The 115,343-nt window shown below is 51.8% G+C and carries 97 protein-coding genes and 2 pseudogenes (2 of these 99 cut by a window edge); 62 read left to right on the top strand and 37 right to left on the bottom strand.

Annotated features, from left to right (window positions below):
* Positions 1–381: the 3' portion of a molybdopterin adenylyltransferase gene (gene mog / locus OGW44_RS09530; protein WP_019078329.1), read on the top strand. 207 nt of this gene lie to the left of the window's left edge; the window shows 381 of its 588 coding nt (coding positions 208–588); its start codon lies off the left edge, out of view; the stop codon is at positions 379–381.
* A 124-nt stretch (positions 382–505) separates the two neighbouring features.
* A complete protein-coding gene (locus OGW44_RS09525; RefSeq protein WP_016151633.1) occupies positions 506–1,813 on the top strand; it encodes an MFS transporter in 1,308 nt (435 codons plus the stop codon).
* 34 nt (positions 1,814–1,847) lie between these two features.
* Here OGW44_RS09525 and satP read toward each other — a convergent pair whose 3' ends face one another.
* Positions 1,848–2,414 (bottom strand): acetate uptake transporter, encoded by a 567-nt coding sequence (satP, locus tag OGW44_RS09520; RefSeq protein ID WP_003018969.1) that lies wholly within the window; start codon positions 2,412–2,414, stop codon positions 1,848–1,850.
* A gap of 611 nt (positions 2,415–3,025) precedes the next feature.
* On the opposite strand from satP, the gene dnaK reads away from it, so the two are divergent.
* The 5 genes from dnaK (at position 3,026) to OGW44_RS09495 (ending at position 10,241) form a co-directional block, all read left to right on the top strand.
* Positions 3,026–4,948 (top strand): molecular chaperone DnaK, encoded by a 1,923-nt coding sequence (gene dnaK, locus OGW44_RS09515; RefSeq protein WP_016151634.1) that lies wholly within the window; start codon positions 3,026–3,028, stop codon positions 4,946–4,948.
* An 85-nt stretch (positions 4,949–5,033) separates the two neighbouring features.
* Positions 5,034–6,167 carry a molecular chaperone DnaJ gene (gene dnaJ / locus OGW44_RS09510; RefSeq protein ID WP_008786151.1) on the top strand — a complete coding sequence of 378 codons (1,134 nt, stop codon included), beginning with the start codon at positions 5,034–5,036 and terminating at the stop codon, positions 6,165–6,167.
* Positions 6,168–6,357: 190 nt separating this feature from the next.
* Entirely contained in the window at positions 6,358–7,311 is a 954-nt protein-coding gene (locus OGW44_RS09505; RefSeq protein ID WP_185654752.1) for a LysR family transcriptional regulator, read from the top strand.
* Positions 7,302–7,622 (top strand): phage holin family protein, encoded by a 321-nt coding sequence (locus OGW44_RS09500; RefSeq protein WP_185654751.1) that lies wholly within the window; start codon positions 7,302–7,304, stop codon positions 7,620–7,622. The genes OGW44_RS09505 and OGW44_RS09500 overlap by 10 nt, the downstream gene beginning before the upstream one ends.
* A gap of 906 nt (positions 7,623–8,528) precedes the next feature.
* Positions 8,529–10,241 (top strand): aryl-sulfate sulfotransferase, encoded by a 1,713-nt coding sequence (locus tag OGW44_RS09495; RefSeq protein WP_149382274.1) that lies wholly within the window; start codon positions 8,529–8,531, stop codon positions 10,239–10,241.
* A gap of 64 nt (positions 10,242–10,305) precedes the next feature.
* Here OGW44_RS09495 and OGW44_RS09490 read toward each other — a convergent pair whose 3' ends face one another.
* Positions 10,306–11,877, bottom strand: coding sequence for a bifunctional metallophosphatase/5'-nucleotidase (locus OGW44_RS09490; protein ID WP_103928890.1), 1,572 nt, complete (start codon positions 11,875–11,877; stop codon positions 10,306–10,308).
* 110 nt (positions 11,878–11,987) lie between these two features.
* Positions 11,988–12,746 carry an outer membrane protein OmpK gene (locus OGW44_RS09485; RefSeq protein ID WP_047414475.1) on the bottom strand — a complete coding sequence of 253 codons (759 nt, stop codon included), beginning with the start codon at positions 12,744–12,746 and terminating at the stop codon, positions 11,988–11,990.
* 573 nt (positions 12,747–13,319) lie between these two features.
* Between OGW44_RS09485 and OGW44_RS09480 the strand changes: the two genes are divergently transcribed.
* The 8 genes from OGW44_RS09480 (at position 13,320) to OGW44_RS09445 (ending at position 24,301) form a co-directional block, all read left to right on the top strand.
* Positions 13,320–14,813: a sulfatase family protein gene (locus OGW44_RS09480; RefSeq protein WP_185654750.1), complete on the top strand. Its 1,494-nt coding sequence runs from the start codon at positions 13,320–13,322 to the stop codon at positions 14,811–14,813.
* 98 nt (positions 14,814–14,911) lie between these two features.
* Entirely contained in the window at positions 14,912–16,111 is a 1,200-nt protein-coding gene (locus OGW44_RS09475; RefSeq protein WP_181626537.1) for an anaerobic sulfatase maturase, read from the top strand.
* Positions 16,112–16,135: 24 nt separating this feature from the next.
* Complete coding sequence (locus OGW44_RS09470) at positions 16,136–17,386, top strand: transposase-like zinc-binding domain-containing protein (RefSeq protein WP_185654749.1); 1,251 nt, start codon at positions 16,136–16,138, stop codon at positions 17,384–17,386.
* A gap of 118 nt (positions 17,387–17,504) precedes the next feature.
* A complete protein-coding gene (locus OGW44_RS09465; RefSeq protein WP_185654748.1) occupies positions 17,505–19,220 on the top strand; it encodes an aryl-sulfate sulfotransferase in 1,716 nt (571 codons plus the stop codon).
* Between the two features lie 156 nt (positions 19,221–19,376).
* Positions 19,377–20,543 carry a Na+/H+ antiporter NhaA gene (gene nhaA / locus OGW44_RS09460; RefSeq protein WP_049042495.1) on the top strand — a complete coding sequence of 389 codons (1,167 nt, stop codon included), beginning with the start codon at positions 19,377–19,379 and terminating at the stop codon, positions 20,541–20,543.
* Positions 20,544–20,581: 38 nt separating this feature from the next.
* Positions 20,582–21,481 (top strand): transcriptional activator NhaR, encoded by a 900-nt coding sequence (nhaR, locus tag OGW44_RS09455; protein ID WP_016155652.1) that lies wholly within the window; start codon positions 20,582–20,584, stop codon positions 21,479–21,481.
* A 354-nt stretch (positions 21,482–21,835) separates the two neighbouring features.
* A complete protein-coding gene (locus OGW44_RS09450) occupies positions 21,836–23,317 on the top strand; it encodes a glycoside hydrolase family 18 protein (RefSeq protein ID WP_019078334.1) in 1,482 nt (493 codons plus the stop codon).
* Positions 23,318–23,575: 258 nt separating this feature from the next.
* The gene (locus OGW44_RS09445) at positions 23,576–24,301 is read left to right on the top strand and encodes a winged helix-turn-helix domain-containing protein (RefSeq protein ID WP_016155655.1); all 726 of its coding nucleotides are present in this window, start codon (positions 23,576–23,578) and stop codon (positions 24,299–24,301) included.
* 110 nt (positions 24,302–24,411) lie between these two features.
* Here the strand turns inward: OGW44_RS09445 and OGW44_RS09440 are convergent.
* A pseudogene (locus OGW44_RS09440) lies at positions 24,412–24,736 on the bottom strand (transposase domain-containing protein); the annotation flags it as partial.
* 85 nt (positions 24,737–24,821) lie between these two features.
* Positions 24,822–25,085 carry a 30S ribosomal protein S20 gene (gene rpsT, locus OGW44_RS09435; RefSeq protein WP_003018940.1) on the bottom strand — a complete coding sequence of 88 codons (264 nt, stop codon included), beginning with the start codon at positions 25,083–25,085 and terminating at the stop codon, positions 24,822–24,824.
* A 105-nt stretch (positions 25,086–25,190) separates the two neighbouring features.
* Between rpsT and OGW44_RS09430 the strand changes: the two are divergent.
* The 9 genes and pseudogenes from OGW44_RS09430 (at position 25,191) to OGW44_RS09390 (ending at position 33,639) form a co-directional block, all read left to right on the top strand.
* Positions 25,191–25,406, top strand: a pseudogene (locus OGW44_RS09430) (DUF2575 domain-containing protein).
* Between the two features lie 7 nt (positions 25,407–25,413).
* Positions 25,414–26,352 carry a bifunctional riboflavin kinase/FAD synthetase gene (ribF, locus tag OGW44_RS09425; protein ID WP_016155656.1) on the top strand — a complete coding sequence of 313 codons (939 nt, stop codon included), beginning with the start codon at positions 25,414–25,416 and terminating at the stop codon, positions 26,350–26,352.
* A 37-nt stretch (positions 26,353–26,389) separates the two neighbouring features.
* The gene (gene ileS / locus OGW44_RS09420; protein ID WP_185654746.1) at positions 26,390–29,206 is read left to right on the top strand and encodes an isoleucine--tRNA ligase; all 2,817 of its coding nucleotides are present in this window, start codon (positions 26,390–26,392) and stop codon (positions 29,204–29,206) included.
* A complete protein-coding gene (lspA, locus tag OGW44_RS09415; RefSeq protein ID WP_003018932.1) occupies positions 29,206–29,703 on the top strand; it encodes a signal peptidase II in 498 nt (165 codons plus the stop codon). The genes ileS and lspA overlap by 1 nt, the downstream gene beginning before the upstream one ends.
* A 117-nt stretch (positions 29,704–29,820) precedes the next feature.
* Positions 29,821–30,270 carry an FKBP-type peptidyl-prolyl cis-trans isomerase gene (gene fkpB / locus OGW44_RS09410; protein ID WP_003018929.1) on the top strand — a complete coding sequence of 150 codons (450 nt, stop codon included), beginning with the start codon at positions 29,821–29,823 and terminating at the stop codon, positions 30,268–30,270.
* 1 nt (position 30,271) lies between these two features.
* Positions 30,272–31,222: a 4-hydroxy-3-methylbut-2-enyl diphosphate reductase gene (gene ispH, locus OGW44_RS09405; protein WP_016155658.1), complete on the top strand. Its 951-nt coding sequence runs from the start codon at positions 30,272–30,274 to the stop codon at positions 31,220–31,222.
* A 66-nt stretch (positions 31,223–31,288) separates the two neighbouring features.
* A complete protein-coding gene (gene rihC, locus OGW44_RS09400; RefSeq protein ID WP_047358352.1) occupies positions 31,289–32,203 on the top strand; it encodes a ribonucleoside hydrolase RihC in 915 nt (304 codons plus the stop codon).
* A gap of 97 nt (positions 32,204–32,300) precedes the next feature.
* The gene (locus OGW44_RS09395) at positions 32,301–32,864 is read left to right on the top strand and encodes a glucose-6-phosphate isomerase family protein (protein WP_047414460.1); all 564 of its coding nucleotides are present in this window, start codon (positions 32,301–32,303) and stop codon (positions 32,862–32,864) included.
* On the top strand, positions 32,857–33,639 hold the full coding sequence (locus OGW44_RS09390; protein WP_047414458.1) for a glucose-6-phosphate isomerase family protein: 783 nt from the start codon (positions 32,857–32,859) through the stop codon (positions 33,637–33,639). Before OGW44_RS09395 ends, OGW44_RS09390 begins: the two co-directional genes overlap by 8 nt.
* Before the next feature lie 41 nt (positions 33,640–33,680).
* Here OGW44_RS09390 and OGW44_RS09385 read toward each other — a convergent pair whose 3' ends face one another.
* The 5 genes from OGW44_RS09385 to OGW44_RS09365 are packed head-to-tail and all read right to left on the bottom strand — an operon-like array spanning position 33,681 to position 37,994.
* Positions 33,681–34,499 carry a PTS system mannose/fructose/sorbose family transporter subunit IID gene (locus OGW44_RS09385; protein WP_185654745.1) on the bottom strand — a complete coding sequence of 273 codons (819 nt, stop codon included), beginning with the start codon at positions 34,497–34,499 and terminating at the stop codon, positions 33,681–33,683.
* On the bottom strand, positions 34,499–35,299 hold the full coding sequence (locus OGW44_RS09380; protein WP_016151644.1) for a PTS mannose/fructose/sorbose/N-acetylgalactosamine transporter subunit IIC: 801 nt from the start codon (positions 35,297–35,299) through the stop codon (positions 34,499–34,501). Before OGW44_RS09380 ends, OGW44_RS09385 begins: the two co-directional genes overlap by 1 nt.
* A gap of 10 nt (positions 35,300–35,309) precedes the next feature.
* Positions 35,310–35,804 carry a PTS sugar transporter subunit IIB gene (locus tag OGW44_RS09375; RefSeq protein ID WP_003837349.1) on the bottom strand — a complete coding sequence of 165 codons (495 nt, stop codon included), beginning with the start codon at positions 35,802–35,804 and terminating at the stop codon, positions 35,310–35,312.
* An 11-nt stretch (positions 35,805–35,815) separates the two neighbouring features.
* Positions 35,816–36,244 carry a PTS sugar transporter subunit IIA gene (locus OGW44_RS09370; RefSeq protein ID WP_016155663.1) on the bottom strand — a complete coding sequence of 143 codons (429 nt, stop codon included), beginning with the start codon at positions 36,242–36,244 and terminating at the stop codon, positions 35,816–35,818.
* Between the two features lie 4 nt (positions 36,245–36,248).
* Positions 36,249–37,994: a class I mannose-6-phosphate isomerase gene (locus tag OGW44_RS09365; protein ID WP_049042500.1), complete on the bottom strand. Its 1,746-nt coding sequence runs from the start codon at positions 37,992–37,994 to the stop codon at positions 36,249–36,251.
* Between the two features lie 187 nt (positions 37,995–38,181).
* Between OGW44_RS09365 and OGW44_RS09360 the strand changes: the two genes are divergently transcribed.
* From OGW44_RS09360 to caiF, 5 genes are all read left to right on the top strand, one after another.
* Positions 38,182–39,189 (top strand): LacI family DNA-binding transcriptional regulator, encoded by a 1,008-nt coding sequence (locus OGW44_RS09360; protein ID WP_016151647.1) that lies wholly within the window; start codon positions 38,182–38,184, stop codon positions 39,187–39,189.
* A 133-nt stretch (positions 39,190–39,322) separates the two neighbouring features.
* Positions 39,323–40,144: a 4-hydroxy-tetrahydrodipicolinate reductase gene (gene dapB, locus OGW44_RS09355; RefSeq protein ID WP_047358348.1), complete on the top strand. Its 822-nt coding sequence runs from the start codon at positions 39,323–39,325 to the stop codon at positions 40,142–40,144.
* Between the two features lie 455 nt (positions 40,145–40,599).
* Positions 40,600–41,748, top strand: a complete 1,149-nt coding sequence (gene carA, locus OGW44_RS09350) for a glutamine-hydrolyzing carbamoyl-phosphate synthase small subunit (protein WP_003018918.1) — start codon at positions 40,600–40,602, stop codon at positions 41,746–41,748.
* A gap of 17 nt (positions 41,749–41,765) precedes the next feature.
* A complete protein-coding gene (gene carB, locus OGW44_RS09345) occupies positions 41,766–44,993 on the top strand; it encodes a carbamoyl-phosphate synthase large subunit (protein WP_185654744.1) in 3,228 nt (1,075 codons plus the stop codon).
* Between the two features lie 273 nt (positions 44,994–45,266).
* Positions 45,267–45,662, top strand: a complete 396-nt coding sequence (gene caiF / locus OGW44_RS09340) for a carnitine metabolism transcriptional regulator CaiF (RefSeq protein WP_016151651.1) — start codon at positions 45,267–45,269, stop codon at positions 45,660–45,662.
* A gap of 42 nt (positions 45,663–45,704) precedes the next feature.
* On the opposite strand, the gene caiE is transcribed toward caiF, so the two are convergent.
* The 6 genes from caiE to caiT all read right to left on the bottom strand — a co-directional run bounded on the left by caiE (position 45,705) and on the right by caiT (position 52,835).
* Positions 45,705–46,301, bottom strand: a complete 597-nt coding sequence (gene caiE, locus OGW44_RS09335) for a carnitine operon protein CaiE (RefSeq protein ID WP_047417250.1) — start codon at positions 46,299–46,301, stop codon at positions 45,705–45,707.
* Positions 46,302–46,361: 60 nt separating this feature from the next.
* Positions 46,362–47,147: a crotonobetainyl-CoA hydratase gene (caiD, locus tag OGW44_RS09330; RefSeq protein WP_019078347.1), complete on the bottom strand. Its 786-nt coding sequence runs from the start codon at positions 47,145–47,147 to the stop codon at positions 46,362–46,364.
* A 54-nt stretch (positions 47,148–47,201) separates the two neighbouring features.
* Positions 47,202–48,755 carry a crotonobetaine/carnitine-CoA ligase gene (caiC, locus tag OGW44_RS09325; protein ID WP_019078348.1) on the bottom strand — a complete coding sequence of 518 codons (1,554 nt, stop codon included), beginning with the start codon at positions 48,753–48,755 and terminating at the stop codon, positions 47,202–47,204.
* 62 nt (positions 48,756–48,817) lie between these two features.
* Positions 48,818–50,035 carry an L-carnitine CoA-transferase gene (caiB, locus tag OGW44_RS09320; RefSeq protein ID WP_016155668.1) on the bottom strand — a complete coding sequence of 406 codons (1,218 nt, stop codon included), beginning with the start codon at positions 50,033–50,035 and terminating at the stop codon, positions 48,818–48,820.
* 105 nt (positions 50,036–50,140) lie between these two features.
* The gene (gene caiA / locus OGW44_RS09315) at positions 50,141–51,283 is read right to left on the bottom strand and encodes a crotonobetainyl-CoA dehydrogenase (RefSeq protein WP_003018898.1); all 1,143 of its coding nucleotides are present in this window, start codon (positions 51,281–51,283) and stop codon (positions 50,141–50,143) included.
* 34 nt (positions 51,284–51,317) lie between these two features.
* Positions 51,318–52,835: an L-carnitine/gamma-butyrobetaine antiporter gene (gene caiT, locus OGW44_RS09310; protein WP_016155669.1), complete on the bottom strand. Its 1,518-nt coding sequence runs from the start codon at positions 52,833–52,835 to the stop codon at positions 51,318–51,320.
* A 481-nt stretch (positions 52,836–53,316) separates the two neighbouring features.
* On the opposite strand from caiT, the gene OGW44_RS09305 reads away from it, so the two are divergent.
* The 9 genes from OGW44_RS09305 to folA all read left to right on the top strand — a co-directional run bounded on the left by OGW44_RS09305 (position 53,317) and on the right by folA (position 61,608).
* The gene (locus tag OGW44_RS09305) at positions 53,317–54,087 is read left to right on the top strand and encodes an electron transfer flavoprotein FixA (protein ID WP_101700367.1); all 771 of its coding nucleotides are present in this window, start codon (positions 53,317–53,319) and stop codon (positions 54,085–54,087) included.
* 15 nt (positions 54,088–54,102) lie between these two features.
* Positions 54,103–55,044 carry an electron transfer flavoprotein subunit alpha/FixB family protein gene (locus tag OGW44_RS09300; protein WP_016155671.1) on the top strand — a complete coding sequence of 314 codons (942 nt, stop codon included), beginning with the start codon at positions 54,103–54,105 and terminating at the stop codon, positions 55,042–55,044.
* 49 nt (positions 55,045–55,093) lie between these two features.
* Positions 55,094–56,380 carry an FAD-dependent oxidoreductase gene (locus tag OGW44_RS09295; protein ID WP_016151658.1) on the top strand — a complete coding sequence of 429 codons (1,287 nt, stop codon included), beginning with the start codon at positions 55,094–55,096 and terminating at the stop codon, positions 56,378–56,380.
* Positions 56,377–56,664: a ferredoxin-like protein FixX gene (gene fixX / locus OGW44_RS09290; protein ID WP_000203736.1), complete on the top strand. Its 288-nt coding sequence runs from the start codon at positions 56,377–56,379 to the stop codon at positions 56,662–56,664. Before OGW44_RS09295 ends, fixX begins: the two co-directional genes overlap by 4 nt.
* Positions 56,665–56,773: 109 nt before the next feature.
* The gene (locus OGW44_RS09285) at positions 56,774–58,117 is read left to right on the top strand and encodes an MFS transporter (RefSeq protein WP_016151659.1); all 1,344 of its coding nucleotides are present in this window, start codon (positions 56,774–56,776) and stop codon (positions 58,115–58,117) included.
* 90 nt (positions 58,118–58,207) lie between these two features.
* Complete coding sequence (locus OGW44_RS09280) at positions 58,208–58,441, top strand: YgdI/YgdR family lipoprotein (protein ID WP_003018880.1); 234 nt, start codon at positions 58,208–58,210, stop codon at positions 58,439–58,441.
* A 103-nt stretch (positions 58,442–58,544) separates the two neighbouring features.
* Positions 58,545–59,075: a glutathione-regulated potassium-efflux system oxidoreductase KefF gene (kefF, locus tag OGW44_RS09275; RefSeq protein WP_016151660.1), complete on the top strand. Its 531-nt coding sequence runs from the start codon at positions 58,545–58,547 to the stop codon at positions 59,073–59,075.
* The gene (kefC, locus tag OGW44_RS09270; RefSeq protein ID WP_019078354.1) at positions 59,068–60,930 is read left to right on the top strand and encodes a glutathione-regulated potassium-efflux system protein KefC; all 1,863 of its coding nucleotides are present in this window, start codon (positions 59,068–59,070) and stop codon (positions 60,928–60,930) included. The genes kefF and kefC overlap by 8 nt, the downstream gene beginning before the upstream one ends.
* A gap of 198 nt (positions 60,931–61,128) precedes the next feature.
* Positions 61,129–61,608 carry a type 3 dihydrofolate reductase gene (folA, locus tag OGW44_RS09265; RefSeq protein WP_016151662.1) on the top strand — a complete coding sequence of 160 codons (480 nt, stop codon included), beginning with the start codon at positions 61,129–61,131 and terminating at the stop codon, positions 61,606–61,608.
* 94 nt (positions 61,609–61,702) lie between these two features.
* Here the strand turns inward: folA and apaH are convergent, their stop codons facing one another.
* Genes apaH through lptD form a run of 6 tightly spaced genes read right to left on the bottom strand, consistent with a single transcriptional unit; the run spans position 61,703 to position 68,448 of the window.
* A complete protein-coding gene (gene apaH, locus OGW44_RS09260; protein WP_103283470.1) occupies positions 61,703–62,551 on the bottom strand; it encodes a bis(5'-nucleosyl)-tetraphosphatase (symmetrical) ApaH in 849 nt (282 codons plus the stop codon).
* 10 nt (positions 62,552–62,561) lie between these two features.
* Positions 62,562–62,939, bottom strand: coding sequence for a Co2+/Mg2+ efflux facilitator ApaG/CorD (gene apaG / locus OGW44_RS09255; protein WP_003018867.1), 378 nt, complete (start codon positions 62,937–62,939; stop codon positions 62,562–62,564).
* 2 nt (positions 62,940–62,941) lie between these two features.
* Positions 62,942–63,763: a 16S rRNA (adenine(1518)-N(6)/adenine(1519)-N(6))-dimethyltransferase RsmA gene (gene rsmA / locus OGW44_RS09250; RefSeq protein WP_003018865.1), complete on the bottom strand. Its 822-nt coding sequence runs from the start codon at positions 63,761–63,763 to the stop codon at positions 62,942–62,944.
* Complete coding sequence (gene pdxA, locus OGW44_RS09245) at positions 63,756–64,748, bottom strand: 4-hydroxythreonine-4-phosphate dehydrogenase PdxA (RefSeq protein ID WP_016151664.1); 993 nt, start codon at positions 64,746–64,748, stop codon at positions 63,756–63,758. The genes rsmA and pdxA overlap by 8 nt, the downstream gene beginning before the upstream one ends.
* Positions 64,748–66,034, bottom strand: a complete 1,287-nt coding sequence (gene surA, locus OGW44_RS09240; RefSeq protein WP_103928899.1) for a peptidylprolyl isomerase SurA — start codon at positions 66,032–66,034, stop codon at positions 64,748–64,750. Before surA ends, pdxA begins: the two co-directional genes overlap by 1 nt.
* Before the next feature lie 53 nt (positions 66,035–66,087).
* The gene (gene lptD, locus OGW44_RS09235) at positions 66,088–68,448 is read right to left on the bottom strand and encodes an LPS assembly protein LptD (RefSeq protein ID WP_016155673.1); all 2,361 of its coding nucleotides are present in this window, start codon (positions 68,446–68,448) and stop codon (positions 66,088–66,090) included.
* A gap of 343 nt (positions 68,449–68,791) precedes the next feature.
* Between lptD and djlA the strand changes: the two genes are divergently transcribed.
* Positions 68,792–69,607 carry a co-chaperone DjlA gene (djlA, locus tag OGW44_RS09230; RefSeq protein ID WP_005124510.1) on the top strand — a complete coding sequence of 272 codons (816 nt, stop codon included), beginning with the start codon at positions 68,792–68,794 and terminating at the stop codon, positions 69,605–69,607.
* Positions 69,608–69,701: 94 nt separating this feature from the next.
* Here djlA and rluA read toward each other — a convergent pair whose 3' ends face one another.
* From rluA to polB, 3 genes are all read right to left on the bottom strand, one after another.
* Positions 69,702–70,361, bottom strand: coding sequence for a bifunctional tRNA pseudouridine(32) synthase/23S rRNA pseudouridine(746) synthase RluA (gene rluA, locus OGW44_RS09225; RefSeq protein WP_016151668.1), 660 nt, complete (start codon positions 70,359–70,361; stop codon positions 69,702–69,704).
* Between the two features lie 11 nt (positions 70,362–70,372).
* Complete coding sequence (rapA, locus tag OGW44_RS09220) at positions 70,373–73,279, bottom strand: RNA polymerase-associated protein RapA (RefSeq protein WP_047498352.1); 2,907 nt, start codon at positions 73,277–73,279, stop codon at positions 70,373–70,375.
* A 177-nt stretch (positions 73,280–73,456) separates the two neighbouring features.
* Positions 73,457–75,808: a DNA polymerase II gene (gene polB, locus OGW44_RS09215; RefSeq protein ID WP_137352582.1), complete on the bottom strand. Its 2,352-nt coding sequence runs from the start codon at positions 75,806–75,808 to the stop codon at positions 73,457–73,459.
* Between the two features lie 600 nt (positions 75,809–76,408).
* On the opposite strand from polB, the gene OGW44_RS09210 reads away from it, so the two are divergent.
* Complete coding sequence (locus OGW44_RS09210) at positions 76,409–76,792, top strand: DUF4751 family protein (protein ID WP_016155677.1); 384 nt, start codon at positions 76,409–76,411, stop codon at positions 76,790–76,792.
* A 44-nt stretch (positions 76,793–76,836) separates the two neighbouring features.
* Here OGW44_RS09210 and araD read toward each other — a convergent pair whose 3' ends face one another.
* From araD to araB, 3 genes are read right to left on the bottom strand one after another with little or no spacing between them, the layout of a single operon-like run.
* A complete protein-coding gene (araD, locus tag OGW44_RS09205) occupies positions 76,837–77,532 on the bottom strand; it encodes an L-ribulose-5-phosphate 4-epimerase (RefSeq protein WP_016151673.1) in 696 nt (231 codons plus the stop codon).
* A gap of 57 nt (positions 77,533–77,589) precedes the next feature.
* A complete protein-coding gene (araA, locus tag OGW44_RS09200; protein WP_137352581.1) occupies positions 77,590–79,092 on the bottom strand; it encodes an L-arabinose isomerase in 1,503 nt (500 codons plus the stop codon).
* Positions 79,093–79,102: 10 nt separating this feature from the next.
* Complete coding sequence (gene araB, locus OGW44_RS09195; RefSeq protein WP_137352580.1) at positions 79,103–80,812, bottom strand: ribulokinase; 1,710 nt, start codon at positions 80,810–80,812, stop codon at positions 79,103–79,105.
* A 339-nt stretch (positions 80,813–81,151) separates the two neighbouring features.
* Here araB and araC point away from each other — a divergent pair, with 339 nt between their 5' ends.
* Entirely contained in the window at positions 81,152–81,997 is an 846-nt protein-coding gene (gene araC, locus OGW44_RS09190) for an arabinose operon transcriptional regulator AraC (RefSeq protein WP_003018834.1), read from the top strand.
* A 119-nt stretch (positions 81,998–82,116) separates the two neighbouring features.
* Positions 82,117–82,884 carry a DedA family protein gene (locus OGW44_RS09185; protein WP_185654743.1) on the top strand — a complete coding sequence of 256 codons (768 nt, stop codon included), beginning with the start codon at positions 82,117–82,119 and terminating at the stop codon, positions 82,882–82,884.
* Positions 82,885–82,933: 49 nt separating this feature from the next.
* Here OGW44_RS09185 and thiQ read toward each other — a convergent pair whose 3' ends face one another.
* The 4 genes from thiQ to sgrR form a co-directional block, all read right to left on the bottom strand.
* On the bottom strand, positions 82,934–83,635 hold the full coding sequence (gene thiQ / locus OGW44_RS09180) for a thiamine ABC transporter ATP-binding protein ThiQ (RefSeq protein ID WP_016151677.1): 702 nt from the start codon (positions 83,633–83,635) through the stop codon (positions 82,934–82,936).
* Positions 83,619–85,229, bottom strand: coding sequence for a thiamine/thiamine pyrophosphate ABC transporter permease ThiP (thiP, locus tag OGW44_RS09175; RefSeq protein WP_065554747.1), 1,611 nt, complete (start codon positions 85,227–85,229; stop codon positions 83,619–83,621). The genes thiQ and thiP overlap by 17 nt, the downstream gene beginning before the upstream one ends.
* Positions 85,205–86,188: a thiamine ABC transporter substrate binding subunit gene (thiB, locus tag OGW44_RS09170; RefSeq protein ID WP_016151679.1), complete on the bottom strand. Its 984-nt coding sequence runs from the start codon at positions 86,186–86,188 to the stop codon at positions 85,205–85,207. The genes thiP and thiB overlap by 25 nt, the downstream gene beginning before the upstream one ends.
* A gap of 375 nt (positions 86,189–86,563) precedes the next feature.
* Positions 86,564–88,219, bottom strand: coding sequence for an HTH-type transcriptional regulator SgrR (sgrR, locus tag OGW44_RS09165; protein WP_016155682.1), 1,656 nt, complete (start codon positions 88,217–88,219; stop codon positions 86,564–86,566).
* Between the two features lie 99 nt (positions 88,220–88,318).
* Here sgrR and sgrT point away from each other — a divergent pair, with 99 nt between their 5' ends.
* Positions 88,319–88,441 (top strand): glucose uptake inhibitor SgrT, encoded by a 123-nt coding sequence (gene sgrT, locus OGW44_RS09160; protein WP_016151681.1) that lies wholly within the window; start codon positions 88,319–88,321, stop codon positions 88,439–88,441.
* A 115-nt stretch (positions 88,442–88,556) separates the two neighbouring features.
* Positions 88,557–89,735 (top strand): sugar efflux transporter, encoded by a 1,179-nt coding sequence (locus tag OGW44_RS09155; protein ID WP_016155683.1) that lies wholly within the window; start codon positions 88,557–88,559, stop codon positions 89,733–89,735.
* A 49-nt stretch (positions 89,736–89,784) separates the two neighbouring features.
* Here OGW44_RS09155 and leuD read toward each other — a convergent pair whose 3' ends face one another.
* The 5 genes from leuD to leuL all read right to left on the bottom strand — a co-directional run bounded on the left by leuD (position 89,785) and on the right by leuL (position 94,643).
* Complete coding sequence (leuD, locus tag OGW44_RS09150; RefSeq protein ID WP_016151683.1) at positions 89,785–90,390, bottom strand: 3-isopropylmalate dehydratase small subunit; 606 nt, start codon at positions 90,388–90,390, stop codon at positions 89,785–89,787.
* A gap of 10 nt (positions 90,391–90,400) precedes the next feature.
* Positions 90,401–91,801 (bottom strand): 3-isopropylmalate dehydratase large subunit, encoded by a 1,401-nt coding sequence (leuC, locus tag OGW44_RS09145; RefSeq protein WP_137352577.1) that lies wholly within the window; start codon positions 91,799–91,801, stop codon positions 90,401–90,403.
* Positions 91,802–91,803: 2 nt separating this feature from the next.
* A complete protein-coding gene (leuB, locus tag OGW44_RS09140; RefSeq protein WP_185654742.1) occupies positions 91,804–92,895 on the bottom strand; it encodes a 3-isopropylmalate dehydrogenase in 1,092 nt (363 codons plus the stop codon).
* Entirely contained in the window at positions 92,895–94,466 is a 1,572-nt protein-coding gene (gene leuA / locus OGW44_RS09135) for a 2-isopropylmalate synthase (RefSeq protein ID WP_185654741.1), read from the bottom strand. The genes leuB and leuA overlap by 1 nt, the downstream gene beginning before the upstream one ends.
* A 90-nt stretch (positions 94,467–94,556) precedes the next feature.
* Positions 94,557–94,643: a leu operon leader peptide gene (leuL, locus tag OGW44_RS25640; protein WP_049269161.1), complete on the bottom strand. Its 87-nt coding sequence runs from the start codon at positions 94,641–94,643 to the stop codon at positions 94,557–94,559.
* 655 nt (positions 94,644–95,298) lie between these two features.
* Between leuL and leuO the strand changes: the two genes are divergently transcribed.
* The 18 genes from leuO to ftsA form a co-directional block, all read left to right on the top strand.
* Positions 95,299–96,246 carry a transcriptional regulator LeuO gene (gene leuO, locus OGW44_RS09130; protein WP_016151687.1) on the top strand — a complete coding sequence of 316 codons (948 nt, stop codon included), beginning with the start codon at positions 95,299–95,301 and terminating at the stop codon, positions 96,244–96,246.
* A 318-nt stretch (positions 96,247–96,564) separates the two neighbouring features.
* Positions 96,565–98,289: an acetolactate synthase 3 large subunit gene (gene ilvI, locus OGW44_RS09125; protein WP_072034381.1), complete on the top strand. Its 1,725-nt coding sequence runs from the start codon at positions 96,565–96,567 to the stop codon at positions 98,287–98,289.
* Positions 98,290–98,291: 2 nt separating this feature from the next.
* Positions 98,292–98,783, top strand: a complete 492-nt coding sequence (gene ilvN, locus OGW44_RS09120; protein ID WP_003829566.1) for an acetolactate synthase small subunit — start codon at positions 98,292–98,294, stop codon at positions 98,781–98,783.
* Between the two features lie 175 nt (positions 98,784–98,958).
* Entirely contained in the window at positions 98,959–99,963 is a 1,005-nt protein-coding gene (cra, locus tag OGW44_RS09115; protein WP_016151689.1) for a catabolite repressor/activator, read from the top strand.
* Between the two features lie 613 nt (positions 99,964–100,576).
* Positions 100,577–101,035, top strand: coding sequence for a division/cell wall cluster transcriptional repressor MraZ (mraZ, locus tag OGW44_RS09110; RefSeq protein ID WP_005124560.1), 459 nt, complete (start codon positions 100,577–100,579; stop codon positions 101,033–101,035).
* A 1-nt stretch (position 101,036) separates the two neighbouring features.
* Positions 101,037–101,978: a 16S rRNA (cytosine(1402)-N(4))-methyltransferase RsmH gene (gene rsmH / locus OGW44_RS09105; protein WP_016151690.1), complete on the top strand. Its 942-nt coding sequence runs from the start codon at positions 101,037–101,039 to the stop codon at positions 101,976–101,978.
* Positions 101,975–102,340: a cell division protein FtsL gene (gene ftsL / locus OGW44_RS09100; RefSeq protein ID WP_006686695.1), complete on the top strand. Its 366-nt coding sequence runs from the start codon at positions 101,975–101,977 to the stop codon at positions 102,338–102,340. Before rsmH ends, ftsL begins: the two co-directional genes overlap by 4 nt.
* A 15-nt stretch (positions 102,341–102,355) precedes the next feature.
* On the top strand, positions 102,356–104,122 hold the full coding sequence (gene ftsI / locus OGW44_RS09095; protein ID WP_016151691.1) for a peptidoglycan glycosyltransferase FtsI: 1,767 nt from the start codon (positions 102,356–102,358) through the stop codon (positions 104,120–104,122).
* Positions 104,109–105,596 (top strand): UDP-N-acetylmuramoyl-L-alanyl-D-glutamate--2,6-diaminopimelate ligase, encoded by a 1,488-nt coding sequence (murE, locus tag OGW44_RS09090; RefSeq protein ID WP_016151692.1) that lies wholly within the window; start codon positions 104,109–104,111, stop codon positions 105,594–105,596. The genes ftsI and murE overlap by 14 nt, the downstream gene beginning before the upstream one ends.
* On the top strand, positions 105,593–106,951 hold the full coding sequence (gene murF / locus OGW44_RS09085) for a UDP-N-acetylmuramoyl-tripeptide--D-alanyl-D-alanine ligase (RefSeq protein WP_185654740.1): 1,359 nt from the start codon (positions 105,593–105,595) through the stop codon (positions 106,949–106,951). Before murE ends, murF begins: the two co-directional genes overlap by 4 nt.
* Positions 106,945–108,027, top strand: coding sequence for a phospho-N-acetylmuramoyl-pentapeptide-transferase (gene mraY, locus OGW44_RS09080; protein WP_016151694.1), 1,083 nt, complete (start codon positions 106,945–106,947; stop codon positions 108,025–108,027). The genes murF and mraY overlap by 7 nt, the downstream gene beginning before the upstream one ends.
* A gap of 2 nt (positions 108,028–108,029) precedes the next feature.
* The gene (murD, locus tag OGW44_RS09075; protein ID WP_016151695.1) at positions 108,030–109,346 is read left to right on the top strand and encodes a UDP-N-acetylmuramoyl-L-alanine--D-glutamate ligase; all 1,317 of its coding nucleotides are present in this window, start codon (positions 108,030–108,032) and stop codon (positions 109,344–109,346) included.
* The gene (ftsW, locus tag OGW44_RS09070) at positions 109,346–110,590 is read left to right on the top strand and encodes a cell division protein FtsW (protein WP_019078372.1); all 1,245 of its coding nucleotides are present in this window, start codon (positions 109,346–109,348) and stop codon (positions 110,588–110,590) included. Before murD ends, ftsW begins: the two co-directional genes overlap by 1 nt.
* Complete coding sequence (gene murG / locus OGW44_RS09065; RefSeq protein ID WP_047499873.1) at positions 110,587–111,654, top strand: undecaprenyldiphospho-muramoylpentapeptide beta-N-acetylglucosaminyltransferase; 1,068 nt, start codon at positions 110,587–110,589, stop codon at positions 111,652–111,654. The genes ftsW and murG overlap by 4 nt, the downstream gene beginning before the upstream one ends.
* A gap of 51 nt (positions 111,655–111,705) precedes the next feature.
* Positions 111,706–113,181, top strand: a complete 1,476-nt coding sequence (gene murC / locus OGW44_RS09060) for a UDP-N-acetylmuramate--L-alanine ligase (protein WP_016151698.1) — start codon at positions 111,706–111,708, stop codon at positions 113,179–113,181.
* Positions 113,174–114,094 carry a D-alanine--D-alanine ligase gene (locus OGW44_RS09055; RefSeq protein ID WP_046275371.1) on the top strand — a complete coding sequence of 307 codons (921 nt, stop codon included), beginning with the start codon at positions 113,174–113,176 and terminating at the stop codon, positions 114,092–114,094. The genes murC and OGW44_RS09055 overlap by 8 nt, the downstream gene beginning before the upstream one ends.
* A 1-nt stretch (position 114,095) precedes the next feature.
* Positions 114,096–114,929, top strand: a complete 834-nt coding sequence (gene ftsQ, locus OGW44_RS09050) for a cell division protein FtsQ (protein ID WP_003018758.1) — start codon at positions 114,096–114,098, stop codon at positions 114,927–114,929.
* A protein-coding gene (gene ftsA / locus OGW44_RS09045) for a cell division protein FtsA (protein WP_003018755.1) crosses the window boundary here: on the top strand, positions 114,926–115,343 show its start. Its footprint extends 845 nt past the window's final position; the window shows 418 of its 1,263 coding nt (coding positions 1–418); its start codon is at positions 114,926–114,928; the stop codon falls past the right edge of the window. The genes ftsQ and ftsA overlap by 4 nt, the downstream gene beginning before the upstream one ends.

Below are 115,343 nucleotides of genomic sequence, written 5' to 3'. Positions count from 1 at the left end.
GTGCTGACTACCGGCGGAACGGGTCCGGCCCGTCGTGACGTTACGCCTGATGCGACGCTTGCCGTAGCCGACCGTCAGATGCCGGGCTTTGGTGAGCAGATGCGCCAGATAAGCCTGCACTTTGTGCCAACGGCGATTCTTTCCCGTCAGGTTGGCGTGATTCGCAAGCAGGCGTTGATCCTGAATCTGCCTGGACAGCCAAAATCGATCAAAGAGACGCTGGAAGGCGTGAAAGATGCCGACGATAAGGTTATCGTGCCGGGTATTTTTGCAAGTGTACCGTATTGTATACAGCTATTAGATGGGCCGTATGTGGAAACCACACCGACTGTTGTAGCATCTTTTCGTCCTAAAAGCGCAATACGCGATACAAATGCCTGAAAGTAGCCCGATCGTGACATAAGTGCCAATGACAGTGGAGTATTGAATTGTTTACGATATAGTAATTTTTGCTTTACATATATCGACGAACAGATTCAATTACTTCACTGACTCATGGTTTGCTATGTCACAACACACTCGACCGCTGAATCGCCAGGATTATAAAACCCTTACGCTTGCTGCCCTTGGTGGTGCGCTTGAGTTTTATGATTTTATTATCTTTGTCTTCTTTGCCGCTGTTGTTGGCGAGCTCTTCTTCCCCGCAGACATCCCTGAATGGCTACGTCAGGTGCAAACCTTCGGCATTTTTGCCGCCGGCTATCTGGCGCGTCCGCTGGGGGGCATCATCATGGCGCACTTTGGCGATCTGGTCGGGCGCAAGAAAATGTTCACCCTGAGCATTTTGCTGATGGCAATACCGACGCTGGCGATTGGTCTGTTGCCTACCTACGCCTCAATGGGGATCCTTGCGCCGCTGCTGTTACTGCTGATGCGTATTTTGCAAGGCGCTGCCATCGGCGGAGAAGTTCCGGGCGCGTGGGTGTTTGTGGCGGAGCATGTACCGGAGCGTCGCATCGGCATTGCCTGCGGAACGCTGACTGCCGGCCTGACGGTGGGAATTCTGCTGGGGTCGGTGGTTGCGACGCTGGTGAACACCAGCCTGACGCAGCAGGCGGTGCATGATTACGGCTGGCGTATTCCTTTCCTGCTGGGGGGCGTGTTTGGGCTGGTGGCGATGTACCTGCGTCGCTGGCTGCAGGAGACGCCCATATTTCTCGAAATGCAGCAGCGTAAAGCGTTGGCGCAAGAGCTACCGGTGAAGTCAGTGGTGAGCAAACATAAAAAAGCGGTGGTTATTTCAATGCTGCTGACCTGGCTGCTTTCAGCCGGGATTGTGGTGGTGATCCTGATGTCACCAGTCTGGTTGCAGAAGCAGTATGGCTTTGCGCCGGCGCTAACGTTGCAAGCCAACAGTGTCGCTACCATTATGCTGTGCGTCGGTTGTCTGCTGGCCGGGTTTATTGTCGATCGGGTCGGCGCCAGCAAAACCTTTATTGTCGGCAGCCTGCTGCTGGCCTGTTCAAGCTGGTTTTTCTATCACCTGACCGGCAGCCATCCCCAGCATTTGTTCCTGTTATACGGGCTGGTGGGGTTATGCGTTGGCGTGGTGGGGGCTGTGCCTTATGTGATGGTGCGCGCGTTTCCGGCGGAAGTCCGCTTTACCGGAATATCCTTTTCTTACAACGTGTCGTACGCCATTTTTGGTGGTCTGACGCCAATCGCCGTCACGATGTTAATGAGCGTGTCGCCAATGGCTCCGGCCTGGTATGTGCTGGCGTTATCGCTGGTAGGGCTAGGTTTGGGGATTTGGCTGCGACAGGATCTTTATCATCGCGATTCGAGCGTACAGGCAGAGTTACAGCGCTTGTAAGGAATATCCCCCCGTCAGGGGGGATAGCATCAGATTAGTGCGCTTCACCAATCGGCAGGATGGTACGGCCAAACTGTTCGTTCAGCACTTCACCCATCGCCAGGTAAATGGCGCTTGCGCCACACACTAAGCCTACCCAGCCAGCAACGTGAATGATCGCTTCGTTACCCGCAATGTTGCCAACGGCCAGCAGGGCGAACAGCACTGTCAGGCTCAGGAACACGAACTGCAGCATGCGCGCGGCTTTCAGCGTACCGAAGAACATGAACAGAGTGAACACACCCCACAGACCGAGGTAAGCGCCCAGGAACTGACCATTGGTTGCATCCGCCAGGCCCATTTTCGGCATCAGCAGGATCGCAACCAGCGTCAGCCAGAACGAACCGTAGGAGGTAAAGGCGGTTAAACCGAAGGTGTTGCCTTTTTTATATTCCAGCAGTCCGGCAAAAATTTGCGCGATACCGCCGTAGAAAATGCCCATCGCCAGAATAATAACGTCCAGAGCGAAGAAACCCGCGTTGTGCAGGTTAAGCAGAATGGTGGTCATGCCAAAGCCCATCAGGCCCAGCGGTGCCGGATTAGCCAACTTAGTGTTGCCCATAATTCCTCAAAATCATCATTGATTGAATGGTGAAATAGTTTCCCCGAATAACGATCGCTGTCTTCGGGGCGCGGCATGATAATCAGGGGAGAGGGCACTGTCTATGATCTAACGAAGGGAAAATGAATTATTTTCCCTGTGATGGCCATCACGCTTGCCAGTTACGGCGGTGCTGCTCAGCAGAAGGCCCATAAGCAGGCTGGCGGGAAGGGTTAACACAGATTTCATGGAGTTTCTCTTTGACGGCTGCAAAAGTGTGTGACTTCAGACCATATTACCGTCGTCATAAAAACGATTCATGCTCGTAATCTTTTCTTTTTATTGCAATTTTTATGTGAATAACTTTCCAGGTTTAATTGTCTGTATGAATTAATTCTGGTTGGCGACTATTCATTTTTCTCTCTTTTTGCCTTTTTTCTGCGAATTTATTGCCCCAAGGCTAAAAAAATTTTTCATGCCCCCCTTGATGACGTGGGTTACGACCCCATCTTGTAGACAACCGCAGTGGTGAGTCTGAAAAAAAACGATTCAGGGTAGTTGAAACCGCACGTTTCGCCCTTATTACAGATTCACAACCACATGATGACCGAATTTTTAGTGGAGACGTTTAGATGGGTAAAATTATTGGTATCGACCTGGGTACTACCAACTCTTGTGTAGCGATTATGGATGGCACTACTGCACGTGTGCTGGAGAACGCCGAGGGCGATCGCACCACGCCTTCTATCATTGCTTATACCCAGGATGGTGAAACTCTGGTTGGTCAGCCGGCTAAACGTCAGGCAGTGACAAACCCGCAAAACACCCTGTTTGCGATTAAACGCCTGATTGGCCGCCGCTTCCAGGACGAAGAAGTGCAGCGTGATGAAGCCATCATGCCGTACAAAATCATCGGTGCTGACAACGGTGATGCATGGATTGACGTAAAAGGTCAGAAAATGGCACCGCCGCAGATTTCTGCTGAAGTGCTGAAAAAAATGAAGAAAACGGCTGAAGATTACCTGGGTGAACCGGTAACTGAAGCAGTTATCACCGTACCTGCATATTTTAACGATGCTCAGCGTCAGGCAACCAAAGACGCCGGCCGTATCGCAGGTCTGGAAGTAAAACGTATCATCAACGAACCAACCGCAGCTGCACTGGCTTACGGTCTGGATAAAGAAGTCGGCAACCGTACTATCGCGGTTTATGACCTGGGTGGTGGTACTTTCGATATCTCTATTATCGAAATCGACGAAGTTGACGGTGAAAAAACCTTCGAAGTTCTGGCAACCAACGGTGATACCCACCTGGGTGGTGAAGACTTCGATAGCCGTATGATCAACTACCTGGTTGACGAATTTAAGAAAGATCAGGGTATCGACCTGCGTAACGACCCGCTGGCGATGCAGCGTCTGAAAGAAGCCGCTGAGAAAGCGAAGATCGAACTGTCTTCCGCTCAGCAGACCGACGTGAACCTGCCGTACATCACTGCAGACGCGACTGGTCCGAAACACATGAACATCAAGGTGACCCGTGCGAAACTGGAAAGCCTGGTTGAAGACCTGGTTAACCGTTCTATCGAGCCGCTGAAAGTTGCTCTGCAGGATGCTGGTCTGTCTGTTTCCGACGTTCAGGACGTTATCCTGGTCGGTGGTCAGACTCGTATGCCGATGGTACAGAAGAAAGTTGCTGAGTTCTTCGGTAAAGAGCCGCGTAAAGACGTTAACCCGGACGAAGCTGTGGCAATCGGTGCTGCCGTTCAGGGTGGTGTATTGACCGGTGATGTGAAAGACGTGCTGCTGCTGGACGTTACCCCGCTGTCTCTGGGTATCGAAACCATGGGCGGCGTGATGACTGCACTGATCGCGAAAAACACCACTATCCCGACCAAGCACAGCCAGGTGTTCTCTACTGCTGAAGACAACCAGTCTGCGGTAACCATCCATGTGCTGCAGGGTGAACGTAAACGTGCCGCTGATAACAAAGATCTGGGTCAATTTAACCTGGATGGCATCAGCCCGGCTCCGCGCGGTATGCCGCAGATCGAAGTTACTTTTGACATCGATGCCGACGGTATCCTGCACGTTTCCGCGAAAGACAAAAATAGCGGTAAAGAGCAGAAGATCACCATCAAGGCTTCTTCTGGTCTGAACGAAGAAGAAATTCAGAAAATGGTTCGTGAAGCAGAAGCGAACGCAGAATCTGACCGTAAGTTTGAAGAGCTGGTTCAGACCCGTAACCAGGGTGACCATCTGCTGCACAGCACTCGCAAGCAGGTTGAAGAAGCAGGCGACAAACTGCCGGCTGATGACAAAACTGCCATCGAGTCTGCACTGACTGCGCTGGAAACTTCTCTGAAAGGCGAAGACAAAGCGGATATCGAAGCGAAAATGCAAGCGCTGGCACAGGTTTCCCAGAAACTGATGGAAATCGCTCAGCAGCAGCACGCACAGCAGCAGGCTGGCGCAGCAGGTGCTGATGCTTCTGCAAACAACGCGAAAGATGACGACGTTGTCGACGCTGAGTTTGAAGAAGTGAAAGACAAAAAATAATCGCCCTTTGAACGGGTAATTACTGGCACGGGCGAAGAGGTTTCCTCTCCGCCCGTGCACGCATGTTAGGGGCAGATAAAAAGAGATGGCTAAGCAAGACTATTACGAGATTTTAGGCGTTTCCAAATCAGCGGAAGAGCGTGAAATCAAAAAGGCCTACAAGCGCCTGGCCATGAAATATCACCCGGACCGCAACCAGGGTGATAAAGAGGCCGAAGCCAAGTTTAAAGAGATCAAAGAAGCGTACGAGATCCTCACCGATGCGCAAAAACGTGCGGCTTATGATCAGTACGGCCATGCAGCGTTTGAGCAAGGTGGTATGGGCGGCGGCGGCGGTTTTGGCGGCGGGGCCGACTTCAGCGATATCTTTGGTGACGTGTTTGGCGATATCTTTGGCGGCGGTCGCGGTCGTCAGCGCGCCTCACGTGGTGCTGATTTACGTTACAACATGGATCTCACTCTGGAAGAAGCCGTGCGTGGCGTCACCAAAGAGATCCGTATTCCGACGCTGGAAGAGTGTGATGTTTGCCACGGCAGTGGTGCGAAGGCGGGCACGCAACCCCAGACCTGTCCAACCTGTCACGGTTCTGGTCAGGTGCAGATGCGTCAGGGCTTTTTTGCCGTACAGCAGACCTGTCCACACTGTCAGGGCCGCGGTACGTTGATTAAAGACCCGTGCAACAAATGCCATGGTCATGGTCGCGTTGAGAAGAGCAAAACGCTGTCCGTTAAGATCCCGGCAGGGGTTGATACTGGCGACCGTATTCGTTTAGCGGGTGAAGGTGAAGCCGGTGAACATGGCGCGCCAGCAGGCGATTTGTACGTTCAGGTGCAGGTAAAACAGCACCCAATTTTCGAACGTGAAGGCAATAACCTGTACTGCGAAGTGCCGATTAACTTTGCGATGGCAGCGCTGGGCGGCGAGATTGAAGTGCCGACGCTGGATGGTCGCGTGAAGTTAAAAATCCCGGGCGAAACGCAGACCGGCAAACTGTTCCGCATGCGTGGTAAAGGCGTTAAGTCAGTACGCGGCGGCGCACAGGGCGATCTGCTGTGCCGTGTGGTGGTTGAAACCCCGGTAGGCCTCAACGACAAGCAGAAGCAGTTGCTGAAAGATCTGCAGGACAGCTTTGGCGGCCCGACCGGCGAGCAAAACAGTCCGCGCTCTAAAAGCTTCTTCGACGGTGTGAAGAAATTTTTTGACGATTTGACGCGCTAATTTACAGCTGTCTTATTAATTAAAAGGCCTTGGATTGAAGAATCCTGGGCTTTTTATTTTTGTATCGAATACAAAAATAATGAGTTAGATATCAAGAATAAATCTTCAGGAAAAATGATGAGAAATGATTTTTTAAAATAAAGATTTTCTTCTATTTTTTGCTCAGTTAATAGAAGAAAAGGTGAGTGAAATGCTTGTGCGCGAAAATGATTTTGACTTCAATTTAATTAAGATATTTAATGCCGTTGTGGAATCCGGCAACGCTTCTCGAGCTTCCGAGAGATTATCCATAACACCAGCTGCAGTTTCTCAGGCGTTAAGTCGATTACAGAATATTTATTCATTTAAACTCTTTGGACGAACCCGAAAAGGGTTGACGCCTACGAAAAAAGGATTGGAACTCCATAAGGCCTATAGCCATGTTGTGAATGTAATCAACGCTACATATTCACTTTCAAAGATTAACTACGATCCTCCAGCAATAACTTTATTAGGGAGTGATATTGTAGAAAATTATTATCTCCATCATTTTATTAGGAATGATGAGTTAATTGAAAAGTATGAAATAAATCATTATGCAGTAAATAAAAATAGCGAAGATACTTTGGCTGAAATGTTACTTTCTGGAGTGGGTGATATTTTAATTAATCTTTCACCACCAAAAAACTTTGATATTGAAGTTCATCTTATTGACGTTTTTAGGCAATATGTTTGTATTTGTGGCAACGACAATCCACTATCAATCTTAGAACAAATCACACTACACCATTTTTATACTTTTTCACATGCGGTATATCAATCTGATATGTTCTCTCCTGAAGTAATGGTTTATACCAATAGCGTTGATCATAGAACAGAACGTAAAATAGGTTATCGCAGCGATTCTATGTTAGGGGTAGTCAATATAGTAGAAACAACAAATATGATCTGCATTGTACCTCTTGAGTTGGCTTCATTTTTTAAATATACCAGAGGGTATAATATTAAAATATTATCACTGCCTGATGAAATATTTTTTAAAACAATCCCTGTTTATGCTTCTTTATATAAAAAAAGCAAATATTATGTTGTGCTTAGAGAGTGGATAGTGATACTGCAATCTAAATATTCATCTATAAATGATCGGGATAATTTATGTCAGTGATAATAAGTTCAGAACCTGCCTTAAAATATATTATAGAGCTAGAGACTATTCTTGCGATTATTATCGTGAGTGCTTGGGGGGGAGTCGTTAGCTATCTCATGAGAGAAGCCCGGGGACGAAAGAAAAAAAATATAGCAGGATGTTTAAAACAAGTCATTATTTCATGTTTTACAGGTTTTTTACTCTCTGGCATTGCTCTTGATAAAGGTGCTGGTATAAATATGATACTCATATTGTCAGGGCTGGGAGGGGTTTTTGCTGGGCCCGTACTGAAAATGTTGAAAGATAAACTGGCACAGGTTTTTTGCTAAGTGAGCTGTATTGCCCGTCCATGGGCATTACCATACTTAAAGCAAGTAAAATCTTAGTGTGATATATAGAATTATTGTAATAAATAAAATCATTGCATAATAATACAGAAACGGTTTCTGCAGGAAATGATGTTTGCTATTTAAGCATTTTATTTCTATGTTTTCATTAATTTGTACTCCTTGACGTGGAATTGTAATGAACAAATTGTCAATGCCAAAAATTCTCAGGTCTTTTCTGACCAGATAGAGTAGTTGAGTCAGATTAGCATCACTTATAAATGTACTCCTGTCCTCCCATAATGCTTCCGCAATATGATTTTTCCTTATCACCAGTTCTTGCGCATGAGTTAGGATGAAATTTAAACATTTAGAACGCATATGAGTAAGTTTTATAGTTCGCTTCCCATCTTTACTTTTTAATTCATGGCTGGCGTTATCATACATACAACTATTTTTAATAATGTAAATGGTCATTTATATACCATGGTTAGTTTAATGTGTTCAGAAATATTAAATACAAATTTTCTGTTATTCAATAAATATGCATACCTGTTGCATGTAAAAACGATACGTGTCACATAAGTTATGATATTTTTAGTTTGTATTAATTTTAAATTAAATGGGAGTTATTTATTTAATTGGCCATTAGGGGGGGAGGGAGGCATTATTGAGTTTTTTGACATAGGCTGAATGGCAATTTATAGACTTTTATTTGGGGATATATGGCATAGCATATTAATAGATGGTTTTATAGTCACATAAATTTTTTGTTTCTTCATAAAGATGTTTTTTTAGATTATTTTATTACTAGTTATTTGTACGAATACTACGGTTCTGTTTATCTTACCAGCTATCGGGATTATATAGCCGATTGGAAACGAAAACTTTTAGCTAAAGGATAGAGATATGCAAATTAATAAATTACAAATTAGTCAACCAGAACCTCGTACGCCAGTTAACCAGAAAATTGATGTTGATAACGCAACGGTGCTTTCGCATAATGCAATCTATCAAACACTCCTCTCTGCAGTGATGGAAACTAATGATTATGATAATGCCATAGTTACGTTAGATCCTTATAGTACGGCACCTTTAAGCCTGTATCTGGGTATTTGGGGGAAATTGAATGAAGATATCAAAATTAATGTGCAGGATAGCAAGGGGATAACGGTAGCTGTATCCTGGACTTACAGCATGCAGACCGGTGCAAACCTGATTCCAGTTTCGGGTCTGGTTGCCGGGGAGGATAACGTCGTTACCTTAATCTCAGGTGCGCAGATTGTTGGGCAATACACGGTTACCCCATCAGCATTGCCGCCATCGGATTCTGCTGATATCAGTCTTGGCTTCCCTGTCATCACTGTGACAAAGTCAGTTGACGATTCCTCATTAGTTGCAGATGGCCTTTATTTTTCAACATATTTTGATCGCTATAATCTTGCCTTTGATCAAAATGGCATCGTTCGTTGGTATGTCTCTCAGGCAATTCCTTCCTATAATTTTGTCCGAACAGACAGCGGGCATTTCCTGGCTACGTCACAAGGAATTAATCACTGCCTGGATATGTACGAATTTGACGTAATGGGCAGAGTATATGCAGTCTATCTCCTTGATAATGAGTTTCATCACTCCATTCTGCCATTAGAGAACAATCTGGCTATTGCCCCCTCGGAATATACTAATGGACGTCCAGATGATTACTCAACAGGTAAAGATGGTGTTTCCATTATCGATCTCACTTCAGGGCTTGAGGTTGCTTATTATGACATGTTAAAAGTGATGGACTATTCTCGTTCGCCACGTCCATCAGGAAGTGCACCGGGTCAATCTGCTACGATGGATGACTGGCTGCATATCAACCAGAGCTATATTAATACAACCAATAATGTGCTGGTTTCATCAGGGCGTCACCAAAGTGCCATCTTCGGTGTTGATGTCGACTCGGGCCAACTGCGTTTTATTATGGCTGATCATGAAGACTGGGCCTCCGACTTTGAGGAATACTTGCTGACACCAGTCGATGAGTCAGGTAATCCGCTGTTTGATTTTTCTACTCAAGATGGAATTGATTTAGCGAACAGTAATTTCTGGACATGGGGGCAGCATAATATCGTAGAGATTCCAAATGCTGAGATCGGTATTCTGGAGTTTTTAGTTTTTGACAATGGAAATTATCGTTCTCGAGACGATGCCAGGAGCTTGTTGCCAAAGGATAACTTTAGCCGGGTAGTGCAGTTTAGAATAGATCTAAACACGATGACGGTAACACGCTCGTATGAATATGGGAAAGATGAAGTTGGTAGCAGGGGCTACAGCAGCTTCGTAAGTGCCAAGCATTTATTGAGCAATGGTAATCTGGTCATCCATTTTGGTGCAAGTACCATGGATGAAAATGGTCGTCCTCTATCTGCCCAACCGGGATACAGTGATATTGTGGATCCGCAAGATGGAAGTCAGGCGCTGGGGATGTTGGTATTACAAGAGATCAATAAGCAGACGAAACAGCTTCTTTTTGAGGCGACGGTAACGTCAGGTTATTATAAAAATGCTGAAGTAAATGGTGATGATTATCGTTATGATATTTCTGCTTTCAGAGTTTATAAACTGCCATTATTTTGATAAGTAAAAATGAATGCGGCCATGATTGTGGCCGCATTATGTATTAAATGATCTTACTAAAAAATCATTTGCTAATATCGTCAACACGCATTGTGTGATCAGGAACAATGTTCTTCACATGCTCCATGTAATCGATTATTGCCTGAGCGGTTTGTAATCCCTTAATGTATTTAACATTTTTACTATTGGTGAAACTAAATCCACCACCGCCTTTCCCGATAAAAGAATCCAGAGCAATAGTATAAAATTGACTGTCTTCTACCGGTTTTCCTTTAATATTAAACGAAACAATACGCTGCCCCAACGGTTTTGTGCTGTCGTATTTAAACTGTACTGTTTTTGACGCGTGTAGCGTCCCATTTTTCAAATCTGCGGCATGAGACATAATTGACCTGAGATCTTTACCGCTGATCTCCACACTCATTACATCATTGGTGAATGGATACATGCTCAATACATCACCATATGTAATGTTGCCTTTGGGTAATTCGGAACGAATACCGCCAGCATTATAGAATGAGGCATCGGCGTAAGGTACCTTATACATCAAAGCATCAGTAATTAAATTACCTGTAGTAGCAGATTCACCATAAGAACGGGTCAAAATTTCAGGTGAGTAGGCGACGACTCTGTCGGTAATTTTCTTAACTTTATTGTTCCACTCATCGATTTTTGCCTGTGTTTGCGGATCAGGCTTATAGGTATCTGCGTACATCGTGATTAGCTTACCATTGTAGCTATCCACTTTTTTGGTTTCAGGGTTCCAGTCGAGGACTAACTTGCCTAACTCAATCGTGTAGGCATTAGTTGAAACCACCAACGTATCGCCGACTTTAATGGGTTCTGGAGTACCTTTATGGGCATGGCCGGTGATCAGTACGTTCAACCCGTAGCCTTCAAGCGTTTTAGCCATTTCAACGTCAGCTTTCAGCGCACGGGCAACGTCTTCATCACCACCGCTGGATTGACGACCCGGTACACCTTCATGCGCGAGCAGTACTGTCAGGTCAACTTTCCCTTTCAATTCTTCCAGTTGTTTCTTCACATACGGTACGGGATCCTGGCAGTCAACACCTTCACGGACGCCTGCGGCAATTGCTTCATAAAATGCCGAAACGCCGTGCATCCCAATAACACCAATTTTCAAACCATTTTTTTCGACGATGGTATAAGGTGTTTTAATTAATGGTTTATCACTATTGCTGTAAAACACGTTGTTGAGCAGTACCGGAAATTTAAGTTTACTCAGTTGTGTGACTAGATTTTCATGTCCATGGTCAAACTCATGATTTCCTACCGAAACGGCATCATAGGGCATGGTATTCAAAATATCGATAATGGCTTCACCTTTGGTTAAGGTGCTGATATAAGGACCAGTAAAATAGTCACCTGCATCAAAGAAAAAAACATCTTTATCTTTTTCTTTGGCATCCTTAACTATTTTAGAGATAGGAGCAAATCCTCCTACCTCACGTGTCTTCGACACAGAAGGAATAATCCCTGGTGTAACGTGAGCATGCAAATCATTTGTGTAGTAAATGGTAATGTCTCTGGCATCTGCAGTAAAGGTTATAGCAGATGATAAACCAATACATAAAGACAAGAGGGACAGCGAGAATTTATTCTTCACATTCATATTCATATTCCATTTATTCGATATATTGACAATTACACCTCACCGCATCTGATATATCGGATGCAGAGTTTCAAACTGGGTTATTTCTTTTTTATTTATTTTGATAGTAATCAGAACTCGAAGCCAATCATATAATTCATACGGTCACCATAATCTTTATAACCTAATTTATTATTAAAGTAACGATAGGATACCGATGCAGTCCAGCTAGGTATAAATTTCCATGTGAAAGTCACTGCGCCATTCAGACCAGTATGTCCACCTTGTTGCTCTGCATAGGCATCATTACGATCCATTTCAATTTCATTCCAGTTGGAAACAGCAAATTTTTCGTTAAACATTTCAAAATTATATGCCGCAACCCAACCAAGTACATATCCGTTAAGGCCAGTAGCCTGACCGTATTTTTTTGACGTATAGTCGTTGGATAAATTGTGTATAGCCACATAGGGTTTAATGAACCATGATTTTTCTACCAGACCAAGGTAGCCGACCCCATACATCATATTCAATTCATCACCAAACGTGTTCTCCATCGACATATAGAGTTTGGTCATCAACGTAAAATCAGAACCTTCTATCGGACGATAATGTCCGAGAAACTGAGTAACGTGGTTCCGTCCTTCGACTGGATGGTTGAGAACGTTCATTTCGTAAAATGAAGCAAATTCACCTCTGTCGAAAACGGCGCCAAAATCAGCCACCGCTTTCCACACTTCACCACGATCGACGTTTACGAAACCTTTATTCCAGTCACCATACCCGAGACTAATTTTCCCATATACGCGTTTTAGTTCAGCTGAATGACCATTAAAACAGGCTAAGATAAGGCATGCACCAAGTAGACTATTAATGTATTTTTTGTTCATGCTCAGCTCCGTGAGGTAAAGAAAATAATAAAGTGTAATGCTTTTGAAAAAAAGGAAGTCTATTGGTTGATGTTTTGTTTGTGAGTGATAGGTGTCGCAAAAATACCAGTGTTCGAATATTAATTTGAGAAAGTGTCGGGAGGTGTTGTTTTTTTTATGCTAACTTTATGTTTTTTGAATATAAGGCGTGTTACCGGAGTAACGCGAATATTTTTTATCGATGCTTTTGATATTCTTTTTGTATGACTTATTCGCTATTAGCAACTTAGTGCCGAGAAAACAACATATGCTGACATTAACGAGATATAGAGAGGGTGAGGGAGGTGTTTGGGATCTTCGTCACTTGTTATTGTGCAGTTTTTTAATAGAATTTTCTGGTAAGTTTATATAAATGAAAATGATACTTTAATTATTAATATAGCGTCTGCGAATGTATTTGTTTCTTTATTTTTTTTTCAATCACTCTTTATTGCATGTTGATGTAATAGTGAGTACCAGAAATCAACCGAAAATATTAAGCCTTTTGGCAAGTTTATTGCGTAATTGGTGATGTGATAATTCAAAGGAGTTGAAATGAAAAGAACTGTTGTTGCCAGTATGATCGGACTGGCCTTATGTGCCGGAAGCGTATCGTCAACCGCGCAGGCTGCTACGGATAAACGTCCTAACTTAGTCATCATTCTTGCTGACGATTTAGGCTATGGCGATCTCGCGACTTATGGCCATCAAATCGTCAAAACCCCTAATATCGACAAGCTGGCGCAGGAAGGGGTGAAATTTACCGACTACTATGCACCTGCGCCGCTGTGTTCTCCTTCTCGTGCTGGTTTATTAACGGGGCGTATGCCGTTTCGTACCGGGATACGCTCATGGATCCCTGAAGGGAAAGACGTCGCATTAGGGCGCAATGAATTGACGATTGCCAATCTGCTGAAAGAGCAGGGCTACGACACGGCGATAATGGGCAAGTTACACCTGAATGCCGGAGGAGATCGCACCGATCAGCCGCAAGCGAACGATATGGGATTCGATTACACCCTGGTGAATGCTGCCGGGTTCGTAACGGACTCAACTTTAGATACCGCAACAGAGCGCCCGCGTCATGGCATGGTACATCCAACCGGTTTTGTGCGTAACGGCAAGCCGATTGGCAGAGCGGAGACCTTCAGTGGAGAATTAGTAAGCTCTGAAGTCGTGAAGTGGTTGGACAATAAGAAAGATGATAAGCCGTTTTTCTTATACGTCGCCTTCACAGAAGTTCATAGCCCACTGGCATCGCCGAAAAAGTATCTCGATATGTATTCACAAAACATGAGCGACTACCAGAAACAGCATCCGGATCTGTTCTACGGAGATTGGGCTGATAAACCGTGGCGCGGCACGGGAGAATATTACGCCAATATCAGCTATATGGATGCGCAGGTCGGTAAAGTAATGGATAAGATTAAGGCAATGGGTGAAGAAGATAACACCATTGTCATTTTTACCAGCGATAACGGACCGGTCACACGCGAGGCTCGTAAAGTGTATGAACTGAACCTGGCGGGCGAAACGGATGGGCTTCGCGGTCGTAAAGACAATTTGTGGGAAGGCGGCATCCGTGTTCCGGCAATCATCAAGTATGGTAAACATATTCCGCAGGGGATGGTAACGGATACGCCGGTTTATGGTCTCGACTGGATGCCGACGCTGGCAAATATGATGGATTTTAAACTGCCAACAGATCGTACCTACGATGGGCAGTCTTTGGTGCCATTACTGGAACAGAAAACGTTAGCGCGTCAGAAGCCACTCATTTTTGGTATTGATATGCCATTCCAGGATGATCCAACGGATGAGTGGGCTATTCGCGATGGTGACTGGAAAATGATCATCAATCGCGAAAATAAACCTAAATACCTCTACAACCTGAAAAAAGATCGTTTTGAAACCCTTAATCAGATTGGCAAGCAGCCTGATATCGAAAAACAGCTGTACGGTAAGTTCCTGAAGTACAAAAAGGATATTGATAACGATTCCTTAATGAAAGCCCGAGGTGAAAAACCGGCGCCAGTAACCTGGGGTTAATCGGATAACAACAAAAAAATAGAGTATGCCACTTAGGGCTATGCCCGCCTGGTTCAGTATTTTTATGCTGAGCCGGGTTCTTTTATTTATGGACCTCCGTGATGCAAAGGAAAAGTTGTCAGGTAATGGTTAAGCCGACAGGATCAGTATGCAATCTGGACTGCAAATACTGTTTTTACCTGGAAAAAGAGAAGCTCTATCCAGACAGAAAAGCAAATTTCAAAATGTCAGATGAAATGCTTGAATTATTCATCAAGCAACACATTGCCGCACAGGATGTGGATGACGTCATTTTTGCATGGCAAGGTGGAGAACCGACTCTGATGGGGCGCGCGTTTTATCAGCGGGCGATTGAACTTCAGCAGCGTTACGCTGAGGGCAGAACCATAGTAAATACCTTTCAGACTAATGGCGTTTTGATCGACGAAGAATGGGCTGAGTTTTTCAAGAAGAATGATTTTCTGGTGGGGATTTCTGTTGACGGTGACGCTGCGCTACATGATGAATGGCGTGTTACTCGTTCGGGTAAACCAACACATGAGAAAGTGGAGCAGGCCATTAAACGCCTGGTACGTCACGGCGTTGAGTTTAATACGCTGACGGTGGTTAACCACACTAATATGTCTCATCCACTGCAGGTTTACCAATATCTGAAAAGCATTGGTAGCCAGTATATGCAGTTTATTCCATTAGTGGAGAGGCGTAGTGACAGCAGCGATGCCGAGTTGGCTGCACCCTGTGATAAACAAACGAAAATGATGCCGTGGTCCGTTGACTCACTTGAATTCGGCCATTTTCTCAATGCTATTTTTGATATCTGGATCCGTGAGGATATTGGTAATATTGGCATACAGATATTTGAGCAGACGCTGGCTGCCTGGTGCGGATTACCTCCGCATGTGTGCGTGTTTTCTCCAACGTGCGGCAGTGCATTCGCAATGGAAATGAATGGTGATGTTTATAACTGCGATCACTTTGTCTATCCGCAGTACAAACTAGGAAATATTCAGCATACAACGGTGCGTGCGATGAACAATAGTGAGCAAAATCGGCAATTCGGCAATGATAAAAGCCGTACCATGGCGCAAGAATGTTACTCCTGTCAGTGGCGGTTTGCTTGCAATGGGGGATGTCCTAAACACCGATTTCTCCCCTCAGTCTCAGGAGTATCGAATCAGAACTTTTTATGTGCTGGTTATCAGTTGTTTTTTTCCCATACTGCACTAGCGATGGGGGCGATGAAAACGCTCTATGAAAATAATATTTCGCCAGCAGAGATAAAAACAATATTTGTGTGATAGTAATATTCGCAGGGAGTGAATATGTTTTCTCGAATCAATGTTGATGCCTGTAAAACACCTACTTGTAAAAATATGGGTATATTAAATAGTCCGGATTATTTAACCCAAGGGAAGGAGATTCTGTGTAGAGAATGTGGATTTTTGTTCCCCATCATTTCTGAGTACTCGCTCAATCTCTTCCGTCAGTCGGCAAACCAGGCCTGGAAGGGATTGATTAAAGCTTGTCCTGGCTGCGGTAGTTCATCACTGAAAAAATATGGATTTTCCGCTCAAAGAGAGGCGCGACTTTACTGCCTTGAGTGCCACAAAACGTTTGTTTTCCCGGGAGAACATAAGGCAGATATCCGTCAGGAAAACCTTGCCAGACTTATCCAGGAAGGCGCTTCGTTGTCTGATATTAGAGCGACACTTTCATTAGACAGCACGGGTCTAAACCGTGCGCTACAAAAATTATCCCGCAAGGTAAATGAGGCTGAACGAGAGTTCGTTTTTCCTGCGTTTGATCTGGCGATGAGTACGTGCGCTTTTCGGGTTAAATTTAATGGCGGCGACAACAGTTTGTATGCTCTGGTTACGGCAGAAGAGAGCAGTGGCAGGGTTATCGCTGTGACAACTAATTATACCACGCAGCCAGTCGAAAACGAATATCAGTACATTTCTGAATACGAGGAACGTCTGCCGCCTGGGACGTTAGCGCATCTTGTCCAACGCAAAGAACTCATGACGATGCGGCGAAATACCCTATTTGATATCGACTATGGTCCCGCCACGCTTTACAAAAACGATCCCGGGATGTTGGTAAAACCGGTTCTTCCCGCGTACCGGCATTTTGAGCTGGTCAAAGAGCTTACGGATGAGCACTCCCTCAATGTTCAGCACGACATCGATCATGAGTGTTTTATATTAGGAGGATGTATGATGGCTAATCTGCAATCTGTGCGGCAAGGTCGTTGTCATATATCATTTGTAAGAGAAATGGGGGTTTCACCTCCGGATAAAGACTTTCCTTATCGAGTGTTCTTTAGTGGCGGAATACGCAATAATGTCTGGCGAGCCTTCTCAACACGCGGTTACTCTAAAGCCGTATGTAACCTCACAGGAAATAAAAAAACGAGTATGCTACGCTACGCTACCTTAACGGGCAGCACTAAATTTATTCAGTTTTTGCATACGCATCCGTTTTTCTTTCAGCTTAGTCGCCTGTCTCCTGCCAATGTTACGGTCGTACTGAATTATTTAAAATTTGAATATAATAAAAATATAATGCGATAACGGAATATTTTTATTGATATTAATTGATGTTTTTTGATTGCCTAATTGATATATCCCCAGTGTATTTATTTTGTTGTTCCGCTGTGGAACGATGAAATGAATACATTGGACACGCATAATGAAAAAGATTATTTCCCCCGATATTAAGTTGCCTACACCTCGTCCCGCTGTTAATCAGGAGATTGACAGCAATAATGAGATGGTTCTCAGTCATACAGCTGTTTATCAAGATTGTCTGGCTCGGATCACTGATGAGAATACGTTGGAAAATGCGGTCATTGTTCTAAACCCTTATGGTACAGCCCCTTTAAGTGCATATGCCGGTGTTTGGAGTGCTGAAGAATGTACTGTAACGCTGAAAATTCAGGATCTGGCGCAAAGCGCGATACAAGTCGTGCAAGATTTTACGTTGAATGTGGGGGCGAATCTGCTGCCTGTACTTGGCCTAGTGGCAGATGTCGATAACCAACTGGCTATTTTGGTTGATGAAGTCGTTATCGCCACTTATACGATAGCAACCCAACCTTTACCTGCAACGGATTCTGCAGATGTGCAGTTAGGGTTTCCTGTTATCAATGTGACTCAACCAGTGACTGACGCCGACCTGATTGCGCCGGGCTGCTATTTCATTACGCATTTCGACCGCTATAACTATGCTCTGGATCAGGATGGTGTGGTGCGTTGGTACGTGACACAGGACTTCCCGTCATTCAATTTGGTGCGCATTGATAACGGTCATTTCTTGGCTACATCAGAAGCTAAAAACACCTACCTTGAGATGTATGAGTTCGACATGATGGGACGGCTGTATACTTTTTATATTCTGGATAACCAATTCCACCACTCAATTTGGCAATGGGACAGTAATACCATCGTCGCGCCTTCCGAATATACCTCGGGCAGACCAGATTCACTGAAGACTAATGAAGATGGCGTCTCAGTTGTGGATTTATCTACCGGGCTGGAAATTGCCTATTACGACATGGCCGCTATTCTTGATACCTCACGTACAGCGAGACCAACGGGGACGGCACCTGGTGAAGATCCGACCGCTCAGGACTGGCTGCATATCAACCAAAGCTATGTTAATGAAACGAATAGTTTGCTGATCGCTTCAGGGCGTCATCAGAGCGCTGTTTTTGGCATCAGCCTCGAGACTGAATCGCTGCAGTTTATTATGTCCACGCATGAAGATTGGAGCGAGGAGTATAAGCCTTACCTTCTGACTCCGGTCGACAGTGATGGTGTCCCTCTTTATGACTTCAGCAATCAGGATGATGTGGATGCGGCAAACCGTGATTTTTGGTCGTGGGGACAACACAATGTGACTGAAGTGGCTAATGACGAACCAGGAATGGTCGAATTTATGGTATTCGACAATGGTAACTATCGCTCTCGTGTTGATAGTAAAAGCCTGCTTCCACCAGATAATTACAGCCGGGTTGTACACTTTATCGTTGATTTGAACGCAATGACGGTAATGCGCCCTTTTGAATACGGTAAGGAGTTGGGAGCTCGCGGTTATAGTAGTTGTGTAAGCGCCAAAGAGGTGTTGCAGAATGGCAACATCGTTGTGCATTTCGGCGATTGCACATTTGACGAAAATGGCCGAGCTATCTCTTGCCAGCCGGGGGATAGCGACATTATTGATCCGCAGGAAGGAAATGAAGCATTGGGGAATTTGCTTCTGCAAGAAATTGAACCGGTAACCAAGTCGGTGCTTTTTGAGGCGACAATGACCTCTGGTTACTATAAAAACGAGGAAGTGAATGGCGTAGGCTATCGCTATGACATCACCAGTTTCCGCGTTTATAAAATGGGACTGTATGCCTGATTAGGTCTCAGTGTTTTGCGCTCTATGCCCGACATCTGTTCGGGCTTTTTTGTTCGTAAAAACCGATCTATTCATCATGAATAATCTAATTTTAACGAGCTTTCTGAAGGTGTAAGATAGTATTTACGAAGTATTCACCCAATAGAGAGAATAAAAGTGAAACATCTGCATCGTTTTTTTAGTAGTGACGCCTCGGGGGGCATCATTCTGATCATCGCTGCCGTGGTTGCTATGCTGATGGCAAATATCGGGGTTACCAGTGGATGGTACCACGCCTTTCTGGAAACGCCCGTTCAACTGCGGGTTGGCGCGCTTGAGATCAACAAAAATATGCTGCTGTGGATCAATGACGCGTTGATGGCGGTGTTCTTCCTGTTGATCGGTTTGGAAGTGAAGCGTGAGTTAATGCAAGGTTCGCTGGCCAGTCTGCGCCAGGCTGCGTTTCCGATCATTGCCGCTATCGGGGGCATGATTGTCCCGGCGCTGCTGTATCTGGCATTCAACTATGCTGACCCTATCACCCGTGAGGGTTGGGCGATCCCGGCGGCAACGGATATCGCTTTTGCATTAGGCGTGCTGGCGCTGTTGGGCAGCCGTGTCCCACTGGCGTTGAAAATCTTCCTGATGGCGCTGGCGATAATCGATGACCTCGGCGCTATTGTGATCATCGCGTTGTTCTACACCAGCGATCTCTCGCTGCTGTCGCTGGGCGTTGCCGCGTGCGCGATCCTTATCCTGGCAGCATTGAATCTGTGCGGTGTAAGACGTACCGGTATTTATATTCTGGTTGGCGTAGTGCTGTGGACGGCCGTACTGAAGTCTGGCGTGCATGCAACTCTGGCGGGCGTGATCGTCGGTTTCTTCATCCCGTTGAAGGAAAAACACGGACGTTCGCCGGCGAAGCGTCTGGAGCATGTTCTGCACCCGTGGGTGGCATACCTGATCCTACCGTTGTTTGCCTTCGCTAACGCGGGCGTCTCACTGCAGGGCGTCACCATTGATGGACTGACTTCGGTGTTACCGCTGGGGATCATTGCTGGCCTGTTAATCGGGAAACCACTGGGTATCAGCCTCTTTTGCTGGCTGGCGTTACGCTTCAGGATGGCGCAATTGCCGGAGGGAACGAATTTCCAGCAAATTATGGCGGTCGGTATTCTGTGCGGCATTGGCTTTACGATGTCGATTTTCATCGCCAGCCTGGCGTTTGGGACCGTCGATCCTGAGCTGATTAACTGGGCGAAACTAGGGATCCTGATCGGTTCTTTGCTGTCGGCGGTAATAGGTTACTGCTGGTTACGCACCCGGTTGAACGCAGCAGCCTGACGGGATAACCCTTTCGTGACAATTTTCAGGGAGAGTGTATGTCTCATATAAACTACAACCACCTGTACTACTTTTGGCATGTATATAAAGAAGGATCGGTGGTTGGTGCAGCAGAGGCGCTTTATCTGACACCGCAGACCATTACCGGGCAGATTAAAGCGCTTGAGGAACGCTTACAGGGAAAGTTGTTCAAGCGGAAGGGGCGTGGACTGGAGCCCAGCGAATTAGGCGAATTGGTTTTTCGTTATGCGGATAAGATGTTCACGTTAAGCCAGGAAATGCTGGATATCGTGAACTATCGCAAAGAGTCGAATTTACTGTTCGATGTCGGCGTGGCGGATGCGTTGTCCAAACAGCTGGTTAGCAGCGTGCTAAATGCTGCAGTCGTTGAAGATGAACAAATCCATCTGCGTTGTTTTGAATCAACGCACGAGATGCTGCTGGATCAGCTCAGCCAGCATAAACTGGATATGATTATCTCCGACTGCCCGATCGATTCTACGCAGCAGGAAGGGTTGTTCTCAGTGCGGATTGGCGAATGCAGCGTGAGCTTTTGGTGCACCCAGCCATTGCCTGAGAAACCATTTCCGGCCTGCCTCGAAGAGCGTCGCTTGCTGATCCCTGGGCGCCGTTCGATGCTCGGGCGTAAGCTGCTGAACTGGATTAACTCCCAAGGGCTGAACGTTGAAATCCTTGGCGAGTTTGATGATGCCGCGCTGATGAAAGCGTTTGGCGCAACGCATAACGCTATTTTTGTTGCGCCTACGCTTTATTCCCACAATTTCTATGCCGATGATTCAATTGTTGAAATTGGACGCGTAGAGAATGTGATGGAGGAGTATCACGCCATATTTGCGGAAAGAATGATCCAGCATCCAGCGGTGCAGCGTATTTGCAATACTGATTACTCGGCACTATTTATTTCTGCGGGTAAATAATCAAGGCGCACTCGTCATACTTCATATTGTGGGGGGGTTACTCGGCCAGTCGGTACACTGCATCCTGCCACCTTGTGGCAGGGTCACTGGTGAGTGCTGAGCAAAGTGGATGCACCGACGCAAAAGATGTAGCAAATCAAACAGAAAGAGATTTTCTGAGACCCCTCCAGCTCGCTTCTTACCCTATCTCATAACCTGTTTTATACAGAAAATGAGATCTCATCAAATCGATATCTCATGGTTTCAAAGCGTTTGTGATTAGCACCCCTCGCATAATGGGAGCATTACATAGGTGTCCCACCGGACGGATGGGACAAACTATTTCTTCTATGACTCATTAACGAGGTAAGCATTATGACTAACAGCAAACTGGTACAAAATGATTCGCTCAGTACAAAAGAGTACGAGCAGAACGGATTTGTGGCGGCCACGGAAACCAATGAGTTTAGCTATACATCGGCGCGTGTTGCGAAGGTAGCCTATAACGAGTACAAGCCCAACGAGTTTAAAGTGTCCGGTTACTGGACTGACTGGTCGCAATATGACGGCCGTCTCGATGGTGATTTCGCGCCTTCCAGCTGTGGGCGCGGCGTTGACCTGGCGTTATTAGACCCCTTTGCTTACGATAAAATTACGCTGGGTTTCTGCGGGATTGTCGGCGATACCGGCGAGAAAGCGACGACCATCAACAATGCCGCAGTCGACTTCCAGCGTACGCAATGGCAACCCACTTTTGTCGATGCTTGGGGAGATGTTGCCTCCTATCGCAACTGCGGCTTTGCGGGCTGGGTAAGCAATGATTACATGGCGCTTTTCCATCAGTACGATGCACAGGGCGTTCTGGGGGGGTTACGCGATGTACAGAAAAAGAACCCGAATCTCCATCTTTCAATGAGTATCGGCGGCTGGACCATGAGCCAGGCGTTCCACTTTATGGCTAAAGATCCACATAAACGCGCGCTATTCTGCGACGGCCTGACCGATCTGTTCACCCGATTCCCGATGTTTAGCGAAATCGATCTGGATTGGGAATATCCGGGGGCACCGGGAAATACCGGTAATACCTACGATGATACTGACGCACCAAATTTTGCTGCCTTGATTAAGGATGTGAAAGCCGCGCTGAATAAAATCAATCGCAGTGATGTGAAAATTAGCGTTGCCGCGGCTGGTGACATCGAGAAACTGAAAAAAGCCAATATTCCAGCGCTCATTGATGCGGGGGTCTGGGGCATTAATTTAATGACCTACGACTTCTTTGGTACGCCGTGGGCTACCGAGCTGGCGCATCATACCAATCTCTACCCGAATGGCAGCGCGAATAACTGGAGCGTAGAGACCGCCGTTAATTATCTGGAGTCGATTGGGGTGCCGCTTAAACAGGTCTTTATCGGTTATGCCGGTTATAGCCGTAATGCTCATGATGCGACGATCCAGAGCGTATCTCCGCTGAAAGGAACTTACACGCCAGGATACGGCACGACGGTCGGAACATTTGAATCCGGCTCAACGGAATGGTACGACCATATCGCAAATTATCTTGATCTGGAAAACCAGACCGGTCGCAATAATTTTATTGTTTACACCGATGAAGTGGCGGATGCGGATTTCCTGTATAACCCACAGTCTAAAGTCTTTATGTCGCTGGATACCCCGCGCACCGTGAAGGCCAAAGCCGAGTACGTAAAATCCCGCGGCCTGGGTGGCCTGTTTACCTGGACGGCGGATTTGGATCGCGGTCCGCTGGTGAATGCGGCTCGCGAAGGGCTGGGCTGCGAAATGACGCGGCAAACTGTTGATATGAGACCGTTCTATTTTAAAGGTATTACGAAGTAAGCGCTCATGTCCCCCTGTAAAGGGGGACATTTTCGGCTGTCTCAATCGTGTAAAAAACATAGATAAGTAAATAAATATTGTGTATCAGGTGAATTATTATTTTGGATTGAATAAGTAAATTTATATTACATTTTATGACATTGCCTTCTTATTTTTAGATTTTTTTATGGTTTTTTACATCAGGTTTGACAATTCTCTCAGTTAGATGATTATTTTTGGTACTAAAATAACGCATCTCAATAGTTAATGGATTTTCAAATGGTTACATCATTCATGATTGGAAATGATTTATTGTTTGATACAAGTGAAATGGTTCTTCATCATCTTAAGGATGGGGAAAGTATTCATTTATCCGGCGTGAAAGGTCGCTGTTTGAAGTGTCTCATCTCACATACCCAACAAGATATAACGACAAAAAAGCAAATTTGCGATGAGGTATGGGGACAATTTGGTTTATTCGCCAGCGATAGTACGTTATTGCAGACGATTTATGCCTTGCGGCGGGATTTGCGGGATATAGAGATGACGGATTTAATCGTTACCCATCCCCGACTGGGCTACCAGATCAATCCGGCCTATAGCGTTACACCGGTTGCTGAATTAGGCGCTGAAAAAAATGAACCTGCTGCCACTGAGGTATTTTCCTGTCCTTCTGACACTGATATTCTCAGTGCCCATTATGAAATTCAGAAAAAAACCGAAGGCAAAAAAACAGACGTTGCCGTTAATCTCTCCCTGCATAAGGCGAGGGTTATTTTAGCGTTCCTGACATTTGTATTGACTACAGTATTAGTACTCCTGACAGTGTTTTTCTACAGGGAAGAGTTACGTCTTCATAATGGCGGAAAAAACCTGTATTTAAATCCTGAAACGGGAAAAGATAGTCATGGACAAAAAGGATTTATCCTGTGCCAGTGCAATAAGTACGATACAAGCGAAAATTGCAAAAATCATGAATATATATGTAAAAAAGTGACTTCATGATATTTTTCGTTACGTAATGCAACTTAAGTTTATTATGCGTTTGGTGGATAAGGCGAGAGCGTCATCTTGCCACCGAAAAGCTCGGTTAACCGTCGTTCGGCAAGATGATGCGTCCAGTGATGAGCCGGTTAGATGAAATAATGCCTCAGGTGGTTCATCACGGAATTTCCAGCAGGTCTGATTAATAGAGCTGGCAGCCAGAGAGCCATCCAGAACAAGCTCGAGTTTTGTCACCGCATCGGTGATGTAGAGATCATAATGAAGCCCATTCCGATAATTAACCAGATAACGAGTTCCGCGGAGAGTTTATGCTTTCTGATACTGGCTTTATCTGTGGAGCGAAGGACCTGAGAGACATTCAGGAGGTATTGAGTGCCGAAAAGAGGAAAGAGATTCGGGTTCAGCCCAGGTTGTATCGCATAGCGACAGGTTGATGTATGAAAAAGCCCCATCAAAAATGATGGGGCTTATTATGCTACGCTTACGCGGGTTTTTTCACAAAGCAACAACAAGCAGGCGATTAAGCCAGTTTGTTGATCTGTGCAGTCAGGTTTGCTTTATGACGTGCAGCTTTGTTTTTGTGGATCAGACCTTTAGCAGCCTGACGGTCCACGATCGGTTGCATTTCGTTAAATGCTTTCAGTGCAGTAGCTTTGTCGCCAGCTTCGATAGCTGCGTATACTTTCTTGATGAAAGTACGCATCATAGAGCGACGGCTAGCGTTGTGCTTGCGGGCCTTTTCAGACTGAACGGCGCGCTTCTTAGCTGATTTGATATTAGCCAAGGTCCAACTCCCAAATGTGTTCTATATGGACAATTCAAAGGCCGAGGAATATGCCCTTTTAGCCTTCTTTTGTCAATGGATTTGTGCAAATAAGCGCCGTTTAAATTGCAGCACTCGTTGCGTAGTGATGGCGCAGGATTCTACCAGCTTGCGGGGCGTGAATACAGCCTTTCCACGAGAAAAATTGCATTGGTGTGCCCGTGAAGGGCGTCAATTTGTTTCATAACGATGAAAACCATCCTCTTTCTGTTTCGTAGAAACAATCGCCGGTTAACGTTGAACGCGGTACAGGGTATACTTTCACGATTTTCACTGTTTTGAGCCAGACATGAAGCTGATACGAGGCATACATAATCTCAGTCAGGCCCCGCATGGGTGTGTGCTGACTATTGGTAATTTCGACGGCGTGCACCGTGGCCATCGTGCGTTGCTGCAGGGCTTACGGGAAGAAGGGCGCAAACGCAATTTACCGGTGATGGTGATGATTTTCGAGCCGCAGCCGTTGGAGCTGTTTGCGACGGACAAGTCACCTGCGCGCCTCACCCGCCTGCGGGAAAAACTGCGTTATCTGGCGGAGTGCGGCGTTGATTACGTGCTGTGCGTGCGTTTTGACAGGCGCTTCGCGGCATTAACGGCGCAGACCTTTATCAGCGATCTGCTGGTGAAGCGCCTTGGTGTACAATTTCTTGCCGTTGGTGATGATTTCCGCTTTGGCGCTAGCCGTGCGGGCGATTTCTTGTTATTACAGGAAGCGGGCGCTGAGTATGGTTTTGATATCACCAGCACCCAAACCTTCTGTGAAGGCGGTGTGCGCATCAGCAGCACCGCGGTACGTCAGGCGCTGGCGGAAGATAACCTGCAACTGGCTGAAAGCCTGCTTGGGCATCCTTTTACTATCTCAGGACGCGTAGTTCACGGTGACGAGTTAGGGCGCACTATCGGTTTTCCGACGGCAAACTTACCGCTTCGTCGCCAGGTTTCTCCGGTGAAAGGGGTTTATGCGGTTGAAGTAATGGGGCTGGGTGACAAACCTTTCCCCGGCGTCGCCAACATCGGCACACGCCCGACGGTAGCAGGCGTACGCCAACAGTTGGAAGTGCATCTATTGGACGTTGTAATGGACCTGTATGGTCGCCATATAGATGTAGTACTGCGTAAAAAAATACGCAGCGAACAGCGATTTGCCTCGCTGGATGAACTAAAAGCGCAGATTGCGCGTGATGAGTTGACTGCCCGTGAATTTTTTGGGCTAACAAAACCGGCTTAATGCCTATACGAGTTTTAAATACGGAACCGAGAATCTGATGAGTGACTATAAATCAACCCTGAATTTGCCGGAAACAGGGTTCCCGATGCGCGGCGATCTCGCCAAGCGTGAACCGGGAATGCTGGCGCGTTGGACTGATGATGACCTGTACGGCATCATTCGTGCGGCCAAAAAAGGCAAAAAAACCTTCATTCTGCATGATGGCCCTCCTTATGCGAATGGCAGCATTCATATTGGTCACTCGGTTAACAAGATTCTGAAAGACATTATCGTGAAGTCCAAAGGACTCACGGGATTCGACTCGCCTTACGTTCCGGGCTGGGACTGCCACGGCCTGCCTATCGAGCTGAAAGTAGAGCAGGAATACGGCAAGCCGGGCGAGAAGTTCACCGCCGCTGAGTTCCGCGCCAAATGCCGTGAATACGCAGCGACGCAGGTTGACGGTCAGCGTAAAGACTTTATCCGTCTTGGCGTGCTGGGCGACTGGTCGCATCCGTACCTGACCATGGACTTCAAAACTGAAGCCAACATCATTCGTGCGCTGGGTAAAATCATCGGTAACGGTCACCTGCACAAAGGTGCGAAGCCGGTGCACTGGTGCGTTGATTGCCGTTCCGCGCTGGCGGAAGCGGAAGTTGAGTATTATGACAAAACCTCCCCGTCCATCGACGTTGCGTTCCACGCCGCCGATCAGGACGCGGTAAAAGCGAAATTTGGCGTTTCTGACGTCAATGGCCCGATCTCACTGGTTATCTGGACTACCACCCCGTGGACGTTACCGGCGAACCGCGCAATCTCTCTGGCGCCTGATTTTGACTATGCGCTGGTGCAGATTGACGGGCAGGCTGTGATTCTGGCGAAGGATCTGGTTGAAAGCGTCATGCAGCGTATTGGTGCGGCTGAATACACTATTCTGGGCACCGTAAAAGGCGCCGAGCTGGAACTGCTGCGCTTTACCCATCCGTTTATGGGCTTTGACGTGCCGGCTATTCTTGGCGATCACGTTACGCTGGATGCGGGTACTGGTGCGGTCCATACCGCCGGCGGCCACGGTCCGGATGACTACGTCATTAGCCAGAAATACGGTCTGGAAATCGCTAACCCGGTTGGCCCGGACGGCGCATATCTGGCGGGTACCTATCCGGATCTGGACGGTGTGAACGTCTTTAAAGCCAACGACAAAATCGTTGCGCTGCTGAGCGATAAAGGCGCTCTGCTGCACGTTGAGAAGATGCAGCACAGCTACCCGTGCTGCTGGCGCCACAAATCGCCGATCATCTTCCGTGCGACTCCGCAGTGGTTCGTCAGCATGGATCAGAAAGGTCTGCGCGCGCAGTCGCTAAAAGAGATCAAAGGCGTGCAATGGATCCCGGATTGGGGCCAGGCACGTATTGAATCGATGGTTGCCAACCGTCCTGACTGGTGTATCTCCCGTCAGCGTACGTGGGGGGTGCCGATGTCTCTGTTTGTTCACAAAGACACCGAAGAGCTGCATCCGCGTGCTATCGAACTGATGGAAGAAGTGGCCAAACGCGTTGAAGTTGACGGCATCCAGGCGTGGTGGGATCTCGACCTGAAAGATATCCTCGGCGATGAAGCTGACCAGTATGTCAAAGTCCCGGATACGCTGGACGTGTGGTTCGACTCCGGTTCAACCCACTCATCCGTTGTGGATGTGCGTCCTGAGTTTGCAGGCCATGCGGCAGATATGTATCTGGAAGGTTCTGACCAGCACCGCGGCTGGTTCATGTCTTCTCTGATGATCTCCACTGCAATGAAGGGCAAAGCGCCATACCGTCAGGTACTGACCCACGGTTTCACCGTTGATGGTCAGGGTCGTAAAATGTCCAAGTCTATCGGTAACACCGTAAGCCCGCAGGACGTAATGAACAAACTGGGCGCGGATATTCTGCGTCTGTGGGTCGCTTCTACCGACTATACCGGCGAAATGGCCGTTTCTGACGAAATCCTGAAACGTGCTGCCGACAGCTATCGTCGTATCCGTAACACCGCGCGCTTCCTGCTGGCGAACCTGAACGGGTTCGATCCGGTAAAAGATATGGTGAAACCGGAAGAGATGGTGGTGCTGGATCGCTGGGCGGTAGGTTGTGCGCAAGCTGCGCAGGAAGAGATCCTGAAAGCTTATGAAGCCTATGACTTCCACGAAGTAGTACAGCGCCTGATGCGCTTCTGCTCCGTAGAAATGGGTTCGTTCTACCTCGACATCATCAAAGACCGTCAGTACACCGCGAAAGCGGACAGCGTGGCGCGTCGTAGTTGCCAGACTGCGCTGTTCCATATTGCAGAAGCACTGGTACGCTGGATGGCGCCGATCATGTCCTTCACCGCTGATGAAATCTGGGGTTACCTGCCGGGCGATCGTGAGAAGTACGTCTTTACCGGTGAATGGTACGAAGGTCTGTTTGGCTTAGGCGAAACCGAAGCGATGAATGACGCCTACTGGGACGAGTTGCTGAAAGTGCGCGGCGAAGTGAACAAGGTCATCGAGCAGGCGCGTGCGGATAAGAAAGTCGGTGGTTCGCTGGAAGCGGCGGTTACTCTGTACGCTGAACCAGAACTGGCGGCGAAACTGACCGCGCTGGGCGAAGAGTTGCGCTTTGTTCTGCTGACCTCCGGTGCGACGGTTGCGGATTATGCAGCGGCTCCTGCTGACGCTCAGCAGAGCGAACTGCTTAAAGGTCTGAAAATCGTACTAAGCAAAGCCGAAGGTGAGAAATGTCCGCGTTGCTGGCATTACACTACCGATGTCGGCCAGGTGGCGGAACATGCAGATATCTGCGGACGCTGTGTCAGCAACATCGCCGGTGATGGCGAACAACGTAAGTTTGCCTGATGAGTAAGCCTCTTTGTTCAACAGGACTACGCTGGCTGTGGCTGGTGGTAGTCGTGCTGATTATCGATTTAGGCAGCAAATACCTGATCCTCCAGAACTTTGCTCTGGGGGATACGGTGTCGCTGTTCCCGTCGCTTAATCTGCACTACGCGCGTAACTATGGTGCGGCGTTTAGCTTCTTAGCCGACAGCGGTGGCTGGCAACGTTGGTTCTTTGCCGGTATCGCCATTGGTATCTGCGTTATCCTGATGGTGATGATGTATCGCTCGAAGGCGACGCAGAAGCTAAACAACATCGCGTATGCGTTAATCATTGGCGGTGCGCTGGGCAACCTGTTCGACCGCCTGTGGCACGGCTTCGTGGTTGATATGATTGACTTTTACGTCGGTGACTGGCATTTCGCGACATTCAACCTTGCTGATACGGCGATCTGTATCGGTGCGGCATTGATTGTCCTCGAAGGCTTCTTACCGTCGAAAGAGAAAAAAGCCGCATAAAAAAATGCCGGATGGCGCTATGCTAATCCGGCCTACAATATACTGCGATTCTTGTGGGCCCGGTAAGCGTAGCGCTATCGGGCAAACAGGCGGCAGCAATTTTAAAGAGCAACCTGCATGTCTAAATCAGTACAGAGTAACAGTGCGGTGCTGGTGCACTTCACCCTTAAGCTCGACGATGGCTCCACCGCAGAGTCAACCCGCAATAACGGCAAGCCTGCGCTGTTTCGCCTGGGCGACGGTTCTCTGTCTGAAGGACTGGAACAACACCTGCTGGGGTTAAAAGAAGGTGATAAAACCACTTTTGCTCTGGAGCCGGATGCCGCCTTCGGCGTGTCAAGCCCGGACTTGATTCAGTATTTCTCGCGTCGGGAATTTATGGACGCGGGCGAGCCAGAAATTGGCGCTATTATGCTCTTTACCGCAATGGACGGCAGTGAGATGCCTGGTGTGATCCGCGAAATCAATGGTGACTCGATCACGGTTGATTTCAACCATCCGCTGGCCGGGCATACCGTTCATTTTGATATTGAAGTGCTGGAAGTCGAACCGGCACTGGAGGCGTAAAATGCAGATCCTGTTGGCCAACCCGCGCGGTTTTTGCGCTGGCGTAGACCGCGCTATCAGCATTGTGGAAAACGCGCTGGCTATTTACGGCGCACCGATTTATGTCCGTCATGAAGTGGTGCATAACCGCTATGTGGTGGATAGCCTGCGCGAGCGCGGCGCTATTTTTATTGAGCAAATCAGCGAAGTACCGGATGGCGCGATCCTGATTTTCTCCGCTCATGGCGTGTCTCAGGCGGTGCGTAACGAAGCCAAAGGCCGCGACCTCACGGTTTTTGATGCGACCTGCCCGCTGGTAACGAAAGTGCATATGGAAGTTGCCCGCGCCAGCCGTCGCGGTGAAGAGTCAATTTTAATTGGTCACGCCGGGCATCCGGAAGTTGAAGGCACGATGGGCCAGTACAGTAACCCGCAGGGGGGAATGTATCTGGTTGAATCACCTGAAGATGTGCTGAAACTGAATGTAAAAAATGAAGGCAAATTGTCCTTCATGACGCAGACTACTCTCTCCGTTGATGACACCTCTGACGTTATTGACGCGCTGCGAAGCCGTTTCCCGAAAATTGTCGGGCCGCGCAAAGACGATATCTGTTATGCCACGACCAACCGTCAGGAAGCGGTCCGTGCGCTGGCAGAGCAAGCGGATGTTGTGCTGGTGGTCGGCTCGAAAAACTCTTCTAACTCCAACCGTCTGGCTGAACTGGCCCAACGAATGGGGAAAGCGGCGTATCTGATTGACGATGCGACCGATATCCAGGAAGCGTGGGTGAAAGAAGCCAGGTGCGTGGGCGTGACGGCCGGTGCCTCGGCGCCTGATATCCTGGTGCAAAACGTGATTGCTCGCCTGCAGGAGCTTGGCGGTGGGGAAGCTATTCCGCTGGCAGGGCGTGAAGAAAACATCGTTTTCGAAGTACCGAAAGAGCTGCGTGTGGATGTTCGTGAAGTAGAGTAAGTCTTTCCGGTTACGATTATGAGAAGATGCCAGACTTAACGTCTGGCATTTTTTTATGGAGAAACCATGCGCTTACCGATCATTCTTGATACCGATCCCGGCATTGATGATGCTGCCGCTATTGCCGCCGCGCTGTTTGCCCCTGAGCTGGATCTGCAACTGATGACCACGGTAGCAGGTAATGTGTCGGTGGAAAAAACCACCCGTAATGCATTGCAACTGCTGCACTTCTGGAATGCGGATATTCCACTGGCGCAGGGGGCATCGATGCCGCTGGTGAGACCGCTACGAGATGCCGCTTCCGTACACGGTGAATCAGGTATGGAAGGGTATGAATTTGTCGAACATGACCGCCAGGTGATGGCAAAACCTGCCTTCCAGGCCATTCGCGATGCGTTGATGCATGCCCCGCAGCCTGTGACGCTGGTGGCAATTGGCCCCCTGACCAACATTGCGCTGCTGCTGACTCATTATCCTGAATGCATATTCAACATTCACCGTCTGGTGATTATGGGCGGTTCTGCCGGGCGCGGGAACTTCACGCCAAACGCGGAGTTTAATATTGCTATTGATCCCGAGGCCGCCGCAAAAGTCTTCCAGAGCGGGCTGGAGATTGTGATGTGTGGGCTGGATGTCACTAATCAGGCCATGCTCACCCCTGACTATCTGGCGACGTTGCCGCAGCTTAACCAGACGGGAAAAATGCTGCACGCGCTGTTTAGCCATTACCGTAGCGGCAGTATGAATACGGGGCTACGAATGCACGACCTGTGCGCTATTGCCTGGCTGGTGCGCCCGGAACTGTTTACCCTGCAGCCGTGCTTCGTGGCGGTTGAAACCCAGGGTGAATATACCTCGGGTACGACGGTGGTGGACATTGAAGGGCGTTTAGGGCATCCGGCAAATGCCCTGGTCGCGCTGGGGCTGGACGTTGAGGGGTTCCAGCAGTGGGTGGCAGAGGTACTGACGCTGGCACCTTGAGGCTGTGATCCGGCCCGCAATATGCAGATAGCGATAGCAGGTTAATCGATTAATCTGCTAATCTGATCCTGTTGTTCTCCTCGGGCCGGAGACACATATGAACCTTTCTTTTATCCAGCCACCGCAGGTGGCGTGGGCAAGCGGCGCTTTAGCTGATGGCCTGTTATTGCGTAAATCCACCCGTATTGAGGATCTTCCAGACGTTTTTGCCGATGAACACGCCCGTCAACAGCTGGTTGGCGAGCAGGTCGTGTATGACGTCGAGATGCTGGATACCTCTCCCGCTGAAGGTGAACTCTACACCGGCGTTACCCATCTTTACCCTGGCCGGGTCGGCTGTGAGTATTTTATGACCCGCGGGCATTTCCATGCGCGCCGCGAACAGGGGGAAGTCTATTTTGGTCTGCGTGGCACCGGTTTGCTGCTGTTGCAAACTGAGCAGGGCGACGCGAGGCTGGAAAAAGTATTCGCGGGATCTGTCCACATTATCCCCGGCTTTACCGCGCATCGGTTAATCAACACCGGGGAAGAGGTTCTGTCGGCGCTCGCCGTATGGCCAGGGATTGCGGGTCATGATTATGCAGCGCTCGCCAGCGGCTTCAGAATAAGGGTCTTTGAGGAAAATAAGACGGTTCAGGCGAAGGAGGTACAGAATGGGTGACTTAGCGCATTCTTACGGCCTGGATATGACGGTCCATCATCACCCGCTTGGTTTTAGCTATGGGGATGAGGTTACCGGGCCGATGCCGGAGATTCGTCAACTCGACCAGATTCGCGCCTCGCTACGCGATCCGCACTGTGAAGGGCCGCAAGAGGTGTATGCCATAGCGATGGATGTGGCGCGAATGCAGGATCGCGAAGAGTTGAAGAAGCGGATGCTGTTGTTTGGCGTGGTGACCTATGCGGCGGGACGGCTGGGAGAAGAGCCGGTGCGTAGTCAGGGACATATTCATCGTATTAGTCAGCACAGCGGCTGGTCTCCGCCGGAGCTTTATGAAATCTGGCAGGGAAAAGCGATCATTTATATGCAGGAATATGTTGAGGATGACCCAGGCCGCTGTTTTGCTGTAATTGCCGGACCCGGTGAGAAAGTGTTGGTACCACCCGGTTGGGGGCATGCGACTATATCCGCAGACCCGGATGTACCGTTAACCTTTGGCGCGTGGTGCGATCGTGAATATGGTTTTGAGTACGACGCCGTGCGTGCGCATAAAGGACTGGCATGGTATCCGCTGCTGCAGGGCAACAACGTTATCTGGCAGCATAATCCGCGTTACATCCCTGGACGACTGCAGGCCGTTACGCCCAGACAATATACGGAATTCTCGATTACCTCCGCACCTGTTTATCAACAATTCATCGAGGACCCGGCGCGTTTCCAATTTATCTCACGCCCGGACAAGCACCCCGAGCTATGGCAAAACTTTCATCCATAAAAAAACCGGGGCATAGCCCCGGTTGTACCGTTTTCTGTGTGTTATCCCGCAAACAGGCCCGTGGCGACGCCGACGGCGGCCAGTATCAACAGTAAAATCATCGCTTTCACTGGTGATACACCGCGCTTGGCCATCAGATACCAGGTACCAAGCACCACAATCAGCGGCAGTAACTGCGGGAAGATACCGTCCAGCATCTGTTGAACATGGATATTCACCCCATCTTTGGTAATAAACTCCAGTCCGGTGCCAAGTTTAACGTAGCTGGCCGCCACGCCCCCCATGACAAACACACCCAGCAGCGATAACGCTTCACGCAGACGGGCAGACTTGCTGCTCACCAGCATTTCCACCGAGCCAGAACCCATTTTGTAGCCTTTCAGGAACAAGAACCACGAACCGGGAATGATGATGGCCAGCCAGGCAACGGTATAAAACAGCGGCCCCAGAATGTTACCGCCGGCCGCCAGGGCCATGCCGATGCTGAGCAGGATAGGGATCAGCATGCCAGGGATCATTGAATCGCCGATCCCGGCAATAGGGCCCATCAGGCCAACCTTCAGGGTATTGATTGTCTCCCCATCGATCGGCTCACCGTTCGCTTTTTTCTCCTCCAGCCCCAGCACCATGCCGTTTACGATCGCGCCTATCTGGGGTTCCGTATTATAGAATGAGGCATGACGGCGCAGCATTTCAGTACGTTGGGCTGCGTCGGGATAGAGCTTTTTCGCCACCGGAAGCATACTCAGACAAAAGCCAAAAGATTCCAGACGTTCAAAACTCATCGATGACAAGTTGTGCATCATCCATGCGCGCCAGCAGCGGCGAAGATCTTTACGCGTAAGTGTACGTTCTTCCATCAGAATTCATCCTCATCATCATCGGCTACCGACTTTGCATTCGCGGCCTGCGGCGGTTCCGGTTTGTAGTTGTAATGGATCAACGCCAACAGCGAACCGACGATCACCAGCGCGACCATGTTGAGTTTTAAAAATACGATGCAGACAAAACCGACGAGGAAGTAGATCAGCATGGTGTAGTTTTTGATGATCTGCTTCAGCAAAATCGCGATCCCGACGGCGGGTAAAATGCCGCCCAGTACGTTCATCGTTGACAGAACTATTTTCGGCAAGCTGTCCATAAAACCGCTGATATATTGCGCGCCGAAGTAAACCGCAATAAAAGTTGGCACAAAACGCAGGACAAAGTTTGTCACCTGTGGCCAGATGGCGCTGTTCAGGTAAATACCGCGTTCGTCACCCCGTTCCAGCGCCACATCTGCCCGGTGATTCCAGAAAGAGTTCAGTACCATCATCGCGTTAAACAAAATGGTTCCGGCGATACCGATAGTCGCCGCCAGCGCGACCGCGACCTCGGGGCCTTTTCCTGAAAGGATCCCTAAGGCGATTGCGGGGTAAGCAACAAAGTTGAGATCGGCCGGCATCGAACCGCCAGGCGTTACCATTGCGATATACACCGCCTGAACCGCGACGCCAATCATGATCCCGGTTTTAATGTCGCCGAGAATTATCCCGACCAGCATTCCGGAAATCAGCGGGCGGGTGATCAGATACCAGCCGCCGGTCAGCCCCAGAAGCCAGGGACTGCTGAGGGCGCCGAGATAGCAAAGTATGCCAATCAACGTAGCTTCGATAATCATCGTGCGCTCCTTATTTCAGCTTCTGACGTGCGTCCTGCCAGCTGTAGCAACTGGCATCAGGAACCAGGCGAAACTCAACCAGGTGCCCATGTTGCGTCAGCCAGTCAAAGGCGGCAATTTCATCCCCGTTGACCGACTGATTCGGGCCGATGGTGGTGGTATCAGCACGCGCGCTCATCGGACCCACATTAATCTTGCCGTTGGCATTTTTCAGGCTGATACCTGCTTCTTCAATGCGTTTGAGCGTGACGGGTGATTTGCCAATGACGAAATAACGTTTCTCGCTGGCAATGACTTTTGGCAATTTTTCAATCGCGGTGGCCGTATCAAACAACCAAACTTTGGTGTCCTGTACGGCGCCTTTCATCACCGAAGAGAGCAAAGGGTCGGCCGCGACGGCGTCGTCTATAGCGACGATCCCATCACAGGGCAGCTCTTTGGCCCAACGTGTCACGAGCTGCCCATGGATTACGCGGTCATCGATACGTACAAAAGAAATACTCATAGTGTTTTCCTTTAAAAATCGTCGGACTGAACGGATAAAACCGGGGCGGCTTTAATCAGCGTGGGTATCGTCAGCGCCAACAGCTCGACGGCTGCGGCGTGAACATCCGTTAAATGGCAAATCTCCTCGCTTTGTAACAGCATCGGGAAATTGACCCCCGCTACGACGGCAACGGGAGGAACCGTTTGTGAAGAAAAAGCATGATGGCAGGCGACATTCCACGGCGTACCGCTTTGCATGTCACACAGCACCAGTACACCGTCAGCGTCTTTTCCGGCACTGGTGAGAACCTGTGAGAACGTCGCTTTAAACCCTTCGATACCTGCCTGTTCACTCAGCGTGACGGGGTAAACATGCGGTAATTCTCCATAAACCATACGACCGCTGGCGAGAAGCGCGTCCGCCAGGGGACCATGGGTGGCAACAATTACGTTAATCATGCGCTTATCCTCTAACCCAGGCTTTAATCGTGGCGAGCTGTTGACCGACGCCTTTGCCAAACGGCGAAATACGATATTCTCCGACGGCGGCAGGGATGATAAAGGTCTCTGCATAGTTGACGACAAACGGGGGAAACGCGCCGCTCGGGCTTTCAACAACGGCCTGCGCACCTTCGACCAGGTTCAGGACGTTGACGCCGCCATGGGTATGGTGAGTGACCGGTGCCGTAAACCAATGGCGACGCGTTTCGATAAATTCGCGTTCGTGCATTCCGGTTCTTTCTTCCCGCCAACCCTCTCCTTCAGCCAGGGGTTCAATACGGTTGACGAGGTTGTCGTGCACCCATTGCGTGTCGCGCTGCCAGTCAATAACCTGCTGACCGTGATCCAGATGTACCGGACGCGGTAAGCCGTCTAACCCTAAGCGGCCCCAATCCCACAGCTTGAAGGTGAAGATATAGGGCGTTGCACTGATCTCCAGCACCATGGTTCCTGCACCCGAGCAGTGTACGGTTCCGGCGGGGATCAGGAAGTGATCGTGTTTATGTGCGGGGATCTGGTTAACGAATCGTTCATCATCAAAGGTTTTTTCGCCACGACCCGCGGCCCGGAGGTCGTCGAGCATATCCTGCGGTGCGATCCCGGTTTTGGTCCCGAGATACACCACGGCGTCCGGCTCGGCTTCGAGAATGTAATAACTCTCATCCTGGGTATAGTGCATACCAAACTGCTGTTGAATGTACTCAGTGAGCGGATGAACCTGAAAACTCAAATTCTGGCCGCCAATAGTGTCGAGGAAGTCAAAACGGATCGGGAATTCCGCGCCAAAGCGCGCGTGAACTTTTTCACCCAGCAGGGGGCGGGGACAGGTCAGCACCAGATCCTGAGAGGGGATCTCGATCCGCACGTTGCCAAAACGCAGTAACAGGCTGTTTTCCTCGGGCACGCAATCAAAACACCACGCGTAATTGGGGGCTGAGGGATCGAGATCGAAGCGTTGTTTCATCCATTGCCCGCCCCAGACGCCTGGGTCAAAGAAAGGGGCAACGCGAAACGGTTGTTCGGTGGTTTGTTGCAGACCGGCGCGTAACGCGTCGCCGCTGACCATCGCGGGACTATTTTCTACCGTGGTATCGAGCAAATAATCGGCGCGTTTGAGTAACGGCGTTTTGTGTTTGTCGAATACCCGCCATTCAATGAAAAAAGCACGTTTGTAACGACGAAGAATATCTTCATCCTGGTTTTCTGCACCCCAGTTACCCAGCCCGTTATGACGCATACGCTGTTGAATTTCCCAGCGCGGAAGATCGGCATAAACCAGTACGTCACCAGGGTGTGCCAGCGCAGCGCCCGAGCCGTACACCACAACCAGCCCTGCGGTAACGGCATCAATCTGTTGGCGGAGTTGGCTGAGTTTGTCGCTATCAAAAAATTCATCCAGGTGATGACAGGAGAGAACGCCGAATACGCGATCGTCGGTAAGGTTACGCGCCAGTAAATCATGCAGGGCCTGCTCATCGCGGCGGGCGGATTCAATATTTAGCACCAGTGCGGTATCTAATGTCGTAACAAGCTGTTGCTCCAGCTCGTCAAGCCGCACGCCCGGATAGCAATCCACGATCAATACGGTTTTGGCGGCGGTAGAAACCCTGGTGTTAAGCACTGAATGAATTGACGACCAACCCTGCCAGGCGTGGTTGTCATAGCCCTGAACGTTAACCTCAGGGAATTTATTATAGGTTGTACGCATATTCTGTCTCCGTGTTGGCTTATTTAAGATTAATCGATTAACCTTATTTTCATAGTGTGGTTAACGCGATTAACCCGCCATAATCAGAATCCAGTGCGGTGAAATGCACGTTAGCGTGATGTGAATCACACGTAAAAAGGCAATATTTCGGTTATTCGATTAACCTTCGAAATAAACAGGAGAGGTCATGACTACAGTCACGCTGGCGCAGGTTGCTGAACGCGCGGGAGTCTCCACGGCAACCGTTTCAATGGTGTTGCGTAACCGGGGGCGCATTTCTCAGGCCACACGTGACAGGGTGCTCAAAGCGCTGGATGATGCCGGCTACGTTTATAATCAAACCGCCGCTAACCTGCGTAACCGGAGCAGTAATCAGGTCGGATTGTTGTTACACGATATCACTAACCCTTTTTACGGTGAGATGACTGCAGGGCTAAGCCATGAGATGGAGCGGCATGACCTGCTTCTGTTTCTGGCAAACAGTGAAGAGTCAGGAGAAAGGCAGCAAAAATTTGTCGACTCGTTGATGCGCAATAATGCCTGCGGCATGGTGCTCTGCGCGGCGCGCGAAACACCGACCTCCTTCTTCGAGGCGCTGAAAAGGCGCAATATTCCCGCCATCATGGTGGTTCGCCCTCTTAGCGATCCTGATTTTGATTTTGTGGGAACCGATAACTTTCTCGGTACGCAAATGGCCACCACCCATTTAGTCAAAATGGGGCATAAGAATATTGCGTTTATCGGTGGTAGCCCAAGTTCCGGGAGCCGGGCACAGCGTATCGGTGGATTCACCAGCACGTTGCTGGAGCAGGGAATATCGCCGAATCCGCAATGGATAGTGGCGACGCAGGCCAGCCAAATTGACGGCGCAAAAGTGGCAGAGTCGCTTCTTATGCGGTTCCCGGAAATTACCGCCGCCGTTTGTTATCAGGATATTGTGGCGCTTGGGGTTATGCAGGCATTACGTAAAATGGGGCGTGAACCAGGGCGCGATTTTGCGCTGGTGGGGTTCGATGACATCACCGAAGCGGCGCTGGTACAACCTGCGCTCACCACCGTGTCGGTGGCCGCAAAAGAGATAGGTCGCAAGGCTGGGGAGCTACTTTATAGTCGCATTCAGGGAAATGACGAACCTCCGAAACGCATTATTCTGCCACCTGCGCTGGTGGTCAGAGAATCATGTGGTTTTCGCTGATCGTCATGCCTTTTACTGATATCTCTCCCTGTTTATCATTAAATTCTAATTATCGACGTTTTCGGCTGGCGGCGCAGCGATGTGCTGGTTAATCTGAAAACGATTTACGTAAAATTAACAAAAGAGAATAGCTATGCATGATGCACAAATCCGCGTTGCCATCGCGGGAGCCGGAGGGCGCATGGGGCGTCAGTTGATTCAGGCCACTCTTGGCATGGATGGCGTACAGCTCGGCGCGGCGCTGGAGCGCGAAGGTTCTTCTTTGCTGGGAAGCGATGCCGGAGAATTAGCGGGAGCCGGTAAAACGGGCGTTACCGTGCAAAGTAGTCTTGAGGCGGTGAAAGATGATTTTGATGTTTTCATCGATTTTACTCGCCCGGAAGGCACGCTGGCGCATCTGGCGTTTTGCCGCCAGCACGGTAAAGGGATGGTGATTGGCACCACTGGCTTTGATGACGCGGGCAAACAGGCTATTCGTGATGCTGCGCAGGACATTGCTATCGTTTTCGCCGCGAACTTTAGCGTTGGCGTTAACGTCATGCTTAAGCTGCTGGAGAAGGCGGCGAAAGTGATGGGTGATTACACCGATATTGAGATTATTGAAGCCCATCACCGTCATAAAGTGGATGCGCCGTCAGGCACTGCGCTGGCGATGGGGGAGGCGATTGCCGGGGCGCTGGATAAAGATTTAAAAGAGTGTGCCGTCTATTCGCGTGAAGGTTACACCGGTGAGCGCGTACCCGGTACGATCGGTTTTGCCACGGTGCGGGCGGGAGATATCGTTGGTGAGCATACCGCGATGTTTGCCGATATTGGCGAGCGCATTGAGATCACGCATAAAGCCTCCAGCCGCATGACCTTTGCCAATGGCGCAGTACGATCGGCAATTTGGCTGAAATCAAAGTCAAACGGTCTTTTTGATATGAAAGATGTGCTTGATTTACGCAATTTATAACTTTTATTACCCTTCGTGATGTGGTTATTGTAATCATAACTATTTGATTACATGGGGCAATATTTTATTGCCCTTTTATTTTTCGCTTTTTAATTTGATTTTTTATTTAATGACCTATTTGTTTATGTTTTGCAGGGTTATTTTGTTATTTCAATGTAAATTTTGACCAAATGGTCCACTTTTATCTATCGCGCTTCCTGTTTTTACACTCTTTATCTTCCGCAAGCGTTTTCCACCCCAAGTTAGCTGATCTTTTTGCCTGTTAAATCGTGTGTTTTATCCCAGTGGCGTAAAATAATAATAAAAAATGCCCTTTTGGGTAGACTTTTACGTGGGCTATCTCTAGAATGCCGCCGTTTGCCAGAAATCCATAGGTAAGCAAATTTGCATTGATTCATGTGGTGTTAATGAATTAATATGCAAATAAAGTGAGTGAATATTCTCTGGAGGGTGTTTTGATTAAGTCAGCGCTATTGGTTCTGGAAGACGGAACCCAGTTTCACGGTCGGGCCATAGGGGCAACAGGTTCGGCGGTTGGGGAAGTCGTTTTCAATACTTCAATGACCGGTTATCAAGAAATCCTCACTGATCCTTCCTATTCCCGCCAAATCGTCACTCTTACTTATCCTCATATCGGTAATGTCGGCACTAATGAAGCCGATGCAGAATCTTCTCAAGTACATGCGCAAGGCCTGGTCATCCGCGACCTGCCGCTGATTGCCAGCAACTTCCGCGATACCGAAGACCTCTCTTCTTACCTCAAACGCCATAATATTGTGGCAATTGCCGATATCGATACCCGTAAGCTGACGCGTTTGCTGCGTGAAAAGGGCGCACAGAACGGCTGCATTATCGCGGGTGATAACCCGGATGCGGCGCTGGCGCTGGAAAAAGCGAAAGCCTTCCCAGGTCTGAACGGTATGGATCTGGCGAAAGAAGTGACCACCGCGGAGCCTTATAGTTGGACGCAAGGTAGCTGGACGCTGGCCGGTGACCTGCCGGAAGCTAAATCCGCCGATGAACTGCCGTTCCACGTAGTGGCCTACGATTTCGGCGCTAAACGTAACATTCTGCGTATGTTAGCGGATCGCGGCTGCCGCCTGACGGTTGTGCCGGCGAAAACCTCTGCTGAAGATGTTTTGAAGATGAATCCGGACGGTATCTTCCTGTCCAACGGCCCTGGCGACCCGGCGCCGTGCGACTACGCGATTACCGCGATTCAGAAATTCCTCGAAACCGATATTCCGGTATTTGGCATCTGCCTCGGCCATCAACTGCTGGCGCTGGCAAGCGGTGCGAAGACCATTAAGATGAAGTTTGGCCACCACGGCGGCAACCATCCGGTAAAAGATATTGATAACAACACCGTGATGATCACCGCTCAGAACCACGGTTTTGCGGTCGATGAGGCCTCCATGCCTGCCAACCTGCGCGTGACCCACAAGTCGCTGTTCGACGGCACCCTGCAGGGGATTCATCGTACCGACAAACCGGCGTTCAGCTTCCAGGGGCACCCTGAAGCAAGCCCAGGTCCACACGACGCTGCGCCGCTGTTCGACCACTTTATCGAGTTAATTGAGCAATACCGTCAGTCCGCGAAATAATCAGGAGTAAAAGAGCCATGCCAAAACGTACAGACATAAAAAGTATCCTGATTCTGGGCGCGGGTCCGATCGTTATCGGTCAGGCGTGTGAGTTTGACTATTCCGGCGCGCAGGCGTGTAAAGCCCTGCGTGAAGAGGGTTACCGCGTTATTCTGGTGAACTCCAACCCGGCGACCATCATGACCGACCCGGAAATGGCCGATGCCACCTACATCGAGCCGATTCACTGGGAAGTGGTACGCAAAATCATTGAGAAAGAGCGCCCGGATGCGGTGCTGCCAACCATGGGCGGTCAGACGGCGCTGAACTGTGCGCTGGAGCTGGAACGTCAGGGCGTACTGGCTGAGTTCGGCGTGACCATGATTGGCGCGACGGCGGATGCCATTGATAAAGCGGAAGACCGTCGTCGCTTCGACATTGCGATGAAAAAAATCGGTCTCGATACCGCACGTTCAGGCATCGCTCACACCATGGAAGAAGCGCTGGCGGTTGCCGCTGACGTCGGCTTCCCGTGCATTATCCGTCCGTCCTTCACCATGGGTGGCACCGGCGGCGGTATCGCCTACAACCGCGAAGAGTTTGAAGAAATTTGTGAACGCGGTCTGGATCTTTCCCCAACCAACGAACTGCTGATTGATGAATCGCTGATTGGCTGGAAAGAGTACGAGATGGAAGTGGTACGTGATAAAAACGACAACTGCATCATCGTCTGCTCCATCGAAAACTTCGACGCGATGGGCATCCATACCGGTGACTCCATCACCGTTGCGCCAGCCCAGACGCTGACTGACAAAGAATATCAAATCATGCGTAACGCCTCGATGGCGGTGCTGCGTGAAATCGGCGTTGAAACCGGTGGTTCTAACGTCCAGTTTGCGGTAAACCCGAAAAACGGTCGTCTGATTGTTATCGAGATGAACCCGCGCGTTTCCCGCTCCTCGGCGCTGGCATCCAAAGCAACCGGCTTCCCGATTGCTAAAGTCGCAGCCAAGCTGGCGGTAGGTTACACCCTCGACGAACTGATGAATGACATCACCGGCGGGCGGACTCCGGCTTCGTTTGAGCCGTCCATCGACTACGTTGTGACGAAAATTCCACGCTTCAACTTCGAGAAATTTGTTGGCGCTAACGACCGTCTGACCACCCAGATGAAATCTGTCGGTGAAGTGATGGCGATTGGCCGCACCCAGCAGGAGTCTCTGCAAAAAGCGCTGCGCGGTCTGGAAGTGGGCGCGACCGGCTTCGACCCGAAAGTAAGTCTGGATGACCCGGAAGCGCTGACCAAAATCCGCCGCGAGCTGAAAGACGCGGGCGCCGAGCGTATCTGGTACATCGCCGATGCTTTCCGTGCTGGCCTGTCCGTCGATGGCGTGTTCAACCTGACCAACATCGACCGCTGGTTCCTGGTGCAGATTGAAGAAATGGTGCGCCTGGAAGAAAAAGTCACAGACCTTGGTATCAACGGCCTCGACGCTGACTTCTTGCGCGTACTGAAGCGCAAAGGTTTCGCCGATGCGCGTCTGGCGAAACTGGCCGGCGTACGCGAAGCGGAAATCCGCAAGCTGCGTGACCAATATAACCTGCACCCGGTCTACAAGCGCGTGGATACCTGCGCGGCAGAATTTGCCACCGACACCGCTTACATGTACTCCACTTATGAAGACGAGTGCGAAGCGAATCCAACTCAGGATCGTGACAAGATTATGGTGCTGGGCGGTGGTCCAAACCGTATCGGTCAGGGCATTGAATTCGACTACTGCTGCGTACACGCCTCGCTGGCGTTGCGCGAAGACGGTTACGAGACCATCATGGTCAACTGTAACCCAGAAACCGTTTCTACCGACTACGATACCTCCGACCGTCTGTACTTCGAGCCGGTAACGCTGGAAGACGTGCTGGAAATCGTGCGCATCGAGAAGCCGAAAGGCGTTATCGTGCAGTACGGCGGCCAGACTCCGCTGAAGCTGGCGCGCGCGCTGGAAGCGGCAGGCGTGCCGGTTATCGGCACCAGCCCGGATGCTATTGACCGTGCGGAAGACCGTGAACGCTTCCAGCAGGCGGTTGACCGTCTGAAGCTGAAACAACCGGCTAACGCCACCGTGACCGCCATTGAAATGGCGGTTGAGAAGGCGAAAGAGATTGGCTACCCGCTGGTGGTGCGTCCGTCCTACGTTCTCGGCGGCCGCGCGATGGAAATCGTCTACGACGAAGCCGACCTGCGTCGCTACTTCCAGACCGCGGTCAGCGTTTCTAACGATGCGCCGGTACTGCTGGACCGTTTCCTTGATGACGCGGTGGAAGTGGACGTGGACGCCATCTGCGACGGCGAAATGGTGCTGATTGGCGGTATCATGGAGCACATCGAACAGGCGGGCGTGCACTCCGGTGACTCCGCATGTTCTCTGCCTGCGTATACCCTGAGCCAGGAAATTCAGGATGTGATGCGCCAGCAGGTGCAGAAACTGGCCTTCGAACTGCAGGTTCGCGGTCTGATGAACGTCCAGTTTGCGGTGAAGAATAACGAAGTTTACCTGATTGAAGTGAACCCGCGTGCGGCGCGTACCGTTCCGTTCGTCTCCAAGGCAACGGGCGTACCGCTGGCGAAAGTCGCGGCGCGCGTGATGGCCGGGAAAACGCTGGCACAGCAGGGCGTCACCAAAGAAGTTATCCCGCCGTACTACTCGGTAAAAGAAGTGGTGCTGCCGTTCAACAAGTTCCCGGGCGTTGATCCGCTGTTAGGGCCAGAAATGCGCTCTACTGGTGAGGTGATGGGCGTGGGCCGTACCTTCGCGGAAGCGTTCGCCAAGGCACAGCTCGGCAGCAGCTCCACCATGAAAAAACAGGGTCGTGCGCTGCTCTCCGTTCGCGAAGGCGATAAAGAGCGCGTGGTTGACCTGGCGGCGAAGCTGCTGAAGTTTGGTTTCGAGTTGGATGCGACGCACGGCACCGCGATTGTGCTGGGCGAAGCGGGTATCAATCCACGTCTGGTGAACAAGGTGCATGAAGGCCGTCCGCACATTCAGGACCGTATCAAGAATGGCGAGTACACTTACATCATCAACACTACCGAAGGCCGTCAGGCTATTGAAGACTCCAAGCTGATTCGCCGCAGCGCACTGCAGTACAAAGTGCATTATGACACCACCCTGAACGGCGGTTTCGCAACGGCGATGGCGCTGAATGCCGATGCTACCGAGAAGGTGACCTCGGTTCAGGAAATGCACGCGCAGATCAAAAAGTCATAAAAAAAGGGTCCGGTGATAATTGCGCTAACCGGGCCTGCAATATAATTGGGAAAGGGTTTCTGTAAAGAAACCCTTTTTTTATCTCTCATAAGGTCATTCCTGGCCAACCGTGCTTTCATAACCACATTTTCAATGTAATAAGCACGATGTTGCTCACACTAATCAACATTCAAGTCGCATACTATCCATTATATCCACAATTTTAATATGGCTTAGTTTTTATTAATTTGGACAGGCCGTAGCCAGATTTTTAATTTGTGAAATGGTGTGCTTATGTGTGAAAAATATGTTGAAAGACCGCTTTATTTGTTAATTGCTGACTGGATGATGGCTGAAGATCGTTGGATCACAGCAAAGGAAATTTCCCGCCATTTTGATATTGAACACTGCAAAGCAATTAATACGCTCTCTTATATTCTGTCGGAAGTGGGAGAAATTGTTTGTGAAGTTAAGATGATCCCTAATCAAATTGCAGGCCGCGGCTGCCAGTGCCAGCGTTTGGTGAAAGTCATTAGTATTGATTCTCATCTCTACAGACGATTGAATCACAATTTGCAGGAAAAAAAGGTGAGTGTGGCGAAAACGCCGCGACTGCCAGCGGTTCCCCCAACAGAGCTTAACCGTGAGCAGAAATGGCAGATGATGCTCTCCAAGAGCATGCGTCGATAATGGTGATTTGCCGGATCGGCGTGAGCGCTTCTCCGGCATAAATTACCGTGCTGATTTTGGCTTTACGTCCGTCGTGCCTTTCAGGCGCGGCCGGTTTTTTTCGACCTGCGTTAATGGCAAGGTTTCGTGTAGTCCTGTTTGGCAGCGGATTGCAAGGTCCTGATACTCTTTGGTGTTCAGCCGTTTCCAGTGCAGCTCCTGGTCCGTGACTTCACGCAGTACGCGAACCGGTGAACCAACCAGCATCTGCCTTGCCTCTCCCTGAAATCCGGCTTTGACAAAGCTCATGGCGGCGACAATGCTCTCTTCGCCAATCACCGCGCCGTCCATAATCACGCTGTTCATGCCAATCAGCGCATTTCTGCCCACCACGCAGCCGTGCAGGATTGCGCCATGGCCGATGTGTCCATTCTCATGCACGATAGTGTCGGTGTCGCAATAGCCGTGCATGATGCAGCCATCCTGCAGGTTAGAACCGGCTTCCAGAATCAGGCGACCATAGTCACCGCGCAATGAGGCGTGTGGACCAATATAAACCCCGGTCCCCACAATGACATCGCCAATCAGCACAGCGCTGGGATGGACATAGGCATCCGGATGTACCACCGGAATCAGGCCCTCAAAGGCGTAATAGCTCATTGTCTTATCTCGGTTTTATTGCCGGATTGCGGCGTAAATACCTTATCCGGCATAGGCACATTAACGACCTTTCCATACTGGATCGCGTTTTTCCGCAAATGCCTGTGGTCCTTCGAGCGCATCTTCCGAGTGCAGCACTGATGGATAGTGCTTCAGCACACCGCTGCGGATGTACCGGTAGCCTTCTTCCACCGGCATTTCGCTGGTCGCACGGTAAATCTCTTTCAGCGCGGCGATAGCCAGCGGGGCGCTATTTACCAGCTGCTGTGCCAGTTCGCGCGCGCTATCCATCAGTTCACTCTGGCTGACAACGCGGTTGACGATACCCCAGCGCAGTGCTTCTTCGGCGCTCATTCGTCTGCCGGTCATCACCATTTCGTTGACGATAGCTGGTGGCAGCAGTTTAGGTAGACGCAGTACGCCGCCGCTGTCAGGCACGATCCCGAGTTTTGCTTCCGGCAGCGCGAAGCTGGCATTTTCCGCACAGACGATAAAATCCGCCGCCAGCGCCAGCTCAAAACCGCCGCCAAACGCGTAGCCGTTTACCGCGGCGATGACCGGCTTATCGAGGTCGAAAATTTCGGTTAAACCAGCGAAGCCGCCTGGGCCAAAATCGGCATCTGGCGCTTCACCGTCGGCCGCCGCTTTTAAGTCCCAGCCCGCAGAAAAGAATTTCTCTCCGCCGCCGGTGATAATTGCTACGCGTAATTCCGGGTCATCACGAAAATTAAGAAAAGCTTCCCCCATTGCAAAGCTGGTTTTAGCGTCAATGGCATTGGCTTTAGGCCGGTCAAGGGTAATTTCCAGGATCGGGCCGTTACGGGTCAGATGTAATGATTCACTCATAGTTCATCTCCAGATAATTAGGTTTCCCGGCCGGAGGAATTCCGACCGGAGGGGTTATTTCAGATTTTTTTTGATTATTTTTCCTGAACAATTGCGCGGCAGGTCGGTTCTTATCTCCATAAAAGAAGGAACCTTGAATTTCGCCATATTGTTTTCGCAGAAGCTGAAGAACTCAGCTTCGCTTAATGTTTCACCCTCATTAAGGACGACAAAAGCTTTAATGGCTTCATCACGGATCGAGTCTTTAATACCGACAACCACAATGTCCTGAATTTTCGGATGCGCAGAAATAATATTTTCCAGCTCGACGCAGGAGACATTTTCCCCACCGCGTTTAATCATGTTGCAGCGTCTGTCGACGAAATAAAAAAAACCGTCCGCATCCTGGTAACCCGAATCACCGGTATGTAACCACCCTTCAGGTTCCAGCGCTTTGGCAGTAGCGTCGGGTTGCGCGTAGTACTCTTTGAAGATTGTTTTTCCCGGCACGCCTTTAATGCAAATTTCGCCAATTTCTCCGGCGGGCAGGGGACGGTTGTGATCGTCACGGATTTCGGCTTCATAGCTAAAACCCACGCGACCAATAGAAGGCCAGCGCCGTTTGTCTCCAGGGCGATCGCCAATAATGCCCACGATGGTTTCGGTCATACCGTAGGAGGTCAGCAGTCTGACGCCAAAGCGTTCGATAAAGGCATCTTTTTCCTGTTCGGATAAATTGAGATAGAACATCACTTCGCGCAGGTGATGCTGTCTGTCCGTTGGGGCTGCGGGTTGGACCATCAGCGTTCTGATCATCATCGGGATGCATTCGGTGACCGTCGCCTGATATCTACGCACCTGATCCCAGAACGCCCTGGCGCTGTACTTCTCCACCAGCACAAAGGTGCTGCCTGCGGAGAAGGCAGCCATGGCAGCCGTACACTGACAGTCTATATGGAAAGCGGGCATCACCGTCATATAGACGTCATCATCGCGCAGAGCGATTTGCCAGGAGGTGTAGTAGCCCGCAAAGCGCAGGTTGTAGTGGGTAATCACCACCCCTTTAGGCCGCGAGGTGGTGCCTGAAGTAAACAGAATTTCCGCCGTATCGTCAGTGGATAACGCAGGCGTATAGCATAGATTAGTCGACTGGCGGGCTTGCAGTTGGGTAAAGTGGCTCACGCCGTCGTCAACCGGAAGCTGCTCGCCAATCAGACAGATATGATTTAGCGGAGTGGTATTTTCCAGCCGTATCTGGCGGTACATAGGATAAAACTCGGCACTGGTGACCAGCAGGCTCACCTGGCTGTTTTGCAGGATCCAGGCACTCTCTTCGCCCAGCAAGCGGGCATTAATCGGCACCATAATGGCACCAATTTTTGCCAGTCCAAACCAGCAAAAGATAAATTCCGGACAGTTATCCAGATGCAATGCGACCTTGTCGCCCTTGCGGATCCCTAAGGAATGGAAAAGGTTCGCCGTGCGGTTTATCTCTTCATTGAGCGAGGCATAGCTATACTGCCGAACGATTCCTTCGCAGGATTCGAAAATTAACGCCGTTTTATCTCCGTACACCCCGGCCAGGTCGTCCCACATCTGACGTAAGTTTTGTCCGCCAACGATATCCATAATGCTTTATCCACTGAAATCAGGCGTGAGCGCTAACCAACCAGCAGGTCAGCGCGTCGCGTTTATTCCTCAACTCTGGCCAGGCCTTTGCCGACCAGCTCATTTATGTCTGCTTCGCTATAACCAATGTTTTTCAGAATGGCGGCGGTATCCATGCCGTGTGACGGCATGCCACGCCAGATTTTCCCCGGGTTGTTTTTAAATTTCGGCATGATGTTCGGCCCTTTGCAGGTGCGGCCGTCCATCGTTTGCCACTGAGTAATGGATTCACGGGCAACGTACTGCGGGTTGCCTTCCAGTTCAGGAATGGTCAGTACCTTCGCGCAGGCGATATTCAGCTCAGCAAAGCGCGCCTGGACTTCGGCGATAGTGTGCGTTGCCAGCCAGGCATCCAGTTTCTCTTCCACGAGCGGGCCGTAAGGGCATTCCACGCGATGGATAAGCTGGGTGCCTTCCGGGACTTCCGGTGTGCCAAGAATGTGGGCGAGGCCAATATCATTGAAGCACTCGTTGATTTGCGTGATGCCGACCAGCTCCATGACGATATAGCCATCGGCGCATTTATAGAGACCGCAGCCAGCGTAATACGGGTCTTTGCCTTTGGTCATACGTGGACAAATTTCGCCACCGTTGAAGTAGTCCATCATGAAGTACTGACCCATACGCAGCATCACTTCGTACATGGCGATATCAATGCTTTCACCCTTACCCGTTTCGCGTACTTTGTGCAGGGCTGCCAGCGCTGCTGTCGTCGCGGTCATCCCGGAGAAATAATCGGCGGTGTACGGGAAGGCCGGCATCGGCTGATCAACATCACCGTTTTGGATCAGATAGCCGCTGAACGCCTGCGCGATGGTGTTATATGCCGGAAGATTGGTGTACTCCTCGGTACCAAACTGGCCGAAGCCGGAAAGGTGGGCGATAACCAGTTTTGGGTTATGTTCCCACAGCACGTCATCGGTAATGCCGCGGCGAGCAAAGGCCGGGCCTTTACTGGCTTCAATGAAAATATCGGTGGTTTCCATGAGCTTCAGAAACGCTTCCCGGCCTTCATCTTTGAAAATATTCAGCGACAGGGCGTGCAGGTTGCGGCGTGAGAGCTGTGGATAGTTAGGTTGCACGCGGATGGTATCGGCCCATGCGACGTTTTCAATCCAGATAACCTCAGCACCCCATTCGGCGAACATCTGTCCGGCGAACGGGCCGGCAATTTCGATTCCTGAAAAAACCACGCGTACCCCGGCAAGTGGGCCAAAGGTGGGCATTGGTAAATGATTCATAATTTTGCTCCTGGCATTTTTTGTAGGCCCGGTAAGCGCAGCGCCACCGGGCATGTTTCCGGATGGCGGCGTAAACGCCTTATCCGGCCTACGAATCGTGCTGAATTAGCGGTATTGCTTGAGTACCGCACGACCCAACGTCAGGATCTGCATTTCATCAGAGCCACCAGAAACACGGTCAACGCGCAGATCGCGCCAGAAACGCGTGATGCGATGGTTACCCGCGATACCTACACCGCCCAGCACCTGCATGGCGGTATCGACCACTTCAAACGCGGCGTTGGCGCAGAAGTATTTGCACATTGCCGCATCGCCCGAAGTAATGGTGCCGTTATCCGCTTTCCATGCTGCTTCAAGCAGCATGTTTTTCATGGAATTCAGTTTGATCGCCATATGCGCGAACTTCTCCTGAATCAGTTGGAAACGGCCGATCGTTTCGCCAAACTGCACGCGCTGATTGGCGTAGCGCGCGGCGTCTTCAAAAGCGCACATTGCCGTACCGTAGTTGGTCAGTGCGACAAGGAAGCGTTCATGATCGAACTCTTCTTTCACGCGGTTGAAACCATTACCTTCCCGACCGAACATGTCTTTCTCGTCCAGTTCAACGTCGTCAAAGGTGATTTCACAGCAGCTATCCATGCGCAGACCGAGTTTCTCCAGCTTGTTGACCTTGATACCCGCTTTGCTCATGTCAACGAACCACTCGGTGTAAACAGGTTTATCCGGCGATGCACCATCTCTCGCCATAACCACGATGTACGGGGTATAGGCGCTACTGGTGATAAAGCACTTACTGCCATTAAGATAAACCTTACCATTTTTACGTGTATAAGTGGTTTTCAGGCTGCCAACATCCGATCCCGCTCCCGGTTCGGTGATGGCAGAGTTCCACATCTGCTTACCGGTTCCCTGGAACGCCATGATTTTATCAATCTGCTCTTGGGTACCTTCACGCAGGAAAGTGTTAAAACCTCCCGGCAATTGGTACAACACGTAAGTTGGCGCACCAAGACGACCCAGCTCCATCCAGACGGCAGCGACGGTAACAAAACCCGCTTCCAGACCGCCGTGTTCTTCCGGGATCAACAGACTATCAATGCCCATATCCGCCAGCGCTTTTACAAAACGCTCAGGGTAGACGCTGTCACGATCGCACTCGGCAAAATAAGCTTCCCAGTTCTCACTGGCCATCAGTTCACGAATACCGGCGACAAACAGCTCCTGCTCGTCATTTAAGTTGAAATCCATCTTTCAGCCTCTTGATCAATTGGGTTAATAAGAATTACTTGTCTTTCCAGTGCACTTTGGCGTCTTTAATAAAGGACAGCGTCACCATGATGTTGACGAAGAACAGCGGACATCCTCCGGCGATAATCGCGGTCTGAATCGGCTTCAGCCCACCCAGCGCCAGCAGAACGATACCGATGATGCCGACCAGAACGGACCAGCCGATACGCACTAACAGCGGCGGTTCTTCACCATCGCGGACTTCACGACAGGTGGACATCGCCAGGGTGTAAGAGCAGGCGTTAATCAGCGTCACGGTGGCAATAAAGCAGAGGATGAAGAATCCCCACATGGTGGCGGTGCTGAGCGGTAGAGCAGCCCAGGTTTCGATAATGGCGCGCGCCACACCGTGTTGTTCAATCAGCTGCGGGATATTGAGAACGTTTTTATCCATCAGCAGCAGCGTGTTGCTGCCAAGGACTGTCCACAGGATCCAGGTCGATGCGGTCAGGCCCAGCACCATCCCGAAGCACAGTTCACGGACGGTACGACCACGAGAAATACGGGCCAGGAAGATACTCATCTGGATGGCGTAAATGACCCACCACGCCCAGTAGAAGACGGTCCAGCCCTGTGGGAAGCCGCCTTTACCGATGGCATCGGTATAGAACAGCATGCGCGGCAGATACATCAACAGCATGCCGACGGAGTCGGTGAAGTAGTTCATGATGAAGCTGGCGCCGCTGACGATAAACACCCAGCCCAGCATCAGGAAGCTCAGATAGCTACGCACGTCGCTGGCGATCTTGACCCCTTTTTGCAGGCCGCAGGCCACGCAAATGGCGTTCAATATGATCCAGCAAGTAATGATGATTGCGTCGAGTTGCAGCGTATGCGGAATACCGAACAGATACTGCATGCACTCGGTTACCAGCGGAGTGGCCAGACCGAGGCTGGTACCCATCGCGAAGATCAGCGCCACCAGATAGAAGTTATCGACGATGGTGCCGAACAGCCCTTTCGCATGCTTCTCGCCCACTAACGGTACCAGCGTGGAGCTGGGACGGATGACGTCCATCTTGCGCACAAAGAAGAAGTAGGCGAAAGCCACAGAAAGGAAACTGTAGGTTGCCCACGGCAACGGTCCCCAGTGGAACAGGCTGTACGCCAGGCCCAGCTCTTTCGCGCCCGTAGAGTTAGGCGCGAGAGCAAACGGCGGGGTGGAGATGTAGTAGTAGATCTCGATGGAACCCCAGAACAGCACCGCGGCGGATGTACAGGAAGCGAACATCATAAAAATCCAGCTGGCGGTACTAAACTCTGGTTTTTCGTCGCCTAATTTCTTTTTGGCATACGGGCCAAAGACCAACCAGAACCAGCCGAAGAGCATGACGACCATATACCATTCAAATGCCCAGCCCCAGACATTGGTAACATAACTGAATACCGCATTAATAACGACGTTAGCGGCATCGAGATCTCTTACAGTTAGCCAACAAAGTATCCCAACTATTATTAATGGCGGAAAAAAAACCTTCGGTTCAATTCCCGATTTTCTCTTTTCATTTTTCATAAGTGAATTCCAGTGTGAAAACGAAACTTATTTAGCGTGCCCGTGCATGATCGTTTGTTTATTTATTATTAATGATTTGTTGATAACTTTTTAACCTCTGGGAGCGCCTCAGTGAGTAACCCATAATGAGTATTCATATCGGGTGGTTCTGTTATCTTCGTCACACTTTTTTATGCTGAGTAATTCGCTCAAAAATTTGATATTTTTTGTTTATAATCAATTTGTTGGCTGTGGTTTTTTAACTTTTTTAAGTGACTGGCGTTCAATATTGTTGAACCCGCAGACAATATTGAAAATTTTCATATTTGACGTGATTCTTTCAATATTGGTGAGGTGCATAACACTATTGAAAGTTACGAATTTCAATGTGTGACATTTTCAATATTGGTGATTAAGGTTTTATTTCCGAATTAAAGAGCGTGATATCTGTATTTAACACTGCCGATATAAATACGTTTCCTTCATGATTTCTGGAGATGCAATGAAGATAATTACTTGCTACAAATGCGTACCTGATGAACAGGATATTGCGATTAATAATGCTGATGGTTCACTCGATTTCAGCAAAGCGGATGGCAAAATAAGCCAGTATGATCTGAATGCGATCGAAGCGGCTTGTCAGTTGAAACAACAGTCAGGAGAGGCCCTGGTTGTGGCCATGAGCGTCGGCGGCAAAGCGCTGACCAATGCAAAAGGGCGAAAAGATGTGCTTTCCCGTGGCCCAGATGAACTGATTGTTGTTATTGACGAGCAATTTGAGCAGGCGCTGCCACAACAAACTGCCAGCGCGCTGGCTGCCGCCGCGCAAAAAGCAGGTTTCGATCTGCTTATTTGCGGTGACGGTTCTTCCGATCTTTATGCTCAGCAGGTTGGTCTGCTGGTGGGCGAAGCGCTGAACATTCCGGCGATTAACGGCGTGAGTAAAATCCTCTCTCTTACTGACAGCACTTTGACGGTAGAGCGTGAACTGGAAGATGAAGTCGAAACTCTGAGCATTCCGCTTCCGGCGGTGATCGCGGTCTCAACGGACATCAATACCCCACAAATCCCTTCGATGAAAGCCATTCTTGGCGCGGCGAAAAAACCGGTTCAGGTCTGGTCGCCGGCAGACATTGGCCTGAACAGCGCGCAGGCATATTCCGAACAACACGTTGCTGCACCGAAGCAGCGCGAGCGTCAGCGCGTTGTAATTGAAGGTGACGGTGAAGAACAGATTGCCGCATTTGTCGAGAATCTTCGCAAAATCATTTAATTATCAGGGGATGTTATGAACAAATTTTCCAGTATCTGGGTATTCAGCGATACCCCTTCTCGTCTGCCGGAACTGATGAATGGTGCGCAGGCTTTAGGTGAAAAAGTTAACACGTTTGTGCTGAGTGAAGCGGACTGCGCGACGGCATGCCATTTAGGCGCAGATGATGTCTGGTTACTCAGCGGTAAACCAGAAGACCGTATGGTCGAAGACTACGCTGATGTGATGGCCGAAACTATTCGTCAGCACAGCGAGGGCGGGGCGGTGCTGCTGCCGAATACGCGTCGCGGCAAGCTGTTAGCGGCAAAACTGGGTTTTCGCTTGTCGGCAGCGGTCTCCAACGACGCCAGTGCAGTCGCCGTACAGGATGGAAAAGCGGCGGTAAAACATATGGTCTACGGCGGCCTGGCGATGGGGGCAGAAACAATCGCTTCACCGTTTGCCGTGATAACGCTCAGCAGTGGAACGTTTGACGCGCAGCAACCGGATACCGCCCGCAGCGGCGAGGTGCACAGTGTGTCATGGCAGGCTCCGGCTGTAGCCGTTACTCGTACGGCAACTCAGGCACGTCAGAGCAACAGCGTCGACCTCGACAAAGCTCGTCTGGTGGTTAGCGTGGGACGCGGGATCGGCAGCAAAGAAAATATCTCGCTGGCGGAGGCGCTGTGCCAGACGATTGGCGCCGAGCTGGCGTGCTCCCGTCCGGTGGCGGAAAACGAGAAGTGGATGGAGCACGAACGCTACGTCGGCATCTCCAACCTGATGCTCAAGCCGGAACTGTATCTGGCCGTGGGGATCTCCGGGCAGATCCAACATATGGTCGGCGCCAACGGCGCGCAGACGATTTTCGCCATCAACAAAGATAAAAATGCGCCGATTTTCCAGTATGCGGATTTTGGCATCGTTGGCGATGCACTGAAGATCCTGCCTGCGCTGACGGCTGCTTTAGCGCGTTAAACCATTTCGGGCAGGATGCGAAGGTGTCCTGCCGCTGACAGGAGTACGTATGTCCGAAGATATCTTTGATGCCATCATCGTGGGTGCAGGTCTGGCGGGTTCGGTTGCGGCGCTGGTGCTGGCTCGGGAGGGCGCACAGGTGCTGGTTATCGAGCGCGGCAATTCTGCTGGCGCGAAGAATGTCACCGGTGGGCGCATGTATGCGCATAGCCTGGAGAATATCATTCCCGGTTTTGCTGAGCAGGCCCCCATTGAACGCATCATCACCCACGAAAAACTCGCCTTTATGACCGACAAAGGGGCGATGACCATCGACTATTGCAACGGCGAAGACGCCAAATCGTCGCAGGTTTCTTACTCTGTCTTACGCAGTAAATTTGACGCCTGGCTGATGGAACAGGCCGAAGAGGCGGGCGCTCAGCTCATCACCGGTATCCGCGTGGATAACGTTGTGCAGCGCGAGGGCAAAGTCGTGGGCGTGGAAGCCGATGGCGATATTCTGGAAGCCAAAGTGGTGATCCTTGCCGACGGAGTGAATTCTCTGTTGGCTGAAAAGTTGGGTATGGCAAAGCGCGTCGAGGCATCGCATGTTGCCGTCGGCGTAAAAGAGCTGATCGAGTTGCCGAAATCGGTAATTGAAGATCGTTTCCAGTTACAAGGGAACGAAGGGGCTGCCTGTCTGTTTGCCGGATCGCCCACCGATGGGTTGATGGGCGGTGGCTTTCTCTATACGAATGAAACGACCCTTTCTCTGGGACTGGTCTGCGGCCTTCATCATCTGAAAGATGCGAAAAAATCGGTTCCGCAAATGCTGGAAGATTTCAAACAGCATCCGGCGGTTGCCCCGCTGATCGCCGGTGGCAAGCTGGTGGAATATGCCGCGCACGTCGTACCGGAAGCCGGTATCAACATGCAGCCAGAACTGGTGGGGGACGGCGTACTGATTGCTGGTGACGCTGCCGGAATGTGTATGAACCTCGGCTTTACCATTCGCGGTATGGATCTCGCCATATCCGCAGGTGAAGCGGCGGCGAAAACGGTGCTTTCCGCAATGAAGCGCGACGATTTTAGCAAGCAGTCGCTGGAGGAATACCGTCAGCATCTGGACGAAGGCCCGATGCGCGATATGCGCATGTATCAAAAGCTACCCGCTTTTCTTGATAACCCACGCATGTTTACCGCTTATCCGGAAATGGCGGTCAGTATTGCGCGCGACCTGTTCACCGTGGATGGTTCGGCACCGGTGCCAATGCGTAAAAAAATCCTGCGCCATGCGAAGAAAGTGGGCTTCATCAACCTGATGAAAGATGGCCTGAAAGGAGTGACCGTATTATGACATCTCCCGTCAACGTGGACGTCAAACTGGGCGTCAATAAGTTCAATGTGGATGAAGACAGTCCGCATATCATTCTCAAAACCGATCCTGATAAACAGGCGCTGGAGGTGCTGATTAAGGCCTGTCCGGCTGGCCTGTATAAAAAGCAGGATGACGGCAGCGTACGTTTTGATTATGCCGGATGCCTGGAATGCGGAACGTGCCGCATTCTCGGACTGGATACAGCGCTGGAAAAATGGGAATACCCGCGTGGGACGTTTGGCGTGGAGTTCCGCTACGGCTAAACCTGGTGCCGGATGGCGGCTTCGCCTTATCCGGCCTACAGGAACAATGCGTAGGCCTGATAAGCGTAACGTCATCAGGCATTAAGTTAAAATAAAACAGGACATAACCATGCAGCAGCCCAGGAACTTTGATGACATCAAATTCACCTCTATTCACCGCAGGATAATGCTGTGGGGAAGCGGTGGGCCGTTTCTGGATGGTTATGTGCTGGTGATGATTGGCGTGGCATTGGAACAGCTCACGCCAGCATTGAAACTGGATGCGCAGTGGATTGGTCTGCTGGGCGCCGGTACGCTTGCGGGGCTGTTTGTGGGGACGTCGCTGTTTGGCTACATCTCCGACAAGGTCGGGCGGCGCAAAATGTTCATTATCGATATTATCGCCATTGGCGTGATATCGGCGGCAACCATGTTTGTCTCCTCGCCCGTTGAGCTGTTGGTAATGCGCGTGCTGATCGGCATTGTGATTGGTGCCGACTACCCGATCGCCACCTCGATGATCACCGAGTTTTCCAATACCCGCCAGCGCGCTTTCTCCATCGGTTTTATCGCCGCTATGTGGTATGTCGGCGCCACCTGTGCCGATCTGGTCGGCTACTGGTTGTATGATGTTGAGGGCGGATGGCGCTGGATGTTGGGCAGCGCGGTGATCCCCTGCATTTTGATCCTGATTGGGCGTTTCGATCTTCCTGAATCGCCGCGCTGGCTGCTGCGTAAAGGTCGGGTGAAAGAGTGTGAGGAGATGATGATCAAACTGTTCGGTGAACCGGTGGTGTTCGACGAAGAAGCGCCGCAGGAGACGCGCTTTCTTCAGCTATTTAATCGCCGTCATTTCCCGTTTGTGCTGTTTGTCGCCGCTATCTGGACTTGTCAGGTGATCCCGATGTTTGCCATTTATACCTTTGGTCCGCAGATTGTGGGGCTGCTGGGGCTTGGTGCCGGGAAAAGCGCCGCGTTGGGAAATGTGGTAATCAGCTTGTGCTTTATGTTGGGATGCATTCCTCCCATGTTCTGGCTTAATAGCGCGGGCCGACGACCGCTGTTAATTGGCAGCTTCATTATGATGACGCTGGCGCTGGCCGTGCTGGGGTTAATCCCTGATATGGGCGCGTGGCTGGTGGTGCTGGCGTTTGCCGTATACGCATTTTTCTCTGGGGGACCAGGAAACCTGCAATGGCTATACCCTAACGAACTGTTTCCCACCGATATTCGTGCGTCTGCCGTCGGGGTGATTATGTCCTTAAGCCGTATCGGCACCATTGTTTCAACCTGGGCGCTGCCGGTGTTCATCACCAAATACGGGATCAGTAATGTCATGCTGATGGGGGCGGGCATTTCGCTGATCGGCCTGCTCGTGTCCATCGCTTTCGCCCCGGAAACGCGAGGTCTGACGCTGGCGCAAACCAGCCAAATGACGATCCGCAGTAAACCCGTGACCAGGACGGGTTATTAGGAGTGTTCTGTATTTTCCCTGCAACTCAGTCAGTTAGCCTACAGTTAACGGGTATATCACTGAAAACGACTGAAAAGCAGGGAGAACACCATGCAAAAACATATTCTGATCACCTCTATTTTTACCGCAGCAGCACTGTTCACCGTTGCCGGTTGCTCCTCGAACCAGGCGGTTAAAACTACCGATGGCAAAACAATCGTGACCGACGGCAAACCGCAAGTCGATGATGATACAGGCCTGGTGTCGTACAAAAATGCGCAAACGGGTAAGACGGAACAAATTAACCGCGATCAGGTTAAAGATATGAGCGAACTGGATAACTAGTTCAGTTTTCTCCATTCAACCACTCAATAATATTGACTGTTAGCCTGCGGATTAACTGACTAAACTCACTGTTATTACAATAATGCAGTGAAACAGGCTAATCATGATCCTCATCATTTATGCGCATCCCTATCCGCAGCACTCGCATGCGAATAAGCGGATGCTTGAACAGGCAAGGATGCTGGAGGGCGTGGAGATCCGCTCGCTCTACCAGCTCTACCCCGACTTCAATATCGATATTGCCGCTGAACAGGATGCGCTGGCGCGCGCTGATTTGATTATCTGGCAGCATCCTATGCAATGGTATAGCACTCCTCCCTTACTCAAGCTGTGGATGGATAAGGTCCTTTCGCACGGTTGGGCGTATGGCCACGGCGGGACTGCGCTCCACGGTAAACATCTGCTGTGGGCAGTGACGACCGGCGGCGGCGAAAACCACTTTGATATTGGCTCCCATCCCGGATTTGATGTGCTTTCCCAGCCCTTACAGGCAACGGCGCTCTACTGTGGCCTCAAATGGCTGCCGCCGTTTGCGATGCACTGTACGTTTATCTGTGATGATGAAACTCTGCAGGCGCAGGCGCGTCATTACAAACAGCGTCTGTTGGAGTGGCAGGAGGTTCATCATGGATAACCATACGCTAATACAGGCGCTGATTTATCTCGGATCGGCGGCGCTGATTGTCCCCATTGCCGTGCGACTGGGGCTAGGGTCAGTGCTGGGGTATCTCATCGCAGGGTGCATTATTGGACCATGGGGCCTGAGGATGGTGACCGACGCTGAATCAATCCTGCATTTTGCCGAGATCGGCGTGGTGCTGATGCTGTTTGTCATCGGTCTGGAGCTGGATCCGCAACGTTTGTGGAAACTGCGGGCCTCGGTGTTCGGTGGTGGTGCGCTGCAGATGGTGGTTTGCGGCGGTCTGATTGGTTTGTTCTGTATGTTCCTCGGCCTGCGCTGGCAGGTAGCGGAACTGATCGGCATGACGCTGGCGCTTTCCTCCACGGCTATTGCTATGCAGGCGATGAATGAGCGGAACCTGATGGTTTCGCAAATGGGACGCAGCGCGTTTGCCGTGCTGTTGTTCCAGGATATCGCCGCTATTCCTCTGGTGGCGATGATCCCATTACTTGCGGCGAGCGGAGCATCGACAACGCTTGGGGCGTTTGCGCTCTCCGCCCTTAAGGTGGCGAGCGCCCTGGTGCTGGTGGTGTTGCTGGGGCGTTACGTGACGCGTCCGGCCTTGCGTTTTGTCGCTCGTTCTGGCCTGCGGGAAGTATTCAGTGCCGTTGCGCTGTTCCTCGTTTTTGGCTTCGGTCTGCTGTTGGAAGAGGTTGGACTGTCGATGGCGATGGGGGCGTTCCTGGCTGGCGTGCTGCTGGCAAGCTCTGAGTATCGTCACGCGCTGGAAAGCGATATCGAGCCATTTAAAGGGCTGCTGCTGGGACTGTTTTTCATCGGCGTCGGGATGTCTATCGACTTTGGTACGCTGATTGATAATCCCTTGCGCATTATCATTCTGTTGGTCGGTTTCCTGGTTATCAAAACTGTCATGCTGTGGCTGATAGCGAAACCCTTACAGGTGCCGAACAAGCAGCGCAGATGGTTTGCCGTGTTATTAGGGCAGGGCAGTGAGTTTGCCTTCGTGGTGTTTGGCGCGGCGCAAATGGCAAACGTGCTTGATCCTGATTGGGCGAAATCTCTGACGCTGGCGGTGGCGCTGTCGATGGCGGCGACGCCGATTTTACTGGTAATTCTGACGCGTCTGGAAAAATCGGCGACCGGTGAAGAGCGGGAAGCAGATGAAATCGACGAGGAACAACCTCGGGTGATCATCGCCGGGTTTGGGCGATTTGGTCAGATAACCGGTCGTCTGTTGTTGTCGAGCGGGGTCAAAATGGTGGTTCTTGATCATGACCCGGACCATATCGAAACGCTGCGTAAATTCGGCATGAAGGTTTTCTATGGCGATGCGACGCGGATGGATCTGCTGGAGTCTGCCGGGGCGGCTAAAGCTGAAGTTATTATTAACGCCATTGACGATCCGCAAACCAGCCTGCAACTGACCGAAATGGTGAAACAGTATTTCCCGCATCTGCAAATTATTGCCCGTGCGCGCGACGTGGATCATTACATCCGCCTGCGCCAGGCTGGCGTGGAGATGCCGGAACGTGAAACCTTTGAGGGCGCGCTGAAGACCGGACGTCTGGCACTGGAAGGTCTTGGGCTTGGACGCTATGAAGCGCGTGAGCGGGCCGATGTATTCCGCCGCTTCAACATGCTGATGGTTGAGGAGATGGTGAAAGGAGAAAATGACGCAACGTCCCGCGCGGCGGTATATAAACGCACCAGCGAAATGCTGAGTGAAATTATTGCGGAAGATCGTCAGCACTTATCATTAATTCAACGCCATGGCTGGCAAGGCACGGATGAAGGTAAGCATACGGGCGACGTCGCCGATGAGCCGGAAGTGAAACCGTCAGCATAGGGTAAAAAATGTGATGTTCTGCAAACTTTACTGCTAATTGGCTGTTTTTGAACTACTGTAATGCTGGCGTACCACCTTAAATAGGTCGGTTCGCCAGCAGAACGGAAAATTTTCATGCTCATCCTCTTTCCGCCAGTCGACGAAAGATTGCGCTTTCCGTATAGTGGCGACAATTTTTTTGTATCCGGGAAACATTCAATGATCAGTCTGATTGCGGCGTTAGCGGTAGATCGCGTCATCGGTATGGAAAATGCCATGCCATGGAACCTACCTGCCGATCTCGCCTGGTTTAAACGTAATACCTTAAACAAGCCGGTTGTCATGGGACGCCACACGTGGGAATCCATCGGGCGACCGTTGCCAGGGCGTAAAAATATCGTCATCAGCAGCAAGCCTGGCACCGACGATCGCGTGCAGTGGGTGAAGTCTGTTGAGGAAGCGATCGCGGCCTGTGGCGATGAACCTGAAATTATGGTTATTGGCGGTGGACGTGTGTATGAGCAGTTCCTGCCGAAAGCGCAGAAACTGTATCTGACACACATTGATGCGGAAGTTGAAGGGGATACGCATTTCCCGGACTACGAACCGGATGACTGGGAATCAGTGTTCAGTGAATTCCACGATGCTGACGCGCAAAACTCCCACAGCTACTGCTTCGAGATTTTGGAACGTCGTTAATGTGGATGCCTGATGGCGTTGCGCTAATCAGGCCTACAGATTGTACATTCGTCTGCCGGATTAGGTGTAAGCACCGCCCTCCGGCAGACGGCTATCAGGCGTTGACGGCCTCGCCGGGATCCAGATTCAGATGGCGATTTGATGGCTGTACAAAGTACTGTTTGTCTTCCCAGCGCAGACAGGTGAGATTCCCGCCCCAGCAACACCCCGTATCTAACGCGTAAATACCTTCTGGCGTGCCTTTGCCCTCCAGCGATGCCCAGTGCCCGAATGCAATGCTATAGGCTTCACTGACCGGTCCAGGAATGGCAAACCACGGCTTCAGCGGGGCAGGCGCATCTTCTGGCGACTCTTTGCTGTACATGTCCAACTGACCATTGGGGAAGCAGTAACGCATGCGGGTAAACGCGTTGGTAATAAAACGCAGGCGCGCCAGCCCCGTCAGTTCCGGGGTCCAGTTATTTGGCATGTCGCCGTACATGGCGTCAAGAAAGAATGGATAAGAGTCGCTCGACAGCACGGCTTCAACATCGCGAGCACAGTCCTTCGCCGTCTGCAGATCCCACTGTGGGGTAATCCCTGCATGCGCCATGACCAGTTTCTTCTCTTCATCAACCTGCAACAGCGGCTGGCGACGTAGCCAGTTAAGCAGCGTGTCAGCATCCGGTGCTTCAAGCAGCGGCGTGAGCCGGTCTTTCGGTTTATTACGGCTGATGCCAGCAAACACGGCCAGCAGGTGTAAATCGTGATTACCGAGGACTAACCGCACGCTGTCGCCCAGCGATTTAACGTAGCGCAAAACGTCTAACGACCCTGGCCCACGCGCGACCAGATCGCCGGTGAGCCATAAGGTGTCTTGTTCTGGATTAAAGTCAACCTGGTGCAGCAAGGCTACCAGTTCATCGTAACAACCGTGAACGTCGCCAATGAGGTATGTTGCCATAGCTATTGTTTTAATGAATAAGTGTAGGAACGGCGAGTCGGAACACGGGAATGTCGATGGTAAAGGCGATCCCTTGCTCATCGATCATTTCGTAATGACCCTGCATGGTGCCCAGCGGTGTTTCAATCACCGCACCGCTGGTGTACTGGTACTCTTCGCCAGGTTCGATGTGGGGCTGAACGCCAACCACGCCTTCGCCCTGAACTTCGGTTTCACGGCCATGACCATTGGTGATCAACCAATAACGCCCCAACAGCTGCACAGGCGCTCGCCCCAAATTGCGGATAGTCACGGTATAAGCAAAAACGTAACGTTCATCATCAGGTGAGGATTGCGCCTCAATGTAGACGCTTTGTACCTGAATGCACACTCGGGGCGAATTGATCATGTTTAACTCTCCTTCGATGGCGCGTTTTCTGACAGATAGTTAGCCATCCGGCAGTATTGCGCGACAGAGATATTTTCCGCTCGCATCGCCGGATCAACGCCCAGCTCTGTCAGTACTTCAACGCTAAACAGGTTGCCGAGACTATTACGTACCGTTTTGCGACGCTGATTAAACGCTTCAGTGGTAATACGGCTCAGCACACGAACATCTTTAACGGGGTACGGCATTGTCGCGTGAGGGACCAGACGCACCACGGCGGAATCGACTTTAGGCGCAGGCGTAAATGCGGATGGCGGCACTTCAAGTACCGGGATCACATTGCAGTAATACTGCGCCATGACGCTTAATCGACCATACGCTTTACTGTTTGGCCCTGCAACCAGACGGTTGACCACCTCTTTTTGCAACATGAAATGCATGTCGGCGATGGCATCAGTATAGGAAAAAAGATGGAACATGAGCGGCGTGGAGATGTTATACGGCAGGTTGCCGAATACGCGCAGCGGCTGACCCATCGTTTGTGCGAGTTCGCCGAAGTTCATGGTCATGGCATCTTGCTGATAAATCGTCAGCTTCGGCCCTAAAAACGGGTGTGTTTGCAGGCGGGCGGCGAGATCGCGGTCCAGCTCAATGACCGTGAGCTTGTCCAGGCGTTCGCCTACAGGTTCGGTCAACGCTGCCAGGCCCGGGCCGATTTCAACCATAGCCTGACCTTTCTGCGGGTTGATAGCAGAGACAATACTTTCGATCACAAACTGATCGTTGAGGAAGTTTTGCCCGAAACGTTTACGGGCTAAGTGGCCCTGATGGACTCGATTATTCATTGGTATTAACAATCATTTTGATGGCGAGATTAAGCGCCGTAATAAAACTGCCGACATCTGCTTGCCCACGACCCGCAAGTTCAAGCGCGGTGCCGTGATCGACGGATGTGCGAATAAAGGGCAGGCCCAGCGTGATATTCACACCGCGACCAAATCCCTGGTATTTTAGCACGGGGAGACCCTGATCGTGGTACATTGCCAGCACGGCATCCGCGTGGTCGAGATATTTGGGCTGAAACAGCGTATCTGCGGGCAGAGGGCCGTTTAATTTCATCCCCTGTGCACGCAGTTCATCAAGGACCGGAATGAGGGTGTCTATCTCTTCCGTTCCCATATGACCACCTTCACCGGCATGCGGGTTAAGACCGCACACCAGAATATGCGGATCGGCAATGCCAAACTTGGTGCGCAAATCATGATGCAAAATACCGATCACTTCTTTAAGCAGAGCAGGCGTAATGGCGTCGGCAACGGCTCTGAGCGGCAAATGAGTGGTTGCCAGGGCAACGCGCAGCGCTTCAGTCGCCAGCATCATGACGACTTTCTTCGCCTGTGAGCGCTCTTCAAAAAACTCGGTATGTCCGGTAAACGGGACGCCTGCGTCATTGATTACACCCTTGTGTACCGGGCCGGTAATCAGCGCCGCAAACTCACCTTGCAGACAACCATCGCAGGCGCGAGCCAGCGTATCCACCACATATTGTCCGTTCTCTACCGCCAACTGACCCGCGATAACAGGCGCCCGCAGAGCAATCGGCAACAGCGTCAACGTACCTGCTGATTGCGGTCTGGCTGGGGTATCTGGAGAGTATGGGAGGAGTGAAAGCGGTAAACCGAGCATTGCTGCCCGGTCACTGAGGAGTGCGGCATCCGCACAGACAACGAGTTCTACAGGCCACTCACGCTGGGCGAGCTGAACCACCAGGTCCGGGCCAATCCCGGCGGGTTCGCCGGGAGTGATCACAACGCGTTGAATACGAGTCATTAGTTGCTCAGAACTTTAACGTAGGCGCTGGCGCGCTGTTCCTGCATCCAGGTTGCCGCTTCTTCCGAGAATTTACGGTTCATCAGCATACGATAAGCTCTGTCTTTCTGCGCCGCATCAGTTTTATCAACGTTACGCGTGTCCAGCAACTCGATCAGATGCCACCCGAAAGAGGAGTGCACCGGGGTACTCATCTGGCCTTTCTGAAGTTTGGTCAGCGCATCGCGGAAAGCGGGATCGAAAATATCCGCTGCAGCCCAGCCCAGATCGCCGCCCTGGTTGGCAGAACCCGGATCCTGAGAAAACTCTTTAGCCGCTGCCGCGAAGGTTGTTTTACCGCTCTTAATATCAGCTGCGATTTGTTCCAACTTCAGACGCGCCTGTTGATCGGTCATGATCGGCGATGGCTTGAGCAGAATATGGCGGGCATGAACTTCAGTCACGGAGATGCTCTGGCTTTGACCACGCATATCGTTGACTTTCAGGATGTGGAAGCCGACACCAGAACGAATTGGGCCAATGATATCGCCTTTTTTCGCGGTGCTCAGCGCCTGGGCAAAGATGCCTGGCAGCTCCTGAATACGTCCCCAACCCATCTGGCCGCCTTTCAGCGCCTGCTGGTCAGCGGAATAGGTGATAGCCAGTTTGCCGAAATCGCTACCGTTACGCGCTTCATCAACAACAGAGCGCGCCTGACTTTCAGCCGCGTTAACCTGGTCAGAAGTTGGGTTTTCCGGTAATGGGATCAGAATGTGGCTCAGGTTCAGCTCGGTGCTGGCATCGTTTTGGTTGCCGACCTGCTGCGCCAGGGCATCCACTTCCTGAGGCAGGATAGTAACGCGACGGCGAACTTCGTTGTTACGCACTTCAGAGATGGTCATCTCTTTGCGGATCTGGCTACGATAGGTCGAATAGCTTAAGCCATCCTGTGCCAGACGGCTGCGCATCTGATCCAGCGTCATGTTGTTTTGCTTGGCGATGTTGGCAATTGCCTGATCCAGTTGCTCGTCAGAGATTTTAACACCCATCTTCTGACCCATCTGCAGGAGGATTTGATCCATGATCAAACGTTCCAGGATCTGATGACGCAGCGTGGCGTCGTCCGGTAATTGTTGACCAGCCTGACCCGCATTAAGTTTTACTGACTGCATTAAGCCATCGACGTCGCTTTCCAGAACGACGCCGTTATTGACGACGGCTGCGACTTTATCGACTACCTGTGGGGCAGCGAAACTGGTATTCGCGATCATGGCGATACCGAGAAGCAGCGTTTTCCAGTTCTTCATACTTTTTCCATTTCAATTAACCGCAAAGCGGATTACGTTGTAAATCAATCAGATCATAAAGAGCTTTGATACGGCAAAATGTTAGAACGCAACATTTGGTTGGTGCCGAGACCGTAGTTAGAACTCAGGCCGCGTAGTTCGATATTAAAGCCGATCGTGTTGTCATAAACTGCATGTTTCTGAGTGTCATCCCAGCCGTTCAGCTTACGTTCGTAGCCGAAGCGAATGGCGTAACAGCAGGAGTTGTACTGCAGACCCAGCATGGAATCCGCTTCTTTGTTCACGTTGGTATCAAAGTAGTAAGCCCCGACAATCGACCAGCGGTCGGCGATCGGGAAGCTTGCTACCGCGCCCACCTGTGAAATCCCGTTTTTATACTGCTCTGCTGTAGAGTAGTAAGACGGCAGGGTTGCCTGGATATATTCAGAGCTGGCATAACGGTAGTTCAGCTGCAGCATACGGTTTTCGTCGCGGCGGTATTCGATACTGCTGCTGCTGGTTGCAACGCTGTCCAGACGCGTGTCGTACTGGATCCCACTGCGTAAACCCCAGCGATCGGAGATGCGCCAGTAGGTGTCGCCAGCCCATACCAGTGAGCCCGTTTTGTCGTCATTCTCCCATTTAATGTTGTCATCGCCAGTGCGAGACTCGGTGAAATAGTAGATTTGACCCACAGAAATATTAAAACGTTCAACGGCCGCGTCATCATAAACGCGAGATGTGACCCCGGTCGTTACCTGGTTGGCAGATGCGATGCGGTCCAGACCGCCATAGGTACGATCACGGAACAGGCCGCTGTAGTCAGATTGCAGCAGGGACGAGTCATAGTTATAGATATGACTTTGGTCGCGATACGGTACATACAGGTACTGAGCACGGGGCTCCAGCGTTTGGGTATAGCCCGGCGCTAACATGTTCATGTCGCGCTCGAAGATCATCTTGCCGTCAACTTTAAACTGCGGCATGACGCGGTTGGCGGAATCATCGAGCTTGTTAACGTTACTCGGGTTGTTGTTGTACCAATCCAGGTTAGTTTGCTGATAGTGCGTTGCCAGCAGTTTCGCTTCGGTATTGATACTTCCCCAGTTATTCGACAATGGCAGGTTGATGGTCGGTTCGAGGTGAACACGCGTCGCTTCTGGCATGTTGTCGTTGGAATTAACGAAATGGACCGCCTGCCCATAAATCCGGGTGTCAAACGGGCCCACGTCATTCTGGTAGTAGTTGACGTCTAACTGTGGCTGAGCGGAATAGCTACTGTTGTTCTGATCGTCAAAGACCTGGAACTGCTTGGTCGAAACTGTCGCATCAAAGTTTTGTACCGCATAGCCGACGCTGAATTTTTGCGTGGCGTAGCCGTCAGTACTGGAACCGTATTTATTATCAAAATCGTTAAAGTAGCTGGAATCGCTGACCTTGGTGTAGTCGACGTTAAAACGCCACACCTGATCCATTACACCGGCGTGCTGCCAGTAGAACAGCCAGCGGCGGGAATTGTCATCCTTCGGGTGTTCATCCTCGTACACTTTATCGGAATTCAGATAGTCGAACTCCATCAGACCTGCGCCCGCCTGGGTGAGGTAGCGGAATTCGTTCTCCCACATGATACCGCCACGACGGTGTATATAATGCGGCGTGATGGTGGCGTCCATATTGGGCGCAATGTTCCAATAATACGGGAGATAGAACTCAAAATAGTTATTGGTAGAGTATTTTGCGTTCGGGATCAGGAAACCAGAGCGACGCTTATCGCCGACGGGTAACTGTAAATAAGGACTGTAAAAGACCGGAACCGGACCCAGTTTAAAACGTGCGTTCCAGATCTCTGCGACCTGTTCTTCACGGTCGTGAATGACTTCGCTGCCGACGACGCTCCAGGTATTGGAACCTGGCAGACAGGAGGTGAAGCTACCGTTTTCCAGAATGGTATAGCGGTTTTCCCCACGCTGCTTCATCAGATCGGCTTTTCCGCGCCCCTGACGACCTACCATCTGATAATCACCTTCCCAGATGTTGGTATCTTTGGTATTCAGATTAGACCAGCCCTTCGGCCCCTTCAGAATAACCTGATTGTCATCATAATGGACATTGCCCAGCGCATCGACGGTACGAACTGGCTCCGGCTGGCCTTCTGCCTGCTTCTGATGAAGCTGCACTTCGTCGGCCTGCAGGCGGCTGTTACCCTGTGCGATGTCCACATTGCCGGTAAACACCGCGTCATCCGGGTAATTCCCTTTCGCGTTGTCAGCAGTGATGGTGACGGGTAATTCATTAGTCTCGCCCTGTACCAGAGGACGGTCATAGCTTGGCACGCCCAGCATACACTGTGAGGCGAGATCGGCTGCCAGACCCTGATGGCTATAGAGGGCGCTGGCAATCATGGTGGCCAGAAGAGTGGGAATACGTTTTTTCATACGTTGTATTTATTGTTCCATCATCAGTAGCGTCGCGCGTGACAAACGGTCACAGCCTAACTTATCTCATCTTCACTTCGCTAGTATTAATCCTGCCCATTTTATCCCGCCACCTTTCAAGCTGCATCTTCGTTCCAGACGAATTGGTCACTGCGTTGCCGCCTTGTTGCAACTCGAAATCCAACGGGTATAGCGTTTGTGGTGTTAGGCACGGCATAGAATGACAGGTATGATAATGCAAATTATAGGCGATGTCCCACAATTGACCGCAGCCGTAAATCGGTAAAAGCACCTTATATTGTGGGACATATCCTGGCTGAGAGCAGAAAGATTTGGGGAGTCTATGCAGTATTGGGGAAAGATAATTGGTGTCGCCGTGGCCTTAATGATGGGCGGCGGCTTCTGGGGTGTGGTTCTGGGCCTGTTAGTTGGCCATATGTTCGACAAAGCCCGCATGCGCAAAATGGCGTGGTTTGCCAACCAGCGTGAACGCCAGGCGCTGTTTTTTGCCACCACTTTTGAGGTGATGGGGCATCTGACCAAATCCAAAGGTCGCGTCACGGAAGCCGATATCCATATCGCCAGTCAATTGATGGATCGAATGAATTTGCACGGCGACTCGCGTACCGCCGCGCAACATGCCTTCCGGGTGGGAAAATCGGACAATTACCCATTACGTGAAAAAATGCGTCAGTTTCGCAGCGTCTGTTTTGGTCGCTTCGATCTGATCCGCATGTTTCTGGAGATTCAGATCCAGGCAGCTTTTGCCGATGGGTCGTTGCATCCGAACGAGCGTGAAGTGCTGTATGTGATTGCTGAAGAGTTGGGGATCTCACGTACCCAATTTGATCAGTTTCTGCGCATGATGCAGGGCGGCGCCCAGTTTGGCGGCGGATATCAGCAGCAGTCCGGCGGCGGTGGCTGGCAGCAGGCGCAACGCGGTCCGACGCTGGAAGACGCCTGCAATGTGCTGGGTGTGAAAGCGACCGATGATGCGACCACCATTAAGCGCGCATACCGTAAGCTGATGAGCGAGCACCATCCGGACAAACTGGTGGCGAAAGGCCTGCCGCCAGAAATGATGGAAATGGCGAAGCAAAAAGCGCAGGAAATTCAAAAAGCTTACGAGCTAATTAAAGAACAGAAAGGCTTTAAATAATCGTTATGCCGGATGGCAGCTAGCGCCTTATCCGGCCTACGTTAATGAATGTAGGCCGGGCAAGCGAAGCACCCGGCCTAAATGGGGCCTGCGTTTAAAAATCTGCCGGAACTTTAAACGTCATACTGTTGCCGTATTCGGGATGCGTGATAGTTAACATCTCTGCGTGCAGCAGCAGGCGCGGCGCTAACGCCAGGGCCTGTGGCGGGGCGTAGAAGCGGTCGCCCAGAATCGGATGCCCTAATGCCAGCATATGCACACGCAACTGGTGGGAGCGTCCGGTAATGGGTTTGAGCACGACCCGGGCGGTGTTATCTTCCGCGAACTCCACCACTTCATACTCGGTCTGCGCCGATTTTCCGGTCTCATAACACACTTTCTGCTTTGGCCGATTCGGCCAGTCGCAAATCAGCGGTAAATCAACCAGCCCCTCGGCCGGAGCGGGATGTCCCCAGACGCGTGCGACATACTGTTTCTTCGGCTCGCGTTCGCGAAACTGGCGCTTTAGCTCGCGCTCTGCCGCTTTAGTTAGCGCCACTACAATCACGCCGCTGGTTGCCATATCCAGACGATGTACGGATTCAGCTTGCGGGTAATCGCGCTGAATACGCGTCATCACGCTGTCTTTGTGTTCATCCAGACGACCCGGCACGGACAACAAGCCGCTCGGCTTGTTGACCACCATAATGTGCTCATCCTGATACAGGATAACCAGCCAGGGTTCCTGCGGCGGATTATAGTTTTCCATCCCCATGTCAGGCTCCGTTACTGATGCGTCACGACGATCAGGCGCAGGGCATCCAGACGCCATCCCGCCTGATCCAGGCTTTCCATCACCAGCTGACGATTGCTTTCAATGGCGCTGAGTTCGTCATCACGGATGTTCGGGTTAACGGCACGCAGCGCTTCCAGACGGGAGAGTTCAGCCGTCAGCTTCTCGTCCGCTTCTTTGCGCGCCGCGTCGATCAGCGCGCGGGCCGATTTTTCTACCTGCGCTTCACCGAGTTGCAGAATGGCATGAACATCCTGCTGAACGGCGTTGACCAGTTTACTGCCGGTGTGGCGGTTAACGGCGCTGAGTTGACGGTTAAAGGTTTCGAATTCAACCTGCGCGGCAAGGTTGTTGCCGTTTTTGTCCAGCAGCATGCGTACCGGAGTTGGCGGCAGGAAGCGGTTTAACTGCAGCTGTTTTGGCGCTTGCGCTTCAACGACGTAGACCAGTTCAACCAGCAGAGTACCGACTGGTAATGCTTTGTTTTTCAGCAAAGAAATGGTGCTGCTTCCGGTGTCGCCGGAGAGGATCAGATCCAGACCATTACGGATCAGCGGATGCTCCCAGGTAATAAACTGCGCGTCTTCACGCGACAGGGCAACATCACGCTCAAACGTAATGGTACAGCCATCTTCCGGCAGCCCAGGGAAATCCGGCACCAGCATATGATCGGACGGTGTCAGCACGATCAAATTGTCGCCACGGTCATCCTGATTAATACCAACGATATCAAACAGGTTCATGGCGAAGGCGATCAGGCTGGTATCGTCGTCCTGTTCTTCAATACTCTCAGCCAGCGCCAGCGCTTTTTCGCCGCCGTTAGAGTGGATCTCCAGCAGGCGATCGCGACCTTGCTCCAGTTGCGCTTTCAGCGCGTCATGCTGTTCGCGACAGGTTTTGATCAGATCGTCAAAGCCATCGGTGTTTTCTGGCTCAGCCAGGTAGCCGATCAGATTGTTATATACCGTGTCATAGATGGTACGTCCAGTCGGGCAAGTGTGTTCGAACGCATCCAGACCTTCGTGGTACCAACGCACCAGCACGGATTGCGCGGTTTTTTCCAGGTATGGAACGTGGATCTGGATATCATGCACCTGACCAATACGGTCCAGACGGCCAATACGCTGTTCCAGCAGGTCCGGATTGAAAGGCAGATCAAACATCACCAGATGGCTGGCGAACTGGAAGTTACGCCCTTCGGAGCCGATTTCAGAGCACAGCATCACCTGGGCGCCGCTATCTTCTTCGCTAAACCAGGCCGCAGCGCGGTCACGTTCAATGATCGACATCCCTTCATGGAACACGGCGGCGCGGATACCTTCGCGCTCGCGCAGAACCTGCTCCAGTTGAAGCGCAGTGGTGGCTTTCGCACAGATGACCAGAACTTTTTGCGAGCGGTGGCTGGTCAGGTAGCCCATCAGCCATTCCACGCGCGGGTCAAAGTTCCACCAGGTGCCGGTGTCGCCTTCGAATTCCTGATAAATCTGCTCCGGGTAGAGCATGTCGCGCGCGCGGTCTTCCGCACTCTTACGCGCGCCCATAATGCCGGAGACTTTAATGGCCGTCTGGTATTGGGTTGGCAACGGCAATTTGATGGTATGCAGCTCGCGTTTAGGGAAGCCTTTCACACCGTTACGGGTATTTCGGAACAGCACGCGGCTGGTGCCGTGGCGGTCCATCAGCATCGAAACCAGCTCCTGACGCGCGCTCTGGGCGTCTTCGCTGTCGCTGTTTGCCGCCTGCAATAACGGCTCAATGTCCTGTTCGCCAATCATGTCACCTAACATGTTCAGCTCATTGTTACTCAGCTTGTTGCCAGCCAGTAACATGGCGACGGCGTCGGCGACCGGACGGTAATTTTTCTGTTCTTCAACAAACTGGGCGAAATCGTGGAAGCGGCTTGGATCCAGTAGGCGCAGGCGCGCAAAGTGGCTTTCCAGGCCCAGCTGTTCCGGCGTTGCGGTCAGCAGCAGGATGCCTGGTACGCGCTCTGCCAGCTGTTCAACGGCCATATATTCACGGCTGGGCGCGTCTTCGCTCCACACCAGGTGATGGGCTTCATCGACAATCAGCAGATCCCACTCGGCATCACACAGGTGCTCCAGACGCTGTTTACTGCGACGGGCAAAGTCCAGCGAACAGATAACCAACTGTTCGGTTTCAAACGGGTTGTAGGCATCGTGCTGCGCTTCTGCATAACGCTCATCATCAAACAGCGCAAAGCGCAGGTTGAAACGACGCAGCATTTCGACCAGCCACTGGTGCTGTAACGTCTCCGGGACGATGATCAGCACGCGCTCCGCGGCGCCTGACAGCAGCTGTTGATGCAGGATCATCCCAGCTTCAATGGTTTTACCTAAACCCACTTCGTCTGCCAGCAGCACGCGAGGGGCATGACGACGGCCGACATCATGGGCAATGTTGAGCTGGTGGGGGATCAAGCTGGTACGTTGGCCACGCAAGCCACTCCACGGCATACGGTACTGCTCGCTCTGAAATTTACGTGCGCGATAGCGCAGCGCAAAGCGGTCCATACGGTCAATCTGGCCGGCAAACAGGCGATCCTGGGGTTTACTGAAAACCAGTTTGCTGTCGAGCAGCACTTCACGCAGCGTTACACCGGTTTCTTCGGTATCAAGGCGGGTTCCGATATAGGCAAGCAGGCCGTTTTCTTCTTTTACTTCATCGACATGCAGTTGCCAGCCTTCATGGCTCGTAATCGTGTCACCAGGATTGAACATCACGCGGGTCACGGGGGAATCACTGCGCGCATACAGACGGTTTTCACCCGTCGATGAGAAAAGTAAAGTGACGGTTCGCGCATCCATGGCGACAACAGTACCAAGTCCCAATTCGCTTTCTGTATCGCTGATCCAGCGTTGACCAAGTGTAAAAGGCATATATGTTCGGCTCTATATCTTTAATTGCAGGCAATACTCGTCATTTTCCGGGCTAGTCCCCGTTATTGAGAGCATACGACCCCGCTACCAGGCTAATAAATCAGTGGTAGGGGTGTTAAATGGGTCCAGGAATGGAAAGGGCGCTATGGTACTGGATGGCGGCGGTTTCGTCACGCGTCAAAATAACCCCAGTTGTCCTGTGAGTAGTGTAGCAAAATTATCATCAATAAAGGGAAGAATTCCCTCGGCAACCGGCTGGATCTGGCGGGTCAGATAATGCTCGTAATCAAGTGCAGATAGCTGATAATCAACAGGTTCAGGTCCATTTATCGTCCAGACATATTTAATCGTGCCACGATTCTGATACTGCTGCGGACGCCCCAGTTTGACGTTCTGCTCATCGGCGAGCCGCGCGGCGCGAACGTGCGGCGGAACATTCCGCTGGTATTCGCTCAACGGGCGGCGCAGGCGTTTGCGGTACACCAGGTGTTCATCCAGTTCACCCGCCATTAGACGGTCGATAGTCTCGCGAACAAACTCTTGATAAGGCTCGTTACGAAAAATTCGCAGGTACAGCTCCTGCTGAAACTGCTGGGCCAGCGGCGTCCAGTCGGTGCGTACCGTTTCCAGACCTTTAAATACCATGCGTTGCTCAGCACCTGACTGAATCATTCCGGCGTAGCGTTTTTTGCTGCCGGTATCTGCACCGCGAATGGTCGGCATCAGAAAGCGACAAAAGTGGGTTTCAAATTCCAGCTCCAGCGCGCTGGTCAGGTTTTGCTGCTTCAGCGATTGCGCCCACCAGTTGTTGACATAGCTCACCAGCTCCCGACCAATCCGGGCCGCATCGTCTTCCGAGTGCGCCTTTTTAAGCCAGACAAAGGTGGAGTCGGTGTCGCCATAGATGACGTCGTAACCCTGAGCCTCAATCAGCGCTTTGGTCTGACGCATGATCGCGTGACCGCGCATGGTGATAGACGAAGCCAGCCTCGGGTCGAAAAAGCGGCAGGCGGTGGTGCCAAGCACGCCGTAAAACGCGTTCATGATGATTTTCAGCGCCTGTGAGAGCGGCTTATTGCCGCGGCGTTTGGCTTCATCACGCCCATGCCAGATCTGGGTAACGATTTCCGGCAGACAGTGCTTTTCGCGTGAGAACCAGGCGTCAAGGAACCCCTCGGTACTGTGTTCCCGATCCGGCTGTGCCATCCCTTCGATAAGTCCCACTGGATCGATCAAAAAAGTACGAATAATTGACGGGTACAGGCTTTTGTAATCCAGCACCAGCACGGAGTCGTACAAACCCGGGCGCGAGTCCATCACGTAGCCACCGGGGCTGGCGTGCGCGGGAACTTCCCCCAGATTCGGTGCCACATAGCCCGCCCGGTGCATTCGCGGTAGGTAGAGATGGCCGAAGGCGGCAACGGAACCGCCATGCCGGTCGACCGGCAGGCCGTTTACCGTCGATCGTTCCAGCAAAAATGGCATGATCTCGGTTTTATGAAAAATACGCGTGACCAGCTCACAGTCTTTGAGATTGTAGGTGGCGAGCGCGGGCTTATCCTGGGCAAACCGGCGATCTATTTCGTCCATCCTGTCCCAGGGATTATCTATCGACTTCCCTTCGCCCAGCAGCTCCTGTGACACCGTTTCCAGTGAAAAGGATGAGAAATTCCAGAATGCGGATTTAAGCGCCTCAATGCCGTCGATAATCAGGCGACCTTTAGCCTGCGCGAAGAATACGCCGTTTTTGAAGCCATGTTCGCGCCACTCCAGCTCGCTATTGTCACGGCCAAAACGCAGGGGAATGTGGTAACGTTCGGCATGCTTTTGCAGGACGCGTAAATCGAATTGCACGACGTTCCAGCCGATTACCACATCAGGATCGTGACGGGCAATCCAGTCGTTGAGCTTTTCCAGTAACTGCGGGCGGCTTGCGACATATTCAAGTTCAAAATCCAGCGCTGAGGCATCGCCGTTTGCCGGGCCAAGCATGTAGACAATACGCTGCCCACAGCCTTCAAGGCCGATACAGTAGAGTTCGCCGTGGCGCGTGGTTTCGATATCCAGCGAGACCCATTTCAGCGGCGGTCGATAGTCAGGGTTCGGCTTCAACCGGGCATTAACCAGCGTACCGTTATGTCTGTCGCCTTCAACCCAAACTGGTGAGGTGATAAAACGCTCCATCAGATACCGTTCCGGCGGACGCACGTCGGCCTCGTAGACGGTAATTGCGTTTTCACGCAGCAGCTTTTCCAGCCGCATGAGCTGGCGATGTGAGCGGCAATACAGGCCGGAAACGGGCTGGCGGTGGAAGTCTTGCAATTGCAGCGGCGTCAGACGATAGCCGTTTTCATTGCGTAATAATGACGCTACACGGGGAACCTGACTGACAGGAATAAACGCGACCGACTCCTGAGGCGCGAGCGTGACCTGTAGCGGCCCGTCGTCTGTAGCCAGCCAGAATGTGACCTCAGTTCCCTGCGGGGTGTCCCGCCAGTGCCGGGTTAAAATAAAGCCTGCCTGCGCCACGCTGTGTATCCATTAAAAAACCAGGCATTATTATAGCCTGGTTTACACGATTGTACTGTTATTTTGTACAGTTAAAAATGAGAGCTGCGGGCAGTTATTGTGACAATAAAAGTAAAATGTCCTCCGCAGTAAAAGTGTTACAGGATAGAGTTTGGTATTTAATCAATGAATGCCTTAATTGAAAACTCTTCCTTTAATTATTTTATTGGCCTGTCATGGCTATTTGTATCTATTATTCTTTTGTAATTATATTTGTTTCATAAATTGGAAGTCCGTTTCAGGATTTTTATGTCATTTTCGGAATCGTGCTCGTACGGTTTTGTTACTCATCCCTCGGTTCAGGAAAAATGGTTCTTTTTTTTATTTGTTTTTATTCATGGTTAGTGTAACTATTTTAATCAAACACTCGGGTTACCAGATTGAATATAATATATTTTTATGGCTTGCTATTGTCTGGATAAAAACGGATTTTCGGTTCGATTTCGTCGGGAATATCTCTCTGTATAATTTGATTTTTATCGCTGAATATAATTTTATTCATCTGATAGCTCGGGTGTTTTATATCAATAGCTTGGGTGCGTAGTGTTATGGAGGCCTATTATGGATATTTATACTCAGGCGTTACAGGTAGGATATGATCACTATTTATTTGTTAATACTCAGTTATCTAACCCTACAATTAAATCAGTAAGTCAATATATTGAGTATAGAACGTGGTCAGGTCAAATTTGGCGTACTGAGGTTATTGAACGTGGGAATGCTTTCTTTCACTGGCAAGGGCATGACAGAATAAATGGTCATCGTGATACGGTGATTAATTATCTGTTGAATGGACAGCGCTGGCAGTCAACGATTACAGATTACATTTTCTTTCATTCACTGGATGGTGAAGAGGCGCAGGGACATTATGACAACGTGATTAAATACGTTTGTGCTAATAACTGTGTGTATCGAAGTGCGTTTGCGGAATATATAAAGGAATAACCAGAGAGCGCGCCACCGAGATTCCGGGCGCGCTCAGATTGTTTTCACTGGCCGTAGTAGGCTTTTGCGCCGTGTTTACGTAGGTAATGTTTATCTAACAGGGTTTGCTGCATATCCGGCAATTGCGGCGCGAGCTGGCGACAGAAGATCCCCATGTAGGCGACTTCTTCCAGCACGATGGCGTTGTGTACCGCATCTTCGGCGTTTTTTCCCCACGCAAACGGACCGTGAGAGTGCACCAGCACGCCAGGCATCTGCGAAGCGTCAATGCCTTGTTTCTCAAAGGTTTCAACGATTACGTTACCGGTTTCCCACTCATATTCGCCGTTGATTTCTTCCTCGGTCATTTTCCGTGTGCAGGGAATCGATCCGTAGAAATAGTCCGCATGGGTGGTACCCGTGGCTGGAATCGACTGGCCCGCCTGCGCCCAGATGGTCGCATGACGCGAATGGGTATGAACAATGCCGCCAATGGTCGGGAATGCCTGATACAGCAGACGGTGCGTTGGGGTATCGGAGGAGGGTTTCTTCGTACCTTCTACAACCTCACCGGTGGCGATACTGACTACGACCATATCTTCTGCGGTCATAACGCTGTAATCGACCCCGGAAGGTTTTATCACAAACACGCCGCGCTCGCGATCGACGGCACTCACGTTCCCCCAGGTCAAGGTAACCAGGTGGTGCTTAGGCAACGCCAGATTGGCTTCCAGCACCTGACGTTTGAGATCTTCTAACATGTTGATTCCTCTGTGCCGGATGGCGGGCAAGCGCAGAGCCATCCGGCAACAACATAATTAACGTTTAAAACCGTAATAGACGTCGTTCCAGCGCAGCGCGTCCTTAAAGGCCGGCAGGCGGGTATCGTTGTCGATCACGGCGATCTCGATATCGTGCATTTCAGCGAACTGGCGCATATCGTTCAGATCCAGCGCGTGGCTGAAGACGGTGTGGTGCGCGCCACCGGCCAGGATCCAGGCTTCAGATGCGGTCGGCAGATCAGGCTGGGCTTTCCACAATGCGTTAGCCACCGGCAGTTTCGGCAGGGAGTGCGGTGTTTGAACCGTGTCGATGCAGTTAACCAGCAGACGATAGCGATCGCCAAGATCGATCAGGCTGGCAACGACTGCCGGGCCAGTTTTGGTGTTGAAGATCAGACGAGCGGGATCGTCTTTGCCACCAATGCCGAGATGCTGAACGTCGAGGATCGGTTTATCTTCCACCGCGATAGACGGGCATACTTCCAGCATGTGCGAGCCGAGCACCAGATCGTTGCCTTTCTCGAAGTGGTAGGTGTAATCCTCCATAAATGAGGTGCCGCCCTGCAGACCGGTTGACATCACCTTCATGATGCGAAGCAGAGCGGCGGTTTTCCAGTCGCCTTCGCCCGCAAAGCCGTAGCCTTGCTGCATCAGACGCTGTACGGCCAGACCCGGGAGCTGTTTCAGGCCGTGTAAATCTTCAAATGTCGTGGTAAAGGCGTGGAATCCGCCCTGTTCCAGGAAGCGCTTCATCCCCAGTTCAATACGGGCCGCTTCCAGTACGTTTTGACGTTTCTCACCGTGGACTTGCGTTGCCGCCGTCATGGTGTAGGTGCTTTCATACTCATCTATTAGCGCGTTGATTTCGCCGTCGCTAATGGAGTTCACTACCTGCACCAGATCGCCTACGGCCCAGGTATTTACCGAGAAGCCGAATTTGATCTGCGCAGCGACTTTATCGCCATCGGTGACCGCGACTTCACGCATGTTGTCGCCAAAACGGCAGACTTTCAGATGGCGGGTATCCTGTTTGGACACGGCCTGGCGCATCCAGGAGCCGATGCGTTCGTGCGCTTGTTTGTCCTGCCAGTGACCGGTGACCACGGCGTGCTGTTGACGCATACGTGCGCCGATGAAGCCGAACTCACGGCCGCCGTGCGCGGTCTGGTTCAGGTTCATAAAGTCCATATCAATGCTGTCCCACGGCAGGGCGGCGTTGAACTGGGTATGGAATTGCATCAGCGGCTTGTTGAGGATAGTCAGACCGTTAATCCACATTTTGGCCGGAGAGAAAGTGTGCAGCCAGACCACCAGACCTGCGCAGCGATCGTCGTAGTTAGCGTTACGACAAATAGCGGTAATCTCGTCAGGTGAAGTACCCAGCGGTTTTAAAACCAGTTTGCAGGGCAGTTTAGCTTCAGTATTCAGCGCGTTAACGACGTGCTCGGCATGTTGGGTTACCTGACGCAGGGTTTCAGGGCCATACAGATGCTGGCTACCAATCACAAACCACACTTCATAGTTATCAAAAATCGTCATTGTCGTGTCCTTAATGTGTCAGGGTTGCCTGGTCTACCGGGGTTTGTTGCGCCGGAGCGGCAGTCGGAAGGTATTGTTGTTCAGCGCTAACCACCCACTGCTGGTAGCGGCGGTAAAGCTGTTCAAAACGTTGAGCCTGCTCTGGTCGAGGTTGCAGCGTGTTTTCCACGGCGCTTGCCATCTGTTGCTGAGCGGCTGGGATATCGGTGTGTACTTTCGCGGCAACGGCGGCAAAGATAGCCGCACCGAGTGCGCAGCACTGGTCTGAAGCGACAATCTGTAGCGGACGGTTGAGCACGTCACAGCAGGCCTGCATGATGACCGGATTTTTACGGGCGATGCCGCCTAGCGCCATTACGTTGTTAACCGCAATGCCTTGTTCGGTGAAGCATTCCATGATGGCGCGTGCACCAAAGGCGGTGGCGGCAATCAGACCGCCGAACAGCGCTGGCGCGTCGGTTGCCAGATTCAGATCGGTAATCACTCCTTTCAGACGCTGGTTGGCATTGGGCGTACGGCGACCGTTGAACCAGTCGAGCACCACCGGCAGGTGATCCAGCGACGGATTTCTCGCCCAGGCTTCGGTTAGCGCTGGTAGCAGCTGTTTTTGGCTGGCTTTAATCTGGGTCTTCAGCTCCGGGTGCTGCACGGCAAGCTGCTCCAGCGGCCAGCTCAGCACACGGCTAAACCAGGCATAGATATCGCCGAACGCGGACTGGCCTGCCTCGAGGCCAATAAAATGCGGCACCACGCTGCCATCAACCTGGCCGCAAATGCCTTTCACCGCGCGCTCGCCGACGCTGTGTTTGTCAGCAATCAGAATGTCGCAGGTCGACGTGCCAATGACTTTCACCAGCGTATTGGGCTGTGCGCCCGCGCCGACCGCGCCCATATGGCAGTCAAAAGCGCCGCCTGCAATCACCACGCTTTCCGGTAGTCCCAGACGCTGCGCCCACTCGGCGCACAGGGTGCCAACCGGCAGGTCGGCTGTGAAGGTATCGGTAAACATCGGGTATTGCAGATGGCGGTTGAGGATGGGGTCGAGTTCGTCAAAGAAACTGGCTGGCGGTAGACCACCCCAGCTTTCATGCCACAGTGATTTATGCCCGGCGCTGCAGCGACCGCGACGAATATCCTGTGGACGTACGGTATTAGAGAGCAGGGCCGGAACCCAGTCGCACAGTTCAATCCACGAAACCGCGGCCTCGGCAACCGCGTGGTCCTGACGGGTCACATGCAGGATTTTGGCCCAGAACCATTCGCTGGAATATATACCGCCGATATAGCGGGAGTAATCGATCTTGCCCGGTGTGTGGCACAGACGGGTAATTTCTTCAGCTTCTTCTACTGAAGTGTGATCTTTCCACAGGACAAACATTGCATTTGGGTTTTCAGCGAACTCCGGACGCAACGCCAGTACGTTGCCGTCGGCATCGATGGGGGCCGGGGTTGAACCGGTGCTGTCAACGCCAATCCCGATCACTTCCGCACGCTGTTTAACGCTCAGTTCGGCCAGCACGGTTTTCAGCGCCGCTTCCATTGATTCAATGTAGTCGCGTGGATGATGGCGAAACTGGTTGTTTGGGCCATCGCAATACTGTCCTTCCTGCCAACGTGGGTACCACTCTACGCTGGTGGCGATTTCTTCTCCGGTGGCACATTCCACTGCCAAAGCGCGTACTGAATCACTGCCAAAATCGAGGCCAATTGCAATCGCCATCGTCTTACTCCATCCAAAAATACGGGTATGGATAAACAGTAGTTAGTAGGGATAAAAACCGTCAGGCAGGATTCGCTAATCTTATGGACTAAAATGCTGTGGCATCACAAAGTGTGACGCCGTGCAAATAATCAATGTGGACATTTCTGCCGTAGTTATAGACACTTTTGTTAGCCGATTTTAACGTTGGCGCAGTACATATTTTTTACAAAGTGCTTTTCACAAGCGGGGTTGATGGTCCATTACCGCAAACACAGCGGCCCGCAGGGGCGACGGCAATGATGTCTGGCGTAATATGGACAAATTGTTTCTTAGCAGAACATAGGGAGTATTGAAATTATGGCTGAAACGCAAAACGATCCCCTGCTGCCAGGCTATTCGTTTAACGCGCATTTGGTGGCCGGATTAACCCCCATCGAGGCGAACGGATACCTGGATTTTTTTATCGACAGGCCGCTGGGTATGAAGGGCTATATCCTCAATCTCACTATCCGTGGCGAAGGGGTTATCAATAATCAGGGCAAACAATTTGTCTGTCGGCCTGGCGATATTTTGCTGTTTCCACCCGGAGAAATTCACCACTACGGACGCCATCCTGATGCCAGCGAGTGGTATCACCAGTGGGTTTACTTTCGCCCACGCGCCTACTGGCAGGAGTGGCTGACCTGGCCGGCCATTTTTGCCCAGACTGGATTCTTTCGTCCGGATGAAGCACATCAGCCGCATTTTAACGAACTGTTTGGGCAGATAATCAACGCCGGGCAGGGAGAAGGTCGCTATTCCGAACTGCTGGCGATTAATTTACTGGAACAGTTATTGCTCCGACGTATGGAAGCCATTAATGAATCGCTACATCCCCCCATGGACAACCGCGTGCGCGACGCCTGCCAGTACATCAGCGATCACCTGGCGGACAGTAATTTTGATATTGCCAGCGTCGCACAGCACGTCTGCCTGTCGCCTTCCCGTTTGTCGCATCTGTTCCGTCAGCAGTTGGGTATCAGCGTATTAAGCTGGCGCGAGGATCAGCGTATCAGCCAGGCCAAGCTATTGCTGAGTACCACTCGTATGCCCATTGCTACGGTGGGGCGCAATGTTGGCTTTGACGATCAGCTCTATTTTTCTCGCGTTTTCAAAAAATGTACCGGCGCCAGTCCGAGCGAGTTTCGCGCCGGATGTGAATAAAAAGTGAATGATGTGTCCTGAAAGTTGTCATAACTCGCAATCTATTCAGACAATTGATGGCTTGACGAAGTTGAGACGGGTTATCAAAATCCCTGCTTCGTAAATCTGACGGACACATTATGCAAGCATTGCTGGAACACTTTATTCTTCAGTCCGCCCTGTACTCCCTGATCGCCGTACTGCTGGTGGCCTTTCTGGAGTCGCTGGCGCTGGTTGGTCTGATTCTGCCCGGTACCGTGATGATGGCGGGGCTGGGGGCGCTGATTGGCAGTGGCGAACTGAACTTCTGGCATGCCTGGCTTGCGGGCATCATTGGTTGCCTGTTGGGGGACTGGATCTCTTTCTGGTTGGGCTGGCGCTTTAAAAAGCCGCTGCACCGTTGGTCGTTCATGAAAAAGAACAAGGCGTTGCTGGATAAAACCGAGCACGCGCTGCATCAGCACAGCATGTTTACCATTCTGGTGGGGCGTTTTGTGGGACCGACGCGTCCGCTGGTGCCAATGGTGGCGGGCATGCTGGATCTGCCTGTCGCTAAATTTATCGTCCCGAATATTATTGGTTGCATACTGTGGCCGCCGTTCTACTTCCTGCCGGGGATCCTGGCGGGGGCGGCAATTGATATTCCTTCTGAGATGCAGAGCGGGGATTTCAAATGGTTGCTGCTGGCGACGGCGCTGTTGCTATGGGTAGGGGGCTGGTTTTGCTGGCGACTGTGGCGTAGCGGCAAAGCGGCAGTCGATCGCTTAGCCGCGTATTTCCCCCGCAGCCGTTTACTGTATCTGGCGCCGTTGACGCTTGGGATCGGCGTGGTTGCGCTGGTGGCGTTACTGCGCCATCCGCTGATGCCGGTGTATATTGATATTCTGCGTAAAGTCGTGGGTTTTTGACGATTCTTTTGCCGGATGGCGCTGACGCTTATCCGGCCTGGGAAATCAATCACTCGGCTTTGATGCCCAAGAGCGTCGAGGCGCTGGCCTGACCGCTTAATAACTCATCCGTTTTGCCCTGCCAGGCGATGCGCCCGTCGGCGACCACAATCGAACGGGACGCAATTCGCGCCGCATCTTCTACGCTGTGGGACACCATCAGCAACGTAAGCTGTTTATCGCGACAGACCTCGGCAACCAGCGTTAACATCTCCTGGCGCAGGGCGGGATCGAGCGCAGAGAACGGTTCATCAAGCAGCAAAATGGGTTGTTCCCGCACCAGGCAACGCGCCAGCGCTACGCGCTGTCGCTGACCGCCGGAAAGCTCACCGGGGAGGCGCTCCAGCAGTGAGTCGATCCCCATTTGCTGGGCGATGTGATGCATTTTCTCCCGCTGCGATGCGTTCAGCTTCAATCCCGGGTTAAGGCCCAGGCCGATGTTTTGTTGCACGCTCAGGTGGCTGAACAGGTTATTTTCCTGAAACAGCATCGAAACGGGGCGACGTGAGGGAGGCGTGGCGGTGTGATCTTCACCTTCAATCAACATGGTACCGCTGGCTGGCGTGAGAAAGCCGGCGATCAGATTCAGCAGCGTACTTTTCCCGGCGCCGCTGGGCCCGAGGATCGCAACCTGCTCACCGCGTGCGATCGACAGCGTAAAGCGCATCGGCAAATGGTGATAAAGCCATGTGATATCAATCAGTTTTAACATTTCGACCCGGCAATTTCTCAATAACAGTAAACAGCGTAAAGCACAGGATCAGCAGCAATAACGCCGTAACTGCGCCATCCTGACTGCGATAAGAGCCAATCTGCTGATATAAATAAAACGGCAGGGTGCGGAAATCCTCATTACCAAATAGCGCAACCACGCCAAAATCGCCAATCGACAGCACGCAGGCAAAAGCCATCGCCTGCGCCAGCGGGCGCTTCAGGGCGCGCAGTTCAACCACTTTCAGGCGCGACCATCCCTCAATTCCCAACGACTGGCACAACATACTGTAGCGGGTGGTGACGTCCCGCATTGGGTTTTCCAGCACCTTCAGCGCGTAAGGGATCGCCATCAGCGCATTGGTAAAAATGACAATGCCGTCGGCTGATTCGGGGAGTCCAATGGTGTTATTGAGCAGCAGAAAGAAGCCGGTTGCCAGCACGATGCCCGGCATGGCGAGGATCATCATGCCGCTAAGTTCCAGCATCTGACCCGCCAGCACCTGCTGTCGGGCACGCAGTTCACGACTGCTCCATAACAGCATCATGGTGAGAACTACGCACAACGCACCTGCCGCCAGCGCAATGCGCAGCGAGGTTCCCAGTGCGTGCCACAGTACAGGTTGCTTAAGAACATCCAGCATATGGCGGTTAATACCATCGACAATTACCGCCAGCAGCGGCGGCAGCAGTAGCAGCAGGGCCAGAATAATCAGCAGTGCGTCTGCCAGGCGGCTGTGCAGACGATCGTCGGGATCGCGCCAGCCCTGAACCAACGTGGTACCGGGGGCGATGGCGCGGCTCAGACGTTGGCTGAAGAGCACCAGCGCTAAACAACAAACCATCTGGATCAACGCCAACATGGCGGCGCGGGCGGGATCGTAATCGAAGTTCAGCGCCTGATAAATTGCCAGCTCGATGGTAGTGGCCTGCGGTCCACCGCCCAGCGACAAAACGGTGGCGAAGCTGGCGAAACAGAGCATAAAGATGAGTGCCGCGACGGGAAGGATTTGCCGACGCAGCCACGGCCATTCCACAAAGCGGAAGAAATGCCAGCCGCGCAGACCTAACTGAGCGGCTAACTGTCGCTGTTCGCCGGGAATATTCTCCAGCGACTGCAACAGCAGACGACTGGCCATCGGCAGATTGAAAAAGACGTGCGCCAGCAGAATGCCCTGCAGACCGTACGGCGAAAACGTCCATTCCAGCCCGAATGTATGCCAGATCGAGGCCAGCCAGCCCTGACGACCGTACACGCTAAGAATACCGAAGACCGCGACCAGCACTGGCAGGATTAACGTCATCGCACACAGGCGCAGCAGCGCCAGTCGTCCTGGAAAACGGCGGCGATAGAGCGCTCTGGCAAGGAAAATCGCCGGGATGACCGACAGCACTGCGGATAAAAAAGCCTGCCAGAAAGAAAAGCGCACCACGTGCCACAGGTAGTCGTCTTGCCACAGTGAGAGCCACTCCCCCCGTGGGGCGTTAAACCACAGCGCCAGAAACGCGGCCAGGGCAACGGCCACCATCAGCGTGGCGGCGGTAAGCCCTGGAACCAGCCAGCCGGGAATTAACGGCTGACGGCGCGTTGCCATTCGCTAATCCATGCCTGGCGTTGAGCCGCAACCTGCTGCGGCGTAAATTCCAGCGCGGTGGCTGGCTTATTCAGTTGCTCGAATCCAGACGGTAGGGCGACCTGGGTTACCGGATACATCCAGTTGCCGGTCGGAATCGCATTCTGGAAGGCTGGAGACACCATAAACTTGAGGAATTTCTCGGCCAGTTCCGGCTGTTTGCTGGCCGCAGTACGGGCGGCGACTTCCACTTGCAAATAGTGGCCTTCGCTAAAGTTGGCTGCGGCGTAGTTGTCTTTTTTCTCGGCGATGATGTGATAGGCCGGAGAGGTGGTGTAGCTGAGTACCAGGTCGCTTTCGCCTTTCAGGAACAGGCCGTAGGCTTCACTCCAGCCCTTGGTGACCGTGACGGTTTTTGCCGAAAGCGCGCGCCAGGCCTCCGGCGCCTTATCGCCATAGACTTTTTGCATCCATAGCAGCAGGCCCAGCCCCGGCGTGCTGGTACGCGGGTCCTGATAAATGACGCGCCATTTTTGATCGCTCTCTACCAGTTCTTTCAGGCTTTTGGGCGGATTCTTCAGCTTGTTCTTATCATAAACGAAGGCGAAATAGCCGTAATCAAACGGAACGAAGGTATCGTTTTTCCAGCCGCCGGGCACGTTTACGGCTTCACTTGCTACACCGCTTTTGGCAAACAGTTTGGTTTGGGTGGCGGCTTCCAGAAGGTTGTTATCGAGGCCCAGTACGACGTCAGCTTTACTGTTTTTTCCTTCCATGCGCAGTCGGTTAAGCAGCGAGACACCATCTTCCAGCGCGACCAGTTTCAGTTCACAGTTGCAGTCAGCTTCAAAGGCTTTTTTTATTGTCGGGCCCGGGCCCCAGTCAGCTGCGAACGAGTCGTAGGTATATACTGTCAGTACAGGTTTGGCGAAAGCAGGCGCTGCGCACAGCAGTAAAAGCGGAAGACATTTTTTAAACACTTTGCACCTCATAAAGTTGGGTGGCAAAGGACTTGAGTTGCAGCCTCAAATCCCTTCGCCGGCATTATCCGGATCAGGTTCGACGGGTATCTCTCAGCCCATACACTTCATCATTCACGCTGCCTCTGTGTTGGCTGCGTTACTCGGCCCATCTCCGGGCCTCGCCCCTTCGGGGCCGCTGCAAGCAGCGTTCAAATCTGCTCCCGGCAGATTTGTCGCTCACCCCAGTCACATAGTTATCTATGCTCCTGGGTACTCACTCGCTTGCCGCCTTGATGCAGCGTGAATGATTTTGTGTATGTTTTTATTTAGCACCCCGTTGAGAACGGCGTTAGTGTAATGATTTTGTTGCTATGCGGCAATCAAGAGCCGGATCTAAGGATCCGGTGGTGCAAACCACGCTGATTTAAAATCAAACCAGCCGAGGGTATTCATGCGTAACCCGCGCATACTGCGCTGTCCTTGAATGATGAGCCAGTGGTGGATCAGCGGCACAATGGCCTTTGTGGCGAGCAGCTGTTGGCACCATGCCGCCAGGCTCATTTCGCCCGTTCGCCAGCGGGCCGCATCGTTTTCCCAGTCCCGCGAGATACAGTTTTGCAGCAACGGGACTTCGCACAAATGGGCGAACAGCGAGAAATCCAGCGGTAGGGTAAAGTTGGCGCTGTTGAGCCAGATATCGCTGACGATTTCACCCGCATGCCATTGATCGTAGTCGATCTCCTGAATATTTAACTGTACCTGATGCTCTGCCAGCAACGTCTTCATGATCTGCGCGATAATCCGATGTTCGATGTGATCGCGATAGTAGGTGATCGTCAGCGTTTCCAGTCCGGCGGGTTTTTCACCATGGCCGGGTTTGGCATGGTGCCAGCGGGGGAGCAAACCGTAGGCGGGAAACCACAGTCGCTGGAACTGTTCGTCGGCGTGGCAGATGAGATGGGTTGGCGAAAGAACGCGGCTAACCCAATCGCGAACCTCCTGATTAGCGCCACGGTGGGTGCGCGCATCAAACAGCAGGTAGTAGCATCCTTCCTCGAGGCGGCTTTCGATCGCCTTTTCATCCTCCGTGGGGCCTTTTAGCGTCAACCCACCGCCAGGCTCTTCACCGATATCGGGTAAAACCCAAACGTTAACTTCGTCGATCAGCGCCCGGTAGCCAAAGTAATCATCAAATGCATGAATTTTCAGTTGGTTATTGGTATTGCGCATCACCGCATAGGGACCAGTGCCAATTGGGTGGCTGGAGAAGTTGCTGAGCGTCTCCCATTCTCGCGGCAGGATCATGGCGGGGACTTGCCCCAATAGCCAGGGAAGCCAGCGGTCGGGTTGGGCGAGATGGATATCCAGCGTCCAGGCCGTGGGAGAAACGATCTGCGTGATGTGCGAGTACAGCGGCAGGGCGTTAATGCGCATCAGCGAGGTGATGACATCTTCCATTTCCAGTTCGCGGCCATGATGAAAATGAATCCCCGGACGCAGGAAGAATCGCCAGTGTAAAGGTGAAATCTGCTGCCAGTGATGGGCGATGTCCGCTTCAAGTTCCCCATTTTCCTCATTTACCCGAATTAAGGCGCTGAAAATTTGCCGGGCGATATGAGTTTCTGAACGGCGTAGCGCCGTACCGGGAAGCAGGTTGTGCATGGGACGATAATAGAGAACGCGCATGATGTGCCGCCCCTGGCGAAAACTGCGCCCCAGGTGAGAAACCAGCATCTGTCGTACGGCCGTTTTGTCACCGACCAACTGCACCAGTTGATCGATGCGATCCTGTTCCAGCAGGTCTTCTGCCCGCTGCTGCTGGAGTGCCAGCCCGGTATAGAGGAAAGTCAGGCGCGAGCGTTTACCTCGCCCTACTTCGGCTTCCCACGTTAACCAGCCGCGTTCTTGCATGGTATTGAGCAGGGTACGCATATGGCGGCGCGAACAACTCAGCAGCTCCGCTAGCTCGTTCAGCGTCGTGTCTTGCGTTTTGCCGTCACAGCATTGCCACAGACGGATGAACTGTTGTTGCAGACGACCAGAAGACATAAAAGGGGAACTCCTGCGAAAAACTCAGCAATTTTATTATCCCTATATTAAGCCAATAATAGATTCCGATGAAGCGATGAGACAACGAAGGGGTCATCTATGCGTCAGTTCTGGTTGAAATACTTTACCGCGACAGAAAAATCGTCCTGGTTGGCTTGCCTGAGCGCACCGCAGCGCTTAAAGATGCTCGAAGAACTGATGCAGTGGGAGGTGACAGCCTGACTCCTGAATTGGGAATTGCAGACATCATGTGTGACTGAGTATTGGTGTTAATCGCCGCGCCAGCAGATAATCACTGCTGGCTTTTTTTGTTTCTGCTGCGCTAAAAGGAACTGTAATGCTCTGGATTATGACCATGGGACGGCGCCTCAACGGCGTTTACGCGGCATTTATGCTGGTCGCTTTTATGATGGGCGTAGCAGGGGCGTTGCAGGCACCCACGCTGAGCTTGTTCCTGAGCCGTGAAGTCGGGGCGCAGCCGTTTTGGGTCGGGCTGTTTTATACCGTCAATGCGATTGTCGGGATCGTTGTCAGCCTTGCCCTCGCGAAACGATCCGACAGCCAGGGCGACAGGCGCAAGCTGATCATGTTCTGCTGCCTGATGGCAATCGGAAACGCGCTGCTGTTTGCGTTTAATCGCCACTATCTCACGCTTATCACCTGCGGTGTGCTGCTGGCCTCGCTGGCGAATACCGCCATGCCGCAGCTGTTTGCGCTGGCGCGGGAATACGCTGATAACTCCGCGCGTGAAGTGGTGATGTTTAGCTCGGTGATGCGTGCGCAGCTTTCGCTGGCCTGGGTAATTGGACCGCCGCTGGCCTTCATGCTGGCGCTGAATTACGGCTTTACGGCGATGTTTTCCATTGCCGCAGGGATTTTCGCCATTAGCCTGGTGCTGATTGCGCTGATACTGCCGTCAGTCACGCGGGTGGAGCAACCTGTTGACGTACCGCTGGAACAGACCGGCGGTTGGCAGGACAAAAATGTGCGCATGTTGTTTATTGCCTCCACGCTGATGTGGACCTGCAATACCATGTACATCATCGATATGCCGCTGTGGATAAGCCTTGAGCTGGGGTTACCGGACAAGCTGGCCGGTATCCTGATGGGGACGGCGGCTGGGCTGGAAATTCCGGCGATGATCCTGGCGGGCTACTATGTGAAGCGCTTTGGTAAACGGCGAATGATGATCGCGGCCGTCGCGGCGGGCGTACTGTTTTATCTTGGTTTGATCTTCTTTCACAGCCGCACGGCGCTGCTGGTGCTGCAACTATTTAATGCAGTATTTATCGGTATCATCGCCGGGATAGGAATGCTGTGGTTTCAGGATCTTATGCCAGGGCGTGCGGGGTCAGCGACCACATTATTTACCAACAGTATTTCAACGGGGGTCATTCTCGCGGGAGTGATTCAGGGGGCTGTTGCGCAAAGCTACGGTCACTTTGCCGTCTATTGGGTGATTGCGGCGATTTCTGTGGTCACGCTGGTGATGACCGGGCGGGTAAAGGACGTTTGATTTTTGGAGTGCCGGATGGCAGCTTACGCCTTATCCGGCACCACAAGGACTAGCGCATAAACGCTGGCTGCTTGTCTTCGTACTCGGTGATGGCCGCTTCATGCTGCAGCGTCAGCCCGATGCTGTCCAGACCGTTCAGCATGCAGTGGCGGCGGAAGTCGTCGATTTTAAAGCTGTAGGACTTATCGCCCGCTTTCACCACCTGCGCTTCCAGATCCACTTCAAATTTAATGCCCGGATTGGCTTTCACCAGGGCGAACATTTCATCTACCTGCGCGTCGCTCAAGGTCACCGGCAGCAGTTGGTTATTGAAGCTGTTGCCGTAGAAGATGTCAGCGAAGCTTGGCGCGATCACTACTTTAAAGCCGTAATCGGTCAGCGCCCATGGCGCATGTTCACGGGAAGAGCCGCAGCCAAAGTTTTCCCGCGCCAGCAGAATTGACGCGCCTTTATATTCCGGGAAGTTCAGTACGAACTCTGGGTTAGGCTGTTGCCCTTTTTCATCCAGAAAACGCCAGTCGTTAAACAGATGAGCGCCAAAACCGGTGCGCGTAACCTTCTGCAAAAACTGTTTGGGAATAATCGCGTCGGTATCCACGTTGGCGGCATCCAGTGGGACAACCAGGCCGGTATGTTGGGTAAATTTCTCTGCCATGGTAGTTTCCTTATTTGATGCTGCGAATGTCGGCAAAATGACCGGTAACGGCGGCAGCGGCGGCCATGGCCGGGCTGACTAAATGCGTGCGACCACCGCGGCCCTGGCGGCCTTCAAAGTTACGGTTGCTGGTGGATGCACAGCGCTCGCCTGGGTTCAGGCGGTCATTGTTCATGGCCAGACACATGGAACAGCCCGGTAAACGCCATTCAAACCCGGCTTCGATGAAGATCTTGTCCAGACCTTCCGCTTCAGCCTGCGCTTTCACCGGACCAGAACCCGGCACAACCAGCGCCTGTACGCCAGGCGCAACTTTGCGCCCTTTGGCGATTTGGGCCGCAGCGCGTAAATCTTCAATACGCGAGTTGGTACAGGAACCGATAAACACTTTATCGATGGCCACTTCTGTTAACGGAATGCCCGGTTTCAGCCCCATATATGCCAGCGCTTTTTCAGCCGATGCGCGCTCAACGGGATCGGAAAATGACGCCGGGTCGGGAATATTATCGTTCACCGAGATGACCTGACCCGGGTTCGTACCCCAAGTGACCTGCGGTGCGATCTCTTCTGCCTGCAGGGTAACGACGGTATCAAACGTCGCGTTGTCGTCGGTTTTCAGCGTTTTCCAGTACGCAACCGCGTTGGTAAAATCCTCACCCTTCGGTGCGTGTAAACGCCCCTGCACATAGCTAAAGGTGGTTTCATCCGGTGCGACCAGACCCGCTTTGGCGCCCATTTCAATGGCCATGTTGCACAGGGTCATACGGCCTTCCATGCTCAGCGCACGGATGGCTTCGCCACAAAATTCAACGACGTGCCCGGTACCGCCTGCACTACCGGTTTTACCGATAATCGCCAGCACGATATCTTTGGCGGTAATGCCAGGTGCTGCCGTGCCGTTAACTTCAATCTTCATGGTTTTGGCACGCCCCTGTTTCAGGGTCTGCGTCGCCAGAACGTGTTCAACTTCAGAGGTGCCAATACCAAAGGCCAGCGCGCCAAACGCGCCGTGTGTGGCGGTGTGGGAGTCGCCGCAAACGATAGTCATACCCGGCAACGTTACGCCTTGCTCAGGCCCCATCACGTGAACGATCCCCTGGTACGGGTGGTTCAGGTCGTACAGTTCGACGCCAAACTCATTGCAGTTTTTGATCAATTCCTGCATCTGAATGCGCGCCATTTCGCCGGAAGCGTTAATGTCTTTGGTTTGCGTGGAGACGTTATGGTCCATGGTGGCAAAGGTTTTACCCGGCTGGCGCACTTGACGGCCATGCGCACGCAGGCCATCAAACGCCTGCGGAGAGGTCACTTCATGCACCAGATGTCTGTCGATATACAACAGCGGGGTTTCGTTTTGCGCTTCGTAGACGACGTGCGCATCGAACAATTTTTCGTATAACGTTTTGGCCATGATTACACCCCTTCTGCGACGTAACGGGCAATAATGTCACCCATTTCATCGGTACCGACTGCGGCAGCGCCACGGGCTAAGTCACCGGTGCGAATGCCTTCTTCTAATGCGCGGTTGATGGCGCTCTCAATTGCGGTTGCCGCATCATTGGCGTCCAGGCTGTAGCGCAGCAGCAGCGCCAGCGAAAGGATTTGGGCGATAGGGTTAGCAATGTTTTTCCCGGCGATATCCGGAGCGGATCCGCCAGCGGGCTCGTACAGACCAACGCCCTGCTCATTCAGGCTGGCGGACGGTAACATCCCCATTGATCCGGTGATCATGGCGCATTCGTCAGACAGAATGTCGCCAAACAAGTTGGAGCACAGCAGCACGTCGAACTGGGATGGATCTTTGATCAACTGCATCGTCGCGTTGTCGATGTACATATGCGCCAGCTCAACATCCGGATATTCATTAGCAATTTCATTGACGATTTGGCGCCACAGAATAGACGTTTGCAGTACGTTGGCTTTATCAATCGACGTGACTTTGCGGCGACGCTGGCGAGCAGATTCAAACGCGATACGTGCGATACGCTCGATCTCGAAACGGTGATAAACCTCGGTATCAAAGGCTTTTTCATGTTGTCCGCTGCCTTCGCGGCCTTTTGGCTGACCGAAGTAGATACCGCCGGTCAGTTCGCGCACGCACAGGATGTCGAAACCGTTCGCGGCAATATCTGCGCGCAGAGGGCAAAATGCTTCCAGCCCCTGGTACAGCTTAGCCGGGCGCAGGTTGCTGAATAATTTGAAGTGTTTACGCAACGGCAGCAGCGCGCCGCGTTCAGGCTGCTGGTTTGGCGGCAGATTTTCCCATTTCGGACCGCCAACGGAGCCAAACAGAATGGCGTCAGCTTGCTCACATCCTTCAACCGTCGCTGGCGGCAGCGGCTGACCATGGTTATCGATAGCTGCCCCCCCCACGTCGTAGTGGCTGGTGGTAATGCGCATGTTAAAACGGTTGCGGATTGCGTCCAGTACCTTCAGGGCTTGCGCCATCACTTCCGGACCAATACCGTCGCCCGGCAAAACAGCAATATGATAATTCTTCGACATCACACGGTTTCCTTGTTGTTCTCGTTGTTCTGAGCTTTGCGTTGCAATTCTTTTTCGACTTCTTCGGCGCGCCAAATGTTGTTCAGCACATGAACCATCGCTTTCGCGGACGATTCGACGATATCTGTTGCCAGACCGACGCCGTGGAAGCGGCGACCGTTATAATTAGCAACGATATCCACCTGGCCCAGCGCATCTTTACCGTGCCCTTTGGCGGTCAGGCTGTATTTCACCAGTTCGATGTTGTACTCGGTCACACGGTTGATGGCCTGATAAATGGCATCGACCGGACCGTTACCGTTCGCCGCTTCGGCTTTGACTTCTTCACCGCAGGCCAGCTTGACGGAGGCGGTGGCGATGTCATTTGAGCCGGACTGCACGCTGAAGTAATCCAGACGGAAATGCTCCGGCTCTTCCTGCTGTTTATTAATAAAGGCCAGCGCTTCCAGGTCGTAATCAAATACCTGACCTTTTTTATCCGCCAGCTTCAGGAATGCGTCATACAGGTTGTCCAGGTTGTATTCATTCTCTTTATATCCCATCTCATCCATACGGTGTTTCACCGCGGCGCGTCCGGAACGGGAAGTCAGGTTCAACTGCACCTGGTTCAGACCGATGGATTCAGGCGTTATGATTTCGTAGTTTTCACGATTTTTCAGTACGCCGTCCTGATGGATGCCAGAGGAGTGGGCAAAGGCGCCGCTACCGACAATGGCTTTGTTGGCCGGAATGGGCATGTTGCAGATTTGGCTGACTAACTGACTGGTACGCCAGATTTCCTGGTGATTAATGCGGGTCTGTACGTTCAGGATATCTTTGCGCACTTTGATCGCCATGATCACTTCTTCCAGTGAGCAGTTACCGGCGCGTTCGCCGATACCGTTCATCGCGCCTTCCACCTGGCGAGCACCGGCGTGGACGGCCGCCAACGCGTTGCCAACGCCCAGACCTAAATCATCATGGGTGTGCACGGAGATGATGGCTTTATCGATATTCGGTACGCGTTCATACAGACCAGAAATGATTGCTCCGAATTCGAAAGGCATGGTGTAGCCCACGGTATCGGGGATATTGATAGTTTTGGCTCCCGCATTAATCGCGGCTTCGACCACGCGGGCCAGATCGGCAATAGGGGTACGGCCAGCATCCTCGCATGAGAACTCCACGTCATCTGTATAATTACGCGCACGCTTCACCATGTAGACTGCTCGCTCGATCACTTCATCCAACGTGCTGCGCAATTTCGTCGCGATATGCATCGGCGAGGTGGCGATGAACGTATGAATGCGGAAAGCCTCAGCGACCTTCAGAGATTCTGCGGCAACGTCGATATCTTTTTCTACGCAGCGGGCTAAGGCGCAAACGCGGCTGTTCTTCACCTGACGAGCGATGGTTTGTACGGACTCAAAGTCACCCGGTGAAGAGACCGGAAAACCGACCTCCATCACGTCAACGCCCATACGCTCGAGGGCCAGCGCAATCTGCAGTTTTTCTTTCACACTCAGGCTCGCCTGTAACGCCTGTTCACCGTCACGTAAGGTGGTATCGAAAATAATGACTTGCTGGCTCATGGTTTAGGTCCTTGGTCTTTAGGGCGCCTTGCTTCGAGCATAAAAAAACCCGCGCAACGGCGCGGGTTTTTTGTCTTAACTGGAGCTGACTTAATGCTGAATGTCGTCCACCAGTCTACCGCGCAATGAGAATGCGTTTAGTAGTAGTAGACCGATAAAACGAGCAATGTAAGTCATCAATCAAGCTCCAGGCGAATGCGATATGCTTTTAGTGGTACTGGATATGAAGACTGATGTCAACCCCATTCCCTGCAAATGCTCCCGTAAAGGGGGGAAAGTTTATGATAAACTTAAGCGAATTGTGCTGAATTTCTCAGGGTATATAAAATTAATCATCTGATCGTTGAACATGTTTTTCACGGTTTGACATATTTAAGCATATTTATTTGCATTTATGGTAACGAAGAACTGAAGATAACGCCTCATTTGGGATTTCATATCTTTATGATTTATCAGGTTTTATAGTCATTCTGAATGGATGAAACCAATGTGTTACCCAATAATTGATAAATTAATGTTAACTTTTAATGTGTTAATAATAGAAATGTTTAATTAAAACTTAAATACGTATTCACTGTGCGTATGATTGTGTATTCGCCACGCTTATGGTTATATTGTTTTCGAAATTTAAACATATGAATCATCGCGCAGTGACATCTGCCGCACTACGCTTGTGGTGTTCTTTTGTACATTTAGATTTGTGCCTTTATGTTTTCCTAATTTTAATGTTTTTCCTTTTTCTTATTTTATATGCATGGTAAATCATATTAACGGAGATTATTTCTGCACTCCGTCTGGGAAAAGGGAGTTTAGAGTGACAGTGGAGTTAAATATGCCAGAAGTAAAAATAATAGATAAATCTAATCTCATAGAGATGGGGAAGCCACAGCTTCGCATGGTTGATCTTAATTTATTAACTGTTTTTGATGCGGTGATGCAGGAACAAAATATTACGCGTGCTGCACATACGCTGGGGATGTCGCAACCCGCTGTCAGTAATGCGGTCGCACGCCTGAAAGTCATGTTTAACGATGAGCTTTTTGTTCGTTATGGCCGTGGAATCCAGCCGACAGCAAGAGCCTTCCAGCTGTTTGGCTCCGTTCGTCAGGCATTGCAATTAGTGCAGAATGAACTGCCTGGTTCCGGCTTTGAACCTACCAGCAGCGAGCGTGTATTCAATCTTTGCGTATGCAGTCCATTGGATAATATTCTTACTTCGTTGATTTATAATCGAGTTGAACAAGTCGCGCCGAACATTAATGTCGTTTTTAAATCTTCACTAAATCTAAATACCGAGCACCAATTACGTTATCAGGAAACTGAGTTTGTTATTAGCTATGAAGAATTCCGTCGTCCGGAATTTACCAGTGTTCCGTTATTCAATGACGAAATGGTGTTAGTGGCAAGCAAAAAACATCCGCGCATTAGTGGCCCATTGCTGGAAAGCAATCTCTATCATGAACAGCATGCCGTGGTTTCGCTCGATCGCTTCGCCTCATTCAGCCAGCCGTGGTATGACACACCGGATAAACAATCCTGCGTGGCTTATCAGGGAATGGCATTAATCAGCGTGCTTAATATTGTGTCGCAAACGCACCTGGTCTCTATTGCGCCGCGTTGGTTGGCGGAAGAGTTCGCCGATTCTTTAGAACTGCAGATATTGCCTTTACCTTTAAAATTGAACAGCCGCACATGTTATCTTTCCTGGCATGAGGCTGCGGGGCGCGATAAAGGACATCAATGGATGGAAGAACTGTTGGTCTCCGTCTGTAAGAAGTAGCCGCTGGCAGAATAAATCGGGGAATACATCTGGTTTATTCTGCTTTTATCTTTATATCTAAAATTTTGTGCTGAACTCGACTTTTTACGTATGTCCGAAAGTGTAAAAAAATAGACTAATTGCTGTAAGTCCCCCTTTTTAAGCGATTATTTATCATATCAATTGCTTATGCTGGTTTAATTCTCCATTTATTCAATTCTTACCTCCGTTTTATTCTTATTTACTCCAGTGCCACCCCTTCGGAGTCAATTGCCATGCGTCATCGTCAGCGGTTAATGTGTTGTTAAACCGTAATTCATTATAAGAGTGAGGCAAGCCATGGAGATGTTGTCTGGAGCCGAGATGGTCGTCCGATCGCTTATCGATCAGGGTGTGAAGCAGGTATTCGGTTATCCCGGGGGGGCCGTCCTCGATATTTATGATGCATTGCATACGGTCGGCGGTATTGATCATGTGTTAGTCCGTCATGAGCAAGCCGCAGTACATATGGCTGATGGCCTGGCGCGTGCCACGGGAGAAGTGGGCGTCGTTTTGGTCACTTCCGGACCCGGGGCAACCAATGCGATCACCGGGATTGCAACGGCATATATGGATTCCATTCCGCTGGTGATCCTCTCCGGCCAGGTCGCCACTTCCCTGATTGGCTACGATGCCTTCCAGGAGTGCGACATGGTGGGTATATCCCGCCCGGTGGTAAAACACAGTTTTCTGGTTAAACAAACGGAAGATATCCCGCAGGTGCTGAAAAAAGCCTTCTGGCTGGCGGCAAGCGGTCGTCCGGGGCCGGTGGTGGTGGATTTGCCGAAAGATATTCTGAATCCGGCGAAAAAACTGCCTTATAGCTGGCCGGAGTCGGTGAGTATGCGTTCGTATAACCCGACAACGACCGGGCACAAAGGACAGATAAAACGTGCTTTGCAGACGCTGGTCGCGGCGAAGAAACCGGTTGTCTATGTTGGTGGTGGCGCGGTGAATGCCGCCTGTCACGAACAACTGGGGCAAATTGCCGAAGCACTTAATCTGCCGGTTGTCTCCTCGCTGATGGGGTTAGGCGCGTTTCCGGCCACGCATCGCCAGGCGCTGGGAATGTTGGGCATGCATGGTACTTACGAAGCGAATATGACCATGCATCATTCTGATGTGATCTTTGCCGTCGGCGTTCGTTTTGACGATCGAACGACCAATAACCTGGCAAAATATTGCCCGAATGCGACCGTGCTGCATATTGACATCGATCCGACCTCTATTTCAAAAACCGTCACTGCGGATATTCCGATTGTGGGCGATGCTCGCCTGGTGCTGGATCAGATGCTTGAACTGCTGCCGCAGGAGAAATCGCAGCAGCCGCTGGATGATAACCGTGACTGGTGGCAAGAGATCGAACACTGGCGCGCTCGTCAGTGCCTGAAATACGACACGCAAAGTGAAAGTATTAAACCGCAGGCGGTGATTGAAACCATCTGGCGTCTGACGAAAGGGGATGCATACGTGACCTCTGACGTTGGCCAGCATCAAATGTTTGCCGCACTTTACTATCCGTTCGATAAACCACGCCGCTGGATTAACTCAGGCGGCCTCGGCACCATGGGATTCGGTTTACCCGCGGCGTTAGGGGTGAAAATGGCGCTGCCGGATGAAACAGTGGTGTGCGTCACCGGGGATGGCAGCATTCAGATGAACATCCAGGAACTGTCGACGGCGCTGCAATATGAGCTACCGGTACTGGTGCTCAACCTTAACAACCGCTATCTCGGCATGGTCAAACAGTGGCAGGACATGATTTACTCCGGGCGTCACTCCCAGTCTTACATGCAGTCGCTACCTGATTTTGTGCGCCTTGCTGAAGCTTATGGGCATATCGGTATCCAGATTAATCATCCAGGCGAACTGGAGAGCAAGCTGGGCGAAGCGCTGGAACATGTGCGTAACCATCGCTTGGTGTTTGTTGATGTCACCGTCGACGGCAGTGAGCATGTCTACCCGATGCAGATTCGTGGGGGCGGGATGGACGAAATGTGGTTAAGTAAAACGGAGAGGACCTGATTATGCGCCGGATATTATCAGTATTGCTGGAAAACGAGTCGGGTGCATTGTCACGTGTGATTGGCCTCTTCGCCCAGCGCGGATACAACATTGAAAGCCTGACCGTCGCGCCGACTGACGACCCGACCTTATCGCGGATGACGATTCAAACGGTAGGGGATGAGAAAGTCCTGGAGCAGATCGAAAAGCAGCTACACAAACTGGTGGATGTTTTGCGCGTCAGCGAACTGGGGCAGGGCGCCCACGTTGAACGAGAAATCATGCTGGTGAAAATCCAGGCCAGTGGCTATGGCCGGGAAGAGGTGAAACGCAACACGGAGATATTCCGTGGGCAAATCATCGATGTTACGCCGTCGATCTACACCGTACAGCTGGCGGGCACCAGCGATAAGCTGGATGCGTTTCTGGCAACGCTACGGGAAGTCGCCAAAATCGTGGAAGTTGCCCGTTCCGGCGTGGTGGGGCTTTCCCGCGGCGATAAAATTATGCGCTAACGCTTACCTGACCTACGCGAGATGCATTGGCTATCGGTTGCTTTTTTTTGCGAAATCAGCAGTAACCAGAGACAAAAGCGGTTGCCGCAGTCATTATTCTGCGCTTAGATGTTAAGAAGTTTAACCCATGCCATCTCAAAGGTTATGGTTTGTACATTTTACGCAAGGGGCAATTGTGAAACTGGATGAAATCGCTCGGTTGGCCGGTGTTTCGCGAACGACTGCAAGCTACGTTATTAACGGCAAAGCAAAGCAATACCGCGTAAGCGACAAAACGGTTGAAAAAGTCATGGCGGTGGTGCGTGAGCATAATTACCATCCGAATGCCGTGGCGGCCGGGCTGCGTGCTGGACGCACACGTTCTATCGGGCTGGTGATCCCGGATCTCGAGAACACGAGCTATACCCGGATTGCAAACTATCTGGAGCGCCAGGCGCGTCAGCGCGGGTATCAACTACTGATTGCCTGCTCTGAAGATCAGCCGGATAACGAAATGCGCTGTATTGAGCATCTTTTACAACGTCAGGTTGATGCCATTATCGTTTCGACTTCCTTGCCGCCTGAACATCCGTTTTATCAGCGCTGGGCGAACAGTTCATTCCCGATTGTGGCGCTGGATCGCGCGCTGGATCGTGAACATTTCACCAGCGTGGTGGGCGCTGACCAGGATGATGCGCAGATGCTGGCGGAGGAGTTACGTAAATTCCCTGCTGAAACCGTGCTCTATCTGGGGGCTCTTCCTGAATTGTCCGTCAGTTTCCTGCGCGAACAGGGTTTCCGTACCGCGTGGAAGGACGATCCACGTGAAGTGCATTTTCTCTATGCCAACAGCTATGAGCGGGAGGCGGCCGCGCAGTTATTTGATAAATGGCTGGAAACGCATCCAATGCCTCAGGCGCTGTTTACCACGTCGTTTGCCCTGTTGCAGGGGGTGATGGATGTGACCCTGCGCCGCGACGGGCAGTTACCGTCTGATTTAGCGATTGCGACTTTTGGCGACCACGAGCTGCTCGACTTCCTGCAGTGCCCGGTACTGGCGGTGGCGCAGCGCCATCGAGATGTCGCGGAACGCGTGCTGGAGATTGTGTTGGCAAGCCTGGATGAGCCGCGTAAACCCAAACCAGGTTTAACGCGTATACGGCGTAATCTGTACCGTCGCGGTATTCTAAGCCGTAACTAAGTTGCCTCAATTGATGATGTCGGCGGATAAGCCTCTGACATCATCAATTATCCCGTTCTCGGAAATAACCGCATTATAATTAAGAATATTCTTTAGAATTATCTGAAATTGATTCTTCTATTATGCCGAATTAAAAATGCAACTATCCATTTTTGGGTAATTGAGACGTAACGATGCGTTACGGTTGTATTATTTTGTTACAAGCATGTAGGGATTTGCCGAATTAACAAACACTTTACTGGTGTGTTGCGACAATCTCGCCCTTATCTCGCTCCTGTGCGGCGTACAGACTGATTAACTGGTACTGTTATCTCGCTGCATATTGTCCTAAAATGCCGCTCGCGTCGCAAACTGACACTTTATATTTTTCTTTTGATGATATTCAGTTGTTTTAAACAATCATGAGTTGTTGGATTTTTTTCTTACAAATATTCATGACGTTAATTTGCTTCGTTTGCTGTACGGAATTTGTTCAACGCTGATATTAGCCGTAAACAATGGGTTTTTTGCTCCGCTAAGCGCCGTGACTTGCTTGACAAGGTTTTCCTCCGCTCCGTAAACTCCTTTAAGTGGGAATTTGTGGGATAAAGTGGTAATCGGGGGTGAGGCTGGCATGTTCCGGGGAGCAACGTTAGTTAATCTCGACAGTAAAGGGCGCTTATCTGTGCCTACCCGTTATCGGGATCAACTGCTCGAGAGCGCTACCGGTCAAATGGTTTGCACCATTGACATCCATCACCCGTGCCTGCTGCTGTACCCCCTGCCTGAATGGGAAATTATCGAGCAGAAGTTATCGCGTCTGTCGAGCATGAATCCAGTTGAGCGTCGCGTACAGCGCCTGTTGTTGGGTCATGCTAGCGAATGTCAGATGGATAGCGCTGGCCGATTATTGATAGCGCCCATTCTGCGGCAACACGCAGGGCTAACGAAAGAAGTGATGCTGGTTGGGCAGTTCAATAAGTTTGAGCTGTGGGATGAAACGACCTGGTATCAACAGGTCAAGGAAGATATCGACGCTGAGCAGTCTGTTACCGGCGCGCTGTCGGAACGATTGCAGGATTTGTCTCTATAAAATGATGGAAAATTATAAACATACAACGGTGTTGCTGGATGAAGCCGTAAACGGCCTGAATATTCGTCCAGACGGCATCTACATTGACGGGACATTTGGTCGCGGTGGTCACTCACGTCTGATCCTCTCGCAACTTGGCGAAGAGGGGCGTTTACTGGCCATCGATCGCGATCCGCAGGCGATTGCCGTTGCAAAGACGATTACCGATCCCCGTTTTTCCATCGTCCATGGTCCTTTTTCTGCGCTGGCTGATTATGTCGCCGAGCGCGGACTTACCGGTAAGATCGACGGGATTCTTCTCGATCTTGGGGTTTCTTCTCCACAGCTTGATGATGCTGAGCGCGGATTCTCATTTATGCGTGACGGTCCGTTAGATATGCGTATGGACCCAACACGCGGTCAGTCAGCGGCCGAATGGCTGCAAACCGCCGATGAAGCAGACATTGCCTGGGTGATTAAAACCTTTGGCGAAGAGCGCTTCGGCAAACGTATTGCTCGCGCCATCGTAGAGCGCAACCGCATCGAACCGATGACCCGCACTAAAGAGCTGGCGGAAGTGATTGCGGCGGCAATGCCGGTGAAAGACAAATTCAAACATCCCGCGACCCGTACCTTCCAGGCGGTGCGCATTTGGGTGAACAGTGAACTGGAGGAGATAGAGCAGGCGCTAAAAAGCTCGCTCAGCGTGCTGGCACCAGGTGGTCGCCTTTCGGTAATCAGTTTCCATTCGCTTGAAGATCGCATTGTGAAACGCTTTATGCGCGAACAAAGCCGTGGTCCTCAGGTTCCGGCTGGAATACCGATGACCGAAGCGCAGATCAAAAAGCTGGGCGGCCGTGAGTTAAGAGCACTAGGCAAGATGATGCCGGGTGAAGAAGAGGTAGCTGAAAATCCTCGTGCCCGTAGTTCAGTTCTGCGTATTGCAGAGAGGACGAACGCATGATCAGCAGAGTGACAGAAGCCCTCAGCAAAGTTAAAGGATCGATAGGAAGCAACGAGCGCCATGCCTTGCCTGGCGTGATCGGTGACGATCTTTTGCGGTATGGGAAGCTGCCACTCTGCCTGTTCATTTGCATTATTTTGACGGCGGTTACCGTCGTGACAACAGCACACCATACGCGGTTACTGACCGCGCAGCGTGAGCAGCTGGTTCTGGAGCGAGATGCGTTGGATATCGAATGGCGCAACTTGATCCTTGAGGAGAACGCGCTCGGCGACCATAGCCGTGTTGAACGGATCGCAACGGAAAAGCTGCAAATGCAGCATGTTGATCCCTCACAAGAAAATATCGTAGTACAAAAATAAGGATAAACGCGACGCATGAAAGCAGCGGCAAAAACGCACAAGCCAAAACGCCAGGAAGAACAAGCCAACTTTATCAGTTGGCGTTTTGCGTTACTGTGCGGCTGTATTTTGCTGGCACTGGGTTTTCTGCTGGGGCGCGTTGCCTGGCTGCAAATCATCGCGCCGGACATGCTGGTGCGTCAGGGCGATATGCGCTCTCTGCGCGTACAGGAAGTGTCCACATCGCGCGGGATGATTACCGACCGTTCAGGTCGTCCGCTGGCGGTGAGCGTTCCGGTTAAGGCGATTTGGGCCGACCCCAAAGAGGTGCATGACGCAGGCGGCGTAAGCGTTGGTGAACGCTGGAGAGCGCTGTCGACCGCGCTGAATCTCCCGCTCGATCAACTGGCTTCCCGCATTAACGCCAACCCGAAAGGGCGCTTTATCTATCTGGCGCGTCAGGTAAACCCTGACATGGCTGACTACATCAAAAAACTGAAGCTGCCAGGCATTCACCTGCGCGAAGAATCCCGCCGTTACTATCCTTCCGGAGAAGTGACCGCTCACCTTATCGGCTTTACTAACGTCGACAGCCAGGGGATTGAAGGCGTTGAGAAGAGCTTCGACAAATGGCTCACCGGGCAACCGGGCGAACGTATTGTACGTAAAGACCGTTATGGCCGCGTCATTGAGGATATTTCCTCAACCGACAGCCAGGCGGCGCATAACCTTGCGCTAAGTATCGATGAGCGTTTACAGGCGCTGGTCTACCGCGAACTGAATAACGCCGTGGCGTTTAACAAGGCGGAGTCAGGCAGTGCGGTACTGGTGGATGTGAACACCGGTGAAGTGCTGGCGATGGCCAACAGCCCGTCCTACAACCCGAACAATCTCACCGGTACGCCGAAGGATGCGATGCGTAACCGTACGATTACCGACGTGTTTGAACCGGGTTCCACTGTCAAACCGATGGTGGTGATGACGGCGCTGCAGCGTGGCGTGGTTCGCGAAAATACCGTACTTAACACTATCCCTTACCGAATTAATGGCCACGAAATTAAAGACGTGGCGCGTTATAGCGAATTGACCCTCACCGGGGTTTTGCAGAAGTCGAGTAACGTCGGTGTTTCCAAGCTGGCGTTAGCGATGCCGTCCTCAGCGTTAGTAGACACTTACTCACGTTTTGGGCTGGGAAAAGCGACCAATTTGGGGTTGGTCGGAGAACGCAGTGGCTTATATCCTCAAAAACAACGGTGGTCTGACATAGAGAGGGCCACCTTCTCTTTCGGCTACGGGCTAATGGTAACGCCGTTACAGTTAGCGCGAGTCTATGCAACGATCGGCAGCTATGGCGTTTATCGGCCACTGTCGATCACCAAAGTTGACCCTCCTGTTCCGGGCGAGCGTATCTTCCCGGAATCAACCGTGCGTACCGTGGTGCACATGATGGAAAGCGTGGCGCTGCCCGGCGGCGGCGGCGTGAAGGCGGCGATTAAAGGCTATCGTATCGCTATTAAAACCGGTACGGCGAAGAAAGTAGGGCCGGATGGCCGCTACATCAACAAATACATTGCTTATACCGCAGGCGTTGCGCCTGCGAGTCAGCCGCGCTTCGCGCTGGTTGTTGTTATCAACGATCCGCAGGCGGGTAAATACTACGGTGGCGCCGTTTCCGCGCCGGTCTTTGGTGCCATCATGGGCGGCGTACTGCGCACCATGAACATCGAGCCGGATGCGCTGACAACGGGCGATAAAAATGAATTTGTGAATAATCAAGGCGAGGCAACAGGTGGCAGATCGTAATTTGCGCGACCTTCTTGCTCCATGGGTGCCGGGTGCACCGGAGCGAGCACTGCGGGAGATGACGCTCGACAGCCGTATGGCTGCATCGGGCGATCTCTTTGTCGCAGTATTGGGTCATCAGGCGGACGGGCGTCGGTATATCCCGCAGGCGATAGCGCAAGGTGTGGCTGCCATTATTGCAGAAGCAAAAGATGAAGCTACTGACGGTGAAATCCGTGAAATGCACGGTGTTCCAGTTATCTATCTCAGTCAGCTTAACGAACGTTTATCTGCACTGGCGGGCCGCTTTTACCACGAGCCTTCTGAAAAAATGCGACTGGTCGGCGTGACCGGGACCAACGGTAAAACCACCACCACCCAATTGCTGGCACAGTGGAGCCAACTGCTTGGCGAAACCAGCGCGGTGATGGGAACAGTCGGCAATGGCCTGCTGGGCAAAGTGATCCCGACGGAAAATACCACCGGTTCAGCCGTTGATGTCCAGCATGTGCTGGCGGGGCTGGTTGCACAAGGCGCAACGGTTGGCGCAATGGAAGTGTCTTCACACGGTCTGGTTCAGCATCGCGTGGCGGCGCTGAAGTTTGCCGCATCAGTATTTACTAACTTAAGCCGCGACCATCTTGATTACCACGGCGACATGGAACATTACGAAGCCGCGAAATGGCTGCTGTATTCCACGCACCATTGCGGCCAGGCCATCGTTAATGCGGATGATGAAGTCGGTCGTCGCTGGTTGGCCAAGCTTCCGGATGCGGTTGCCGTATCGATGGAAGATCACATCAACCCGAACTGTCATGGTCGTTGGTTAAAGGCGATTGACGTGAATTATCACGACAGCGGGGCAACAATTCGTTTTACCTCCTCATGGGGTGACGGCGAAATTGAAAGTCGCCTGATGGGCGCGTTTAACGTCAGCAATCTGCTGTTGGCGCTGGCAACGCTGCTGGCGTTGGGATATCCGTTAGCTGATTTACTGAAAACGGCGACACAATTACAGCCAGTTTGTGGGCGCATGGAAGTGTTCAGCGCGCCGGGTAAAACCACCGTTGTGGTTGATTATGCCCATACGCCAGATGCGCTGGAAAAAGCGCTGCAGGCGGCACGTCTGCACTGTACTGGCAAACTGTGGTGCGTCTTTGGTTGCGGCGGCGATCGCGACAAAGGCAAACGTCCGTTGATGGGCGCGATTGCCGAGCAGTTTGCTGATGTTGTCGTGGTGACCGATGACAACCCACGTACCGAAGAGCCGCGCGCCATTATTAACGACATTCTGGCGGGTATGCTGGATGCCGGACAGGCGAAAGTGATGGAAGGTCGCGCAGAGGCTGTGACAAACGCCATTATGCAGGCGAAAGAAAACGATGTGGTGCTGGTGGCCGGGAAAGGTCACGAAGACTACCAGATCGTTGGCTCGCAACGCCTCGACTATTCTGACCGCGTCACGGCAGCGCGTCTGCTGGGAGTAATCGCATGATTAGCGTAACGCTCAGCCAACTGGCGGAGATCCTCCGTGGCGAACTGAAAGGAGCCGATCTGACTCTTGATGCGGTGACAACCGATACGCGTAAAGTTACGGCGGGCTGCCTGTTTGTCGCGCTGAAAGGCGAACGCTTTGATGCCCACGATTTCGCAGACAAGGCGCAAGAGAGCGGGGCGGGTGCGCTGCTGGTCAGCCGTCCGCTGGACACCAACCTGCCACAACTGATTGTTAAAGATACACGTCTGGCGTTTGGTGAACTGGCGGCATGGGTACGCGCCCAGGTTCCGGCGCGCGTTGTCGCGCTGACCGGCTCTTCCGGTAAAACGTCCGTCAAAGAGATGACCGCATCCATTCTGAGTCAGTGTGGCAACACCTTATATACCGCGGGCAACCTGAATAACGACATCGGCGTACCGATGACGCTGTTGCGCTTAAACAACGATTACGACTATGCCGTGATTGAGCTTGGCGCTAATCATCAGGGCGAAATCGCCTGGACCGTTGGCCTGACGCGTCCGGAAGCGGCGCTGGTGAACAACCTGGCAGCCGCGCATCTGGAAGGCTTTGGTTCACTGGCGGGCGTTGCGAAGGCAAAAGGTGAGATTTTTACCGGCCTGCCAGCGAACGGAATCGCCATTATGAATGCCGACAATAACGACTGGCTGAACTGGCAGAGCATTATCGGCGATCGCAAAGTCTGGCGCTTCTCCCCGAATGCGGCCAACAGCGACTTTTCGGCGGCCAATGTTCATGTGACTTCACACGGCACAGAGTTTTCTCTGCAAACGCCAACCGGAAGCATTGATGTTCTGCTGCCGCTGCCGGGTCGTCACAACATTGCTAACGCCCTGGCGGCGGCTGCGCTCTCTATGGCGGTAGGCGCGACGCACGAAGCGATTAAAGCGGGTCTGAAGGAGCTGCAAGCGGTACCGGGGCGTCTGTTCCCGATTCAACTGGCAGAAAATCAGCTACTGCTGGATGACTCCTATAACGCAAATGTCGGGTCAATGACCGCAGCGGTAAACGTGCTGTCCGAAATGCCGGGCTACCGCGTGTTGGTCGTTGGCGATATGGCAGAGCTTGGCGCGGAAAGCGAAGCATGCCACGTGCAGGTGGGTGACGCTGCGAAGGCTGCAGGTATCGACCGTGTGCTGAGTACAGGGAAACTGAGTCAGGCAATTAGCCATGCCAGCGGTGTGGGTGAGCATTTTGCGGATAAAACCGCGTTGACCGCGCATCTTAAGGCGCTGATTGCAGAACATCAGATTATGACGATTTTAGTGAAGGGTTCACGTAGTGCCGCCATGGAAGAGGTAGTACGCGCATTACAGGAGAATGGGACATGTTAGTTTGGCTGGCCGAACATTTGGTCAAATATTATTCCGGCTTTAACGTCTTTTCCTATCTGACGTTTCGCGCCATCGTCAGCCTGCTGACCGCGCTGTTCATCTCTTTGTGGATGGGCCCGCGCATGATCGCCCGCTTGCAAAAAATGTCCTTTGGACAGGTCGTGCGTAACGACGGTCCGGAATCACACTTCAGTAAACGCGGTACGCCGACCATGGGCGGGATTATGATCCTTACCGCGATTGTTATCTCCGTACTGCTGTGGGCATACCCGTCGAACCCGTACGTATGGTGCGTGCTGGTGGTATTGGTCGGTTACGGCATTATCGGTTTTGTCGATGACTACCGCAAAGTGGTACGCAAAGACACCAAGGGCCTGATCGCGCGCTGGAAATACTTCTGGATGTCGGTGATTGCGCTGGGCGTGGCCTTTGCCCTGTATCTGGCTGGTAAAGATACCCCGGCCACTGAGCTGGTGGTGCCGTTCTTTAAAGACGTGATGCCGCAGTTGGGGCTGTTCTACGTGCTGCTGGCGTACTTCGTGATTGTGGGTACTGGCAACGCGGTCAACCTCACCGATGGTCTGGATGGACTGGCGATTATGCCGACCGTGTTTGTGGCCGCAGGTTTTGCGTTGGTAGCGTGGGCGACCGGTAACATGAACTTCGCCAACTATCTGCATATTCCCTATTTACGTCATGCCGGCGAATTGGTGATTGTCTGTACGGCAATTGTCGGTGCGGGGTTAGGCTTCTTGTGGTTTAACACCTATCCGGCGCAGGTCTTTATGGGCGACGTCGGATCGCTGGCGCTGGGCGGCGCGCTGGGCATTATTGCCGTGCTCCTGCGTCAGGAGTTCCTGCTGGTGATCATGGGCGGTGTATTCGTCGTAGAAACACTGTCGGTCATTTTGCAGGTTGGCTCCTTTAAGCTGCGCGGACAGCGCATCTTCCGTATGGCGCCGATCCACCATCACTATGAACTGAAAGGCTGGCCGGAACCGCGCGTAATTGTGCGCTTCTGGATTATTTCGCTGATGCTGGTGCTGATTGGCCTGGCAACGCTGAAGGTACGTTAATCATGGCTGATTACCAGGGTAAAAAAGTCGTCATTATCGGTCTGGGTTTGACCGGGCTGTCCTGCGTGGATTTCTTCCTGGCGCGTGGCGTGACGCCGCGCGTAATGGATACCCGCGCGACGCCGCCGGGCCTGGACAAATTACCGGAAGCGGTTGAGCGTCATGTTGGCAGTCTGAATGATGACTGGCTGCTGGCCGCTGATCTTATTGTCGCCAGCCCTGGTATTGCCCTGGCGCATCCTTCGTTGAGCGCCGCCGCCGATGCGGGAATTGAAATTGTCGGCGACATTGAGCTGTTCTGTCGCGAAGCACAGGCACCGATCGTCGCAATCACCGGTTCCAACGGGAAAAGTACAGTCACTACGCTGGTAGGTGAGATGGCGAAAGCGGCCGGTGTGAACGTGGGGGTTGGCGGTAATATTGGCCTGCCCGCGCTGATGCTGCTGGATGACGAACGTGAGCTGTATGTTCTGGAACTGTCGAGCTTCCAACTGGAAACGACCTCCAGCTTACAAGCCGTAGCCGCTACCATTTTGAACGTCACCGAAGACCATATGGACAGATATCCGTTTGGCTTGCAGCAGTACCGTGCGGCCAAACTGCGCGTCTATGAAAACGCGAAAGTGTGTGTGGTCAACGCTGATGATGCGCTGACCATGCCGGTTCGCGGAGCGGATGAGCGTTGCGTGAGCTTTGGCATCAACATGGGTGACTATCACCTGAACCGTCAGCAGGGCGAAACCTGGCTGCGAGTGAAGGGTGAAAAAGTTCTTAACGTGAAAGAGATGACGCTTTCCGGTCAGCATAACTATACCAACGCCCTGGCTGCGCTGGCGCTGGCGGATGCTGCGGGTCTGCCGCGGGCGTCGAGCCTGAAAGCGCTCACCACGTTTACCGGTCTGGCGCACCGTTTTCAGACTGTGCTTGAGCACAACGGCGTGCGCTGGATTAACGATTCTAAAGCCACCAACGTCGGCAGCACTGAAGCCGCGCTGAATGGCCTGCACGTTGACGGTACGTTGCACCTGTTGCTGGGGGGAGACGGGAAATCCGCTGACTTTACGCCGCTGCAACGATACCTGACCGGCGACAACATTCGTCTGTATTGCTTTGGTCGCGATGGCGCGCAGCTTGCCGCTCTGCGACCTGACGTTACGGAACAAACTGAAACCATGGAGCAGGCAATGCGTCTGCTCGCACCGCGCGTGAAGTCGGGCGATATGGTGCTGCTGTCGCCTGCCTGCGCTAGCCTCGACCAGTTCAAGAACTTTGAGCAACGCGGTGACGTCTTTACCCGCCTGGCGAAGGAGTTGGGTTGATGCGCTTATCTCTCCCTCGTCTGAGAATGCCGCGCTTACCGGGACTGGGTGTCCTGGCGTGGATCTTCGCGGCACTTAAAGGCTGGGTGATGGCTTCGCGTGATAAAGACGCGGACAGCCTGATCATGTATGACCGCATGCTGCTGTGGTTGACCTTTGGTCTGGCAGCGATCGGTTTTGTGATGGTGACATCGGCATCGATGCCCGTAGGGCAACGCCTGGCGGGCGATCCTTTCCTGTTTGCTAAGCGTGATGCACTGTACATCTTCCTCGCCTTCTGCCTGGCGATGGTGACGCTGCGTCTGCCGATGGAGTTCTGGCAAAAGTACAGTACGACGATGCTGATAGCCTCGATCATCATGCTGCTGATTGTGCTGGTGGTGGGTAGCTCCGTTAACGGGGCGTCGCGCTGGATTGCGCTGGGGCCGCTGCGTATTCAGCCTGCGGAATTTACCAAGCTGTCGCTGTTCTGTTACCTCGCCAACTACCTGGTGCGTAAAGTTGATGAAGTGCGTAACAACCTGCGCGGTTTCTTAAAACCGATGGGCGTGATCCTGGTGCTGGCTATTTTACTGCTGGCACAGCCTGACCTTGGTACGGTGGTAGTGCTGTTTGTCACTACCCTGGCGATGCTGTTTCTCGCCGGAGCGAAACTGTGGCAGTTCATTGCCATTATCGGCATGGGGATTTCAGCGGTCGTGCTGCTGATCCTTGCCGAACCGTATCGTATTCGCCGCGTAACCTCCTTCTGGAACCCATGGGAAGATCCGTTCGGCAGTGGCTACCAGCTGACGCAATCCCTGATGGCATTTGGTCGCGGTGAGGTTTGGGGGCAGGGCTTAGGTAATTCAGTCCAAAAACTGGAGTATTTACCAGAAGCGCACACCGACTTCATCTTCGCCATCATTGGGGAAGAGCTGGGTTATATCGGTGTGGTATTGGCACTTTTAATGGTATTCTTCGTCGCTTTTCGCGCGATGTCGATTGGCCGTAAGGCGTTGGAAATTGACCACCGTTTTTCAGGCTTTTTAGCCTGCTCAATCGGGATCTGGTTTAGCTTCCAGGCACTGGTAAACGTCGGTGCGGCGGCGGGTATGCTGCCAACCAAAGGTCTGACGCTGCCGCTGATCAGTTATGGTGGTTCAAGTTTGTTGATTATGTCGACGGCCATCATGTTTTTGTTACGTATTGATTATGAAACGCGTCTGGAAAAAGCCCAGGCGTTTACACGAGGTGCACGATGAGTGGTCAACCGAAGCGGTTAATGGTGATGGCGGGCGGTACCGGCGGGCATGTGTTCCCGGGGCTGGCGGTCGCGCACCATTTAATGGCCCAGGGCTGGCAGGTTCGTTGGCTGGGCACCGCCGATCGTATGGAAGCGGACTTAGTGCCGAAACACGGCATTGAAATTGACTTTATTCGTATCTCCGGTTTGCGTGGTAAAGGCGTCAATGCGCTGCTGGCTGCACCTGTGCGTATTTTTAATGCCTGGCGTCAGGCGCGCGCCATCATGAAGCAGTTTAAACCCGATGTGGTGCTGGGTATGGGCGGCTACGTGTCTGGCCCTGGCGGTCTGGCGGCCTGGTCATTAGGTATTCCGGTTGTACTGCATGAGCAGAACGGCATTGCGGGATTAACTAACAAATGGCTGGCGAAGATTGCCACTACGGTGATGCAGGCTTTTCCTGGCGCTTTCCCGAATGCGGAAGTGGTGGGCAACCCGGTGCGCACTGACGTGCTGGCGCTGCCGTTGCCCAAAGCGCGTCTGGCCGGGCGTGAAGGTCCGGTTCGTGTATTGGTCGTCGGGGGATCTCAGGGCGCACGCGTACTGAACCAGACGATGCCGCAGGTTGCCGCAAAGCTTGGCGGCGCGGTGACTATCTGGCATCAGAGCGGCAAAGGCGCGCAGCAGACCGTTGAACAGGCGTATGCCGACGCGGGACAACCGCAGCACAAGGTCACTGAGTTTATTGATGATATGGCAGCGGCCTACGCGTGGGCTGATGTCGTGGTTTGTCGCTCAGGCGCGCTGACGGTGAGCGAAATTGCCGCCGCAGGTTTGCCTGCGCTGTTTGTGCCGTTCCAGCACAAAGACAGACAGCAGTATTGGAATGCGCTGCCGCTGGAGAAAGCGGGCGCCGCCAAAATTCTGGAGCAGCCGCAGTTTACTGTGGATGCCGTCGCCAGCACCCTTGCCGGGTGGTCGCGAGAAACGTTATTAACCATGGCAGAACGTGCGCGCGCCGCATCCATACCGGATGCCACAGAGCGCGTTGCAAATGAAGTGAGCCGGGCTGCCCGGGCGTAATTGTGGTGATGCCTTTTGCATCGCATGAACTAAGAAGTTAATGGCTAAAGAATGAATACACAACAACTGGCAAAACTGCGTTCCATCGTGCCCGAAATGCGTCGCGTTCGGCACATTCACTTTGTCGGCATCGGTGGTGCTGGTATGGGCGGTATTGCCGAAGTTTTGGCCAATGAAGGTTATCAGATCAGCGGTTCTGACTTAGCGCCGAATCCTGTGACGCAGCAGTTGACGAATCTGGGAGCCACGATTTTCTTCAACCATCGCCCGGAAAACGTGCGCGATGCGAGCGTGGTGGTGGTATCCAGCGCTATTTCTGCGGATAACCCGGAAATTGTTGCAGCGCATGAAGCACGTATTCCGGTGATTCGTCGTGCTGAAATGCTGGCGGAGTTAATGCGTTTTCGTCACGGTATTGCTATTGCCGGGACGCACGGTAAAACCACGACCACGGCAATGGTCTCCAGCATCTACGCGGAAGCGGGTCTGGATCCCACTTTTGTCAACGGCGGTCTGGTGAAGGCCGCAGGCGTGCATGCGCGCCTGGGTCATAGCCGTTATTTGATTGCCGAAGCAGACGAGAGCGACGCGTCGTTCCTGCATTTGCAGCCAATGGTGGCGATTGTCACCAATATCGAAGCCGACCACATGGATACCTACCATGGCGACTTCGAAAATTTAAAGCAGACGTTTATTAATTTCCTGCATAACTTGCCGTTTTATGGCCGTGCGGTGATGTGCGTTGACGATCCGGTTATCCGCGAACTGTTACCGCGAGTTGGCCGTCAAACCACAACCTATGGTTTCAGTGATGATGCCGATGTGCGCGTTGAAGATTACCAGCAGATTGGTCCACAAGGACACTTCACGCTGGTGCGTCAGGGGATGGCCGATTTACGTGTTACGTTAAACGCGCCGGGTCGTCACAATGCACTGAACGCGGCGGCGGCAGTGGCGGTCGCGACGGAAGAAGGTATTGAAGACGACGCTATTCTGCGCGCGCTGGAAAGTTTCCAGGGTACCGGACGTCGTTTTGACTTCCTCGGCGAATTCCCGCTTGAGCCGGTGAACGGTAAAGCCGGGACCGCGATGCTGGTTGATGATTATGGCCACCACCCAACGGAAGTGGACGCTACGATTAAAGCCGCGCGCGCGGGTTGGCCGGACAAAAACCTGGTGATGCTGTTCCAGCCGCACCGGTTTACGCGTACTCGCGATCTGTACGACGACTTTGCCAACGTGCTTACCCAGGTCGATGCGCTGTTGATGCTGGATGTGTATGCCGCGGGCGAAGCCGCGATTCCGGGGGCCGACAGCCGCTCGTTGTGCCGTACGATTCGTGGCCGCGGTAAGATCGATCCGATTCTGGTATCCGATCCGGCCCAGGTGGCAGAAATGCTGGCACCCGTATTAACCGGCAACGATCTGATTTTGGTGCAGGGCGCTGGAAATATCGGCAAAATCGCGCGTTCCTTAGCTGAAATCAAACTGAAGCCGCAAAACCCGGAGGAAGAACAACATGGCTGATAAAATCGCGGTCCTGTTAGGGGGAACCTCCGCTGAACGTGAAGTATCGCTGAATTCAGGCGCGGCCGTATTGGCAGGGTTACGCGAAGGTGGTGTAGATGCCCATCCGATTGACCCTAAAGAGGTCGATGTCACTCTTTTGAAATCTATGGGGTTTCAGAAGGTGTTTATTGCGCTGCATGGTCGTGGCGGTGAAGATGGCACATTGCAGGGCATGCTGGAGCTGATTGGCCTGCCGTATACCGGCAGCGGCGTCATGGCTTCCGCGATTTCCATGGACAAACTGCGCAGCAAGCTGCTGTGGCAGGGCGCAGGTTTACCCGTCGCCCCATGGGTTGCGCTGACCCGCGCTGAGTTCGAAAAAGGTCTTAGCGATGAAGCAGTTACAAAAATTTCTGCGTTAGGCTTGCCGCTGATTGTAAAGCCAAGCCGTGAAGGTTCCAGCGTAGGGATGTCAAAAGTTGAAGAAGAAAATGCTTTGCAGGGTGCATTAGCATTGGCTTTTCAGCATGATGAAGAAGTACTGATTGAAAAATGGCTCAGTGGCCCGGAATTTACAGTTGCGATACTTGGCGAAGAAATTTTACCGTCAATACGTATCCAACCCGCGGGAACCTTCTATGATTATGAGGCGAAGTATCTCTCTGATGAGACACAATATTTCTGCCCTGCTGGTCTGGAAGTCGAACAAGAAGCCTTTTTACAGGAATTAGTCCTGAAAGCGTGGACTGCATTGGGCTGTAAAGGTTGGGGGCGCATTGACGTCATGCTGGACAGCGATGGCCAGTTTTATCTGCTGGAAGCGAATACCTCTCCGGGTATGACCAGCCACAGTCTGGTGCCGATGGCGGCGCGTCAGGCGGGCCTGAGCTTCTCGCAGTTGGTGGTAAGAATTCTGGAGTTGGCGGACTGATATGTCGCAGGCTGCGCTGAACACGCGAAACGGTGATGAAGAAGAAGTAAACTCCTCACGCCGCAATAATGGAACGCGTCTTGCAGGAATACTGTTCCTGCTGACAGTGCTGTGCACCGTGTTTGTCAGCGGCTGGGTAGTGTTGGGATGGATGGAAGATGCGCAGCGCCTGCCATTGTCAAAACTGGTGTTAACCGGTGAACGGCATTACACGCGCAATGATGATATCCGTCAGTCCATCCTGGCGCTGGGCGCTCCGGGAACATTTATGACTCAGGATGTGAACATCATCCAGAGCCAGATTGAACGCCTCCCCTGGATCAAACAGGCGAGCGTCAGAAAGCAATGGCCTGATGAATTGAAGATTCATCTGGTTGAATATGTGCCAATAGCGCGTTGGAATGACCAACATATGGTGGATGCTGAAGGAAATACCTTCAGTGTCCCAACCGGTCGGGCTAATAAGCAGGTATTACCTATGTTGTACGGACCGGAAGGCAGCGCAAGTGAAGTGCTGCAAGGGTTCCGCGATATGGGGCAGGTGCTGGCTAAGGACAGATTCACCCTGAAGGAAGCGGCAATGACCGCTCGTCGTTCCTGGCAGTTGACGCTGAATAACGATATTAAGCTGAATCTGGGCAGGGGCGATACGATAAAACGTTTGGCTCGCTTTGTGGAACTCTACCCGGTTTTACAGCAGCAGGCGCAAACCGATGGCAAACGGATTAGCTACGTTGATTTGCGTTATGACTCAGGAGCGGCAGTAGGCTGGGTTCCCTTGCCTCCTGAGGAATCTAATCAGCAACAGAATCAGGCACAGGCAGAACAACAATGATCAAGGCGACGGACAGAAAACTGGTAGTTGGACTGGAGATTGGCACCGCGAAGGTAGCCGCTTTAGTAGGGGAAGTTCTGCCCGACGGTATGGTCAATATCATTGGCGTGGGCAGTTGCCCATCGCGAGGTATGGATAAAGGCGGGGTGAATGACCTTGAGTCAGTGGTGAAGTGCGTACAGCGCGCCATTGACCAGGCTGAACTGATGGCAGATTGCCAGATCTCTTCAGTGTATCTGGCGCTTTCCGGTAAACATATTAGCTGTCAGAATGAAATTGGTATGGTGCCCATTTCCGAAGAGGAAGTGACGCAGGAAGATGTGGAAAACGTGGTACATACGGCAAAATCCGTACGCGTTCGCGATGAACATCGTGTTCTGCACGTCATCCCGCAGGAATACGCCATCGACTACC

Origin of the sequence: Citrobacter sp. Cb023 (assembly GCF_030336805.1) — a bacterium.
Lineage (GTDB): Bacteria > Pseudomonadota > Gammaproteobacteria > Enterobacterales > Enterobacteriaceae > Citrobacter > Citrobacter braakii.
This window is presented reverse-complemented; position numbering and strand designations above follow the sequence as displayed.

Bases quoted from the DNA above. Each gene is read 5' to 3' on its own strand.
- OGW44_RS09525 (WP_016151633.1), top strand. From the start codon at position 506: ATGTCACAACACACTCGACCGCTGAATCGCCAGGATTATAAAACCCTT.
- satP (WP_003018969.1), bottom strand. From the start codon at position 2,414: ATGGGCAACACTAAGTTGGCTAATCCGGCACCGCTGGGCCTGATGGGC.
- dnaK (WP_016151634.1), top strand. From the start codon at position 3,026: ATGGGTAAAATTATTGGTATCGACCTGGGTACTACCAACTCTTGTGTA.
- dnaJ (WP_008786151.1), top strand. From the start codon at position 5,034: ATGGCTAAGCAAGACTATTACGAGATTTTAGGCGTTTCCAAATCAGCG.
- OGW44_RS09505 (WP_185654752.1), top strand. From the start codon at position 6,358: ATGCTTGTGCGCGAAAATGATTTTGACTTCAATTTAATTAAGATATTT.
- OGW44_RS09500 (WP_185654751.1), top strand. From the start codon at position 7,302: ATGTCAGTGATAATAAGTTCAGAACCTGCCTTAAAATATATTATAGAG.
- OGW44_RS09495 (WP_149382274.1), top strand. From the start codon at position 8,529: ATGCAAATTAATAAATTACAAATTAGTCAACCAGAACCTCGTACGCCA.
- OGW44_RS09490 (WP_103928890.1), bottom strand. From the start codon at position 11,877: ATGAATGTGAAGAATAAATTCTCGCTGTCCCTCTTGTCTTTATGTATT.
- OGW44_RS09485 (WP_047414475.1), bottom strand. From the start codon at position 12,746: ATGAACAAAAAATACATTAATAGTCTACTTGGTGCATGCCTTATCTTA.
- OGW44_RS09480 (WP_185654750.1), top strand. From the start codon at position 13,320: ATGAAAAGAACTGTTGTTGCCAGTATGATCGGACTGGCCTTATGTGCC.
- OGW44_RS09470 (WP_185654749.1), top strand. From the start codon at position 16,136: ATGTTTTCTCGAATCAATGTTGATGCCTGTAAAACACCTACTTGTAAA.
- OGW44_RS09465 (WP_185654748.1), top strand. From the start codon at position 17,505: ATGAAAAAGATTATTTCCCCCGATATTAAGTTGCCTACACCTCGTCCC.
- nhaR (WP_016155652.1), top strand. From the start codon at position 20,582: ATGTCTCATATAAACTACAACCACCTGTACTACTTTTGGCATGTATAT.
- OGW44_RS09450 (WP_019078334.1), top strand. From the start codon at position 21,836: ATGACTAACAGCAAACTGGTACAAAATGATTCGCTCAGTACAAAAGAG.
- OGW44_RS09445 (WP_016155655.1), top strand. From the start codon at position 23,576: ATGGTTACATCATTCATGATTGGAAATGATTTATTGTTTGATACAAGT.
- ribF (WP_016155656.1), top strand. From the start codon at position 25,414: ATGAAGCTGATACGAGGCATACATAATCTCAGTCAGGCCCCGCATGGG.
- ileS (WP_185654746.1), top strand. From the start codon at position 26,390: ATGAGTGACTATAAATCAACCCTGAATTTGCCGGAAACAGGGTTCCCG.
- lspA (WP_003018932.1), top strand. From the start codon at position 29,206: ATGAGTAAGCCTCTTTGTTCAACAGGACTACGCTGGCTGTGGCTGGTG.
- fkpB (WP_003018929.1), top strand. From the start codon at position 29,821: ATGTCTAAATCAGTACAGAGTAACAGTGCGGTGCTGGTGCACTTCACC.
- ispH (WP_016155658.1), top strand. From the start codon at position 30,272: ATGCAGATCCTGTTGGCCAACCCGCGCGGTTTTTGCGCTGGCGTAGAC.
- rihC (WP_047358352.1), top strand. From the start codon at position 31,289: ATGCGCTTACCGATCATTCTTGATACCGATCCCGGCATTGATGATGCT.
- OGW44_RS09395 (WP_047414460.1), top strand. From the start codon at position 32,301: ATGAACCTTTCTTTTATCCAGCCACCGCAGGTGGCGTGGGCAAGCGGC.
- OGW44_RS09390 (WP_047414458.1), top strand. From the start codon at position 32,857: ATGGGTGACTTAGCGCATTCTTACGGCCTGGATATGACGGTCCATCAT.
- OGW44_RS09385 (WP_185654745.1), bottom strand. From the start codon at position 34,499: ATGGAAGAACGTACACTTACGCGTAAAGATCTTCGCCGCTGCTGGCGC.
- OGW44_RS09380 (WP_016151644.1), bottom strand. From the start codon at position 35,299: ATGATTATCGAAGCTACGTTGATTGGCATACTTTGCTATCTCGGCGCC.
- OGW44_RS09375 (WP_003837349.1), bottom strand. From the start codon at position 35,804: ATGAGTATTTCTTTTGTACGTATCGATGACCGCGTAATCCATGGGCAG.
- OGW44_RS09370 (WP_016155663.1), bottom strand. From the start codon at position 36,244: ATGATTAACGTAATTGTTGCCACCCATGGTCCCCTGGCGGACGCGCTT.
- OGW44_RS09365 (WP_049042500.1), bottom strand. From the start codon at position 37,994: ATGCGTACAACCTATAATAAATTCCCTGAGGTTAACGTTCAGGGCTAT.
- OGW44_RS09360 (WP_016151647.1), top strand. From the start codon at position 38,182: ATGACTACAGTCACGCTGGCGCAGGTTGCTGAACGCGCGGGAGTCTCC.
- dapB (WP_047358348.1), top strand. From the start codon at position 39,323: ATGCATGATGCACAAATCCGCGTTGCCATCGCGGGAGCCGGAGGGCGC.
- carB (WP_185654744.1), top strand. From the start codon at position 41,766: ATGCCAAAACGTACAGACATAAAAAGTATCCTGATTCTGGGCGCGGGT.
- caiF (WP_016151651.1), top strand. From the start codon at position 45,267: ATGTGTGAAAAATATGTTGAAAGACCGCTTTATTTGTTAATTGCTGAC.
- caiE (WP_047417250.1), bottom strand. From the start codon at position 46,301: ATGAGCTATTACGCCTTTGAGGGCCTGATTCCGGTGGTACATCCGGAT.
- caiD (WP_019078347.1), bottom strand. From the start codon at position 47,147: ATGAGTGAATCATTACATCTGACCCGTAACGGCCCGATCCTGGAAATT.
- caiC (WP_019078348.1), bottom strand. From the start codon at position 48,755: ATGGATATCGTTGGCGGACAAAACTTACGTCAGATGTGGGACGACCTG.
- caiB (WP_016155668.1), bottom strand. From the start codon at position 50,035: ATGAATCATTTACCAATGCCCACCTTTGGCCCACTTGCCGGGGTACGC.
- caiA (WP_003018898.1), bottom strand. From the start codon at position 51,283: ATGGATTTCAACTTAAATGACGAGCAGGAGCTGTTTGTCGCCGGTATT.
- caiT (WP_016155669.1), bottom strand. From the start codon at position 52,835: ATGAAAAATGAAAAGAGAAAATCGGGAATTGAACCGAAGGTTTTTTTT.
- OGW44_RS09305 (WP_101700367.1), top strand. From the start codon at position 53,317: ATGAAGATAATTACTTGCTACAAATGCGTACCTGATGAACAGGATATT.
- OGW44_RS09300 (WP_016155671.1), top strand. From the start codon at position 54,103: ATGAACAAATTTTCCAGTATCTGGGTATTCAGCGATACCCCTTCTCGT.
- OGW44_RS09295 (WP_016151658.1), top strand. From the start codon at position 55,094: ATGTCCGAAGATATCTTTGATGCCATCATCGTGGGTGCAGGTCTGGCG.
- fixX (WP_000203736.1), top strand. From the start codon at position 56,377: ATGACATCTCCCGTCAACGTGGACGTCAAACTGGGCGTCAATAAGTTC.
- OGW44_RS09285 (WP_016151659.1), top strand. From the start codon at position 56,774: ATGCAGCAGCCCAGGAACTTTGATGACATCAAATTCACCTCTATTCAC.
- OGW44_RS09280 (WP_003018880.1), top strand. From the start codon at position 58,208: ATGCAAAAACATATTCTGATCACCTCTATTTTTACCGCAGCAGCACTG.
- kefF (WP_016151660.1), top strand. From the start codon at position 58,545: ATGATCCTCATCATTTATGCGCATCCCTATCCGCAGCACTCGCATGCG.
- kefC (WP_019078354.1), top strand. From the start codon at position 59,068: ATGGATAACCATACGCTAATACAGGCGCTGATTTATCTCGGATCGGCG.
- folA (WP_016151662.1), top strand. From the start codon at position 61,129: ATGATCAGTCTGATTGCGGCGTTAGCGGTAGATCGCGTCATCGGTATG.
- apaH (WP_103283470.1), bottom strand. From the start codon at position 62,551: ATGGCAACATACCTCATTGGCGACGTTCACGGTTGTTACGATGAACTG.
- apaG (WP_003018867.1), bottom strand. From the start codon at position 62,939: ATGATCAATTCGCCCCGAGTGTGCATTCAGGTACAAAGCGTCTACATT.
- rsmA (WP_003018865.1), bottom strand. From the start codon at position 63,763: ATGAATAATCGAGTCCATCAGGGCCACTTAGCCCGTAAACGTTTCGGG.
- pdxA (WP_016151664.1), bottom strand. From the start codon at position 64,748: ATGACTCGTATTCAACGCGTTGTGATCACTCCCGGCGAACCCGCCGGG.
- surA (WP_103928899.1), bottom strand. From the start codon at position 66,034: ATGAAGAACTGGAAAACGCTGCTTCTCGGTATCGCCATGATCGCGAAT.
- lptD (WP_016155673.1), bottom strand. From the start codon at position 68,448: ATGAAAAAACGTATTCCCACTCTTCTGGCCACCATGATTGCCAGCGCC.
- djlA (WP_005124510.1), top strand. From the start codon at position 68,792: ATGCAGTATTGGGGAAAGATAATTGGTGTCGCCGTGGCCTTAATGATG.
- rluA (WP_016151668.1), bottom strand. From the start codon at position 70,361: ATGGGGATGGAAAACTATAATCCGCCGCAGGAACCCTGGCTGGTTATC.
- rapA (WP_047498352.1), bottom strand. From the start codon at position 73,279: ATGCCTTTTACACTTGGTCAACGCTGGATCAGCGATACAGAAAGCGAA.
- OGW44_RS09210 (WP_016155677.1), top strand. From the start codon at position 76,409: ATGGATATTTATACTCAGGCGTTACAGGTAGGATATGATCACTATTTA.
- araD (WP_016151673.1), bottom strand. From the start codon at position 77,532: ATGTTAGAAGATCTCAAACGTCAGGTGCTGGAAGCCAATCTGGCGTTG.
- araA (WP_137352581.1), bottom strand. From the start codon at position 79,092: ATGACGATTTTTGATAACTATGAAGTGTGGTTTGTGATTGGTAGCCAG.
- araB (WP_137352580.1), bottom strand. From the start codon at position 80,812: ATGGCGATTGCAATTGGCCTCGATTTTGGCAGTGATTCAGTACGCGCT.
- araC (WP_003018834.1), top strand. From the start codon at position 81,152: ATGGCTGAAACGCAAAACGATCCCCTGCTGCCAGGCTATTCGTTTAAC.
- OGW44_RS09185 (WP_185654743.1), top strand. From the start codon at position 82,117: ATGCAAGCATTGCTGGAACACTTTATTCTTCAGTCCGCCCTGTACTCC.
- thiQ (WP_016151677.1), bottom strand. From the start codon at position 83,635: ATGTTAAAACTGATTGATATCACATGGCTTTATCACCATTTGCCGATG.
- thiP (WP_065554747.1), bottom strand. From the start codon at position 85,229: ATGGCAACGCGCCGTCAGCCGTTAATTCCCGGCTGGCTGGTTCCAGGG.
- sgrR (WP_016155682.1), bottom strand. From the start codon at position 88,219: ATGTCTTCTGGTCGTCTGCAACAACAGTTCATCCGTCTGTGGCAATGC.
- sgrT (WP_016151681.1), top strand. From the start codon at position 88,319: ATGCGTCAGTTCTGGTTGAAATACTTTACCGCGACAGAAAAATCGTCC.
- OGW44_RS09155 (WP_016155683.1), top strand. From the start codon at position 88,557: ATGCTCTGGATTATGACCATGGGACGGCGCCTCAACGGCGTTTACGCG.
- leuD (WP_016151683.1), bottom strand. From the start codon at position 90,390: ATGGCAGAGAAATTTACCCAACATACCGGCCTGGTTGTCCCACTGGAT.
- leuC (WP_137352577.1), bottom strand. From the start codon at position 91,801: ATGGCCAAAACGTTATACGAAAAATTGTTCGATGCGCACGTCGTCTAC.
- leuB (WP_185654742.1), bottom strand. From the start codon at position 92,895: ATGTCGAAGAATTATCATATTGCTGTTTTGCCGGGCGACGGTATTGGT.
- leuA (WP_185654741.1), bottom strand. From the start codon at position 94,466: ATGAGCCAGCAAGTCATTATTTTCGATACCACCTTACGTGACGGTGAA.
- leuL (WP_049269161.1), bottom strand. From the start codon at position 94,643: ATGACTTACATTGCTCGTTTTATCGGTCTACTACTACTAAACGCATTC.
- leuO (WP_016151687.1), top strand. From the start codon at position 95,299: ATGCCAGAAGTAAAAATAATAGATAAATCTAATCTCATAGAGATGGGG.
- ilvI (WP_072034381.1), top strand. From the start codon at position 96,565: ATGGAGATGTTGTCTGGAGCCGAGATGGTCGTCCGATCGCTTATCGAT.
- ilvN (WP_003829566.1), top strand. From the start codon at position 98,292: ATGCGCCGGATATTATCAGTATTGCTGGAAAACGAGTCGGGTGCATTG.
- mraZ (WP_005124560.1), top strand. From the start codon at position 100,577: ATGTTCCGGGGAGCAACGTTAGTTAATCTCGACAGTAAAGGGCGCTTA.
- rsmH (WP_016151690.1), top strand. From the start codon at position 101,037: ATGATGGAAAATTATAAACATACAACGGTGTTGCTGGATGAAGCCGTA.
- ftsL (WP_006686695.1), top strand. From the start codon at position 101,975: ATGATCAGCAGAGTGACAGAAGCCCTCAGCAAAGTTAAAGGATCGATA.
- ftsI (WP_016151691.1), top strand. From the start codon at position 102,356: ATGAAAGCAGCGGCAAAAACGCACAAGCCAAAACGCCAGGAAGAACAA.
- murF (WP_185654740.1), top strand. From the start codon at position 105,593: ATGATTAGCGTAACGCTCAGCCAACTGGCGGAGATCCTCCGTGGCGAA.
- mraY (WP_016151694.1), top strand. From the start codon at position 106,945: ATGTTAGTTTGGCTGGCCGAACATTTGGTCAAATATTATTCCGGCTTT.
- murD (WP_016151695.1), top strand. From the start codon at position 108,030: ATGGCTGATTACCAGGGTAAAAAAGTCGTCATTATCGGTCTGGGTTTG.
- ftsW (WP_019078372.1), top strand. From the start codon at position 109,346: ATGCGCTTATCTCTCCCTCGTCTGAGAATGCCGCGCTTACCGGGACTG.
- murG (WP_047499873.1), top strand. From the start codon at position 110,587: ATGAGTGGTCAACCGAAGCGGTTAATGGTGATGGCGGGCGGTACCGGC.
- murC (WP_016151698.1), top strand. From the start codon at position 111,706: ATGAATACACAACAACTGGCAAAACTGCGTTCCATCGTGCCCGAAATG.
- OGW44_RS09055 (WP_046275371.1), top strand. From the start codon at position 113,174: ATGGCTGATAAAATCGCGGTCCTGTTAGGGGGAACCTCCGCTGAACGT.
- ftsQ (WP_003018758.1), top strand. From the start codon at position 114,096: ATGTCGCAGGCTGCGCTGAACACGCGAAACGGTGATGAAGAAGAAGTA.